The 86136-nt window shown below is 51.7% G+C and carries 99 protein-coding genes and 1 tRNA gene; 51 read left to right on the top strand and 49 right to left on the bottom strand.

Annotated features, from left to right (window positions below):
* Positions 1 to 48: 48 nt before the first annotated feature.
* Together ABI361_13825 and ABI361_13830 are read left to right on the top strand one after the other, a co-directional pair.
* On the top strand, positions 49 to 1779 hold the full coding sequence (locus ABI361_13825) for an alkaline phosphatase family protein (protein MEO9321740.1): 1731 nt from the start codon (positions 49 to 51) through the stop codon (positions 1777 to 1779).
* 188 nt (positions 1780 to 1967) lie between these two features.
* Positions 1968 to 2828: a cupredoxin domain-containing protein gene (locus ABI361_13830; protein MEO9321741.1), complete on the top strand. Its 861-nt coding sequence runs from the start codon at positions 1968 to 1970 to the stop codon at positions 2826 to 2828.
* Positions 2829 to 2952: 124 nt separating this feature from the next.
* Here ABI361_13830 and ABI361_13835 read toward each other — a convergent pair whose 3' ends face one another.
* The 6 genes from ABI361_13835 to ABI361_13860 all read right to left on the bottom strand — a co-directional run bounded on the left by ABI361_13835 (position 2953) and on the right by ABI361_13860 (position 8148).
* Positions 2953 to 3342: a hypothetical protein gene (locus ABI361_13835; GenBank protein MEO9321742.1), complete on the bottom strand. Its 390-nt coding sequence runs from the start codon at positions 3340 to 3342 to the stop codon at positions 2953 to 2955.
* Between the two features lie 184 nt (positions 3343 to 3526).
* Positions 3527 to 3946 (bottom strand): response regulator, encoded by a 420-nt coding sequence (locus ABI361_13840; protein ID MEO9321743.1) that lies wholly within the window; start codon positions 3944 to 3946, stop codon positions 3527 to 3529.
* Between the two features lie 29 nt (positions 3947 to 3975).
* Positions 3976 to 5850: a sensor histidine kinase gene (locus ABI361_13845; protein MEO9321744.1), complete on the bottom strand. Its 1875-nt coding sequence runs from the start codon at positions 5848 to 5850 to the stop codon at positions 3976 to 3978.
* A gap of 96 nt (positions 5851 to 5946) precedes the next feature.
* Positions 5947 to 6222, bottom strand: a complete 276-nt coding sequence (locus ABI361_13850) for a hypothetical protein (GenBank protein MEO9321745.1) — start codon at positions 6220 to 6222, stop codon at positions 5947 to 5949.
* 138 nt (positions 6223 to 6360) lie between these two features.
* On the bottom strand, positions 6361 to 7440 hold the full coding sequence (locus ABI361_13855) for an NAD(P)-dependent alcohol dehydrogenase (GenBank protein ID MEO9321746.1): 1080 nt from the start codon (positions 7438 to 7440) through the stop codon (positions 6361 to 6363).
* A 75-nt stretch (positions 7441 to 7515) separates the two neighbouring features.
* Entirely contained in the window at positions 7516 to 8148 is a 633-nt protein-coding gene (locus tag ABI361_13860; protein MEO9321747.1) for a DUF308 domain-containing protein, read from the bottom strand.
* Positions 8149 to 8296: 148 nt separating this feature from the next.
* Between ABI361_13860 and ABI361_13865 the strand changes: the two genes are divergently transcribed.
* The 3 genes from ABI361_13865 (at position 8297) to ABI361_13875 (ending at position 10477) form a co-directional block, all read left to right on the top strand.
* A complete protein-coding gene (locus tag ABI361_13865; protein ID MEO9321748.1) occupies positions 8297 to 8722 on the top strand; it encodes a universal stress protein in 426 nt (141 codons plus the stop codon).
* Between the two features lie 164 nt (positions 8723 to 8886).
* On the top strand, positions 8887 to 9939 hold the full coding sequence (locus ABI361_13870) for an LLM class flavin-dependent oxidoreductase (GenBank protein ID MEO9321749.1): 1053 nt from the start codon (positions 8887 to 8889) through the stop codon (positions 9937 to 9939).
* A 136-nt stretch (positions 9940 to 10075) separates the two neighbouring features.
* Complete coding sequence (locus ABI361_13875; protein ID MEO9321750.1) at positions 10076 to 10477, top strand: hypothetical protein; 402 nt, start codon at positions 10076 to 10078, stop codon at positions 10475 to 10477.
* Here ABI361_13875 and ABI361_13880 read toward each other — a convergent pair.
* Positions 10470 to 11264: an MEDS domain-containing protein gene (locus tag ABI361_13880; protein ID MEO9321751.1), complete on the bottom strand. Its 795-nt coding sequence runs from the start codon at positions 11262 to 11264 to the stop codon at positions 10470 to 10472. The two genes, ABI361_13875 and ABI361_13880, sit on opposite strands and share 8 nt — an antisense overlap.
* Positions 11265 to 11424: 160 nt before the next feature.
* On the opposite strand from ABI361_13880, the gene ABI361_13885 reads away from it, so the two are divergent.
* The 4 genes from ABI361_13885 (at position 11425) to ABI361_13900 (ending at position 14681) form a co-directional block, all read left to right on the top strand.
* Positions 11425 to 11898, top strand: coding sequence for a hypothetical protein (locus ABI361_13885; protein MEO9321752.1), 474 nt, complete (start codon positions 11425 to 11427; stop codon positions 11896 to 11898).
* Between the two features lie 101 nt (positions 11899 to 11999).
* Positions 12000 to 12224 carry a hypothetical protein gene (locus ABI361_13890; protein MEO9321753.1) on the top strand — a complete coding sequence of 75 codons (225 nt, stop codon included), beginning with the start codon at positions 12000 to 12002 and terminating at the stop codon, positions 12222 to 12224.
* Positions 12225 to 12314: 90 nt separating this feature from the next.
* On the top strand, positions 12315 to 12794 hold the full coding sequence (locus ABI361_13895) for a response regulator (protein ID MEO9321754.1): 480 nt from the start codon (positions 12315 to 12317) through the stop codon (positions 12792 to 12794).
* Between the two features lie 138 nt (positions 12795 to 12932).
* On the top strand, positions 12933 to 14681 hold the full coding sequence (locus ABI361_13900) for a sensor histidine kinase (protein ID MEO9321755.1): 1749 nt from the start codon (positions 12933 to 12935) through the stop codon (positions 14679 to 14681).
* On the opposite strand, the gene ABI361_13905 is transcribed toward ABI361_13900, so the two are convergent.
* Both ABI361_13905 and ABI361_13910 read right to left on the bottom strand, forming a co-directional pair.
* Positions 14678 to 15187, bottom strand: coding sequence for a response regulator (locus tag ABI361_13905; protein ID MEO9321756.1), 510 nt, complete (start codon positions 15185 to 15187; stop codon positions 14678 to 14680). The two genes, ABI361_13900 and ABI361_13905, sit on opposite strands and share 4 nt — an antisense overlap.
* Positions 15188 to 15320: 133 nt before the next feature.
* A complete protein-coding gene (locus ABI361_13910) occupies positions 15321 to 15941 on the bottom strand; it encodes a hemerythrin domain-containing protein (GenBank protein ID MEO9321757.1) in 621 nt (206 codons plus the stop codon).
* A 237-nt stretch (positions 15942 to 16178) separates the two neighbouring features.
* On the opposite strand from ABI361_13910, the gene ABI361_13915 reads away from it, so the two are divergent.
* Entirely contained in the window at positions 16179 to 18134 is a 1956-nt protein-coding gene (locus ABI361_13915; protein MEO9321758.1) for a hypothetical protein, read from the top strand.
* The gene (locus ABI361_13920; GenBank protein MEO9321759.1) at positions 18131 to 19810 is read left to right on the top strand and encodes a PEP/pyruvate-binding domain-containing protein; all 1680 of its coding nucleotides are present in this window, start codon (positions 18131 to 18133) and stop codon (positions 19808 to 19810) included. The genes ABI361_13915 and ABI361_13920 overlap by 4 nt, the downstream gene beginning before the upstream one ends.
* Before the next feature lie 22 nt (positions 19811 to 19832).
* Here the strand turns inward: ABI361_13920 and ABI361_13925 are convergent, their stop codons facing one another.
* On the bottom strand, positions 19833 to 20489 hold the full coding sequence (locus ABI361_13925) for an SHOCT domain-containing protein (protein MEO9321760.1): 657 nt from the start codon (positions 20487 to 20489) through the stop codon (positions 19833 to 19835).
* A gap of 155 nt (positions 20490 to 20644) precedes the next feature.
* Between ABI361_13925 and ABI361_13930 the strand changes: the two genes are divergently transcribed.
* Positions 20645 to 20824 (top strand): hypothetical protein, encoded by a 180-nt coding sequence (locus ABI361_13930; GenBank protein MEO9321761.1) that lies wholly within the window; start codon positions 20645 to 20647, stop codon positions 20822 to 20824.
* A gap of 111 nt (positions 20825 to 20935) precedes the next feature.
* Entirely contained in the window at positions 20936 to 21139 is a 204-nt protein-coding gene (locus ABI361_13935; protein MEO9321762.1) for a hypothetical protein, read from the top strand.
* 4 nt (positions 21140 to 21143) lie between these two features.
* Here the strand turns inward: ABI361_13935 and ABI361_13940 are convergent, their stop codons facing one another.
* Genes ABI361_13940 through ABI361_13950 form a run of 3 tightly spaced genes read right to left on the bottom strand, consistent with a single transcriptional unit; the run spans position 21144 to position 24576 of the window.
* Positions 21144 to 22088, bottom strand: coding sequence for a hypothetical protein (locus ABI361_13940; protein MEO9321763.1), 945 nt, complete (start codon positions 22086 to 22088; stop codon positions 21144 to 21146).
* A gap of 57 nt (positions 22089 to 22145) precedes the next feature.
* Complete coding sequence (locus ABI361_13945; protein MEO9321764.1) at positions 22146 to 23804, bottom strand: hypothetical protein; 1659 nt, start codon at positions 23802 to 23804, stop codon at positions 22146 to 22148.
* Positions 23805 to 23808: 4 nt separating this feature from the next.
* Positions 23809 to 24576: an ABC transporter ATP-binding protein gene (locus ABI361_13950; protein MEO9321765.1), complete on the bottom strand. Its 768-nt coding sequence runs from the start codon at positions 24574 to 24576 to the stop codon at positions 23809 to 23811.
* Positions 24577 to 24811: 235 nt separating this feature from the next.
* On the opposite strand from ABI361_13950, the gene ABI361_13955 reads away from it, so the two are divergent.
* Together ABI361_13955 and ABI361_13960 are read left to right on the top strand one after the other, a co-directional pair.
* Positions 24812 to 26032, top strand: a complete 1221-nt coding sequence (locus tag ABI361_13955) for an NADP-dependent malic enzyme (protein MEO9321766.1) — start codon at positions 24812 to 24814, stop codon at positions 26030 to 26032.
* 68 nt (positions 26033 to 26100) lie between these two features.
* Positions 26101 to 26889 (top strand): transglutaminase domain-containing protein, encoded by a 789-nt coding sequence (locus ABI361_13960; protein MEO9321767.1) that lies wholly within the window; start codon positions 26101 to 26103, stop codon positions 26887 to 26889.
* Here ABI361_13960 and ABI361_13965 read toward each other — a convergent pair.
* Positions 26882 to 28177 (bottom strand): MFS transporter, encoded by a 1296-nt coding sequence (locus ABI361_13965; GenBank protein ID MEO9321768.1) that lies wholly within the window; start codon positions 28175 to 28177, stop codon positions 26882 to 26884. The genes ABI361_13960 and ABI361_13965 overlap by 8 nt on opposite strands.
* Here ABI361_13965 and ABI361_13970 point away from each other — a divergent pair.
* The 3 genes from ABI361_13970 to ABI361_13980 all read left to right on the top strand — a co-directional run bounded on the left by ABI361_13970 (position 28176) and on the right by ABI361_13980 (position 29039).
* The gene (locus ABI361_13970; protein MEO9321769.1) at positions 28176 to 28463 is read left to right on the top strand and encodes a hypothetical protein; all 288 of its coding nucleotides are present in this window, start codon (positions 28176 to 28178) and stop codon (positions 28461 to 28463) included. The genes ABI361_13965 and ABI361_13970 overlap by 2 nt on opposite strands.
* A gap of 106 nt (positions 28464 to 28569) precedes the next feature.
* Positions 28570 to 28749: a hypothetical protein gene (locus tag ABI361_13975; GenBank protein MEO9321770.1), complete on the top strand. Its 180-nt coding sequence runs from the start codon at positions 28570 to 28572 to the stop codon at positions 28747 to 28749.
* 20 nt (positions 28750 to 28769) lie between these two features.
* Positions 28770 to 29039 (top strand): hypothetical protein, encoded by a 270-nt coding sequence (locus ABI361_13980; GenBank protein MEO9321771.1) that lies wholly within the window; start codon positions 28770 to 28772, stop codon positions 29037 to 29039.
* Here the strand turns inward: ABI361_13980 and ABI361_13985 are convergent.
* The 7 genes from ABI361_13985 to ABI361_14015 all read right to left on the bottom strand — a co-directional run bounded on the left by ABI361_13985 (position 29023) and on the right by ABI361_14015 (position 35377).
* Positions 29023 to 30276: a cation:proton antiporter gene (locus ABI361_13985; GenBank protein MEO9321772.1), complete on the bottom strand. Its 1254-nt coding sequence runs from the start codon at positions 30274 to 30276 to the stop codon at positions 29023 to 29025. The two genes, ABI361_13980 and ABI361_13985, sit on opposite strands and share 17 nt — an antisense overlap.
* 83 nt (positions 30277 to 30359) lie before the next feature.
* Complete coding sequence (locus ABI361_13990) at positions 30360 to 31418, bottom strand: aldo/keto reductase (GenBank protein MEO9321773.1); 1059 nt, start codon at positions 31416 to 31418, stop codon at positions 30360 to 30362.
* A gap of 86 nt (positions 31419 to 31504) precedes the next feature.
* Positions 31505 to 32251, bottom strand: coding sequence for a protein phosphatase 2C domain-containing protein (locus tag ABI361_13995; protein ID MEO9321774.1), 747 nt, complete (start codon positions 32249 to 32251; stop codon positions 31505 to 31507).
* A 57-nt stretch (positions 32252 to 32308) separates the two neighbouring features.
* Positions 32309 to 33994, bottom strand: coding sequence for a hypothetical protein (locus ABI361_14000; protein ID MEO9321775.1), 1686 nt, complete (start codon positions 33992 to 33994; stop codon positions 32309 to 32311).
* Positions 33995 to 34213: 219 nt separating this feature from the next.
* Positions 34214 to 34450 (bottom strand): Lrp/AsnC ligand binding domain-containing protein, encoded by a 237-nt coding sequence (locus ABI361_14005; GenBank protein ID MEO9321776.1) that lies wholly within the window; start codon positions 34448 to 34450, stop codon positions 34214 to 34216.
* A 44-nt stretch (positions 34451 to 34494) separates the two neighbouring features.
* Positions 34495 to 34974: a hypothetical protein gene (locus tag ABI361_14010; protein ID MEO9321777.1), complete on the bottom strand. Its 480-nt coding sequence runs from the start codon at positions 34972 to 34974 to the stop codon at positions 34495 to 34497.
* Positions 34975 to 35083: 109 nt separating this feature from the next.
* On the bottom strand, positions 35084 to 35377 hold the full coding sequence (locus tag ABI361_14015) for a 4Fe-4S binding protein (protein ID MEO9321778.1): 294 nt from the start codon (positions 35375 to 35377) through the stop codon (positions 35084 to 35086).
* Between the two features lie 151 nt (positions 35378 to 35528).
* On the opposite strand from ABI361_14015, the gene ABI361_14020 reads away from it, so the two are divergent.
* Positions 35529 to 36863, top strand: coding sequence for a tRNA(Ile)(2)-agmatinylcytidine synthase (locus ABI361_14020; GenBank protein ID MEO9321779.1), 1335 nt, complete (start codon positions 35529 to 35531; stop codon positions 36861 to 36863).
* Positions 36864 to 36867: 4 nt separating this feature from the next.
* On the opposite strand, the gene ABI361_14025 is transcribed toward ABI361_14020, so the two are convergent.
* Together ABI361_14025 and ABI361_14030 are read right to left on the bottom strand one after the other, a co-directional pair.
* A tRNA-Met gene (locus tag ABI361_14025) sits at positions 36868 to 36969 on the bottom strand.
* 495 nt (positions 36970 to 37464) lie between these two features.
* Positions 37465 to 37728, bottom strand: a complete 264-nt coding sequence (locus ABI361_14030) for a hypothetical protein (GenBank protein ID MEO9321780.1) — start codon at positions 37726 to 37728, stop codon at positions 37465 to 37467.
* A 163-nt stretch (positions 37729 to 37891) separates the two neighbouring features.
* Between ABI361_14030 and ABI361_14035 the strand changes: the two genes are divergently transcribed.
* Positions 37892 to 38032, top strand: coding sequence for a hypothetical protein (locus tag ABI361_14035; protein MEO9321781.1), 141 nt, complete (start codon positions 37892 to 37894; stop codon positions 38030 to 38032).
* A 3-nt stretch (positions 38033 to 38035) separates the two neighbouring features.
* Here ABI361_14035 and ABI361_14040 read toward each other — a convergent pair whose 3' ends face one another.
* Both ABI361_14040 and ABI361_14045 read right to left on the bottom strand, forming a co-directional pair.
* Positions 38036 to 38176: a hypothetical protein gene (locus tag ABI361_14040; GenBank protein MEO9321782.1), complete on the bottom strand. Its 141-nt coding sequence runs from the start codon at positions 38174 to 38176 to the stop codon at positions 38036 to 38038.
* Between the two features lie 45 nt (positions 38177 to 38221).
* Positions 38222 to 38617 carry a hypothetical protein gene (locus ABI361_14045; protein MEO9321783.1) on the bottom strand — a complete coding sequence of 132 codons (396 nt, stop codon included), beginning with the start codon at positions 38615 to 38617 and terminating at the stop codon, positions 38222 to 38224.
* Between the two features lie 143 nt (positions 38618 to 38760).
* Between ABI361_14045 and ABI361_14050 the strand changes: the two genes are divergently transcribed.
* Positions 38761 to 40047 carry a sodium:proton antiporter gene (locus tag ABI361_14050; protein ID MEO9321784.1) on the top strand — a complete coding sequence of 429 codons (1287 nt, stop codon included), beginning with the start codon at positions 38761 to 38763 and terminating at the stop codon, positions 40045 to 40047.
* Here the strand turns inward: ABI361_14050 and ABI361_14055 are convergent.
* Positions 40034 to 40378, bottom strand: a complete 345-nt coding sequence (locus ABI361_14055; GenBank protein ID MEO9321785.1) for a winged helix-turn-helix domain-containing protein — start codon at positions 40376 to 40378, stop codon at positions 40034 to 40036. The two genes, ABI361_14050 and ABI361_14055, sit on opposite strands and share 14 nt — an antisense overlap.
* 227 nt (positions 40379 to 40605) lie before the next feature.
* Here ABI361_14055 and ABI361_14060 point away from each other — a divergent pair, with 227 nt between their 5' ends.
* Positions 40606 to 41133: a hypothetical protein gene (locus tag ABI361_14060; protein ID MEO9321786.1), complete on the top strand. Its 528-nt coding sequence runs from the start codon at positions 40606 to 40608 to the stop codon at positions 41131 to 41133.
* Positions 41134 to 41165: 32 nt separating this feature from the next.
* A complete protein-coding gene (locus ABI361_14065) occupies positions 41166 to 42380 on the top strand; it encodes a substrate-binding domain-containing protein (protein MEO9321787.1) in 1215 nt (404 codons plus the stop codon).
* 21 nt (positions 42381 to 42401) lie between these two features.
* Here the strand turns inward: ABI361_14065 and ABI361_14070 are convergent, their stop codons facing one another.
* Entirely contained in the window at positions 42402 to 42719 is a 318-nt protein-coding gene (locus ABI361_14070) for a hypothetical protein (GenBank protein ID MEO9321788.1), read from the bottom strand.
* A 133-nt stretch (positions 42720 to 42852) separates the two neighbouring features.
* Positions 42853 to 42999, bottom strand: coding sequence for a hypothetical protein (locus ABI361_14075; GenBank protein ID MEO9321789.1), 147 nt, complete (start codon positions 42997 to 42999; stop codon positions 42853 to 42855).
* 230 nt (positions 43000 to 43229) lie between these two features.
* Here ABI361_14075 and ABI361_14080 point away from each other — a divergent pair, with 230 nt between their 5' ends.
* A complete protein-coding gene (locus ABI361_14080; protein ID MEO9321790.1) occupies positions 43230 to 43550 on the top strand; it encodes a hypothetical protein in 321 nt (106 codons plus the stop codon).
* 43 nt (positions 43551 to 43593) lie between these two features.
* On the opposite strand, the gene ABI361_14085 is transcribed toward ABI361_14080, so the two are convergent.
* Entirely contained in the window at positions 43594 to 43992 is a 399-nt protein-coding gene (locus tag ABI361_14085; protein MEO9321791.1) for a winged helix-turn-helix domain-containing protein, read from the bottom strand.
* 124 nt (positions 43993 to 44116) lie between these two features.
* On the opposite strand from ABI361_14085, the gene ABI361_14090 reads away from it, so the two are divergent.
* Positions 44117 to 44827, top strand: a complete 711-nt coding sequence (locus ABI361_14090) for a hypothetical protein (protein ID MEO9321792.1) — start codon at positions 44117 to 44119, stop codon at positions 44825 to 44827.
* A gap of 169 nt (positions 44828 to 44996) precedes the next feature.
* Here the strand turns inward: ABI361_14090 and ABI361_14095 are convergent, their stop codons facing one another.
* Entirely contained in the window at positions 44997 to 45506 is a 510-nt protein-coding gene (locus tag ABI361_14095; GenBank protein MEO9321793.1) for a VOC family protein, read from the bottom strand.
* A gap of 329 nt (positions 45507 to 45835) precedes the next feature.
* Between ABI361_14095 and ABI361_14100 the strand changes: the two genes are divergently transcribed.
* Entirely contained in the window at positions 45836 to 46855 is a 1020-nt protein-coding gene (locus ABI361_14100) for a cation diffusion facilitator family transporter (GenBank protein ID MEO9321794.1), read from the top strand.
* On the opposite strand, the gene ABI361_14105 is transcribed toward ABI361_14100, so the two are convergent.
* Entirely contained in the window at positions 46852 to 47019 is a 168-nt protein-coding gene (locus tag ABI361_14105) for a hypothetical protein (GenBank protein MEO9321795.1), read from the bottom strand. The two genes, ABI361_14100 and ABI361_14105, sit on opposite strands and share 4 nt — an antisense overlap.
* A gap of 250 nt (positions 47020 to 47269) precedes the next feature.
* On the opposite strand from ABI361_14105, the gene ABI361_14110 reads away from it, so the two are divergent.
* Positions 47270 to 47587: a hypothetical protein gene (locus ABI361_14110; GenBank protein MEO9321796.1), complete on the top strand. Its 318-nt coding sequence runs from the start codon at positions 47270 to 47272 to the stop codon at positions 47585 to 47587.
* A 3-nt stretch (positions 47588 to 47590) separates the two neighbouring features.
* Here the strand turns inward: ABI361_14110 and ABI361_14115 are convergent, their stop codons facing one another.
* The 3 genes from ABI361_14115 to ABI361_14125 form a co-directional block, all read right to left on the bottom strand.
* On the bottom strand, positions 47591 to 47776 hold the full coding sequence (locus ABI361_14115; protein ID MEO9321797.1) for a hypothetical protein: 186 nt from the start codon (positions 47774 to 47776) through the stop codon (positions 47591 to 47593).
* 89 nt (positions 47777 to 47865) lie between these two features.
* Positions 47866 to 48369, bottom strand: coding sequence for a response regulator (locus ABI361_14120; GenBank protein MEO9321798.1), 504 nt, complete (start codon positions 48367 to 48369; stop codon positions 47866 to 47868).
* Between the two features lie 111 nt (positions 48370 to 48480).
* Entirely contained in the window at positions 48481 to 48978 is a 498-nt protein-coding gene (locus tag ABI361_14125; protein MEO9321799.1) for a hypothetical protein, read from the bottom strand.
* Between the two features lie 376 nt (positions 48979 to 49354).
* Here ABI361_14125 and ABI361_14130 point away from each other — a divergent pair, with 376 nt between their 5' ends.
* Positions 49355 to 55042, top strand: coding sequence for an Ig-like domain-containing protein (locus ABI361_14130; protein ID MEO9321800.1), 5688 nt, complete (start codon positions 49355 to 49357; stop codon positions 55040 to 55042).
* 168 nt (positions 55043 to 55210) lie between these two features.
* Here ABI361_14130 and ABI361_14135 read toward each other — a convergent pair whose 3' ends face one another.
* Both ABI361_14135 and ABI361_14140 read right to left on the bottom strand, forming a co-directional pair.
* Positions 55211 to 55474: a winged helix-turn-helix domain-containing protein gene (locus ABI361_14135; GenBank protein MEO9321801.1), complete on the bottom strand. Its 264-nt coding sequence runs from the start codon at positions 55472 to 55474 to the stop codon at positions 55211 to 55213.
* A 596-nt stretch (positions 55475 to 56070) separates the two neighbouring features.
* Positions 56071 to 56433 carry a hypothetical protein gene (locus tag ABI361_14140; GenBank protein ID MEO9321802.1) on the bottom strand — a complete coding sequence of 121 codons (363 nt, stop codon included), beginning with the start codon at positions 56431 to 56433 and terminating at the stop codon, positions 56071 to 56073.
* Between the two features lie 147 nt (positions 56434 to 56580).
* On the opposite strand from ABI361_14140, the gene ABI361_14145 reads away from it, so the two are divergent.
* A complete protein-coding gene (locus ABI361_14145) occupies positions 56581 to 57090 on the top strand; it encodes a signal peptidase I (protein MEO9321803.1) in 510 nt (169 codons plus the stop codon).
* Between the two features lie 28 nt (positions 57091 to 57118).
* Here ABI361_14145 and ABI361_14150 read toward each other — a convergent pair whose 3' ends face one another.
* Positions 57119 to 57370, bottom strand: a complete 252-nt coding sequence (locus ABI361_14150; protein MEO9321804.1) for a hypothetical protein — start codon at positions 57368 to 57370, stop codon at positions 57119 to 57121.
* Positions 57371 to 57529: 159 nt separating this feature from the next.
* On the opposite strand from ABI361_14150, the gene ABI361_14155 reads away from it, so the two are divergent.
* A complete protein-coding gene (locus ABI361_14155; protein ID MEO9321805.1) occupies positions 57530 to 57751 on the top strand; it encodes a hypothetical protein in 222 nt (73 codons plus the stop codon).
* A 48-nt stretch (positions 57752 to 57799) separates the two neighbouring features.
* Here ABI361_14155 and ABI361_14160 read toward each other — a convergent pair whose 3' ends face one another.
* Positions 57800 to 59848 carry an Ig domain-containing protein gene (locus ABI361_14160; protein ID MEO9321806.1) on the bottom strand — a complete coding sequence of 683 codons (2049 nt, stop codon included), beginning with the start codon at positions 59846 to 59848 and terminating at the stop codon, positions 57800 to 57802.
* 159 nt (positions 59849 to 60007) lie between these two features.
* Here ABI361_14160 and ABI361_14165 point away from each other — a divergent pair, with 159 nt between their 5' ends.
* Both ABI361_14165 and ABI361_14170 read left to right on the top strand, forming a co-directional pair.
* Positions 60008 to 60220 carry a hypothetical protein gene (locus tag ABI361_14165; protein MEO9321807.1) on the top strand — a complete coding sequence of 71 codons (213 nt, stop codon included), beginning with the start codon at positions 60008 to 60010 and terminating at the stop codon, positions 60218 to 60220.
* Positions 60221 to 60244: 24 nt separating this feature from the next.
* Positions 60245 to 61684, top strand: coding sequence for a hypothetical protein (locus tag ABI361_14170; GenBank protein MEO9321808.1), 1440 nt, complete (start codon positions 60245 to 60247; stop codon positions 61682 to 61684).
* A gap of 105 nt (positions 61685 to 61789) precedes the next feature.
* On the opposite strand, the gene ABI361_14175 is transcribed toward ABI361_14170, so the two are convergent.
* The 3 genes from ABI361_14175 to ABI361_14185 all read right to left on the bottom strand — a co-directional run bounded on the left by ABI361_14175 (position 61790) and on the right by ABI361_14185 (position 63465).
* A complete protein-coding gene (locus ABI361_14175; GenBank protein MEO9321809.1) occupies positions 61790 to 61915 on the bottom strand; it encodes a hypothetical protein in 126 nt (41 codons plus the stop codon).
* A gap of 81 nt (positions 61916 to 61996) precedes the next feature.
* Entirely contained in the window at positions 61997 to 62527 is a 531-nt protein-coding gene (locus ABI361_14180) for a hypothetical protein (protein MEO9321810.1), read from the bottom strand.
* Between the two features lie 668 nt (positions 62528 to 63195).
* Positions 63196 to 63465, bottom strand: coding sequence for a winged helix-turn-helix domain-containing protein (locus ABI361_14185; protein ID MEO9321811.1), 270 nt, complete (start codon positions 63463 to 63465; stop codon positions 63196 to 63198).
* A 1241-nt stretch (positions 63466 to 64706) separates the two neighbouring features.
* Here ABI361_14185 and ABI361_14190 point away from each other — a divergent pair.
* Positions 64707 to 65183, top strand: a complete 477-nt coding sequence (locus tag ABI361_14190; GenBank protein MEO9321812.1) for a response regulator — start codon at positions 64707 to 64709, stop codon at positions 65181 to 65183.
* Between the two features lie 54 nt (positions 65184 to 65237).
* On the opposite strand, the gene ABI361_14195 is transcribed toward ABI361_14190, so the two are convergent.
* Together ABI361_14195 and ABI361_14200 are read right to left on the bottom strand one after the other, a co-directional pair.
* Entirely contained in the window at positions 65238 to 66746 is a 1509-nt protein-coding gene (locus ABI361_14195) for a carboxypeptidase M32 (protein ID MEO9321813.1), read from the bottom strand.
* A 604-nt stretch (positions 66747 to 67350) separates the two neighbouring features.
* A complete protein-coding gene (locus tag ABI361_14200; protein ID MEO9321814.1) occupies positions 67351 to 67782 on the bottom strand; it encodes a DUF488 domain-containing protein in 432 nt (143 codons plus the stop codon).
* Between the two features lie 692 nt (positions 67783 to 68474).
* Between ABI361_14200 and ABI361_14205 the strand changes: the two genes are divergently transcribed.
* Positions 68475 to 68885 carry a hypothetical protein gene (locus ABI361_14205; protein MEO9321815.1) on the top strand — a complete coding sequence of 137 codons (411 nt, stop codon included), beginning with the start codon at positions 68475 to 68477 and terminating at the stop codon, positions 68883 to 68885.
* A gap of 473 nt (positions 68886 to 69358) precedes the next feature.
* Here the strand turns inward: ABI361_14205 and ABI361_14210 are convergent, their stop codons facing one another.
* The gene (locus tag ABI361_14210) at positions 69359 to 70243 is read right to left on the bottom strand and encodes a hypothetical protein (protein MEO9321816.1); all 885 of its coding nucleotides are present in this window, start codon (positions 70241 to 70243) and stop codon (positions 69359 to 69361) included.
* A 146-nt stretch (positions 70244 to 70389) separates the two neighbouring features.
* Here ABI361_14210 and ABI361_14215 point away from each other — a divergent pair, with 146 nt between their 5' ends.
* On the top strand, positions 70390 to 70839 hold the full coding sequence (locus ABI361_14215) for a hypothetical protein (GenBank protein MEO9321817.1): 450 nt from the start codon (positions 70390 to 70392) through the stop codon (positions 70837 to 70839).
* Between the two features lie 85 nt (positions 70840 to 70924).
* Positions 70925 to 71347 carry a hypothetical protein gene (locus ABI361_14220; GenBank protein ID MEO9321818.1) on the top strand — a complete coding sequence of 141 codons (423 nt, stop codon included), beginning with the start codon at positions 70925 to 70927 and terminating at the stop codon, positions 71345 to 71347.
* A gap of 82 nt (positions 71348 to 71429) precedes the next feature.
* Here ABI361_14220 and ABI361_14225 read toward each other — a convergent pair whose 3' ends face one another.
* A complete protein-coding gene (locus ABI361_14225; protein ID MEO9321819.1) occupies positions 71430 to 71636 on the bottom strand; it encodes a hypothetical protein in 207 nt (68 codons plus the stop codon).
* 258 nt (positions 71637 to 71894) lie between these two features.
* Here ABI361_14225 and ABI361_14230 point away from each other — a divergent pair, with 258 nt between their 5' ends.
* From ABI361_14230 to ABI361_14250, 5 genes are all read left to right on the top strand, one after another.
* Positions 71895 to 72218, top strand: coding sequence for a hypothetical protein (locus ABI361_14230; protein ID MEO9321820.1), 324 nt, complete (start codon positions 71895 to 71897; stop codon positions 72216 to 72218).
* Positions 72219 to 72314: 96 nt separating this feature from the next.
* Complete coding sequence (locus tag ABI361_14235; GenBank protein ID MEO9321821.1) at positions 72315 to 72665, top strand: DUF1801 domain-containing protein; 351 nt, start codon at positions 72315 to 72317, stop codon at positions 72663 to 72665.
* 383 nt (positions 72666 to 73048) lie between these two features.
* Positions 73049 to 73246 (top strand): hypothetical protein, encoded by a 198-nt coding sequence (locus ABI361_14240; protein ID MEO9321822.1) that lies wholly within the window; start codon positions 73049 to 73051, stop codon positions 73244 to 73246.
* Positions 73247 to 73838: 592 nt separating this feature from the next.
* Positions 73839 to 74159: a hypothetical protein gene (locus tag ABI361_14245; protein ID MEO9321823.1), complete on the top strand. Its 321-nt coding sequence runs from the start codon at positions 73839 to 73841 to the stop codon at positions 74157 to 74159.
* A 143-nt stretch (positions 74160 to 74302) separates the two neighbouring features.
* On the top strand, positions 74303 to 74587 hold the full coding sequence (locus ABI361_14250) for a hypothetical protein (GenBank protein MEO9321824.1): 285 nt from the start codon (positions 74303 to 74305) through the stop codon (positions 74585 to 74587).
* A gap of 357 nt (positions 74588 to 74944) precedes the next feature.
* Here the strand turns inward: ABI361_14250 and ABI361_14255 are convergent, their stop codons facing one another.
* Positions 74945 to 75337: a hypothetical protein gene (locus ABI361_14255; protein MEO9321825.1), complete on the bottom strand. Its 393-nt coding sequence runs from the start codon at positions 75335 to 75337 to the stop codon at positions 74945 to 74947.
* 307 nt (positions 75338 to 75644) lie between these two features.
* Between ABI361_14255 and ABI361_14260 the strand changes: the two genes are divergently transcribed.
* Positions 75645 to 76250, top strand: coding sequence for a PH domain-containing protein (locus tag ABI361_14260; protein ID MEO9321826.1), 606 nt, complete (start codon positions 75645 to 75647; stop codon positions 76248 to 76250).
* Between the two features lie 144 nt (positions 76251 to 76394).
* On the opposite strand, the gene ABI361_14265 is transcribed toward ABI361_14260, so the two are convergent.
* Entirely contained in the window at positions 76395 to 77420 is a 1026-nt protein-coding gene (locus ABI361_14265) for a hypothetical protein (protein ID MEO9321827.1), read from the bottom strand.
* A 235-nt stretch (positions 77421 to 77655) separates the two neighbouring features.
* Between ABI361_14265 and ABI361_14270 the strand changes: the two genes are divergently transcribed.
* Complete coding sequence (locus tag ABI361_14270) at positions 77656 to 78516, top strand: hypothetical protein (GenBank protein MEO9321828.1); 861 nt, start codon at positions 77656 to 77658, stop codon at positions 78514 to 78516.
* 417 nt (positions 78517 to 78933) lie between these two features.
* Complete coding sequence (locus ABI361_14275; GenBank protein MEO9321829.1) at positions 78934 to 79362, top strand: response regulator; 429 nt, start codon at positions 78934 to 78936, stop codon at positions 79360 to 79362.
* A 196-nt stretch (positions 79363 to 79558) separates the two neighbouring features.
* Here ABI361_14275 and ABI361_14280 read toward each other — a convergent pair whose 3' ends face one another.
* The gene (locus tag ABI361_14280; protein MEO9321830.1) at positions 79559 to 79903 is read right to left on the bottom strand and encodes a winged helix-turn-helix domain-containing protein; all 345 of its coding nucleotides are present in this window, start codon (positions 79901 to 79903) and stop codon (positions 79559 to 79561) included.
* Positions 79904 to 80071: 168 nt separating this feature from the next.
* Here ABI361_14280 and ABI361_14285 point away from each other — a divergent pair, with 168 nt between their 5' ends.
* The 3 genes from ABI361_14285 to ABI361_14295 all read left to right on the top strand — a co-directional run bounded on the left by ABI361_14285 (position 80072) and on the right by ABI361_14295 (position 81252).
* On the top strand, positions 80072 to 80302 hold the full coding sequence (locus ABI361_14285) for a hypothetical protein (GenBank protein ID MEO9321831.1): 231 nt from the start codon (positions 80072 to 80074) through the stop codon (positions 80300 to 80302).
* A 130-nt stretch (positions 80303 to 80432) separates the two neighbouring features.
* Positions 80433 to 80990 carry a DUF4256 domain-containing protein gene (locus ABI361_14290; GenBank protein MEO9321832.1) on the top strand — a complete coding sequence of 186 codons (558 nt, stop codon included), beginning with the start codon at positions 80433 to 80435 and terminating at the stop codon, positions 80988 to 80990.
* A 112-nt stretch (positions 80991 to 81102) separates the two neighbouring features.
* A complete protein-coding gene (locus ABI361_14295) occupies positions 81103 to 81252 on the top strand; it encodes a hypothetical protein (GenBank protein ID MEO9321833.1) in 150 nt (49 codons plus the stop codon).
* 133 nt (positions 81253 to 81385) lie between these two features.
* On the opposite strand, the gene wrbA is transcribed toward ABI361_14295, so the two are convergent.
* Positions 81386 to 82012 (bottom strand): NAD(P)H:quinone oxidoreductase, encoded by a 627-nt coding sequence (gene wrbA / locus ABI361_14300; GenBank protein ID MEO9321834.1) that lies wholly within the window; start codon positions 82010 to 82012, stop codon positions 81386 to 81388.
* Positions 82013 to 82126: 114 nt separating this feature from the next.
* Between wrbA and ABI361_14305 the strand changes: the two genes are divergently transcribed.
* The 4 genes from ABI361_14305 to ABI361_14320 form a co-directional block, all read left to right on the top strand.
* Positions 82127 to 82846 carry a CDGSH iron-sulfur domain-containing protein gene (locus tag ABI361_14305; GenBank protein MEO9321835.1) on the top strand — a complete coding sequence of 240 codons (720 nt, stop codon included), beginning with the start codon at positions 82127 to 82129 and terminating at the stop codon, positions 82844 to 82846.
* A 253-nt stretch (positions 82847 to 83099) separates the two neighbouring features.
* Positions 83100 to 83420, top strand: coding sequence for a DUF5654 family protein (locus ABI361_14310; GenBank protein MEO9321836.1), 321 nt, complete (start codon positions 83100 to 83102; stop codon positions 83418 to 83420).
* Positions 83421 to 83614: 194 nt separating this feature from the next.
* Complete coding sequence (locus ABI361_14315; GenBank protein MEO9321837.1) at positions 83615 to 84328, top strand: SDR family oxidoreductase; 714 nt, start codon at positions 83615 to 83617, stop codon at positions 84326 to 84328.
* Between the two features lie 169 nt (positions 84329 to 84497).
* Positions 84498 to 86136 (top strand): hypothetical protein (locus ABI361_14320; protein MEO9321838.1); only part of this gene is annotated, 1639 nt, incomplete at its 3' end.

Consider the following 86136-nt stretch of genomic DNA (forward strand, 5'->3'; position numbering starts at 1 on the left):
TACTACTCTCCAGAAGTTATAAAAGGAGACATCTCATCGAAGTCGGCTATGGAAGGAACGGCTAATGTCATCGTAAAGAAAATACAACTTGCAGCACTGGCGCTGTTGATTTTGCCATTGTTTGCAATCCAAGGAGTGGCGGCTGATACCAATCAGACGAAGCACGTGCTCCTTATTTCCGTGGACGGTCTTCACCAGTCAGACCTACAGTGGTATGTCAAGAACCATCCTGGCTCCACGCTTGCCACGATGGTGAATGGCGGCTTGGAGTTTACCAATGCGCATACTCCAGTCCCATCAGACTCTGACCCCGGCGGCACAGCGCTCATGACCGGAGGCGACCCGCGCTCGACTGGTGTTTACTATGATGTCTCGTACAACCACAAGACGTATGAGGCTGGGACCACATCTTGCAACGGACAGCCCACGGGTGGCGACGTAGTCTACGACTCTCCGGACGACAAGAACGCCAGCCGACTCGACGCGGGCCAAAACATTCCGGGAATTGATCAAAACCCAGCACGTATCATGAACATGACGGCCAACCCCCAGACCGTCCTGGTGCCTTCGACATTCCCGGTCAACCCGGCTAACTGCCAGCCTATCTGGCCGCATTCGTATCTGAAGGTCAACACGATGTTTGAAGTCGCAAAGGCTGCAGGAATGCACACCGCATGGTCAGACAAGCACCCAGTATACGAGTCGTTCAACGGTCCTTCAGGCCACGGGATAAACGACTTGTTTACTCCAGAGATTGACTCTGTCGCAATCGAGCCGAATGGTCATCCCTTCCCTGATGGCGCAGGAGGGTGGACTAAGGACGACGCTGCTACCAAGCAGTACGACGGCTACAAGGTGCAGGCAATAATCAACGAAATCGATGGGTACGACCACAGCGGACAGCACAAGGTCGGAGTTCCGGCTATCTTTGGAATGAACTTCCAGGCTGTGTCGGTCGCAGAGAAATTGTTCCAGTCGCCGGCCGTGCTCATTGGCCCGGACTCGAGTGGCAACTATACTCTTGGACCTAAACTGCTAGGCGGGTACTACCCAGGCACGACCACCCCGGGCCCGCTATTGCAGAGTGCGCTTGATTACGTCAATACGCAGCTGCAGTGGATGGTCAACGAAATCCACGCCCAGGGACTTTCAGACTCGACTGCCATCATTGTGACTGCCAAGCACGGACAGTCTCCGCTGGATCCAAATCAGTTGCGCAGGATAGACGATGGCCCCATAATTACCGCAATCAACAACGCATGGGATAACAAGACAGGCTGTGCATCAAACTGCACCTCTCTTATCGTTGCCGGAACCGATGACGACCTCTGGCAGAGCTACCTGTCGGTCAAGACGCAGGCTGCCGCGGATTTCGTCAAGAGCTATCTTTGGACTCACAGCGCTCCGGGCGTGACCTATAACGGTACAACTGTGTCAGTGCCCCACTCTGGACTGGCCCAGATATTTGCTGGCAATCAGGCAGCCGCCTACTTTGGCGTGCCTGTCTCGGACCCTCGCCACCCAGATGTCTTTGGTCGTGTCCAGGTGGGTGTCGTGTACACCGGCGGAAGCAAGATCGCAGAGCATGGCGGCTCTAACCCCGGCGACCGCGATGTCCCGATCCTCGTGTACGCCCCAGGGACTGTCACACCGGGCTTGAATGGCCACTGGGTCGAGACGACTCAAGTCGCGCCGACGACGCTGAAGTTGCTCGGACTGAACCCCATAAACCTGGAGGCAGTGCAGATCGAGCATACCGCGGTGCTGCCCGGAGTTTAGGGCAGCCCACGCACCTTTCTTTTTTTTTGACCACGATCTTAGACCTGAAGCAAAACCGGCGCATGCCACCATTTTTGATTCAATAACTTCCACGGGACGTTAATTTCTGTTATAAAAGTAAAGCAGTGCCATGCAGTGCATTCCTGATGGATAAATAGAACAGTCCTTTTGATGCCTGCTGTAAGAAATTGAAATTCACTGCATCCGTCGCAATGATAATTGTAGGACTGGCCATAGGCGCACTGAGCGTAGGACTTATCTTTGTTCCCCAAACACCTCGGCTGAACCAAGCATCCCAGTCTGCTTCCTCACTTCCTGCAGTACTTCCGGTGATGAACCAGACAACTACTACAAGGCAAATCTGGGAGACATGGTACATTTCACCGTCGTCGCATCAGGACAGGTTCGAGCCCTCGTTTATCACTGTAAATCAGGGCGATACGGTTCAACTAACACTGATTGATAACGATACCGTTGCGCATGACCTTGCCATTGGGCCGCCGTACAACATAATGATAAACGCGACCGTCCCCGGACTTGTCAATGATATGACCGGCGAGCACTTTACAACTGCTGCAACGAATAACTCTCCCGGAGTAACTGTGACAGGAACGCCCGGCAACGTTTCTGCAACTTACTCTTTCGTAGCCAAGTATGCAGGCATCTACGAGTTTGTGTGCACATACCATGCAGAGGTGGGTATGATTGGATATCTGACAGTACTGCCAAATGCCGCGTATGCCGAGAAGGTGCCGGCAGGACACGCATCTATGACCGCGGGCGTAAACGTAACCATACCAGCGGGAGCGGCATCAAATACCAAGGTTCAAGGCTATGCTCCGGATGAAATAACCGTCCCTGTTGGCAACACGGTAACATGGACGAACCAGGACAGTGCGCCACACACCGTCACTGCCAATGACGCAAGCTTTGACTCTGGCAACCTTGCACCGAAGCAGGCATACAGCTTCAGTTTTACAAACGCGGGAACCTACAACTACCATTGCGTCTATCACCCTTGGATGACAGGGAGCGTTGTGGTGAAATAGGGTAAGGCGCGACTAGTTCTCCAAGAGAGGGGCATAGTTTGGGTGGCATAGGGCTCCCCGGCTTTCAAATTTCGGAAAAATGATCACCCGGGGGGCTGCAGGAGAGCCTACCCCCTTCGACTGATTAGCCCACAATCCCCACGATTCTCTTTAGTATTTCGCCTTCAATGTGAACCGTCCAGAGCATCTCGGGTACGTCAATGGCTAGGAACAACAGAGACAGCAACAATGCCTCGGCTGCTGCAACGGCGAGATTTTGAATCCATTTGCCGATGCCTATATGTACTGCAAAGTTGTTTGGCTCGCCGGTTATCATTATCGTAAATGCTCTGTCAGCTGTAATAATGTCGCGCAGGATTCCCGCCTTTTTTGCCTGTATCACTATTCCAACTGGCGCGCTGGTGTTAATTTGCGTCTTGTACCCATCGGATTGCAGCATTTGCACAATTTGCTGGCCAAGCTGCGCCAAGTCCTTGTTCTTGTTTTGGAACTGAACTACCTTTTCAGAAACCATGTCTTGCAAACCCGCTGCCAATTTATTAGCCTTTTTTTCTATTTCGGGGGCGACAGCGAAATTCTATTTGCGGCTGTCAGAGGGCTTGTTGCAATGCCAGACATGGGCAGCAATCCACGCAGACTTTCAGGTGCCCGGCTGGTGCATGACATCCGGTTTGCAGCGAACTGGCGTCGAAATAAGGTCAACCCTGCCCAATGATTTTCTCGATCTGGGCCATCAGGGTTGCAAGGCTTATGGGCTTTCTGAGCTGGCCCACAATGCATCCACGCTCTTTCAGGCTCGATATCCTGTCGTCGTCCAGGTCATAGGCTGTAATCAAGACTGTCCTCGTGCCATCCAGCTCTTTTATCTGGCACGCCACCTGGTCGCCGAGCATGTCTCCAAGTCTGTAGTCAACAAGCAGGACGTCTACCCTGCTCCCTTTTTGCTGGTGTTCCTTGTACGTCGAGATGCAAGCGCTGCCTGAAAGCGCGGTGAGGACGTTGAACTTGCGCCGGAGAAAGTTTGAATATATTTTGAGAATGTCTGCCTCGTCGTCACAAATCATTACGGTCCTTCTCCCCGCCAAGTCCCTTCGTGCGTCGTCAGGAGAGCCGTTCAATGCGATGCAGCTCCACGTTCAAGGGTTAATTATTCTTGTTCTGCCCGGCTGGGGATATCTTGCCGGCTGGCTTGCAGATACAGAGGGATGGAAAAGTAGAATGATGCACCGCCCCCGACGTTGTTCTCTGCCCAAATCCTGCCGCCATGGGCCTCCACGATTGCCTTTGACAGGTAGAGCCCCAGACCCGTGCCGCTCTCCGACCGGCTGCTGAACTTTGTAAATAACCTCGACAGTATTTCGCTGTTTATCCCCTTTCCATTGTCCTTTATCCTGACCAAGGCCGTACCGTCGTCAGACTTGGCGGCAGTGATTTCAATGACGCCGCCGTCATTGCTGAACTTTATCGCGTTTCTCAGAATGTTGGATATCACCTGGTACAGCCGGGTCCTGTCTGCCATGACTGCAATTGTCTTATCAGATGTCTTGAAAGAGACCTCTATTCGCCTTGGCTCTCCTAGGCCGCCGTTATCTTTACTGTACAGTACACTGAGCTCATTACTGACAAGCGTGCCGGCAGTGCCAAGGGTCTCATTGATTGCCGCTATAATGTTCTCGTTGAGGTCGAGCTTTTCTAAATTCAGTTTCAGTGTCTTGCTATCGATTCTGGTGACGTCAAGAATATTCTCAGTTAAAAGCTCCAGTCTTTTTGCATTCCTTGCAAGCATTTCCACTTCGTCTTCCGAGAGCTCGATTCTCCTGGTTGGAGATTCATTTATTGACATCTGCATGGTCTCGGCGATGCCAATAAGCGGCTGAACAGGAGTTCTCAGCTCATGGGCTGCGATGTTGATAAACTCGTGCTGCAGCTTATCGTGCTCCTGAAGCCGGGTGTTTGCCTCTTCGAGCGAAGACACTGCATTTTCTAGCTCCTGCGTCTTTGACCTGACCGTTGCATGCAACCTTGCGTTCCATGATACAACAAGAAAAGCCATTCCCATCGCAAGGCCGCCTATGACAATGACAAGCGTCGTATTGACCAGACGCTGCTGGTCAATGACTGAATTTACGCTGCCGGTGAGCGCGTGGGCACCTGTGACGTAAAGCACGCCTAGATCCTTGCCTTCAATGGTGACGGTATTGTATGCATAAGTCCCGGTTACGCCACGGTATGTCAGTTCCTGGACGCCTGAGCCTCCGGAAAGACTCTGGTGCAGAAAGTCGTTAAACCCTGCCGCCCTTAGGTCCTCAGGAATTCTTTTTTGAAACTCGTTTCCAAACACATTCTGACCTATTGCAGTCAGGTCGTCAGAATAAAGTACCGTGCCGCTTCTGTCCAGCATGCCGACGCTTCCCTGCGCGCTGGGAGTAATTTGGCTCTGCAGGAACTTGCCGAGGGTGTCAAGCCGCACTGCGGCAACGACAACGCCGTTAAAGCGTCCATCCGCTGTCAAAACCGGCACGGAGATATACAGCCTCGCAATCTTGTCGTTTGAGTTGATGGCAGTGCTGTAATAGAGCGAGTTTGTTGCTTTTGCTTCGGTGAAATATGGTCTGTAGCTCAGGTCTGTGTTACTGTAGTTCCTGTAATTCTGATCTGAAAGGTCGCTTAACCACACCATGTGGCCCGATTTATCCAGCCACATGTAAAAGTTGGTAATGCCGCTCGTTGATTCCTGACTTTTGCTCAGAATTAGTTTTGCGGAATCACTTATGGAGCCGTCCTGCAGGGCAGATGACCTCGCAATTATTCCGAGGTTGCTGTCAACTGCTTCGACCTTGCTGATCAGGACGTTGGAGAGGTCGTGGGCCTGGCGCTGGGTGCTTGATTCAACGTCCTTGGCCGCCATCTCCGATACCTGAGTGCTTGAATAAGAGCCGTACACGTAGCTGACAAGGGCGAGCGAGGCAACTGCCGCGCCAATGATTACGAGAATAAGGGCACTATTGCGTGGAAGCGTCAAATACGCTTAACAGCCGGGCACTAGTAGATAAATCAGCATGCCACAATGTACTAGAACTTGATTGTAGCTCGGGGTCAAAATAGTAATGGGTGCAGACTAAGGCGCGCCGTTGCTAGCAGCATCGTACCGCAGCATTGCCCACCGCTCAATGTCTCTGCCTGCTGGAAACTCGGAAGCGCATTCTTGGCAGGCAAGAATTACGAATCTTCGGGAGCTTGTGGTCGTAGAATAGCGATCGAGGTCTCTTGTGCACAGCCTTACGGCAAAGTGGACATCCTCTTTGCCGCAGCCCTTGCAGTCTGACCGCATGCGGCCCATATCGACAAACTCTCCTTTGTCGCCTGAAACAACAAGCATGACAACGGTGGGCACATGACGACTTTATATCAGGCTGACTAAAAGCGGAATGATAGAGCTAACAAACGTCTTAGTCTAGTCAGGCCGGGCTTTGATTAATCATAAGCGATTTTCAATGGTCTAAAGCCATATGCGAGCACTTGCAGCCGGCCATTACTTTAGAGAAGACATGTCTATGGAAAAGCGGTATTTCACATCCGACTTGAGCATTCTTGCATAAGCCTCGTTTACCTTCTGGATGGGAATAACTTCAACGTCGGCGGCGATATTGTGCTTGCCGCAAAAGTCGAGCATCTCCTGCGTTTCGTTGATGCCTCCGATCGGAGAACCCGATATACTGCGGCGCCCAAATATAAGTCCGAATGGATGGACGGCAAGGGGCTTTGGCGGCGCGCCGACGAGAGTGATGTTGCCGTCGCGGCCGAGCAATTCAAGATATGCATTGATGTCGTGATCGGCAGAGACAGCATCGAGGATAAAGTCAAAACTGCCAGCGTGCCTGCGCAATTGGCTAGCATCTCGCGAAACGACAACCTCGTCCGCTCCGAGCCGGAGTGCATCCTGCTTCTTGTTGGGAGACGTGGTGAAGACGACGACATTGGCGCCAAGCGCATGGGCAAACTTTACTGCCATGTGTCCCAGCCCTCCGAGTCCGATTACGCCAACCTTCTTGCCTTTGCCGACACCCCAGTGGCGCATTGGCGAATAGGTTGTAATTCCGGCGCAGAGGAGAGGCGCAGCGCCCGCAAGGCTGAGGTTTGACGGTACGTGCAGCGCAAAGTCCTGTCTGACGACTATACTGTCCGAGTAGCCCCCATAGGTGACGCCCCCAAGGTGCCGGTCGGGTGAATTGTACGTAAAGATGACATGCGGGCAGAATTGCTCAAGTCCAGCGCGGCATTCCTTGCAGGTGCTGTCCGAATCGACCATGCAGCCAACAGCCGCGATATCGCCGACCTTGAACTTGGTAACTGCGGGGCCGACCCTTGCGACTCGGCCTACGATCTCGTGTCCTGGCACGCAGGGGTAAACCGTGCCTGCCCATTCGCCGCGGACAGTGTGAAGGTCGGAGTGGCAGATACCGCAAAATAGAATTTCAATGTGGATGTCGTCATCGCCAGGCTCCCGGCGCGGAATGGTGGTCGGAGAAAGCGCTGACGCCGCGCTTGAAGCAGAATAAGCCTTGGCTTGGTACTTGGCGCGTGCCTTTGAGGAAACCTGCGTTGCTGACATGACCCTTTTCTGTGATCAAAGTATAAAGGCATTTAGCGAAAGGAGAACGCAAGCGCTTTCGCGACAGGCGTTGAATCACGCAGCTTCAGAGCCGGTATTGCGTTTCGAGTCAAGGTCAAACCGTCGGTAAGCAGGCCGAAATAGTGCCCCAGTTGCGCCTACGGCGATGTACGATGCCCCGATTATGACAAGGGCTGTCGCCAGTATTGCCAGCAAGACAGGAACCCCCAACACAGGATAAACTATGATTGGGAATGACAGTGCTGTTGTCAGTGCTCCAACTCCAATAAGCATGGCGCGCACCCAGCCGGGGAAGTGTTTCTCAACTATTCCTCGGGCAACGGCCGCACTCCCAAGAAATATTAGCCCTACCGCAAGCAGTACGGACATGGCAATGACTGCGGCTCCCGGGTACGCGATTGCGAAAAGGGAGGCCGCGATGGCCAGAACACCCACGCCAATGCTTGCTGCTCTGGTCGCTTTCCTGAGGTGTTTAGCGCCCGCCCCGATAACAATATCATGTATTCCGCCAAATAAGAGAGAGACAGAAAGTAACGCTGCAATCAGGTAGACTGCAAATGCTGGAAAAACGAGGACAAGACCCGCAAGCATCATCGTCAACGCCCCGAGGATTATTTGTGCAGCACGCAGAGAATTCGGACTCTTTGTCACGCCCGGCAGATGCACGTTAGTTTCCGGTTTGCTCATATTCCGATACGCCAGCCGGAATTATAATAGCACTTAGAGTACACTGCATTGCACTGAAATCTGTCAACTTCGCACAGTCGCGGTGAATGCTGTGCAATGCTCCGCATTCCTTGTTCTTTTATAGAATCGCCTGCAATGTCCAGACGACATGATATCAAGAGTTCTTGTTGCAGTTGACGGCTCCGAGAATGCGGAAAGAGCATTCGATACGGCAATAGAATTGGCGCAGAGACTTGACATCCCGCTTGTTGTGCTAAACGTACTGGACGATTATGGCAATGATGCTCCGCTCTGGAAACGTCATGACGTTATCGTGGGCGAGCTGGAAAAACAACACGACGAGATGCTAAGAAAGTACAAGGAAGCGGCTGAAGGCAGGCTCCATACAGTTGTTGTCACTGTAAGAGCGGAAGGGTTTGCGGCTGAGCAGATACTCAAGACAGCAGAGGAGGAGGACGCCGGGATAATAGTCACGGGAAGCAGGGGTCTCAGTCCGGCAAAAGAATTTCTCATGGGGGGCGTATCCCAGAAAGTGGTGTATCATTCCAAGCGGCCTGTACTTGTAGTCAGGTAACCAAAATAGTACCTCATCGTTTCTGTGAGAGCGATCCTTGTTCTGAGAAACATTCTTTGCAAATCAAACTACAGTTCCTTTTTACTTACCAGCTAATTTGGCAACTAGCTAGGCAGCCCGGATTTTCTACCATCGTTAAAAGCAGGCGCAGCGTAATGGATGGTATGCAAGTTGGAGTTGATAGTTTTGCCGCCGCCCTTGGCGAGGGCATGCCTCTGGGCGACCCCTCAGACCGCTTAAGCGAGCTTATCGAGCAGGTTGTGCTGGCCGACAAGGTCGGTCTGGATGTATTTGGTGTTGGCGAGCACCATCGCAAAGAGTTTCTTGATTCTGCTCCCCCCGTAATCCTGGGCGCAGCTGCAGCGCGGACAAACCGGATCAGGCTGTCAAGTGCGGTAACGGTGCTAAGTGCAGCCGATCCTGTTCGAGTGTTCCAGGAATTCGCTACTCTGGATCTGCTGTCCCGGGGACGCGCTGAGATGATTGTCGGCAGGGGATCATTTGTTGAGGCGTTTCCGCTGTTTGGACTGGACCTTGAAGATTATGATTCGCTTTTTGCTGAAAAGCTGGATCTCTTGCTAAAGATCAGGGAAAATGAGCATGTCCACTGGTCAGGCAAGTACCGGCCCGCCCTGACTGGTCAGGGGGTTTATCCGAGGCCTATGCAAAACCCTCTGCCAATATCTATTGGGGTCGGCGGTACGCCGGAGTCATTCGTGCGGGCAGGACTGCTTGGCCTGCCCCTTACCGTTGCCATTATCGGGGGAGAGACGCGGATGTTCAGGCCACTTGTAGACCTATACAGGGAAGCCGGCGCGCGGGCGGGTCATGCGCCGGAAAAGTTGACTGTCGCAGTACATTCGATAGGGTATGTGGCTGAAACCAGCAAGCAGGCAGCAGATGAGTTTTACCCCGGTTATGCACGCGCATTTGGCAGGATTGGCAGGGAACGCGGCTGGAGTCCTATAACGCGGTCCGGCTTTGAAGCCCAGCTGGGTCCTGAAGGGGCGCTCTTAGTGGGAGACCCGGATGAGGTGGCCGAAAAAATACTCAGGCACAGCAAGTCGCTTGGAGGAATATCGCGCATCACTTTCCAGATGAACGCGGCCTCGGTACCACAGGAAAAGCAGATGCGAGCCATTGAACTGATAGGCAGGCGGGTGGCTCCTTCCCTCCGCACTCAAACGGGAAGCGACAGACAGTTTGCGGTCATGTAAGTATGTATCACAAATCTTTTTTCCAATTGACCGCATAGTTGCTATTGATGCAAAGATAATTTCATGACCATCAAAGATTTAGACAGAAGTAAGAACACTAATATGATTCAGATCCGAGCTTAACAGGCGGCCTAGCTTGTCGAGCTACCGCGAATTGTGCGAAGATTTACTTTCGCTCGACAGCGTCCTCTCTGCCACCGTCTTGAGGATGGACGGAGCCATACTTTACTCAGATCACAAGGGCCAGTTCGAGCCGCTTCTTTCTAGGTCAGATGCGGAGGCCGCGGTATTCCGAGCGGCAATTAGGATGGGAACTCGGAAGGAGTTTATGGATAAACTTGGAGGAATCAAGTATGCCTTCACGGCATACGGCAAGGTGAACCAGTACACCATTCCGCTTGACAGTGAAGTAAAGACCCTGTTGTTTATTTCGGAAGGAATCAGCAATCACCACGCAGGCAATTTGGAGGGCCAGCTTGACGCTAGTCCGGGCATTCTGCGGATCTTTGATATTCTAAAAAAGCACGGCATCAGATAGGTGCTTGATCGCCGGCAATCATTTCAACAATCGTACTTGTGAGCATTTTCAAAATCGCGTCGCCGGACATGCCAAACAACTTCCTGACTTTTTCCTCAAACAGCTCGGGAGATCCGACTATGTCTTTCTGGTCCAGCTTGTAAACGAGTTTCATGGTCTTTAGCACAAGCCGGCAAGTTTCCCCGCCAAGAACTGTCGTGAGGGAGCTCTCAATTAGAGACATTACGTCAAGCTGGCTGCTACCGCCCGTGGATAGCAGTACCTGCGATGGACCCGCATTGCTCGTAAAGTCCTGATGGGAGTTTAGGAGCCGTACCAGATATCGAAACGGAAGCTTGTCGACCATGCTCTTCGGGTAGCAGCAAAAGATCCTGATGTTGACCCCTTGCATTTTCGCAATGCATGCCTCCGTTTCCACGATTTTGAGCTGGCTCTTACTTTCCGCAAACAGGTTTCTGGCCGGCATCCCCACAACAAGTATGCTCTTGTAGCCCTTGGATTGCATCGAAGAGACAACTGTCTGCCACTGGGCAATCAGCTTGTCGCAATCAATGCCTCGCTTTGAGGCGGAGTAGAAGGAATCCGGATTTATTATTTTCAGCGCCCCGCTTTCAATATAATCTTCAGCTGCTGTTTCAATCTTTGAGATCTTGACTACGGTCTTGTTGACATCGCCTTCAACAGCGTAAACCACCGCGTGACCATTTGAAAGGAGGCGAATAATTGTATCATACAAATCCTTTTGCGTGGTTCCCTCTTGCACCTCACTGGAGAATGTGTTATCCACGCACCAAAAAGTGTGGCTAAAACGCAACGTCAATGAGAGACTTTTTTTAATTACTAATAAATTTATTGAAAATAGCTGAAGGAATTAGCATTTGCTGATCACTGATTGACTGCTCAAGAAATGTATAATTACTCGAAACGACGAAGCAAAAGAGATTCTTATGACTGAACAGTATCTTGATAATAAGCAAGAGGCTCAACTTACGGCTGCCGTCGTTGACCAAGCTCTTCAATACGTTGGCGGCGAAGCCAAGAAACTGATAATGGAACACGTGAAGCGCAAGTACGGCCTGGACTTTTCCCTGGTCGGCGAATACAAGACAGAGTTTGAGAACTATTTGCGCGAGACTTTTTTTGAAAGCGCAGAGATTATCATTCTCAGGATAAGAAGCGTCCTTGAGGATTCCAGGAAGGGCGTTCGAGCGGCAAAGCCTACGCTTAACCGCATATCTCGCAAGGTGTCGTTCCTTTTTTGCGACAAGTGCTTCTGGAGCGCTTCTGTACTGAGTGAGCAATTTGAAAGCAAGTGCATGGCTTGCAATAGCGAAATCAAATGCGCGCTTCCTATATCCTCAAACGAGGTCTTTAGCTACGAGGTAAACGACAAGAGAGGCATAACCCTTTACTTTTCTTGACTGGCTCTGCCTCGCCTGAGCTGGTTTGCATTTCTCCTTTTGTATTATATACCAGTTATGCGCCAGCTTTTCGCGATATAACATCAGCTAGGTATTTCAGCGTGAGTAAGCCCGCAAGAATTGACCCCGAAGTAATAAGAAAAAGGTTTGATCAGGCGCTAGGAAAGGAGGCGTCTGAACTGATCTTCAAAACCCTGCGCATGGTGCACATGGTCGACGAGCAGACAATCGGAACTGACCGTGAGCTCTTTGAAGAAAAGATCAAAAAGGTTCTAGGGCCTGCAACTGCGGAGGTCCTTCTCAAGAAGGTCTTCGAGGCTCCGTAAGCGCAGAGCGCAACTCTTGGTTAAAATGTGGTTTGTGTTTGCCGCGACTTGGTGTCCAGACTTCTAAGGTCGCAAACCCTACAATTCCAATTGGACGACCGCGCCACAAGCATACTCCAGGACTCGGCGCATCAAGTTAAAGCCGGCCGGTTTTCCTCGAAAGACAGAGGGAGATTTGAGAGCGGTGCCGCGAGGTCTCCGCATGCGCGGATATTGTACGTTGACGATGAGGCGAACATTTCTAGGGTGATAAAATACGGACTCGAGAAATTTGGCTTTTCAGTCGATACCCACGCGAGCCCCAGGTCTGCACTCTCCTCGTTTAGAGCCGGCCTTTACGATTTGCTCCTAATTGACGTACGACTGCCCGAGATAGACGGCCTCGAACTGTGCAGTCAATTATTAAAGATTGACGCCGGAGTGAAGGTCTGTTTCATAACCGCATACGAACTGGAAGAGGAGGAGGTAAGAAAGCGCATTGAAGGTCTAAAGTCGGCAAGCATTGTAAAAAAACCAGTTTCCTTCGACGAGTTGGTCGCCAAAATAAAAAATGAAATGCAAAGCGTATGACACCATGCTTTACCTCCAGACCGTTCCCAAGTATACAGCTTTTGGCAGCGTGAGTCTGAGCTGAAGATCCGCGGCAAGCTGGCCCTGGTAAGTATTACGCTCATTATAGCCTCCTTTACTGTTCCCTCTGTTATCGCCATCCAGACCTTCTCCGCCAGCCTAGAGTCGCAAATCACCAACAATCTGCAGCAGCAGGCCTCCAAAGGTACTGACAAGATTTCTCGATTTTTGTTCGAAAGATACGGCGACATACGGCTTCTCACGGATAAGAGAAACAGCATAATGGATGGGACGCAGTTTTCCCTCCAGGACAAGATTCAGTATCTTCAGTCCGTGGAAAGGGCCTATGGCGTGTATTCAGCTTTTTCCATTTACGGTGCCAACGGAACAAGGCTAGGGAACACCCATGACTTTTCAGTAGGCAAGGACGATTCGGCTGAAGAGTTCTTTAAAGTGGCGTCAAAAGGTTTAATCTATTATGATCCGGTCCCGGTTTATTCCAATGATACTGGCAAGTACGAGCTGCGGTTCGCAGGTCCGCTCCATAATAATTCCGGCAAGGTAGCAGGCGTTCTGGTCGCATCTGTGCCGCTTGCCGCCATCAACGATATCGTTGCCGAGTCTGCAAGCGGCATTGACAGTGCCACTGCAAATCTTGTTTCACCTAGCGGGCTGATAATTTACTCCAGTCTTGGCAGCGGTAGCACCATGCACCAAAGTTTGTCGAACCTACAGGTGTATCAGAGAATGGTATCCTCGGGTAATCAAACGCAGCATGTAATCAGCAATGAGCCTCTTGGCGGCCAGGACAACCAGGCAATATACGTCGCGGTCAAGGAAGCAGGCTTTCTTGACTTTAAGGGTAATGGATGGATTCTCATCCTTGCTGTCCCCACCAACGTGGCTTTTCATGTGGTAAATCAGCTGCGCGTCAATTTCGTTCTCCTAGCTGCAATAATACTTGGCGCATCCATTGGAGCGGTTGTCATATTCTCGAGAGTATTTACCAAGCCCCTTATAGAACTGAAAAACGCCGCGGTTCAGATAGCGGGCGGCAACTTTGAGATCAGGGCAAAAATCCACCAGAACGACGAAATCGGCGAACTTTCAGAGCAGTTCGACAAGATGAGGTCGGAGTTGAAGGACAGGGAACGCACAAAGGACGAGTTTATCAACATCGCAGCCCATGAGCTGAGGTCTCCTCTGCAGCCGATTATCAGTTACGACGAGCTTGCCTTGAAGGGGCTCATGGACAAGGACGAGGCGCTCAAGGTGATCGACAGCGAGGCTCGACGATTCATCCAGCTAGCAAATGACATACTGGATGTCAGCAGAATCGGCAGCGGCGCAATATCATACCAGATGCAGATGATAAAGCTCAAAGATGTACTTGAAAGAGTCATTGAACTTGTGAGAGCGTCGGGCAAAATGGCAGACGGCGTATTGCTGCTCGCAGAATTCGACAACGCAAGCAAGGAACTGGAGATCGAAGGCGACCGCAACAGGCTTGTACAGGTCTTTACAAATATTATCGGAAACGCGGCCAAGTTCACAAAACAAGGCACTATCAAGATTGAGGCGCTGGCACAGCAAGACACTGTAGAGATAAGGATCAGCGATACGGGCGGCGGGATTCCCGAAGAGATACTTCCAAAGCTGTTCGGCAGGTTCGTCACAAAAAGCGTCAAGGGCGGCACAGAGCACGGTACTGGCCTTGGCCTGTACATAAGCAAGGCGATAATCAATGCTCATGGCGGTGAAATTCGCGCGCGGAACAACGAGTCGGGCGGGGCCACCTTTACGGTTATCCTCCCCGTCAAGAAGCGAGGCACCCAGAAAAATCATAGCCCGAGCTTGCCCGCTGATGCGAGCCGAAGGCTCAACTAGAATGTCCTGAACTTCTGGATTTCCCTTATCGACTCTAGCAGTTTTGAGATCTGGTCGTGTGACGGATTGACAGCCTTGAATGCGTCGGCGTCGACCTCGAGCTTTTTGAGCTCATCATAGATTTCCTTGTCCTCGAGAGTATCTATGAGTGCCTCAAGCTTGAACGGCTTTTGCATCAGTTCCACGGCCCGCCGGAGCTCCTTGACAGAGTCTACAAGAGTGTCTTTTACGTAGGCAGAAGCAAAAATAATTCGCTGATTCGGGTTGATTGCAAGGATCTCCTTTGCAACCTCCATCCCATCCTTTTTCGGCATCCTGTAGTCGAGTATGACGGCATCAAACGGCAACTCGCCATCCCGTTTTTCAGTCTGCTTCGATTTGCTGTTATAGACTTTAGTGCAGTCCTCACCGTTGTCCGTCAGTTCGACAGAATGTCCCCTTGCTTCCAAGGCCACCTTGTACGGCTTGAGGGTCAGTGGGTCGTCTTCGGCGATGAGTATCTTCACGTCACTGATTTCCCTTGCAAATGGAAATATAAATTTGAAGTTAAATCGTCATTTTTTCGAAGATTTTGCTGGCAGCAATCGCTTTGGCAGCAAGGATCATCAGAGCCTCCAGATAGGCTTGCTAATCCCCCGTTCAGTTCGGGTCTTTCATCCAGGGCCTTTCTTCCAGGTAACCTATCAGCCTTATCAGCTGCTCGACTCGCTCCGGTCCTCCAATTTCACGTTTGCACGTTTCGTAATGCGCTAGCAGTCGCTCATCGATGTCCGGCGGGATGCTCATTCGCGCCTCCACCTTGTCAAAAAAGGAATCCTCCTTTCCAGTATGGTCTGAGACGAATACCGAGTACGCTTTCAGGAATCTTGCAACCGGTTCCCTGGCATCTACTCCTGCCTTCCACTCCCTGACTTGCGCAAGAAACATCCTAGCAATCCTCCGGCCGAGTTCATGTTCTATCAGGAATTTGCGAACGTCTTCTGAATAATCCCTTACCTTTGCCTCCGGGAAATACGCGCTTTCCTCCTTCCCATGGTGGAATCGGTCAACAAATTCCTCCATAACCACCGACATCACCTCCAGATCCTCCATTGGCACATTTCCGTTTGCGTATAAAAAGTCCGAACACTTTCTCGCAATATTGCCGACGCGACGCACCGTATTGTGATCCAGTTTGAGGTTTTGAGTCGAGTTGGGCTCCACCAAATCAATCCTAATATCCTTGCTTCCAAATAGAATATAGATTTTTGAGAATGTCATGTAGCGACGCAGGCTTGACTAACCGAGATGCATTATGTATCTTGGCTCTGGATACTTGCGGTGTACTGCACTGTATTCTCGGCTCTAATATAGAACTCCATGCTGGCTGACCAGTGATGTTGCATCATCTGCTTGAGCCGATTACCCACAGTAACGGATGGGGAAAGTTCCATTTAAAAAAGGGAAAACGGAGACCTGCAGCAGGCGTTTGAGCGGTCTGAAACAGGGTGTGAGTTTGTGGGAGAAAAATCAGAAATAATACGCGAACTTGGCGACCGGGAGCTCATGCTCCCGGGCCTTATCAGAGAAGCATTGCAGGCAAACGACCGTGTAAAGTATTATTTCACGCTCTTGCAGGCTGCAAGAAGCAGGGCCGACAGCCCTGATTCCCGGTTCTCGGACTTGAGCGTGGAAAGAAAGGCAGCTGGAATCCAAGACGGCTCGCTGGATCAGGTAGTCGACCGCAGCGCGCGCGACGGTCAGACAGGATACTACACCGTGCCTCTTGCATCCCGGGTTGCAGAGCTTGTCAAGAAAGACATTGAGCTCATGATTGCTCCCCTGACTGAGGGCAAAGAAGGGTTCGAAAACAGGCTTGCCGCGCTGCTGCGTCAGCAGGAAGCCGTAAACGAGGACAGAATATCTGGAGCGTCAATTGATCTCATGACTGCTGTGCCGCAGGCTGGCGCAGAAGGTCCTGCCGATACCTTTCATGCAATTGTAATGGACGTTCACAAGGCGCTCAACAGGCTTCAAGCCTCAGTCTACCAAGAGTCTGTCGATGGGGCAAAGGTTTACGGCATCACGGAGCAGGACAGGCAGCTGCTAAAGGCGTTTATGCATGGCGTAAGCAGCACCGCGAAACTAAAATTCGACCACCCGGGGCTTGGGACAACCGCGACAAGATCTCCTGATGGGCTTGTGATTCAAAATGACATAGGCCAGACTGACGCGCACGTTCTTGTTATCAGAATCAAAGAGGTAACACAGGCAGAGTCCTCTGTCCAGACCACCTATACCGATGTCCACCCGGAGAGGCTAGTATTCTTTCAGGCGCTTTTTGAACAGTTCGGGACCAAGTGGACAGAGACTGCGTCAAGAAGGGCAAGGAGTCTTGAAGAGGGCTCGTACCTCCTGACTGTAGGCATCTACCAGGCGGAAAGCAGGCATCAGCTCGAGGAATATCTTTACTTTCTGGGCTCGCGCATAGTGTTCCTTATTGACTGGAACAGGGCGCGCAAAAGGCTGCGGAGCTTTGTCAGGAATAGCGAAGCGTTAAAAGTCCTAAAGTGGGCTGCCCAGAACAATCATGGCCACATGGGCTTTCTAAAGTTGGGTGGCGACAGCCTGGTTATCGAGGCGATCGAGAGAATTCCAAAGGTGCAGCTTCGCTATGGCCAAAAGCTCGACGACGTACTGGGACGCGAAAGCGCGGCGGAGTTTCTCAAGTTTGTCCTCCGGGCGTCGTCCGAGCTGCAGCTTGAAGGCAAATCTAGGCCGTTTATTAGAGACGAAATAAGTGCGGAGCTGGCCCGACGCTTTCGCGGCATTTATGAAAATCTTCTCGAAATAGCATCTCTACACGCAGAGCTTGTTGTGGAAACAAGCGCCGCGGCAGTCGATGCGGTAATCCAGATTTTGACGCAAAGCCAGACTCCCTCAGAGCTTCACAGGATACTCGCCCGGGCAGGGGTGTGGGAAACGCGTGCGGACAATCTGCTCAACACCGCCCGACAGGCCATCAAGCGTTCTCGAGCCCCTCCGATTGTGGAGCAAATAATCAGCGAGGCTGACGATGCGATAGACTCGATCGAAGAAGCTATCTTCCTGCTGACTCTGACGCCCTCAGGTCCGCTACCCTTTGGCGAGCCGCTACGCGAGCTTGCTGAGCTGTCCAACAAGACTGCAATGGAATACCTCAAGGCTGCTGAATGCTCCAAGCTCGTTCGGCGGGCCGGACAGGATATAATCGACGACCTGCTGGCCGCGGTTGACATGACTACTGTTCTTGAGCACGAGCAGGATCAGGCATACAGGAGTACAAAGGAGGCGATTGTCAGCGGGGCTTCGGACTTTAGGCAGCTGCACCTCTTTGCAGAAATCGCCGCCAAAATGGAACAGAGCACCGACTCGCTGATGAAGTCCGCCGTACTGCTCCGCGAATACGTTATGGAAGAGGTGATGGCACAATGACTGAGCCCGATACCGCAGACTTGGGCATCGCTCAGGAAGGCATTCATTTCTTTGGAATTTTGCCGGGTTCCGGCTCGAGGCCCAGTTCTGGCTCAGAGGCAGTCTCTCGCCAAGAGGTCGGCTCCAAGGCGTTTAACCTGATGCGAATGTCAGACATTGGCATACCAGTCCCGCCCGGTTTTGTGGTCGGTGCCCAGTTTTGCCGCAAGTACCTTGAAGAGCGGGCAACTAAGCTGCCGTCATCACTGGTGGCAACTATAGAGAAGGGATTGCGCGTAATTGAGAAGAGCACCGGCCTGACGTTCGGTGGATTCCGAAGGCCTCTTTTGGTTTCAGTGCGATCCGGCGCAGCTATCTCGATGCCCGGCATGATGGACACGCTGCTAAATATTGGCCTGAGCGACGCGACTGTCTCAAGCTTGGTGAGGATGACGGGCAATCCACATTTTGCAAGGGATTCATACAGAAGGCTTATCCAGAGTTATGCGGAAGTGGTTTACGGGGCCCCTGCCCGGCCGTTTGACGAGGCTCTGGCCGAGCTTCTCAGGACGGACAAATTGCTGCGGGGTGTCGCGGACCTTGACTCGCAAGAGCTTTTGCAACTCTGCCGAAAGTACCTAGAAATTTTCGAGGAGAGTACAAGCAGAGCCTTTCCGCAGGACTGTGTCGATCAGCTTACCGGCGCAGTCGAAGCCGTATTCCGGTCTTGGGAGAGCCCCAGGGCAAGAGAGTACAGGCGGATTCATAACATTACGGGTGTTTCTGGAACCGCCGTCACTGTTCAGTCGATGGTTTTTGGAAATATAGGCTCTAGCTCCGGATCCGGAGTGGGTTTCACGCGAAATCCGGTCACAGGGGAGAACAGCGGAATCTATCTGGACTTTGCGTTCAATGCTCAGGGCGAGGACGTAGTCTCTGGAAGGAATCTGATGCAGGATCAGGCTGACAGCCGCCGGCGCACAAAGCTGGAGTGGGTCCTTCCAGCTGTCTTTGAACAGGTTCAGAATCTCGGAAAGCAGCTTGAACTTGCGTTTAAGGATATGCAGGACTTTGAGTTTACCGTACAGGAAGGCAAGCTGTACGTCCTGCAATGCAGGACAGGAAAGAGGACCCCATGGGCCGCGCTTAGAATCGCTGTGGATATGGTCAAAGAAGGCGTGATAGATCGCTCGGTTGCGCTTCAGCGGCTTGAAGGATACGACCTCGCCTCGATCAGCCACGCCAGGCTGGCAGCGCCAAATTCAAAGCCGCTTGCGGCCGGCATTTCGGCAAACAGAGGCGTAGCGACTGGTGAAATCGCGCTCGACTCGGACAGGGCAGTCGAGCGCTCGAGGCTTGGGCACCCGGTCATTCTTGTCCGAGATGACACTGCCACGGCGGATATAGCGGGCATGGTTTCGGCGGCAGGCATCCTAACCAAGGCCGGCGGTAAGACTTCCCACGCCGCGGTAGTAGCGCGTCAGATGGACAAGGTGTGCATCGTCGGCTGCAATTCGCTTTCAATAAGACCGAGTGAGAGGGTCTGCTCGTTTTCTGACAGGAGCCTTCGTGAGGGCGAAATAATCTCGCTTGATGGCGACTCGGGCAATGTCTACGAGGGCAGGCTGGACATTGTAATGGAAAGACCAGCGGCACTTGTCAGCGAGGTGCGGAGCTGGAAATCTGGCCTGGCGTAATGCTCCTGGGCGAGCCGACTGGTCAGCCGTCCACCATTGCCTTGAGCTTTAGGAACTCGTCAACGGTTATCTCGCCCTTGGCCAGTCTGACCTTTAGAACCCTAAGGGGGTCATCTGAGGCAGGTGCCGCCGCTGCGGCCGTCGCGGCTGCCAGACTACCGGGAACGCTGACCTGCTGCTGTGCAGTGGCAGGTGGTGCGTCCATTACTTTTGAGTCAGATCCGGCAGGACTAATGCCGCCCGGGGCAGTCTTGCTTTTGGTTGCATCAGGCACGCACAGGCGTGCAGCTTCGTCCCAGTCATTTCTACAGACCCATCTTTTGCAGACTTGGCAATTAAAGAAGTGGCTCTTTGCCTCGATTATTGCTCCCGACATTGCAGCATCGTGTTCTTGATGCCAGGCGGCCGAATTGCCGGCGGATTGCTGGTTGTGAATCAATTGGTCCGCACCGCTTTTTAGGGTCTGCGCAATTCTCGGATCCTTTGAGTAGGTTCCGAGCTCGGCTCCAAGGTTGGCTACTTCGGCAAGGCCGTGCAGAAAGCTCGCCTTTTTTGCACTTTTGGATTGGACAAACGCTGATTTGTAGGGCTGCTGACAAATGTCGCAGTAGAAAATGAACTGAAAGCCGTTCTGGGCACTGGCGTCGGTGACTTTTTTTGTAAATGGCTCAGAGCTCAATCAGAGGGAACCTCAGGATGCTACCGACAGGCAAGCTATAAAGGCTTTTACGAATTGAGCCAATAACCGATTGACACGCGCGAGTAATCACTGCTTTACCGCCAGTCCAAGACAGGCGCAAACCCTCTTGTAGCTTGTCGTGTAACTGATAACCCATGAGTGACACGCCACATGACGACCCCAAAAGATCGGCGGCGCGGGTTGTAGAGCATCAGGAGAAATTCAATGTCCCTGTCCAGACCGAACAGGAGGAAGCGGAAACTCAGGAGGACGCGACAGTCGAGCACTATGCAGACCCACTTGAAGTAAAGAGAAAGAAAGAAGGTCTGGACTAGCTACGACAGAAAATCGATGACCATGTTTTTCTGACTGAAAGAGCCGCAAATTGCTTGCGTGTGGGTGATTGACGAATCACTAATGAACGGGTTAAAACCCACCGGACTGTCATGGGCAAGGGATTTGATTTCAAGTGGAAGCTTGTCGAGAACTATTGTGCCGCCATAGTAGGAGCAGTTTTTATCTGGCTTCTGGTCGAGGGTGTTACCAGGAATGACTCTGCAAAACTGGCCATTGCTATCGCAATAATTGCCGTCGCCCCTTTTCTAGTAACATTTATTGACAAAAAGTCTGCCGCGCCAAACGTTGGGTAGCGGATCACTGCCTCTTTGCCTGCTCCTCAATGACGCGGTCAATGGATTTAAGAGAATGATAGGTCTTGCCCGCATAATCAATGAGTGCGACCTTTACCCCCAGTATCTTCTGAGCCCGCAGATAGCTTGCCTCTGCTTCTCGGGAGTCTTTCGCAGACATTAGAAAAATGACGGCGCCTGACGGGCTCAGTATCCTGTAGTATGTTCTTTCGGATAGGGCGCTTGCCAGTCTTTCGACAAGCGTATTCAGATCTGTCGAGCCATCAGGAATGAACAGTAGCGCGTATAATGTAAAGGATGCAAGTTTTTGCTCGTCAGTGACGGGCACGACAAGCAGGAGGTTGGAATCGACCAGCTTTTTTAGCGAACGGACAGTGCTATCGACAGGCGCGCCGACTTCCATTGCCAGGATTTCGGGAGCTTTGAGCGAGTCGGAGCGCAGGGCGCGGATGACCTTCCAGTCTATTGCATGCAGTTCCGGCAACTGTTCGCCGGGCACGTCAGCCTTCGACTCGTGCAATAAGAGGGGTTCCTGTGAAAGCGCCGCCTTGCCGCTTAGTTTCGCGACTTTTGACAGGCTTTGCTCGATGTCCGCGTCGCCCTTGTACAGAATTGTAAACGCAATGGAGTTGAGGTATTCGTCAATCCGGATTATGTCATCGATAAGCATAAGGTCGGCTGCAGCGCTACCCTTTGAAAGCGGGTCTGGAAAAGGGAGGAGGTACGTCCTCAGTTTGTATCCAAGCAGCAGCGAGACGTTTGGAATTGCGATGTAACCCCTGATTAGATTGATTTCTTCAAATCGCAATATCCTGCTTTCAACCTCGCTTTGTGAAAGCCCTACTTCTGCGCCTATCCTTTTGAAGTCTGGTCGACGGTTTTCCGCCGAAGCCGGTCCGTAGTATCTAAAGCACGCTTGGAAGAAAACCTTAAAATCGATAGTGTCCAAACGGCAGCCTCGCCAGACTAACTAGTCCTGGTTCACTATTAAGCAATGCGCCGCGGGTCAAGCCTGCACGTTAGAAAGCCATGCGACTACGCCTTTCTTGCAGTAAAGATACGCAACCAAGCAGACGCTTGCCCCTATCGCCGTGGTGGCCAAGTACGATTGAAATGCAGCCGCGGGTGAGATGTGTCCAAACGATGCAAGCCCAAAAGAGAGGCGCACAATAGTCGGAGCAAATATCGTAACAGCGGCCGCTCCGCCGAGCATAAAGCCCGTCAAAAAGCCTGTGAGAGTCACGTACATTCCCCTCTGTCCGCTCGCATAGTAGTCAGGGTGCCTTGCCGCAATTCCAAGGCCGATAAAGCTCTCGGCGGCAATTACAAAAATGCTCGAAAATATCGTCAGGTACGTCCCATAGCTCCCCGCGGGCGAGACGATGCTAAATACGGTGATCATGGCAATAGTTGCGGCAAAGGCTATCACCCAGGATGGAAGTAGTTTTCCCTTTATCACCTGCTTCGCTGAAATGGGGAGCATGCACAGGTTGATAACCGACCTCCCCTCCTGCCCGATCGACATCATGGAAAACAAAAGAGGAACCATGAATGGAACAAATCCTGCCAGAATCAGGCCGGGCGCCCTGCCAGGGTTGTCCGAGGCGGGGGTCAAAAATGTCGGCAAAAAGAACGACACGACGAGGATGACAGGCATTGACATGAACCGCGCAAGCTCCTTGCGTCGGAGGAGCGCCCGAAACTCCTTGAGCGCAATCGCGGCATCAACAGGACCAAAGCCCAGCAGGGATAGTGTGATGCTTTTTCGGGGCGAATAGCCGCGCTGGCCTTCCGTGACCGCGATTACAACCGGAACCGACGACCAGAACCGGGTTCTCAGGTTTACTGCGACAACAAAAATTCCTGCCGTAAAAGCTGCTGCTAGTCCTGCAAATATGCCGGCCTGAAGGTCCTGGTGGGCCAGCAGATCAAGCGTTGAGACTGAGGGCCAGACCATGGGCACGAACCACACAAGCTCCACACCGCGTACGATGACCCCCAGTGCCCGGTACAGAAAGTACGAGTTAAATGAAAGCTGGGTCACTACCAGGAGCGCGGTGATGAGAATGAGCCGCGAAGCAAAACCAAATTTGCCGCTCCTGCGATAAACACTGGTAGATAGCCTGTTGGTTACTGCCCGCAGGGCCTCGACGGTAAAAGCACCTAGGAGCAGCGCCAAGACAGAAAGAAGGGCCGCCAGCGGCCATACCGGCATCAGACCGAACTTCATGGCAAGAGGAAGGCTTATGCTGATTCCGGCCATCAGAAATGGAGAGTATACTGCAGTCATGGATAGAGCGGACGCCGTGACGTACTCGCGCGGCGTCAGCGGAAGCCAATTCACTGACTCGCTTGAGGAGAAGATTGACCCCCTGCCTAGCTCCAAGAGTATTCCGGAAAGTATGACAGCTGAGGTCAGGCCGATGGGAAGGCCGGTGATTACCTGGGAGGCGACGTCGCCAAACGAAGCGGCATTCTTGCCGGACAGGTTTGGGAGAATCGCAAACTGGAGCACCGCAAAGGGGATCAAGAGTACGATCGCGTCTATTAGTATCAGTATCCAAGGCCGGGTGAAGCGGACGTTCGCGCTGTTAGTGCTCCTGCTAGCCCGCAGGTATGACTTGACAAGCACAGACGAGAGCGAGAGTACCGCAGAAGATCGCACGATGTCAATACCTCAGAGCTTCGGCTATTCTTGCAGTGTCCTCGCTTCCGGTGAGCTTCAGAAAGACGTCTTCTAGGCTTGAACCCTGCATGCCCGTCATAGACCTGAGCTCCTGAACGGAGCCCTCGGCAAGCACCGCGCCCTTGCTCATTATTGTCACCCTCTGGCAGACTCCCTCGGCGATCTCGAGGATATGCGTGCTAAATAGCACGGCGACCTGTTCATCGCGTGCCAGCCTGTGCAGGATCTCCTTGACTATTCTTGCAGAGCGGGGGTCAAGGCCGTTGAGCGCTTCGTCAAGAACGAGCACTTTTGGCCTGTGGAGCAGTGCGGCGGTAATTGCGATCTTTTGCCTCATGCCCTGGGAGAATCCGCTCATTACCTCGTTTACTCGGTCGGCCATCTGGAACGCACCAAGAAACTCTTCGACACGCTTCTTCCGGACATCACTGGGAATTCCGTACGCCTCCCCTATGAAATCCAGGTACTCCGCCGCGGTAAGGTAGTCGTAAATCTGGGGGATCTCGGGCACGTACCCGACGTACCTCCGCGATTCTACCGGCTGCGCCCTGACGTTGATGTCGTTTACAAAGATCTCGCCCTGGTCTGGCGGCAGAATTCCCATAATCATTTTCATTGCAGTGCTTTTGCCGGAGCCGTTTGGTCCAAGGAGCCCGCGGATCTCGCCGGCAGGGACTGCAAGGTTTAAACCGGAAACTGCCTTCACGTTCCCAAACGATTTTGATACGTGTTTGGTCAGTATTGCCTCCAACTCATCCTGTCTCCTATTCAATCCGGCAGCTGTATGGCGGGCTTAGACACGGGAGCAAAAATCGCATAATCCGCCTCCAGGCAAGCAGTGAGCCAATGTATTTTCACCGCGCAGTTCCATTCTTTGTTGTAGGTTACCTCACTTAAAGATTTGATATTGCATTGTGGGTCGGGAACACGGTTATCAGGAATTGGCAGACAATGTTATAACTTGCAGCCCCAAGAAAAGACCTAGAATGTCAAACTCGGCTAGAGACGACGCGATTAACCTCCACCGCATGCTCAAGGGCAAGATCGAAATCCAGAGCAGGATTTCCCCCGAGGCGGTTTTTGAGGAAGGAAAGGGGGTTCTGGGGCTTATCTACACTCCGAACGTATCATACGTCGCCAGGGAGGTCAGCATGAATAAGGAGCTCGCGTACGACTATACTTCAAAGTGGAACAATGTAGCAATTGTTTGCGACGGCACCCGCGTACTTGGTCTTGGCAATATCGGCCCGGAGGGCGCCCTGCCGGTCATGGAAGGCAAGTCGGTCCTTTTCAAGACGCTGGGGGGGATAAACGCGTTCCCACTTTGCATTGCGACCAGGGACAAGGAGGAGATTATCAGGTTTGTAAAGGCAATCGAGCCGGTCTTCGGGGCAGTCAACATCGAGGACATCGAGTCGCCGAAGGTCCTCGAGATTGTGGAGCGGCTTCAATCAGAGGTCTCTATTCCAGTATTTCATGACGACCAGCATGGCACTGCCGTGATCGCACTGGCAGCCCTTCTAAATGCCCTCAAACTGGTCAGGAAGCAGATGCAGGGTGTGCGGGTGGTAATCGCGGGGGCCGGCTCTGCAGGCTATGGCATCTACAAGATACTCGCCGCAGCAGGCTGCAAGGAGATAATCGTAATTGATAGCAAGGGAGCGATTTATCAGGGAAGGGATGAATATAATCAGAGGCCGCCTGGCGATGCAGCCGGCAACCCGTACAAGGAAGAAATTGCAACCAGGACAAATCCCCGCAGACTGCAGGGCGATCTCGGCAGTGTCATGGCCGGTGCTGATGTCTTTATCGGCGTGTCGGGAAAGGGAGGAATTGTCAATGCAGACATGGTAAGGTCGATGTCAAGTAATGCGATCGTCTTTGCGCTGAGCAACCCTGACCCGGAGATATACCCCGCGGAGGCGACAGCTGCGGGTGCGCGGATAGTCGCGACCGGGCGCTCGGACTTTTCAAATCAGGTAAACAATGCAGTCGTATTTCCGTCAGTGCTGCGCACCCTGCTGGACCTGCGGGCGCGTGGGCTGAACGAGTCGATGCTAGTTGCGGTGGCAACCGCGATCGCGGATCTTATTGATCCTGTGCATCTAAAGGAGGACTTTATAGTTCCCAAGGTAAATGATCCCAGGATTATGCCAGTTGTCAACAATACTCTGAAGGAGCACATGCAGCAGCACATTCAAAAGTGATCTGACAGTCTCTTATCAGGAGAAAAATTCTTTTGTGCAATACCATCCACTAGAGTGCAGAATTGCAATTGCCCGTAGATAAGGCGACCTGCGAATCGGCCAGCGCGGAACTGATTGAGCGCACATTTCCGCACAACAAAAAGGTTTCAGAGCAGTATGCTGACCCACAGACGCTTGATTACGTCAGGGCCTTAATACCGCATGAGGTGCTGCAGCTGCAAGGCCCGCATCTTGTAAGGGGGTTGCTGGACTGGTTCAAGGCAGATTTTATGCGCTGGCTGCCAAGCCAGATGAGGTGTGAATTTTGCACCACCAAGGCACCAGACGGTGCGGAGGCAGGGACCGTTATGCAGGTAACTATTGAGCCTGGTTCCACCTGGCAGTTGCGCAAGGTAGAGCGGTACAAATGCCCTTCATGCGGAGCAGAGCGGGTTTACCCTAGGTACAGCGATGTGCGCAAGATAGCAGAGTACAGGCTGGGGCGCTGCGGCGAATGGTCGATTCTCTTTGGCGCGGTTCTCAACGCCGCCTCCCTGCGCGGGAGGATAGTCCATGATTTTCTTGACCACTGCTGGAACGAGGCACTGGTTGACGGGCATTGGATGCACCTCGACTCTACGCTCCAGTACCCGACTTTCCTTGACCATCCATACCACTATGAGAGGAACTGGGGCAAGCAGTACACCTTTGTGATTGGCTTTGAGCCTGACACTCTACAAGACGTAACCCTGCGCTATACTGAGCACTGGCAGACGGTCCTGCAGAGAAGGGAAAAGTTCTTTGGCTTGCATGATATCCAGGGAGGAGGACGGATGGCCGAGGAAAACCTGCAGCGCCTGTATTCCAGTATCAGGTAGAATTCGTCTTGAGCTGCGCCGCGCCTAACTTTGTTCCCAGCCTTCCAAAAAGAGTTGCAGCGACAACCACCGCAGCGGCAAACTCCAGCAGGGTAAATGCGTAGAACGGCAGAGCGTATCTGACTGAAAACAGTATTCCGCCGGCAATCAGCCCACCGAACCTGCAGACGTTTGACAGGATGTCATAGACTGCGAAAAGGGAAGGACGCTTTTCTCTTGGCGTCAGCTCTATCTGCAGCGCCTCGTGCGTTGGCCCGTAGTAGATCCCCGTAGCGACCATTGCGAGCGAAAGACCAAGGATTGCCCAGAACGAGCTGACAAAAACAAATGCCGATGCGAGTGGTGCCGTCATTAGAATAGACAGCAGGATCACCTTTCTTTTGTCAAACCTGTCTGCAGCCATTCCAAGCGGCGTCCGGATAAGGTTTGCCAGGACCGCCTGAATGCTCAATACAAGCCCCCAGTGAAAGGTGTCCATTTTTGCATTGCTTGTCGCATAGAAAATAAAGTAAGGGCCTGTCGCCGAATTTGCAAACGTTACCAGGGCGTATGCCGCAAGCAGTGGCGCCAGTACCCTTGGAAGGCTGGCCCCATTTGCCAGAAATGCCCTGAGGTGCGACACTATTGAAGGAATGAAGTGCTGCGTGCTTGATTGCTCGGAGATTTTGCCTGCCGCAGGCCCTGCAGCCTGGACGGAGTCAGAAGCGCGACTCGCCGCTACCAAGCCCCGGGGCTTTGTTTCTCGCAAGAATCTGACAATAAGTATGGTCGACGCGACTGATGTCAAAACGGCTACCAGGGCGGCCAGCCTAAAGCCCTCAATCGTCCCCAGAGTCGTTATCAGGTAACCACCCGCTGCTGGCGAGCACATGGCAGGAACCGTGGACAGAGTCTGGTAAAGCGAGAGCTGCCCCGTACGGCTTTTTGCGCTTGTCGCATCGGCTATCAGCTGCCTCGAGGCTATTGAGCCGAGGCTGCCGGTTCCGGCCAAGACTACTACCACCGACAATACCTTCCAGTCTGCAGAAAGATAGTAGCCGAGTAGAAAAGCGGGGGCAATCCAAGAGGCTGCAACTACAATCCTGCGAAGGCCAAACCGGGGAATTATGACCCCGCCGAAAAGAGTCGATGGAATTCCTGCGGCCATTCCAAGCGCCGTGACAAACCCGTACTGCGCAACAGACCCGCCCAGGGCCGTAAAATAGACGGGAAGAAACGCCAAGGCAATGCTCGACAGGCTGCTAAGGGCCGCCGCTGCGGTCAGCACTGCAAGGTTTCCCTTTGGCATGACGCCAGCCAGCTGGCCCGAAGGGGTTGAGCTGGAGCGCAGCATTGCTATTGCCGAAAAGACCCACTTGTACGAAATGGCGATCGGCGCGTATTGCGATATGGTGCTACTTGTTCTTTTGTACGCTAGCGATGCGAGTGCGTCTGGCACGGCAGGCGCATGTGCCGCCGAGGAGGCAAGGCACAAGTTTGCCTGGGACGCGGCTCGTGCAGACAATCAAGACGTTGTCGGCAAGCTAAATTCCGGCGCAGAGGCAATAGGTGAAAAGCTAGCCCATCCTGACTGATTTTCTCGTCAGTCATGAATAGCAGGCAACCAGGATGGGTTTCTATTTGTCAGCACCCCCTCCCCCTTTGGTGATTCATATGTTATAAGCGAGAGATACCACGATTGTGGCACTTATGGCGGTTGTCGAGCTGACGACACAATCAGAGTCTTTTGACAGGACGCTGCACGACGAGATTGAGTGCCCCCGATGCAACGGTTCTATGCTCCTGTGCTCCGACTTTGACGGTTTGTACTATTCTTGCGAGGAGTGCGACTTTATGCTGCACCCCAAGCCTGCCTGCTGAATTGGCAGGTGCCGTGTTTCATGGGCAGGACGCTTCCCACAATTACGCAGATTCTGGCCTACGAGTATCAGAACTGGAAGCCCTTCCGCCAGGCTTTGAACAAGGCGCAGAAAAATTCGTTTGACCTCATGTGGGACACGGCTTCTCAGCACAGGCTTGCCATGATGTATGCAAACAGGCCGGCACCCATTCAATCGATAATGATGGCAATCCTGTTTGAACACTACAGAGAGCTCCTCGCCCTCACAGGCCGGAACGGGCGCGGAGGCCAAGCTACGACTGTTCGCTAGGAACCTCTAGCGCTTGAAGGTGCTTTGCCTTTGCAGCCGCTACGAGGGGCCTTGCGGTTAGTGGTGTGATAAGTGTTGTAACAAAGCCGATGGCAACGGCGATCGAAAAGAGCGAGGTGTCGATTATTCCTGCCGCATAGCCAATTGCGGCTATCGCCAGCTCCACAGCGCCCCTGCCATTCATAAGAAAGGCAAGGGCCAACCCCGCCTGACCTGAAAAGCGGGCAATTCGCACCCCCAGGTAGGCCCCGCCAATCTTGGCCACAATCGCCACTGCGAGGAGAGCGCCAAACAACGGCAGCAGACCCGAGATCGCCTGCAGGTTTATCTCGACGCCAATGAGGCCAAAGAATATGGGCCCAAAGAAGCCAAAAGTAATCGCTGAGACAATGCCGTGGAATTTTGAAAAATTCTCCTTTCCGATTATCTGCTTGTTGGCGACAAGCCCTGCAAAGAATGTCCCGATAATAAAGTGCAGTCCCATGTTGCTTGCCGCAAGCGAAATTCCGATCGCAGCTATCAAGAGGAGGCTAAAGCCCGCCTCGCGAGTGTGAAGAACCCGAAACAGCGGGCTTACTTTCTGGAGCAGCGCGTTGCCTGCAGAGGTCTTCATTCCAAAGATAAGGTAGAACAGAATGATGGCTGACACGAACAGCGTAATCTTGACAATAGACAGCCAGAGATCAATATAGCTAATATGACCGCCTCCGACCGCGGTCGAGTGAGCGGCCTGTATGATTATCGAGAGGGCCACAAGCGACATGATGTCGTTTATCACCGCCGCTGCCATCACGGTGTTTCCAAGCCTGGTGTTGAGCACGCCAAGCTGCATGAGGATTATGGCGCTTACCGGGACGGCTGTGATCGAAAGGAGCAGTCCCATGAACCAGGCCTGCGTGCTCGCCAGTCCAAAGAGCGTGCCGGTATAGTACCCGGCAAGAAGGGGCGTCACGAAAGCAAATACCGATACTATGATGGCCTGCTTTCCAGCCTTCCTTAGCTCCCTTGGATCCATCTCAAGGCCGGCAAGAAACATCAGGAAAAAGACAGAGATGTCCGACAGGAAGGAATAGTCTTTCGAAAAGCTGACCAGGCCTAGAATTGAGGGCCCGATTATGATACCGGCCAAAAGCTCGCCAACGATGGCCGGCTGCTTCAAACGCTGAAACACCTCGCCGAGGACTCGCGCCCCAACCAGCATAGCAATGATTGCTATGAAGAGCTGTTCCGCGGCCACTCTGCTGGTCTATCGCAGGATTATAAATCGATTTCCCGGAGGCAATACATAGAGCATATGGCGCGAAACGCAGCTGCACTGCTCTACCATCGGCTGCGATATTCGTCGCCGCAGTCGCCTATAGTTTCATACAGCTCGTTTGACTTTTGGCACACGGCCTCTATCCTGCTGATGTCTGAGCCGGTCAACTTTGTGCCAAAGGTGCGCAGGTTGTCGCTCCTGTGCTCGGCGATTCCGAGGCGAGCCCCTATTATCGCTCCTGCTACGGCAGGTCTGTCAAGAATGTACCTTGTCGCGACGTTCGCAATGCTGGCATTGTGCGCCTTTGCGATAGCGTCCAGCTCGCGCAGAAGCTCTTGAAAAAGCTTCCAGCCGCCCCAGCTGTCTATCATGCGCTTGTACTTTTGCAGGCTAGGCGTGTTAAGCTCAAGTCCGCGCGGCTCGGGCCTTCCAAGGTACCTGTCAGTCAACAGACCCCCACACAGCACGCCGTATGCCAGGAGGCTCGTTTTTGCGTGGCTGTCTTTTTGATTCAGGCAGTATGGCACCATCCTTACCTCGGGCCTTCTATCGATGATTGAATACTGGACCTGATTTGATGTGATATGGATTCCTGCGTCGTTCATTATTTCCATTCGCTCGGTGTCAAAGTTAGTAAGGCCAAGGCACCTTATCCTGCCCTCATCGCGGAGCTCTGAAAGGTACTTCAGGGCGTCAATATAGTACGGGTTTCCATAATCCCACCAGTGGAACTGCAGCAGATCGATGGTACTTGCGCGCATTCGCTCAAGGGACCTCTTGATGCTCGACCTGACCAGCTCCCTTGTTATGGTCCTTGGCTCCGGAACCCATTTTGTAAGCGCCTTGACATTCTGCAGCTGCGCCGGACCGAGCCCCGATTCTAGCTTTTTGCAGAATTCACCGATAAGGTCCTCGGCAGGGCCGTAAATGTCCGCGAGATCCCAGGTCGTAAGACCTGCAAGGTGATACTGGACCATCTCTTCCACAGCGCGGCCTGCGTCAATGTAGCCATGGCCTCCCGCGACCTGCCACATCCCGTTCACGATCCGAACTATTGCAAAATCCGGAGCCAGATCGTACCGCTCCACCTCAGGCTGTGCACTTTGCCCCCTGACGCCCAACTGCCTTACCGGTTACCTTCACTTATAATAAAAGCATTGAACGGTGCCAGTCAGCAGGCCTAGATTCCATCGGCCTTGGGTCTGCCTCAGGGAACAAAGCGCAATCCGACCCTGGCAAGCGCTACGGTAATGTTGTCTATTCCGCCGCGCTGGTTGGCTTCATTGACAAGCTTTGCACAAATCTGATCGGGATCGGAACTTTGAGAAACAACGTCCGCAATTGACTCGTCGCCTACCATATTGGTAAGGCCGTCGGAACAGACGAGAATAGAGTCGTTGTTCTCGAGCATGAGTTCGTCTGAGTATACTGACAGAGGCATGCTCGCTCCGACTGCCTGCGAAAGCACGTTGCCCCTTGACTGGTCCTTTGTAAGAAGCCTTATTCTGCCTGACCTGACAAGGTAGCACCGAGAATCGCCGACGTGGCCGATAAGACAGCGGCCCTGGTCCAGAAATGCTGCAGTAAGCGTGGTTGCCATGCCCGTGTACCGGGGATTCTGGACAGAGGACCTGCTTACCTCGGCGTTAGCAAGCTCGAACGACTGCAAGAGAGGCCTGACCTGGCTGTTCATTCCGGCCTGCAAGTCGGAAGCCGACCTCAACAATACAGATTCGACGAATTTTCTGAAAAAGAAGGCTATCGCGAGTTTGCTGGCAACCTCGCCCGCGGGTCCGCCTCCAACGCCGTCTGCCACCGCCAGGATTGCAGAGTTGCCCCCGGCATCATAGAATGAGCAGTTGAGTGCGACAGTCATCACGCTGTCCTGGTTTATTTCGCGGACCATTCCTACATGCGAGGCCGAGCCAAGGGCATACCTGTACTCAAACGGCATTTCGAAAGCTCAATGCCGAAGGTATCTTTTATTCTATTAGCATGCCTTGAAAGGGCTTCAGCACAGCCTTATTGATCGTGCAAGGTTGACGGCCTTTTCAGAGTCGTCCTTTTGAATTGAATTGTTCTTGTACTTGTTGCTAAAGTAAATCAGGTCTATCATCCTCCTCCGGTCGATGCTCACAATGCTGCCAGTGTCCTCGGCGTCGGCAGCCGCATCCGTGAGTATTACGACCTTGTCCACAAACTGGGTCGACTTGAGCGTGTTTGAAATTTGCTCAGAGCTCTTTTTCGAGTCGTTGTTGTTCATGACTACTGCCACTGCCACCTTTGAGCCGTTGGTGCTGCTATATACGACATCGATTCCGCCCTGGGGGCTTGCCTGAGCCGGGTTCTTTTGAGCCCAGACCGGCCGGGCAACCATGCCAACCTGATGCGTGAACGACACCAGGTCGCGCACGGCGGTCCTTATGCCTGTTTCAAGAGCATTATTGTCGCTGCAGCTGCGCTTGATGCGGATAAACTCCGACAGGGGTATATCCATCATGCTCTCGCTGATGCGCAAGCCCGGATGCGCGTTCTTCATTGTTTCATCTATTGCATGCTCGTCAATAGAAGGAACGCTTCTTTTCGAAGCATCCTCAAATGAATGGTACATTATGTTGAGAAACGACCGTATGCCTCGAAGTTCGGGAAACTCGTCATAGATTACCTTAATCTTTGAAGCAAGCTCGCCTTCCTCCCCTGAACTAAAGCCGGTCGCATCAAACGAGTTTGCGGCCCTAATGTATTCCAGGGCAATATCAAGGACTTCTTCAAAGCTGGCAAGAGGAAGGTCTAACTCTAGGCTGCTTGACAGGACATCCGCAATTGATGGCTCGGCCGAAGCAATCTGGTCGCGCAGCGACGGCTCGACTATCAATAATACCGCGGCGGCTGGGAACTTTGCGTCGCAGATTGCCCTGATTACTTTGAGGAGGTCGGCCTCCGGGCCAAGATCGTCAAACTCAAACAGCGTTATCTTTTTTAGAAATCTCAGGTTGAGAGATGACATGGCCCTTACCCACGAAAGCAATTCCGTCTCGCTCGCTGCGGCCGGGATTCCAGATCCGAGCCCGGCCTGGCTGCTGCCATAAAGAACCTGCTTCAGAATGCCAAGCTCTTCCGGTGAAAAGGAATCCTTGGCCAGCACCGTGCAGAGCGCTGCGTTATTTGGAACCATCTCGCCGGCGAGAACCTGCTTTGCCTTGGAGGCAAGACTCCTGCCGGACATCACGTCTACAAAGTCAAAGTTGAACACCTTTCGCGCGCCTTCCACGTTGCGCTCCGCCTTTTCAAGCAAATATTTCACCAGAGCCTCCCTCAACTGGGCGCTGTACTGCTCGCCAAAACCTTCCATCATGGCGATATGGAGCCCCTGCACGTCTCTTGTACGGATAGATGGCAGACTTATGTGGGTGACCGCAGCCACATGGCTGCCGAACTGCATGTCGCGCAGGTGCATTGCGAGGTGGGTTTTTCCAGATCCTGCAACACCGCTCAGAAGAATTGTACCACGATCAGGGTTCTGCTGACCGGCGTCTGTCGCGGAGAGACCTAACGCCCTTGACTGAAACTGCTCCAGGGCAGACCAAAGCGCAGCCCTTGCCGCCTTGTGATGCGGTCCCCCGAACACCCGCGGGTCTTGCGGCTGCTGTCTGAGTGTTTCTGGAAAGGGATTGGTTGCAAGCCCGTAAGGATACAAGACGGGTACCTCACTTGGAGGGGTTTGCCGCAAAACTGCACTGCAGCAGAGTTACCTCGACATAGCGCACGGTGGAACCTGCAGAAAGTACTACTGTTTCTACCGAAAGCGGGGTCTCCCTGGTCATTACAAGCAGTGCGTGAAAAATTCGTATTTAAGCATCAATACGACGCGGCGTGCGCAAAATTGTCAGCCGTATTTGAGCTAGAGCGACTGGCGCTATTTTGCGACGACCATCGTGTTGGTACTCTTGATTCCCTTGAGCCTCCGAAGCGACCAAGAGATAACCTCGGCGACGTCTTTTTCCGTTTCTTCTTCGACAATGGCCATCATGTCGTACTCGCCGTATAACTGGTAAACCTCCTTTACGCTCCTCATGGACTTGAGTTCCTCGTGCAACAGCTTTTCAAGTCCGGTATCGGCGTTTATGAGGACGAAAGCTTTTGTCTTGGTCAATGGCTTTCTAGACACGCCTGCGCGATCCAATATATACCTGACTTTCAAACGGATGTCTTGATCAGGGCAACGAATGGGCTCCAGTCCATCTTGTGGAACTGGATCGGGTCCTTTGCAGGGTACTTTACCCACCCCTTGACGATTGAAAACCGGTAAACCTGCGACTTGTCGCCGAGGTTGACCTTGACCTTGAGAAGCGTTCCCCACCTTTTGTCTTCAGTCGAAACATCCATGATCTGCCTGAACGGAATCTCCAGATTCTCGGGGCTCTTGTCCAGATCCTTTTCAAGCTGCTCGATTTTGTATCCCTCGGCCGGCCTGAAAACCGCTTCGCCTGCCTCAAACCTGTTGTTCTGCCGCGCCGAGTAGGTGTGGTGCATGCGGCCCGTCATCTCTGTTTTTGTTATTATTGCAAGCCGCCGGTCAGTAATCACAAGCATGCATTCCTTGCCACGCTTGATCAGCCCCTCCTTTTCCCACCAGATCCAAAATAGGTGGGCCTTTATCTCCTCGTCCCAGCTCACCAAATACTGCATTTAGCGGGTGCGGAGTATTATTAAAAATCTTGGCTAGTATAATCGCGTTATTAGGAAAGTGATGTAAAAAGTAAAAAAGGAATTGTTAAGCTCTTGCTTAACCTTCTTCCCAGCCCTTCACGAAGAGACCGTGCTTCTTCAGTGGGATTGGCTGTCCTGGAGTATAGTCCATTGGCCTCATCCAGAATATTGCCTTTGTTGGGCAAACGCCAATGCAAGCTCCGTCTGAGATGCATCTTTCTGGATAGAAAACGAATGCTTTGCCTCTCTTCCATCCTTCGACTGGCTTTACTCTCAGTACGTCCGGACCAAGGGCGGTGCAAATCTCTACGCAGAGCGCACAACCGATACAGTGTTGTTCGCTAACATCAGGAAGTATAGCTACTGGCATCTAATTCACTTACCCAAGCGATCCTAGTCGAAAGTATTTAAACTCTATGTCATTTTTATAACACCGATATATCGCACCATCTGCCGAAAGGGTGCACGGCGCCTAGAATCGTCTATATTCCATCCTCGAACATGAATCTGAGGTGGGTCCCTTGTCAAGCTTGCACATCGCCTTTGACGATACCGATTCGCGTCTTGGCCGCTGTACCACCCACCTTGCCTTTAGGCTTGCAAAGGCGCTCTTGCAGAGCGGATGCGCAGATTCCTTTATCGACTATCCAAACCTGATAAGGCTCAATCCCAATATTCCCTGGAAAACAAGGGGAAATGGTGCGGTATGCCTCAGAATGAGGACCAAGAGGCCTGAAGATGCAAAGGAGTTGGCCGTCGAAGAAATCAAGAACCAGTCTGCCATAGGGGCCGGCGCAAACCCGGGGATAGCCCTGTATGAAGGCGACGCCCTGCCTTCAGTCCTGCGGGACTTTAGTTCACGGGCTATGTCCGACGTTTTGAGCAGGCAGCAGGCGGAAAAGGTCGCAATACAGGCGGGCGTTGAGTTTAAAGTATTTGGGAACGGGCAGGGGCTTGTAGGAGCCCTTGGCGCTCTCGGCTGCTGGCTTGATGAATTTGATCACACCTTTGAATTGATAGGCTATAGACGGGATGAGAATTGCGGCACTGCGAGAATCGTCGAACCCGAGAAGGTCAAACAGTTCAGCAGCGAGACATACCCGGACACGTTTAACAGCTATGACCCTTATCACGACAGGGTGCTTGTTGCCCCGCACGGCCCGGACCCGGTTTTTTTTGGAATAAGGGGCGAAAGCCCGGAGGCAGTGTCTCGGGGAATCACGGCCCTGCAGCCTTATGAAGACCTCGAGGGCTTTGCGGTATTTCGGACAAACCAGGGAACCAATATGCACCTGCAGAATGAGCTTTCCCTTCAGACAATCAAGGCATATACTGCAGGCTTTGCACGCTGCCGGGTGAGCACCCCGCCCGTCATTGCCGAGGGAGGACACGTATTTTTTTCAGTGAAGCAGGCAGACTATGAAATGCCCGCTGCGGCCTACGAGCCAACCGGACTTTTTCACGTCGTAAGCAAACTGGAACCGGGCGACTTTGTAGAAATTGGCTTTGGCGTGCGAAAGGGCACTACAAAACATCCAAAGATATTGAATATAGAGTATTTGCGGATTATTCAGCTGGAACAGGTCTTTGAACTTGCCAACCCGCAATGCACGGCCTGCGGCAAGAAAATGAAGTCAGAGGGAAGGGGCAAAGGCTTCCAGTGTCCCAGGTGCAAACTCAAAGACCCGCTTGCTTGCAAGGTCAGGCTCCCGCGAATCAGGGATATTGAGCCCGGATTGTACCTGCCGCACGCAAAGGCACACAGGCACCTGACAAAGCCCCTTCAGCGATACGGGAGGGAGAAGAAAGGTGCAGCTGCAATGCCGCCGCGGCGTGAGTTCATTTTGCCATCGTAATGAATAGCGGGGGGTGGATTTTCCGGAAACTAGAACTAGTTGCCTGTTGAACCACCGCTCTGCGGGTTATGAGCCCGCCGGGATAACCTGGCTTCCCCACCCCGCTGCTTGCATTCTTTACTTCGGGGGCATATATCTCTCACTATTGCATCGAATTTTTCTCCAAAACAGTCAGCTGTCGAGAAAAGATTACAAAAACGCGCGGCCCGACGCCTCATTATTGCACGCAGCCAGGTTCGCTGGTCCGTCTGTGCCATAGACCCACATTGCTGTAGCTTCTTTTTACGAGCAGCTAGGACGAGTATTGCCGGGCTATGCCGTTCTGGCGCTAGCATAGCGGTCAATAGGGGAGATAGAGTCCGAATAATTAGCTAGAAGAAACCACCAAGAGCTTTTTATTTTGACCACCTGTCATGCGAGTTCGTGGATACTGTTCTAAGACAGCAGGCCGAGCGGTTGGACAAGATTTATTTTTGCAGCAAATGTGAGGCTATCTTTCTTTTCTTGTCTGATGTGGATGATCACAAGACGTTTTACGGGCATGGCGAATTCCGAACGGCAGCCCTGGAATAGCCGCGGATATTCACAGGCCGCTCAGTGGTTAAAGCCGCCTTATCTGGCGCTCAAGCCATTCAAGGGCTTCAAGTTCGGTGAAGAGCCTTTCCGACTCGTGCGCATCGACACAGCCTTTGACTTCCTTTTTCTTCCATTCAATCAGCTTGTCTAGTTTTGAGAGGTCTGCTGATCGGAGCATGTCTATCTGAAGCTGGAACATTTTGTTGACTGCAGGCTTGTTGCTGGCCCTTATCTGCTCCTGCAGGAAATCTATCCTTTGAATAATAATTCCGTCTATTACTGTGCTCAAGCACAGATCTCCCGTCTCAGATCATTATAACATAGATAGCACCTGTGGGGGAGGGGGGTGCTGCACCGCGCAGCATTGCCGGCAGACATTTGACGTGAACATATACACGCACTTGCTTATGTCAGGTCCACTCCTTCTTGCAGCCTGAATTCTACGACAGGACATGGAGTCAAGAGAACAGATAATAGCGGAACTTAGGTTGCTTGGGATGAAGGGCAACCTATTCCTGCAAGTCAACCCGACTACAGCTCAGCTAAAATCCCTTCGCGACAGCCTTCGAGAAATCCTCAGGCTGACACAGTAATCATTACTCAACGATGCACCTGCCCGACTCGTCCTGCTTGTGCTTGCCTAAGTGCCGGCTGCAGCCGATTAGCCGATGCTCAGTGCAGCCGCAGAGAGGACAATGCTTTATCTCGTCCCGTGCGTCCGCGCCTTTGTTTACCATATACTAGTGGAACTGCAATGGCGCTATAAAGTTAGCAGGTCTGAACTATCCGGCGACTCTGAAGGTATTGTGGTGCGTAAGTATGCTGCATGAACGCATAAACACGCCCTTTGCAGTGGCGCATTCCGTGTCGCATGAAGCAAGGCTGAAATCATTTTTCCTGCCCTCAATATTCTTCTTGGCCGACAGGGCATATTTTACAAGGCGCACAAGGCCTGCCCTGCCACCGTGCGCCCTGCCATCTATTATGAACCAGAACATATCAAGTCCATCATAGCCTGTCGGAAACAGCCGAGTCTTGATGTCCCGCCCTTGACGCGAATAGTGGCCTACCATCAGGGCTTTGCCACCAATGAAGACGTTTGCAATGCGAGCAAATTTTGTGCAGGTGTAGCACAGGTCGTCGTATATCAGAATCGGATAGGACTGCTCGCCTCCCATGTACTAGTGTAGGGCCCCATCGCTAAAAAATTGTTTTGATCAGGAAAAATCTGGCCGGCAAAGCCAGTTCAGTTGGATCGTTGTGCTGTTGAAGACTAGTCTTACCTTTTTAAAGCGAATTCTATTAATGATACCACATCGTATTGCCCGCACTTTCTGTTGCATCTTCCTTGTCTTCATCCGAGTACATTATCCCGATTTTTCTCGGTACGGTTTTTGCAACTGCCCTTCTTTCCGCAAGGACAAAGATCCCGTACACCATAATGCTCGTCGCCGTGGGTATCGCAATCTCGCTTCTGAGCCTGTCAAGTTTTAGCGTAATAGGAAAAGGCTTTACCGTTGACCCGAAGCTTATCATAGACTTTGTCATTCCGCCTCTGATCTTTGAAGCCATGATGAAGGTAAATTACCAGGACTTCAAGAGGGTGAGGATTTCCACACTTCTGCTCGCGACTGTTGGCGTTGTTCTGGCAACTGTAGTTGCGGGGTTCCTTCTGCTTCTAGTAGCGGGCCTCCCCTTCATTGTGGCGTTTGCCTTCGCGGCCCTGATTTCGCCGACAGACGCTGCTATAGTAATCGAGATCTTCAAGCGGGTGCGGGTGCCACGACTTCTCAACACGCTGATGGATTCCGAGGCTACGTTTAACGACGCCACTGGGATCATAGCCTTTTCATCGGTCCTCGCAATTGCTTCCAGCGCCGGATCCCAGCTTGTCTCGACGCAGGGAATTCCAGAGTCCATCAACGTGGACATCTTGGCCCAGGTCTGGCATTTTGCCATAGTGTTCTTTGGAGGCGCGGGCATTGGGCTCGCGATAGCAGCGGCCACCCAAAGGCTGCACCACCTGATGGACGACCCCTTCTCGGAAACCGCCTTAACGATCGCGATGGTATTCGGGTCGGTCGGGATTGCAAACTCGCTTGGTGTCTCAGGCCTGGTTGCAGTGGCAGTCGCGGGGCTCTACTTTGGCAACTTTACCCTGAAAAACGAGGCGGCTATAAGCGAGCGCGTGAGAAATGCGGCATCCCACTTTTGGGAAATGATTGCATTCTTTGCAAACTCGGCTGCATTCCTCTACCTTGGAGTGACCATGGATATGGCCAAGATTAGCCAGAACCTGTGGATTATTGCCCTTGCCTTTGTGTCGGTCCTTGCCGCCAGGGCGGCATCCACTTACCCGATACTTGCGCTTACAAACAGGTTTACAAGCGAAAAGTTCCCCCTCGTCTGGAGAAACATCATGGTGCTGGGCGGCATGCGCGGCGCCCTGTCTGTGGCCCTGGCAGCCTCACTCCCGGACAGCGACTTCAAGACGACTATCGAAACAATTACCTTTGGCGTCGTCCTCTGCTCGCTGGTAATTCAGTATCTGGCGCTATCAGGCTACGTCAGGAAGGTCTATTCGAAGGGCCTCCTCAAAGAAGCCTGAACTGCAGGCACGGTCCTGTCATTTCGAGTGCCATCATCACCGATTCGGGTTTGACATCAAACCTTGTGACTCTGACGCGGCTTTTGTACATCAGCAATTTCTTGCCCTTTTCGTCGAGATCAATCCTTTCAATCGAGACTAGGCCGAGTTGCCGCAGCTTCTTGATTTTCCTGTAGGTGGTAGTCAGAGGAACGCCGGTCGCAGATGCGATTTGAAATGCAGACTTTGGGTGCAGACTAAGCGATTCGATCATCTTGTAGCTTGCCTCATCAAGCATTTCACGCAGTGCCTGCCGGGCGTGATCAGCGCTGGACTCGGAATTCATAGACAATTAGGCGTGCCTAATTAGGATAGCCTAATGTATTTAAACTGTTTTTGAACTGGCTATTTTTCGAAAATGCCCTGAGTGAATTTTTTTCTGAACCTGACTTCATGGTCGGAGGGTATCCAGCACTCAAACCATCCAATGATGGCCGGGAACAGATGAGCAGGCAAAAAACAGAAGAGAGCCTACGGAAGCGGTGTTGGATACAAATACTATTGATGTACTACGATAGCTTGGACAACTACAGATACATGTTCAGGCTTGAGACACAAACTCGCAAGTCGCTTGGAGCGCTCGCGGTAACTTCCGCAGTTTCAACTCTAATCTTTGCCATGATTTACGGGGTCATTGAGCATACCCTGTTAACAAGCCCCTTGGGCATAGGGATTCTCGAATATCCACTAAGCCTGCATCTCGGCGGCCAACTTTATTTTTACCACATTCTTCTTTTTCTGCTCGCAGTACTTATCTCGTTTAACCCCTTTTTTGACGTGATTCTGTTTGGAAAGAAGGGCTCTCTCAGGAGCCAGGCATTATTCTGTGGTGCGGGCAACATTCTCACCTTTATCTGGGTTGAGGACGTGTCGTACTTCACGCTCTTTGGCGAGTGGCCCAAAGACGTCATGACTCCACTGCACCTGTCAATTTACGGAGTGGTCTGGTGGTATCCTGTCCTGTTCGGCTTGGCGGGTGTCTGTTACTACCTGATGATACAAAGAGGCAGAAGGCACGACCCACGCGACGACCAGGACACCCGTTAATAATTTTGTAGAACATTAGTAAATGCAGCCGATTGGTAGACAGAAAGCTTGCTATGGCCGGTGCGGCGATATTTGCCATAGCGCTGGTGCTTGCCGCTGTTCTGCTTTCCGGCGGGATGCGCCAGGGTTCCCATCCCGCTAATCAAACCGTCGTGCAGAGTGCATCAAATGCAAGCAACGGCACCAAGACTGCCGCGGTGGAAAGCAAACCCGTAGAAAAAACCCCGATTAGCGCAGTATCTGCTCCGCCTGCAGCGGCAGTGGTCCAGCGCTGGGTGGCTCAGTATAATGCCGAGCAGAACCTTGGAACAGTAAACGCGGAGTATTCTGCGGAGGCAGACCACTCAAGTGGCGAGCTGTACTCCAACGTTTCAAGATTTTTGCAGTCAAGCTCGGCGGATCAGGCGATAATTGGATATGTGCACTGGCAGGGCACTCCCGAGAATGATTCCGTGATTCTGCCTGTAAGCCCGCAGGCAGTGTCAGTGGTTTACAATATCCCGAGTTTCCCCGACGTGCCACCGGGGCTTAAGCTTGACGCGCAAACGTTGGGGCGAATTCTCACCGGCAACATCACCTACTGGGACGACAACAGCATCAAATCACCAAATCCAGGCGCCAATCTTCCGCACCAAAAGATTGTAGTCGTGCGCTACAACGGGAATACTAGTTCCACCGGTATGCTGATGAGCTACATCAGCAATGGAACATCGGAGAAGGAGGTAAGGTGGGTCGAGCCCAGCGTTGGAGTGGCGGATACCCAGACCCTGGCCTCCACCGTACAGCAGACGCCATATTCCATCGGGTACGCGGATTTTGCGTACGCGTTGCAGGCCAAGATGACTTTTGCATCGCTAAAAAATTCGGATGGCGAGTACGTTTTGCCAACGACAGAGTCCATCAGGCAATCGATAATGACCGGTGCAGTTGGCTCAAATTCGTCGGGTCCCGCGAATGAAAATTCAACTGCCTTGCAGGCAGGAAGCGTTCCACCGGGTATTGACGCAACGCGATTTGGCAACGGGTCATACCCCGTAGTGGGGCTGTACTACGCAATGTTTGAAAACTCGACGGGCGGGAATAGCACGAGTGCAAACAGCACCAGAGCTGCGGCTGTCGATTTTGGGAAATGGATGGTAGGCACAGAGGGCCAGCGAATACTGCGTGACGTCCAGTACCCGTCTGTTCTGGATAGCACGGTACTAAGGTCGTACATCACAAAGGAAGGATTTCTGCAAGCCCACTAGGACCGTATGCGGATTCTCTGCTTATCCGGATTCGCGCCTTGCAGCAGTCCTTGAAAGCTCTTGATCGAGTGAGCGCAGGACTGTCCACGCACCGGAGCCAAAAATATGCTGCAGCGCAACTTCAACTTCCCTGCGCGATATCGGTTTCGTGCCTGTCAGCGAGATCCGAAAGTCCTGCTCAAGCTGGCGCCATGCCGCAAGCCTCGAATATTCCCCAAACATCTTTAGCGCCTCGTTAAGGGCGGCCCGGATGTCACCGGCCGCTTCGCTGGCGCTGCCCTGCCGGGCAATAACACGAATATTATCCTCATTCGCGTCGGGTCTGCTGCACGCGGCCATCCTTGCAGTGATCTATCACTGGTGACTCTAAAACATCTGTTGTTTTTGGGAATACTGCAGCAAATTAATGGACAAAAAAGGCGCGGGCTCGTCCGGCCGTGCTATGCCGGCTTTGGTCCTCAGAGACGCCGGTCTAGTATGAATGCATTTCGAGCTTGTGCAGCTTGACTTCTCTCTTTGACTCGAAGGCTCTCCCGCAAGTACCGCACTGCCACTGCATGCGGCCAAACGGGACGTCTGGGAACAGTAGATTGTTAAACTTTAGAGCAGATTGATTCATGGCCGACCAATGAAACTCGATTCTATTTATTCTTGCGATGACCTATTCAAGAAGTATTTTCTAGACCGCGAGCCTGAATTATTTTGAAAAAGGCAAACTAGTCGCATGGCTGCCCCTTGTTTAAAAAACGATTGACGAATATTTCACGTGTATGTAATTCCTTACACGTACGCTGAGATTATTGTCATGACACGCTAAAGTGCCCGTAATTCGGGAACGATAAATTCTGTATGGAAACCGGCTCAGATAAACATTCAAACGCTCCGCGTCTAAATCCAGCGGATCCTGTCAAGGTCGCCCTGGACTATGCGCTCGGCGAGATTCTAGAGCCGACTGTCAAGGCATCGGTGCTTTACCATTTCGGCCATAGGTACAGGATTTCTCTAAACGACAGGCAGCCCCTGCTGAGAGACGAGGTGGATTATGCGCTTCGCCAATTCTTTGGCGACGGGGCGACGCTTTTCATGTCAAAGTTTGACAGGAAATATTTCGAGCTGACAAGCTCGCCGCCCGAAAGGAGCAGTCTCAGAAGGTCTGCACTTGCCGAGTAATGACTGAGCCGCGCGGTTCAGATTTTGGATTGCACCAATCGTGCTAGAGACTGGGCGACTTGTCCCTTACAACAGCAAGGCCTTCGTCATGCTCGCCGGAGTCGGACTGACTTGAAGCGCCGGCGATCTGCGACACTTCAAGTGCAAATTTTTCCAAGTGACGCACAGCCTGAAAGTCGTTGTTTAGCCTATACATGCTGGTCTTGCCTATCTTTCTGCTGATGTAGATAAGCTGCATTGACTCCAGGTTAGGGAGTTCTCTGAAAATTGTCCGAAATGATAGCCCAGTCTTTTTCGCAATCTCGCCTGGCGAGTAGTCAAACTCCTTGTGATCGAGGAAAAAGTCCAGTATCTGGGAAACTGCCCTCGAGGAAAACACGTTTGAAAGAGCCCCGTCGTATCCTATTTCTTGCGAATCAGGGTCGGAATTATCAGCGCTCAATAGCAGTATTAGTCATTCGGACATATTTGTGCTTTTCTAGAGTAAAAAAGATACACTCGTAGCAGCATAATATACGCTTTGTACTGATAAAAAAAATAAATAATACTTTAGCTCACTTGGTTCCATGAACACCTTTGAAGTGGCCGTGCTTCGGGTTCTTGTGAAAAGGCATGCGCCGCTGAGGGTCGCCGCCCTTGTTGGCGGTTTTCCAGACAGCTGCGAAGATGGCGTGCTGTCAGCTATTTCGAATCTGCAGCTGGTGGGCTTTCTGCAGATTAGCGAGTTTTCACCGACTGGCCAAATCTCGATTATTCCTTCAAGAAAGACTGAGGCGTTGAGGATAGTGAACTCTGAACGTGTACTTGAAAGCGAAAGCGTCATTGACGACAATTACTGCAGAGGCTTGGAGCCGTGGGTCACAGGCGTCCAGCCCGCCGTAGGGGCAGCATCCAGCAGGGTCTCAAAAAAGCCGGGCCCGTTAAAACACGCCATAGTTGCCATGGCTTCTCAGCGAGCCAGAAGCGCCTCCGTTGCATTTGTTCTTGCCTTTGGGATTGTAGGTATGCTGATGGTTGGCGGAGGTACGCAGTTTGCGCAGAGTCCTGTCCAGCAGCCTGTGGCATCTCAAAATCTCCAGCAGGTGCCCCCTGTAACACAGGCCGACGCGGCAGGCAATGGGGGCCACGTTGTGTTCCTGAGGTTTGAAGAAGCCACTCCCGGCAGCCTGCTCATAACATACTCCAATCATAGAGTTTTGGTCGTTGAAACTTGGAGCAACTCTAGCATGACTTTTGCGACGTATGTAGATACGCCCCATAGGCTGCCACAGGAATGACAACAATTCGGGCCAAATGCCAGACTGCAAAAATCATGTAGACAGCCGAAAGGAATGGAACCAGGTCCGCCGCCATTACTTAGAACCGAGGGTGCCTCATAGCCAAGATCACAATTCCCAAGAGAGCTGCGAACGCAAACGCCGCCAGAAGAACTCAGGCGCCGGCTGTCTAGCCCGCTGGCTTTCTCCAGAATTGCTCGTAGCTGTGTGAATAGAGCTCGACGATGTTTCCAAAGGGGTCTTCGCAGTAGCAAATCTTTTTTCCCGAGCCCCCCACAAGTTCAAGCGCGGCAGTCCTTCTCTTGCCGCCGCTTGATGCGATTTTTTCGGCAAGCAAGTCGACATCTTGAGCTGTTATTGCAAGGTGAAAAAACCCAGTTTTCCAGTACTCGAAATTGTCGTCTGCCGGCCTCCGTTCGGCCTTCGGCTCGACAAACTTGAAGAGCTCGACGCCGGTGCCATTTTCGGATATCATGTGACAGATCCAAAAGCTGCCAAGTTTTGGGCCAAATACGCTGCTTACTGTCCGGGCCAGCTCGGCAGGAGTGTCGCCACCGCCTAGGGCTGATACGAGCACAGGCTCCCTCAGGACTGCCATGCCGAGGACGTCCCTGTACCACCCCATGGCCCGAAAAATGTCAGTCACCGATATGCCCACGTGGTTGAGCAGCCCCGCCACGTTTTTCCAAGTTACCGAGGCAGTATAAAAGCGCGGCCTAGACCTGACGGTCCGAATCAGGTGTAACTTGACTTTGGTTCAGTTCTTTGCTGCCAGCATTCAGGACAAAAGTTTCCTTCGTCCTGGAAGATCTGCGCCTCCCTGATCTCGCACTGGTCGCAGAGGTCGAGCATTTCACCTGTTATTGCCGCTACATGGTATTAAATGGTAAGGTGAGCGGGGCGATTCTATCTAGAGTCAGGTAGTTTCAGGCTGCGGCACCATTGAAGTTTCCCTCTGGAATGAGTATGTTAAATACCGCTTCCAAGCTATGATATTGATAGTTCTACTTGGCGGGAACGGGTTCGAAAAAGGCTATCTATGCCGCGCTTTTTGGCAATCTGGCGATAGCCATCGCAAAGTTTGTTGCAGCGATATTTAGCGGAAGCGCTGCGATGTGGGCAGAGACTTATCACTCGATTTCAGACACTTTCAACCAGGTGCTCCTGCTTATCGGGATCAAGACAAGCACCAAGTCGGCAACGGAGCGCCACCCCTTCGGCTACGGCAAGGAGCAGTTCTTCTGGTCATTTCTAGTTGCGACAATGATGTTCGGGATCTCTGGCATACTGGCGCTTGAGCAGGGCGCAAGTTCGCTTATGTCAGGGATACACCAGCTGCAAAACCCGACGCTGAGTTATCTCATTCTGGCAATATCAGCCGGCTTCGAAGGCAACGCGCTGCGCGTGGGCCTGAGCCTGTTCAAAGAGACCATTGAAGCGAGGGGTCAGAAAATGACCTTCGGCTCGGTAGCCGAAGAATTTCGCGAGAGCAAGGACCCGTCACTTCTCACGGTCATAATCGAGGACACCGCTGCTCTTATTGGAATTGCAATAGCAGCCGGGGGGATATTCCTATCCGAGACTACTGGAAATACGATGTACGACGCGTTCAGCTCGCTTGCAATCGGCGCGCTGCTGATGGTCTTTGCATTTATCCTTGCCAGGGAAAACAAGAACCTGCTTGTTGGTGAGGCGATTTCGCGGAAGGACTACAAGCGGGTTGCGGAGCATGTCCTCCAGATTCCGGAGGTAAATCGGATAGTGAGCATGCGGACGATGCACTTTGCTCCCCAGGACGTTCTTATCGCCATGGAGGTAAACCTCAGGGACGGGCTTGATACGGACAGGATTGAAGTCGTGATAGACCGAATAGAACAGAAAGTAAAGCAGGCGCTTCCGTACGTAAACCTCTCCAAGGTTTACATTGAACTCGAGCAAGACAGTTGCCCCACCGATTTTAGGCTCCAGAGGGACGGGAGAAAGAGCAGGTCACCCACGGGGGCGGGCGATACGGGCAGCGTAATTTAATCGGCCAGCTGCAGTTCCTGAACGCAAAAGTTACAGTATATCGTGTGCTTGAAACCGGCGTAAACCTCGACTGCGGCCTTGCCGCACGGGCACTTGACCAGAACCTTTGTCATGGTTCCACCAGGACGACTCCTGTCCTCGCTGAAAAATTCCTGACCAACCAAAGCTATCTACCGAGAAGCTCAAGACGGCAGTAGATAAGCGGCATGTCCATGCATTGGCTGGTCCCGGAGGATTCAAAGGAAGCTGGCAGGGGAGGATGGAGTGACCCTTTTTTTAGTTTGCAATTGCTTTACAGTTCATTTTGACGAATTTCCGTAGTGTCCGCTGGTGGAAAAGGAGCCCTACCACCGTGTACGTATTTGCTCCTTACAGAATCTCGAATATTGTCATGCTCTCATAGTAGCTTTCCAAGTGCAGAACCAGCGTTCAGAAAAGGCGCAGCGCTACCCGGCAAATGGTGGTGAAGCCCCCGGCGCGAGATCCACTGTCGGATTGCATGGTTCAGATTCAATTTTTCCGCTTGCATTTCATCTTGTTATGGACAAAGTCGGTGCCGACCTAAAGAATGACCTGATCGGCAGGCTGAAGGAGCAGGGCCTGCAATTTGACTCGACTGACAACCCGCGAATGACTCTCCAGGAACTCGAGACGGGCCTGAATAAACTGCTTGGCGTCGGGTCAGACCTGATAATAAAGTATATTGAAGCAGAGATCCAGAGGCTTTCTTGACCGCTAGCCGGCAGCCTTTCTCCCAAGCACTTCCTCGGCTTCAACCCGCGCAAGGATGGAAAACGTATCCTCGAGCTCGCAGCACTCGCATTTTTCAAGAATGCAGGTTTTGCGCGATTCATGTCCGCAAATGTGGCACTTGCAATGAAAGAGCTCCTGCGAGTTCATAATTACAGTCTGTGCAGCCATGCCATTGGCTAAACTAGCAGGTGCTTATTACCAGCTTGAAATCTTGTGCAGGTAGTTTCTTAGCTAAGACACGGATGCGGGGTTTCATTTTATGGGCTGTCGATACGCATGCGGCCAGCCGGAGTCAGTGCGAGCTGCCTAGGGTCGCTGGCTTCCTTCTTTACTCTTGCCTCCGCATATTCCTGGTCTTTTGCAAGTGGTGACTCGATTTCGCGCCTTATAGTTTCCGCGAGCGATGAAATAGTAACGGGCTTGCGCACAAAACAGCTCACCTTTATCTTGGGAAAAACTCGTCTGAATTCGTCATAATAGATTTCAAACGCCGTGATAAAGCAAACCCTCAATTTCTCGTCCCTTGACCTCAGCTCCCTGAAAAGCTGAAAGCCGTTCATGTCTGGCATGTTAATGTCGAGCAGCGCCAGTTCATATTTGCCCGGCGCCTTGAAACTGTCCAGTGCATCATGCGGGTCGTTGTACACATCTACCTGAAACCCTTCGCGTTCGAGCCCGCGCTTTAGGACGGCAGTGATGTCAGTCTCGTCATCGACTATCAGGATCCGCTTCCCTCCATTTTGCCCTGTACTGTTGTCCAACTTGTCGTCAACACCGGTCAAAATTGTCGGTAAAGCGTTCAAAATATCGCTTAAGAGGGTTGTCGTCGATTATTCTTCCAGATATTTCTTAGCCCCGTCAGTCCTTAGCTTTCAGATTCCTGTCGGCCCCCCGTGAAAGTTGCGACGATGGGCGTCAAGTGACCTTGCATCCAGGAATGTTGCATTGCACATGTCGCAGCTATAACCAGCAGGCGCTTCGTAGTTTGGAGATGTTTTTTCGATCGCTATAGGCGACGACGAGCCGCCTTGTGACATATTTTCGGCCTGCGGTGCCGGCTCGTATCGGATGGTCTGCTTGCCGATGCCAAGGTCTTGGTTTGATTTTTCTCCGTGAACTAGCGCCGAATTTGGTTTGCCCTCTATTATTTCCCGGCCGTGCAAAAGCTGCTCCTTGGAAAGATTGAGCACGATATTACCTGTGGCGCTTTCTTTGTGCTCCACGGCCGACCTAGGAATCCTGAACTGCTCTTCTTTTAATAGGCCTTTGCTGTGAACGAGCAGGAACTCGCCATCACTCCCCCTGAGTTGACCTATCTTCTGACCGTCAGACGAAATGACATCCGCCGATTTTTCAAACCCTGAATTCATATTGCCTCGAGCTTTGACGCGCTACAAGGCGTAAAAGGGTGCCATTCCTTTCCAGTTGAAGCTCGGGAGCTTTTGCCAAATGATAACGAGAATGTTGAGCAGAGCCCCGAAATTACTAAATTATTGCGAGTTCAGCTGAACAAGCGTCAATACTTTGATGGATTTGGCAAGTAAATCGTAATTTAAATCCAGAGCCATGCGGCAAAAGCTTTTCTCGCCCAGTGAGCTCCTCAATTCTAGCCGCGCCTAGCGCACTATATTTGCCTCAAGGCAATAAAATGCGTCCTTCCAGCACGCCATCGAAGATTACAACCAGTTATTCTTTCTGGTATATTCTTATACTAGATGCTTCTACCCGCACGGTGCGTAGAGGAGCATGAGAGGTATTACAGCTTCAACCAACGACATACCAGCCGCAAGTGGAAAGCGACAACTATTCTCGGTCGGCAGATTGATAACGCCGGCTTCTTTTGGCAAAGCGGCTTCCGTCATTCTCTCGGCTCTTTTGGTAATGGGATTCGTGTCCGGTCCGCTTCTGAGCAGCCGTCAGGCCCACGCCGCGGGCGCGTTTTGCAACTGCGTGGTGATGCGGACCGACGATTATCAGGATTATTGGCTCCACACTGTAGCCTCGTCGTTGGTTCAACTATTCGTTGACAAGAAGACAATCCAGACAACAGGTCTGATTATGAACGCTTTTGGCGACGATCCGGTAATCGTAAACAAGGTACAGCAGGCCGTGAGCAGCGGCAACGCGGAACTCGCCGTTCACGGCTGGGATCACGTTGACTTTTCACAGATGTCCCTCAGCCAACAGAATTCCGCCATTCATAACGCAACCAACAAAATGATGAGTCTGTTCGGCAAGACCTCGCGGATTTTCCTGCCACCGTATAACCTTTTCAACAACAACACCCTTTCAGCACTGAGGTCGAACGGTTATACTATTTTTAGCGCCGACAAATTCACCGATACTTACCCCTACGCGCCATCAAGAGACAGCTTTGGCGTAATGCACATCCCCAGCACAATTGAAACGGGCTACATTAATGCAAACGGTCACTGGAGCCTTAACGACAACAGCCAGATAATAGCCGCGCTCGATGCGGACGTGGCATCGCAGGGCTACGCCGTCCTCACGATTCATCCTCAGCAATACGCAATACTTTCTGGCGGACAGGAGGCCGATGTTATCAACCAGACAAGATGGAATCAGCTATCGGACATAATTGACAACATGAAGAGCAAGCACAACATTGTTGGCTTTAGTACAATCGAGAGTGTTTACTCTTCTTCACAGTCCATTTTCATTAATCCTTGGAATGGACCTGCGGGAACCCAGGTGACGATTGTTGGGTCAGGGTTTGCTGCCAACTCGCCTTCCAAGATCTACTTTGACGGCAAGCAGGTGTCAACCGTTACGACTAACAGCAGCGGAGGCATTACTCCCGGGACAGCTACGTTCGCTGTGCCCCTGCCCTACCCTTCCGGCTCAAAACAGGTGATGGTGGCTGACGCCAATGGCGCTGGAAACTCGGCTACTACGGCCTTTACTATTGTCAATTCAGCCCCGGTAGCAAACGGATCGCGGATCCAGACAGTGCAGAATACTGCTGCCGCTGTTTCACTTGGGGCATCTGATGCGAACAACGACCCCCTGACGTATTCGATCGTGTCGGCACCAAGTCATGGCACTCTGGCCGGCGTCGCGCCAAGCCTTATCTATACTCCGGCCTCAAACTACGTGGGAACCGACTCTTTTGCTTTCAAGGCAAACGACGGAACTGCAGACAGCAATATTGCTACAATTTCGATCAATGTGACATACTCGTCCTCCATCTCTGCGAATCCGCAATCATTGAGCACGTATCAGAACGTGCAGAAGTCCATCTTGCTTACAGGCAGCGGCGGAAGCGGCAAGCCTCTTTCGTTTTCACTGGTCAACTCGCCAATCCATGGCTCGCTTTACGGCACACCGCCCGACCTCACCTACACCCCATCGCTCAACTACCTCGGTCCTGACAGTTTTTCATTCACGGTATCAAATGACACCAGCACCAGTTCCCCTGCCACGGTAACCCTTACAGTATCGCCTCCTGTCACTTATCCTGTGAGTAGGATGTCGGACACCGTAAAATCCGGCGCCACTTCCATTTTCGGTCAGAAGCTGCTGGCGTCGGAATTCGTGTCCGCAGGCTCGGCGCTTGTCGGAAAGCAAATTGACTCCATGACGATTGGGCTGAGCAAATCGGGGACGCCGACAGGGACTGCACAGGTTGGCGTCTTTGGCGCGGACCTGTCCGAGAAAAAGTCCTTTGGAACAAAAGACGTCTCCACGCTTACCACCACATCAACCGACTACACCTTCCAGCTCGCAAACAACGACCTTTACACGATTCAATCAGGTGATTACATCGGCGTCGAGTATTCTGGGGGAAGTGCCTCAAGCTACGTACTTGTAATGAGGGACTGGACCAATAACTTTGATGGCGCTAATTCATACCGCGCTTATTACAACGGAATCTGGAACAACGTAACTGGAGACGATATGTACATGACCCTGAAGCAGACGCATCCCGCACCGACCGGCCTTCCTCTTACGGCCAATCCACAAATGCTCACAACGGGCCAGGGTGTTCCTGTTGCGGTCGCCCTGACCGGAAGCGGTGGGAACGGCAATTCACTCACTTTCAAGACAACGACCGTCGCTGCTCATGGAGTGATTTCCGGTACCGCTCCAAACTTGACGTACACCCCCGGTCCAAGGTACCATGGCCCTGACTCGTTTAATTTTACTGCAACTGATGGCAGCAGTACCAGCCCGCAGGCAGTAGTGTCGGTCAACGTCGTCGATACAACCGTGCCGGTCGCCACCCCACAGTCGGCAACGGTCAGAGAAAACGGACAGATTCTTATCAAGCCAGCTGCGACTGACGCGGATAATGACACTCTTACCTTCGCAATCTCTGCCAGTCCAAACAACGGCGTTGTTATTCTAAACGCTAATGCCACAATAACATACACTCCAAAACACGGGTTTCAGGGAAGTGATGCGTTCAACTTTACTGCGAGCGACGGCACCAAGGCATCTGCCCCCGCAAGGATAACAATCACCGTGCATGACGACACTGTTCCCGTTGCATCAAACGTAGCGGCGACGATTGTCGAGAACAGCAATTCGTTGTCAATAACGCCGTCCGCAGCCGACGCAGACGGCGACAACATGACATTTTCCATCGTCACTCCGCCTTCTCACGGCTCAGCCCAGGCCAACGTTAATGGCACAATAACTTATGTTCCCTCGCTTAATTACTACGGGTCGGATGCATTCCAGTACGCTGCTCTCGATGACGGCGGCAATCCGTCGCCCGCTGCTAACGTGACGATAACCATCTCGCGCTCAGGGCATCCACCGGTGGCGACTGGCAGCAGCGTCCAACTTGCCGAGAACTCAAACGCTACCGTTCAGTTGAACGCCGCCGATGCGGACAATGACACCCTTTCATATGTAATTGTGACCGCGCCGGCGCATGGCACGCTCAATTCGACTGGGCCCGGCGGTGCGGTCAGGGTCTATACCCCTGCAGCAAACTACCATGGCCTAGACTTCATTGCGTTCAAGGCAAATGACGGCAAATTTGACAGCAACATAGCAATGGTGAACCTCACGGTATCTGATACGACCGTTCCTGTCGCAAAATCCCAATCGGTGGCACTGGACAAGAACCAATTCAAGATAATAGTTCCTCTGGCAACGGACGCTGATGGCGATAAGGTTAGCTTTGCGATTGCAGCTCCGCCCAGCCACGGCGTAGCCTCACCGAGCTCGAACGGCACCATAACGTACACTCCATCGGCTAACTACTCCGGCCCCGATCAGTTCAGCATTACCGCGTCAGACGGGACTAATACTAGTCCGCCGGCGTTGATGAACGTTACAGTGCTAGACACAGTCGCGCCCCAGGCCCTCCCGCTGAATATCACTACAAATGAGAATTCCCCCGTCCTAGCTTCCCCATCGGTAGCTAATGCGACTATCAATGCAACCATATCGATATCCATCGTTAGTCCTCCTGCTCATGGCAGCGCCGTGCTAAATACCAACGGCACAATGACATATCTCCCCTCATCAAACTACCACGGAAAAGACCAGTTCACTTTTGCCGCTTCCGACGGAAGGAACACCGGTCCTTCTGCTACTGCATCGGTTACGGTCATTGACAATTCGATCCCTTCAGTCTCAAACCAGTCTATTAGCGCGAGCAAGAACACGCCAAAGCTTGTAATGCTTTCAGCTTCCGACCGCGACGGCGACGTTCTTTCGTTCAGCATTTACACTGCCCCTGCCCACGGCACGGCAGTCTTGAATGCAAACCGCACGGTGACTTTTACTCCCAACCATGGCTTCTTGGGAAACGATAGCCTTCAAGTCGTCGCGTATGATGGGACTAACACTAGCCCGCCTGCCTCAATCGGAATTTCGGTGGCAGACAATGTCCTGCCAATCGCTCTATCACTGACAGCTTCCACGGTTCAGAATGCTTCAGTCGTGATAACGCCCTATGGAATAGACCCTGATGGTGACCCTGTGGCATTTTCAATTACTTCAAGCCCCTCAAACGGCATCATAGGCGATAACGGAAACGGCACGGTCACCTACATTCCAAAGCTAGGCTTTTTCGGCTCAGACTCTTTCACCTACTCGGTACATGACGCAGACGGCAATACGTCTCCCAAGGCCAACGTCAGCATTGCTGTAACCCGCGTCAACCATGCGCCAAATGCATCAGGCGGAACCATCGCGACCAGTGAAAATGCGACTCGTCTGGTGGCGCTCAATGCGACGGATGCTGACAATGACCCGCTGACGTATATCGTCGTGTCCCTGCCAAACCACGGAACGATTGCAGGCGCCGGGAGCAACAACACCCTTTCCTACAGGCCGAATCCCAACTTCCACGGATTTGATTCCATCACGTTCAAGGCGTTTGACCGACAGGCCTTCAGCAACATAGCTAACGTGACCATATTCATAATGGATAGCTCCACGCCTGCGGCAAAATCCCAGATGATATCGACCTTTGAGAATACCGCCAAAGCCTTGAGGCTGAACGCGACTGACTTGGACGCTGACCCGCTGACATTTAGCGTCACGGCTGGTCCATACCACGGAGTCGTAACCGGCACCGCCCCCAACCTGACATACACGCCGGCCTCAAACTACCATGGCACAGATGCGTTCAACTTTACAGCCTCGGACGGCCGCAACACCAGTCCTTCGACCATCATTCTGGTTAATCTTATCGACAATTCTGTACCTTCAGCCTCGGCGCAGTCCTTGTCGACCAACGAGAATGCAGCCCTGCTCCTTAGTCCGGCTGCCACTGATTCGGATAATGACAAGCTCACTTTTGCAATAGCCGCCGCCCCCCTGCATGGCACCGCGGTGCTAAACTCCAATGGCACGATAACATACACGCCGGCTAACAACTATGCAGGCCAAGATAGGCTGAACTTTACCGCATCAGACGGCACTAATACGAGTCCCGCCGCAACCATAAGCCTCACTGTCCTGTCCACAGTAGTATATCCCATAACGCAAATGTCCGACACCGTGGCTTCCGGCGGAACCTCCGTCTACAGTGCAAAGCAGATGGACACCGAATACGTAAGTGCCACGTCGGTGCTTGTCGGCAAGCAAATAGACTCGATAACCGTGCAGCTGGCCAAGTCTGGAAGCCCAGCTGGAACGGTGCAGGTAGGCGTCTTTAACTCGACTCTTGGCGTAAAGCAGCTGTTCGGAACGATTGACCCGGCTTCTCTGACTACAAAATACGCAAACTATACTTTCCAACTTTCCGGAAGTCAACTGTACACAATCAAGCCTGGCGATTACATCGGCATCAAGTTCACCGGTGGAAGCTCAACCAACTATGTGCTTGTTATGAGGGACTGGTTGAGCAGCTTTGATGGCACAAATACGTACCGTGCTTGGTACAATACCGCCTGGAATAATTACACCGCAGACGACATGTACATGTTGCTCAAGCAGACTCACGGCTAGTCGCTTCTAGCACTCAATAACAGAGCAGAAGGCATTAGAGGAAGCTCATTTCAACGCCAAAGCTCCGGAAAGAAACCTCTTTGCATTTCGTTTCGCGTCAAGAATCTTTATTCCGTGCAAGTTTGTCAAAGCTTGCAAGTGAAGCTTGAAAAAATAGCGGCGAGCAGCCTAGCGCTTTGACTGGTCGGAAACCAGTAGCATGCTGCCAAGCTGCTCTGACATCTGAAGGAGGCGCATCCCTTTTGGAGTTGTCCTGTACATTTGTGTCAGGCTATCGTACGTTATCAGATCGTTTTCTACCATATTGGTAAGATACTCCCGTAGCTGGTTGAACGAAAGAAACGCCTTGTACATTATCTTGGTCTTTGTTATGCCTCCGTTTGCCGCTGTTAGAATGTCGGAAATTATTTCTGTTCTGCTGCGGTATCTCATACTCGCATTACTGGATAATTTGTGATACTATTTATCGAAATCCGAGGTCATCTATCATTCAAATTTGGTAACACCAGTGTCCGAAAATCGTATGACTGCAAATGTCAATAATGGCAACTCGCCTGCTGAGATCCTTTAAATTCAATGTGACAGTATCCACCGATACAAGATCTGACCGGATTGTCCAAGCCTGCGACCCATCACCGCGGGCGCGGCGTGCTTGCTGGCTGTCGCGCCCGCTGTAGGCTTGAACGTTCTGCTAATAGAGGCTCAGGAAGGAAGATAAGCATAACGATCACCTATAACTGTACAAGAATTCGAAGTATCGAGCGTCAGTTTTTGCTGAATAAAGCCTTCACCTGTCGGTCAGAGGGGCAAGGACTCGACGATATCGTGGCCGAATTCGTTCTTGTGGTGCTCAACGTCAGAGTCAAACAGAAACAATGCCCCGCAGGATCTGCATTGATAAACTGCGTCTAGGCGCTCGCATTCGCGCACAGTTGCGTCATGATTGGTCCGAGTATTTGAAGTCCGTGGAAGCTTGCCGCGACTCTAACCTTCAGTGGTACTCCTCCTAAAAAACCCGTCAGCTAGTGCTAAGACAAAAGCCCGAGGCGTATGTTGTTAAGTACAATCAGCGCTGGAATTGCTAGCGAGACGTACGTCAGGTTCTGATTGAGTCCAAGCAGCCTTACAAGGACAAATGAGCCGAACGTCACGGCGGCAAGAGCCCCAAACTCCGGAAGAAACGCAACATACCAGTAGTGGCCCGATCTGAGATCTGACGCAAACTGGCTGACAAGTGGTCCGGACTCTTTGAGCCCCGGCTTGGCCAGATCATAAAGGGTTGAAGCAGCGTCAGCTCCCACGACGATAGCGACCGCAAGCAAGAGGACAGTCAGCTTTGGCCGTGGGATCTTTGCACAACTGGTAACGCGATGCGTCCTGTGCAGGTACATCGCGGTTTAATTGTGTGGAAAATATTTCTCGGATTGTATGTATTATAATCGACGAATTTCATGGTTCAAGCGACTGATAGAGGCAACTAGCAACCAAGCAAATCTAGGTGCATGCTTTTAGGATCGATCAGCCATTACTATTACTGTATGGGCTTTAGCGAGCTTATGCACCAGCTATCGGATCCAAAGTACAAGACGAGACTGACTTTCATGATAATGATTTCAGTCGGCCTAACAGCTGGTGTCGGTGTCTACACGCTCGTGATTGTTGCGTCCCATTCGTTTCGCTTCTTTATCGCAACCACCAGCAGCATGGAGCCTTCAATCTATCCCGGCGACCTTATCGTGGCCGACCCGAACTATCCTTTCCACTCACTCAAGGTGGGTGACGTTATCGTGTTTAGCGCGCCGAATGGTGCCGACATTATCTCGCATAGAATCGTACAAGTGACCCATATCGATTTCTGGAGGCCGTCTGGAACGTCTCGTAGCGTACCCGTGCTTGTCGCAAAGGGGGATGCCAATTCCCACCCGATTTATGGCTTGGACTTTCCGATTTCGCAGCAGAACTATATCGCCAAATCAGTCGTGGTGATAAGGGGCGGAGGAGATATCCTCAATTGGCTCGCGCCAAGGCAGATGATGACAAGCCCCTAGATTTATCCCAAGTCCCCGGGATGATCGGTCATTTCGTCTTGCTGTCAATTTCCCCGCGCTTGCTAAACGACCGGAATGCGTACAGAAAAAGCCCGCCTGCAAACCCAAATGCTACGACGGCACCTGCAATCCATGCTGCCGCGTTGTCCACGTCTGCGGCCTGGTCAACGCCCCCGGGAGAAGGCTGCGGCCTTGCGTAAAGGATGTCATAAACGCCGTATGCGATAAAGGCGATTCCAATCGCAATTACAAAGCCTGCAGTCACCCGCCCCGTCCGCAACGTTCTGCTTGGCTTTCCTGCAGGATATAATTCATTGAGCTGCAAAAAGATCCGGGAACTTGGATAGCCATTCACGGTTTTTAGAGACGTTTCTTCTCACATAAGTCGCGGATATGTCTGGCACACTGTTAATTACCCATCATGCGCGTCGAACGCCCAATGTCCGATTCGCAGGGGATACAACGCAACGATCAGGCAAATGACTGGCCCATGCTAATTGCATGCAACGGCTGCGGGAGTCTTTTCACCTCAATGCAAGAGTTCCAAGCGCATAAGCGCAGTACGTCGCATGACACAGGGTACAGCAAATTGGAGCTGCTGCAATGCGGAAGACTTGAAGAGCCTGACAAGGTAGTATTCTTGCTAAAAGTCGTTAGCTAGGAGTTGTTAAAAACAAAAAGAAGGGGGCTCCCAGCCCCATCTGGCAGTTTATGCTGTTCCTTTTACTCTTGTTGCAGCCGTAAAGTGGACGTAGAGGTCACACTTTGAAGTTATCTTGTGACCGTCTAGGTCATAGTACGCAATGTGTACTGTGTAGCTGCCTGTTGCGTTGTCCATGAAAGTGATGTATATCTTTTCTCCGCTCTTGTACGCCTGGTTGCCAGAGTCAAGCATTACGCCGTCCGGACCCTTTACCATAAAGCGCATGCCATTTACGTCTGACTTGTTGTCAAACGACTCGCATCTGATTACCTTGCCTGTCGGGATTGTCTTGCCGTTGATGTCCGTAGAGTTGTAGTCCTGGCATACAAGCGACTCTTCAGCGTGCTTGTGGTGCTTTACAAAGACGTTTATCATGACGCACTGAAGGCTTGCGTCTGCCTTGACCTTGTCAGCTGAAATGGTGCCGTCCGGTGCACAGTCGCCCTGGAACAGCGTCCTGTACTGGCTTTCCAAGGATGGCGGGTTGAATGACTCGCTGATGTTCTGCTGCTGTCCTGCTGTTACAGTAGTTGCACTGCCGTTTGTAACTGGCTGGCCGTTTAGCATCAGCGTGAAATTATCCAAGGTGGCCCAGCCGCCTTCTATCTTTTTGATTACGGTGACTGAAGCTGTGCTTCCAGTTACGGCAGAGGTTACTGTGATTGTTACCGGCGTGTGTGCTGACAGCCCGTGCGAGTCTGTTACAAAGACGTCAAAGGTATAGTTGCCCGGTGTCTGGCCACTGCTGCCGTTTGGTTTCCATGAGAATGCGCCTGTTGTCGCGTTGATGGATGCTCCTGTGGGTGCGCCTGACAATGAGTATGTCAGTGTGTCGTTTACGTCAGAGTCATGGCCGACTGCAGTGAATGTGGCTGTAGAGTTGACTGCGACTGTCTGGTTAGCGATTGGGTCGATTGTTGGTGGGTGGTCAAGGACGGAGCCTGTAATTCCGCCAAAGCCCCATGCAAAGACCGGACCATAGGTGCCGTTCACGTCTGCCACGTTAGTTCCGTTTACGACGGGCTCGCTGTTGTAGCCGAGCGAGTAAAGCGTCGCATTTACTGCTGCGAGTGCGCCCTTGGTCAGAGCCTCATTTGGAGCAGTTCCATAGTATTCGTTGAATGCCACTGTCTGTCCTGCCTTTATTGGGCCAACCTGAAGGTCGAATACTCCACCGTGGTCATCTGGACCGCTGTAGTTGTAGTCTTGGTTGTATGTTCCTGAATCAACCTGAAAGTCACTTGGTACTATTGCCTGAAGTGGGTCTGAAGTAAGGAACCCGTTGTCTCCGCTGTGAACTAGCCTGCCTGTAGGCTCCAAGTTTGCTTTGACGCCGTGGTTTCCGACAACTTCAGCAAATTGAGTTGGCTGAATATCCCAGTCCATGACTCGTCTGTATGTGACGTTGTTAAGGTCAGTCGTGCCGTTGTTTTTGAAACTGACGGTGACTTGATACAAGTATGGTGTAAGTGGTGTCGGGTGATAGTCATGAGTTACGACGATTTTGTTAAATGCCGTGACGTTGGATACTGCGCTAGAACCGCCGTCGGTGCCTGCAAACGAGTTGACGACCAGGTTTGCAGAACCAGCTGCATTGTTTGCATAGCCTGTTGCATTAGGGTCTCCAATTGTGTTGCTTGGAATAGCGACTCCCCATCCTTCGCAGAGACATCCTGGCTCTGTTGATGCAAATGAGCCGTTGCCATTGCGTAGGCCGACGTAACCTATCGGTGGGTGACCCGGGTCGCTAGTAGGCAATGACCAGCCAGTCCCATTGATTGCCCGGTATGGAACGTTAAGCTGTCCTGCATAGTCAACGCCCATTATCACATGACCGTTACCAATGATAGCTCCCATTCCATTGTATATTGGAAGAATTGGTCCGAATGTTGGATGAGTGATCGTCTTTGCGGGTGGATGCGCATTCTTTGCGTTTTCTGCCGCAAATGCCGATCTGCTTGATAGCACTGGTGCGATGAAGGCCGACAGAATCAAAACTCCTGCCAGAACCATCGCCAGGCTAGTACGGCTGCTAAGCTGTAAAGCGCCTAACATGTCGGCTCTCTACAGAAACAAGTAATATAAAAGAATAACAGTTTGGAGTTATCAGATCTATGGGGCTTGAGGTGCGATGATCAGATCACATTCTTCTAGCAAACTCTACTAGAACCAAGCAAGTCGAACCCCCTCCCCCCAAGGTGTCAGCTTGGTTATATGGCAAGGCGCTCGGAGCTAGCTGTCATTATGCCCTGCACCAGCCTGTGCCAAAAGCTCGGAGTAAAGTCTGCTTCGTACCGCGACGGATGGAGGTACTGCGGCAAGTGCGAGGTGTTTTGGCATACAAGCGCCGTCCGCTGCCAGTGCTGCAACAACAAGCTCAGGTACAAGCTGACATGGAGCGGAAGCAAGGAGCGATTCAAGCGTTAAATTCTTTGAGGACGTACAGGCTGCATGTCAAGCAGGGAGACGACCGGCAGGTACCTCTACGCAGACTATACACCCTTTGAAGATAACAAAAACTTTCTGACCATGCTCAGGGACTTTGTGTCCCTAACAGAACGATTGTTGAGGGCCAAAGGCGAAATCGAGTCTGCCACCCTAGCGCTATCGGCTGCAAGCAGTATGTGCACTGATCTGACCCTGCAGTTTAGAAAATTCAAGTCGGAGGTTTCCGCAAGCATGGACTCATTTAATGAAAGGTTCGACGCAGCGCTGGCAGCCGGGCCTCAAGGTTCAACCGCGTTTGACTCCAAGCCTGCAATCGCTGGTATGCTTGACGATACAGAAAAGAGATTCGCAGCGGAATGCGGCAGGTATGGCGAACACCTTTCATCGAGGGTAGCACAGTTGAAAAAGACATCGGCGGAATATTTGCAGCAATGGCTGCTGGCCGACCATGCCAACCTGCCATATACCATAACATCAAGGATGTCTGGCGAGGTGAGTGTTTCGATGGGAGACGATTTGAAGCATTATGCCGTTTCGCGCTCCAGCTCGATAGTTCTGGGCGACGCTGCAGGAAACGACGGCGCGCTTATCACGTACTCGTTTGATATCGATGCAACCGACCTGGAATTCTGGAGCCGGAAAAGAAAAGTGTCCGACCTTGGTCTCAAAGAAGTAGTGCTACCAATCGGCTTTAAGGTGTCGATGTCTGAAAGACTAAGAAAGCCATTCAAGCTGTCCCGCGATAGGCCACCTCAGAGAGAGCCGGATTTTGCCAACGTCGACAGTTATCACATTATCTCCTTAATATTGCGGGCGAATTCGGTCCTTGAAGCCGTCCTGGCGGCCGATGCGTCCAAACCGGATTATGATTGTGTAAAGATTGCCTTTCCGGACGTTCAGGATGTTAGCTGCAGGCCTATTATTTCCGCCCTGACCAAAGACAAGCATGGAAATATTGTCGAGGAAAGAGACGTCCTCCAGCACGACCAAGTGCGCGAATCAGCAGACACCAGAAATATCGTGCTCCTTGGCAAGGCGCTTTACGACAGGGCGGAGGTTCTGAAGGACCCGAAGGTCTATTGCCTTCGCAGCAGGCTTGCATCTGTCATGGTAAGAATCGGGGATTCCCAGCGCCCCGTTGCCCGAATCGCCGCAGACTCGACAGAGTACGATCCAACCGCTGCGGTACTATTTCTGGAATCCATCGCACGATCATTCTCCCCCATTGTTTCAAAGGTGGGAGAGAAGAGCAGGGAAGGCGAGCTAATTTTGCGCCAGGAAATCGAGGGAGGGAGCAGGAACGAACATGTCTTGAGACTCGACGCACTGAGCTCACCCCTTTCATTTTCTGAAGAGGGAATCAGGATTGCAAGGCTCTTGGGCATAACAAGGCCAGCCCCTGATTCGCATATCGCCACATCGGAACGAACCGAGGCTATATGATTCGGGCCTCTAATTTTCGTTCGAACTGCAGGTCTTCACGGCAGCAACTTGAATTGGCTGGTCTTGAATACCGCTCAGGAATCTGGCGCGCATACAAGTGCGTACTCACATGGTATTGTCAGAACCGTAACCATTTGCAGGCAGCTTTAGGAAAGCCATTACGTGAGAAAAAGAAAGGCTGACAAAGGCGTCGGCAAACCCTCTTGCAATCTTAGTCAGATCTTCTGACATGAAAATCACATCTCACTTTCAAGAGTGGAAAAATAAAGCAGCTGCTACAGTTATCCGGCTGACGACTCCACTTCCTGAAGACTAGGGATGCCAGACTACCCGGTAGCTCGCCTGCTGTGTGTTTGGCCATGAGCCAATAGTAACGATCTGCTTGGTTATCCCATTAGGATTCGCTTGGCCCATGAACACATTGTGAAGCGTAACCACGATATCGTGGCTGGCAAGAGCACCGGAAACGCACGTTCCAAGACTATAGCCGAACGCGCTTGTTGAATACCAGACGCTCCCCGGGTTTGTGTTACCAGCCGAACTGATCGGCTGGGCGTGCAGAGTTATCGTCATGTCATAGCCGGTAAATGCTTTTTGCCTTATCACTGCCGATGGCTCTGCCAAGACGTCTATGTTCTGTCTGGAAGTCTGGATAACCACTGACGTTACCGTCGCGTCGTATCTGTTGTCGCACGAAGTTGGGTTATCGCCCATCGCGAAAGCTCGTTGCACTGTGCCGGCCGGGAGCGCTGCAAGGGCAAGCGATAGTAAGGATAGGAGCGAGAATGCTATGCACGAGACGCGTGCATTACGAAAGTGCATTTGGTTCATGCTAGATTTCATCGATAGCTCTTGTTGCCGGCGGTTCTTAGGTCTCGTGCCGGACTTGTAGTAAAGAAACTATCAGGTTTCACAGTTGCAAGATTGTAAGAAAAAAACGCACGTTGACTTGCTTTGAGCCAGTTTTCTCCGGGCATGAGAAATGCGTAACGAGTGCGAGCAGTGTGTCGAGCGGAATGACAACCCGCTGTCCACAGCGGAGAATCTGAAAAGTATCAACAGAATAGAATGGACAGCTTTCTGCGCAAGTTGATGCCCTGGTCATGTCGAGGGCTAGGTACGGTCGCTTCCCACAACCAATGCGTCATGAGCCAGCGTAACAGCTTGTCGCCCGGGCCCTATTCCTGCTAGCTCGCTTCGTCGATTCTTAGCGGCATTCTGCCGGATACAACATAATTCGTGTGCATGGCTGGGCAGCTGTCCGTCGTTAGGCTGGGCCTTACGGAAATAGACCGATTGCAATTTGGCTACAGAGTCGCCGCGCCTAAAACGCTGTCTCCGAGGTCAAGTTCCATCTTGCCTTATCAAGAGACTTGTCCCGTCTGGCATTGCAGCGCTTTTAGCATCTTGATAAAGCGTCGAGAAGCCGCCATTTCATTGGCAGGCTTGACTGTTCTATCTGAGACCATTGCAGCAGAGGCGCAGTAGAATGTGGGGCTATACAGACTTGCCTACTGCGCTGCTACCTGACCCTCGTGTTCAATCATTTCCCCGAGTCCGCGAGCCAAGGTCAGGAACTGCAGCCCCTTTGGCGTTGTCTGATACGTCTGGCTGCCGCTGTCAAATGATAATAGTCCATTTTCGACGACAAGGGCCAGGTACTCCCTCAACTGCGCGTACGAAAGAAATGAAGCATACATGAGCTTGGTTTTAGTCACGCGCTGGCCGTTAGCGCTTGCCAGCATGCTGGTCACGATCTCTGTTCTACTTCTATATTTCATTACTTTACTATTTCCTAGTTGGTTGATTGCAGTATATATTTCCGCCCTGTAAAATGTTCGTGGCGTTGTTACAGTAGATTATTCAGGCGGGGAGGTGGCCTACGCAGCGGGCGAATTCCCGAGTCAAGCCGCCACCCGCCTTGTCGAAACTCTCTACCCGTGAGAGCTGCATTTACCTTAGGCTTCATTGGATATAACGCATGCCTGTCCGCAGCCTGTAGAAAATGAACTTGTCAAATTGAACCATCTTGCTAGCGTCTGGAATCTAACAGATTATAGTTTCAATGATTGATACAAAAAATACATCTATTTTGACTATAGCCGGCGAAATGTATATTGCGAACAAGGAATAATATTGTCGTCAGAATCTCTGGTTTACGAAAAGGGAGAGGGGAGCCTTCGTGACAAGGCAACCATGCTCAACCGTCCCGCGTGACCAAGTATGGCCGAGCATGGCTTAATTCCCCTCTCCCAAGCTGCGATTGTGATCAAACGGTAGATTAAACATTACTGCCCGATCACTGACTGGCGGCTCACCCCGCAAGAATCTAACCAGCCCCGCAGGAGAGTTCATCCTCTTCCAAGCATGCAGTCGGTATCAGGGGATCGGGAAGGTTTGCTCTTGCTCGCTTGTTACGTGCGCTCAGAATTTTCTGACCACTCCATGCAATGCCAGAGAGATGGGAAACACGAGTGCGAGCTCTGCGCCGAGGTGACGTCACGTCGCAGACTTGAAACATGTGTCATTTGGTCAGATAGAGAGAATTCGGAGATAAAGCTGATGGCACGGTCCCGAACCCAGCATAAAGACGATGTAATACCGACAAGTCGACGGACTCTTACCCGCGGATATAGCCGGTTAAGGGCTGATTGCTGCGGTATTTCCATTTGAGGGACAGGCTGATCGGATTGCTTATCTAACCGTCGCTCATAGATGGAGCGGTGCCAGAGGGGGAGGCAGCGCCTAGGACGGCATTTCTGTGCGGTGAACTGCGTCGGCTAGGCGTTGATATTGACTCGATAATGCTAGTTTCCCCAACTGACAGGGATCTGGAAAGCCTGCACTCTGCAATCACTCGGATTTTGTATTCTAATTCAGAGACATAAGATGAAATGCGCCGGCGGGATGTGGACTTTCTCCGGATTTGCACGTATTTACTACGGTGCTAGGCAATCGGTTCCGTTCGTCCGGCTAGCATCAATCACTTATAGATAAATAGCACCGCTCGCCTCCGTGAGGCATGCAGGCGCGACCAGGTGCTCCCGACAGCAACAAACTAATCATGCTGGTCGACGACGAGCCTGATATTGTCCAGGTCTCTGTCCGGGCGCTGCAAATGAAGGGGTACCATGTTGCAGGATTTACAGACCCCGTCCAGGCGGCAAGGGAGTTTCAGCAAAATCAGGACAAGTACAGCCTGGTAATTTCTGACATCAGGATGCCCGTGATGTCCGGCTTTGAGCTCTTGCTGCACGTAAAGCGGCTTAACCCCGATGTCAAGGTTATACTAATGACAGCGTATGATTATGAGAAGGACCAGATAAATTCCGACCTTCCCGTGGAGGGGTTCCTGATGAAACCGTTGTCGCCTACGCAACTCAAGGACAACATCGACCGGCATTTGGAGCCGGGAAACGCAGGTAATGTTGGGGCCAAGATGTTTGCCGACCTTCAAGCCCCCGGTCAGGTAGAACCGTCTTTCAGGCTGACAGACTGAGATGCCGGCATTTTAGGCGACCTGCCAGGTTTTCACCACTTCTAAAAAAACTAATCAATAAGCCTGGGTTCCCAGGTACTTGTTCTCCAGATAAGCCACAAAATAGTCCGGATTGTACCCTTCGCCGAACGCGCTTTGCAGAAGCGCTTTTGGTGAATAAACTGAACCGTGCCGGTGAATCTTGAGCATGAGCCATTCTCTTATTGGCGCAAAGTCGCTGCTCTGTATGTATCCTGCAATGTCGCCCAGGTCAGCGCGCATCTTTGATGCTATAATCGCAGAGATCAGGTTGCCTAGCGTGTACGTCGGGAAGTAGCCAAACAGGCCGCTGCTCCAGTGTGTATCCTGAAGGACTCCGTGAGCGTCGTCCTTTGGCCTGACTCCGAGCAGCTGGTCCATCCTATCGTCCCAGAACACCGGTATCTCCGGGACGCTCAGGTCGCCGCTGAATATTTTCTTCTCGATTTCGTATCTTAGCGCAATGTGCAGGTTGTAGGTGACCTCGTCTGCATCGACGCGGATAAAGTCCGGCCTGACTGTGTTGAAATAAAGGTACAGCTCTTTGTCGGAAGCATGGCCTGCAAAACTCAGGTTCCTCCTGACCAGAGGTCCAATCAATTGAACAAACGCCCTGCTTCTGCCGACAATATTTTCCCAGAACCTTGACTGCGACTCGTGGAGTCCGAGCGACGATGCCCCCTCGACTGGGGTGACCGAAAGCGACTGGTCGCACTGGAGATCGTAAAGTGCGTGGCCTGCTTCGTGAATAGTGCTTGATATGGACCGTTTGAAATCGCTCCCCTCGTACCTTGTAGTGATCCTCACGTCGTTTAGCCCGATTGGCTGCGTAAACGGGTGGGTCGATACGTCCATCCTAAAGCGCTCCATGTCAAATTGCAGGAGCGCAAGGATTTCCCGGTTGAGCTTGTCGAGCTGCTGTGCATCATATTTTTGCTCCGCAAGGGCGCTTTCCTGACAGAATGGGCTGCCAGAGTCCACCAGCTTTTTCAGAATCTTTTGAATGCGCACTGTGAGGACTTCAAATACTCTGTCAAGGTCGGCCACAGTCAGCTGCTCCTCAAAGTTGTCCAAAAGCGCGTCATAGGGATGTTTTTCATAGCCAAGCCTGTCAGCTATCTGCGTCTTTATCCCTATCATTTTTTCCAGATGTGGTTGGTAGATTTTAAAGTCGGATTTCGCCCTAGCCTGCCTCCATGCCATGTTTCCACGGATTCGCTCAAGGGACTCCTGCTCCGTCAACTCTTTTGGAATCCTTTTCTGCTTGGAAATCTCCCTGTCAAGCACGCGGATTATGCCATTTTCGGCGTCGCTGAGCCCTTTCTGCTTCTTGCCTGCCTCTACGAGACCGGCGAAGTTGTTGTTCAGCAATAGCTCCTTGTGCAGGACTTGGAGCTGTGAGTCGGCAACTCCTCTCTGCTCGGTTCCCTTGCGGGGCATGTAAGTTTCAAAGTCCCATTCCATCAGCGCGGTTGCATGTTTGATGGACCAAAGGGGCTTGTAAGCGTCAAGAATCTGTTTAATCAGAGGATTTTCTGAGTTCATACTGTCGGATTTCTAAGAACCCGCGCACTTTAGTCTTGTGATTATGCCGCAGAGGCAGCGCATGAGCGCGTCCAGTATATGCGCGTCATTTGAGATCATCCAGATTCTGTGCAGGCTAGAATGAACTAAGCATGCCCATGCCCAAGCGAGTCTTGCGCGACCGAAGGATACTCCTGTGTTTGAAGAGCGATTTTTAGCAGAAGCTGCTGCGCTAAGATCCCACCCTCAGGCATATATGCCAGATAATTTCCAACATTATGTGAAGTATCGCTCGAGCACGGATATTCTGGCACAAATGCTAGAATGTGCGTCAAAGTCGGCCCTGTCTAAAACCAAATTGAGATACGCGGCCTTTGTTCCCCACGAACGAATGAATGAATTTACTGATTTGCTGGTCCATCACGGATTACTTGGATTCGACCATGCCACCCGCCAATACCAGACAACGGGAAAGGGCCTGAAATTTTTGGACAGCTATGAAAAACTAAACTCATGCCAGTGCAGCGTTTAAGATCATCAGCCGAAGTATCGCCAAGACTTGTTGACGAAAACGCGATGCCTTGAACTTGGCGTAAGTGATTTGACGTCGCAGCTGCCATAGTTCTTAATCGATCGGGTAAAGGTCCGTTCCCTCGCAACCGGACTGTATCAGCGTCTTTAGGATAATTCCCCTGTGGCACGAATTTATGTCAGCCTCCATACACATGAAACATACAGGCTTGTCGTAAGACTCAAGGATCGATGGATGGATTTTTGGTTTGACGTTCTCAAGATACCAGTCGAGCGGCTTGCGATGCTGTCTTATCTCGCTTGGGATTCCGTACTCCTTTAGATGGACGTACCGGATTCCTTCTTTACCAAGCCGCGCTGCGAGGGCTTTTGACCTAAAGTCCGGGTTTCTCGAAGTTGGGTTGAATCTCGAGTCTGCAAGGGTCTTGACCCCATTGTCCTTTAGAATTTGTACAAACCTGTCAATTCCGAGTCCGGAGTAGCCAATGGTGAAAAAAACTGGTTCTGACAGATGTGTTCGATCCACTGACCGTGTTTATGTCAGGCCGATATAAACAGGCGGTAGTCCGGCAAAGCAAGTTCTCTGACAGATTACATTACGTCAAATAAGGTTTGAACTGGGCACATGCCATTAAAGAAAGGGCTAGGGGAGCGAGCATGTAGACAGACGGAGGCAACCGCTGCTCAGCCTAGCCCCGTTTCAACGGCGCCGACTGTAACCAGGTCAAGTAAGATAAGCATGACGGTGGCTTTCTCTAGCAACTTCCAGCATACTGCGCCGTAACTGAGCCGCCGCTCAGGTAGACAGTAGTAGAACTAGTCACCGCAAGGGAACTATAGTTCGAATTGGAGAAATTCTTTCCGGCTATCTCAGGAGTGGCAAGCACTGACCCATCTTTCCAAGAACAATACCGCGGACGACCCCTTAAAGTCAAGAGGGTTTGCTCAGGCATTCTACATTGCAAAATGCCTTGAGCGCGGGCTGAGAAAGGAGGACATTATCGAGAAATTCCGCGGCGACGGCCAGCTTGTCGACATGTGGATATCATTTCTTATCCACAATAATTTCATTCAGAGGCAAAGCGGAAGGTGGGCCATGACTGACAAGCTGGGCAGGTTCTTCATAGAATAAGCTGCTCCTCTTGCCCCGCGATGCATCAATCGCCATGGAAATGCGCAAAACAGAAAGCATATCTATTGCAGTTCTAGCTCGTAATTATGGCAAAATCCAAGGCCAAATCAGATTTGGTTCTCAGGCTTAACACCACGTCTACCAAGATCACGGAGGTTGGCCAACAGGGCATCATGAGCGAAATGACCAGCAGGGGTTCGATAACGGGCAAGTACAGGGGAACACACTGGGACACGGTTCAGGTGCGCACCAAGACCGACGGAACATCTGAATGGTCAGTCAAGTTTATCCAGATGACAAACAAGGGCATGGTGTATGGCTCAGGACAGGGCACGGGCGATTCTCCAAATGCAAAAGGCGTTGCAAGGATGCGAGGTGAAGGCCAGATCTGGACCTCATCGCCAAAACTCTCCGATCTTAACGGTGCGAACTGGACCTGTGAGGTTGATAATAACCTGATGACTGACAGGGCCATAGTTGCAGTCAACTTCAGGTGACTTGGTTCTTCTCATATGATGCAGTTCAGTGTAGTACCGCAAGCCTGACTAGCCTTCTTATTTCCAGCCGCGTTGTCTAGCAGCGCGCTTTACTGCGCCAAACATGTCGCAGACCACGGCCTGGCAATCGCAATGACTCGCCGGCTGTGGTCTGTCATAGCCATGTAGCGTTTGGAAGCCTCACTTGCACGACAGATCGGATTTCTGCATTGAGAAACTCCCTTTAGTTGACCACTAGACAACAAACATGTATCTCTAGATTATGACCATAGAAATTCAATACCCAAGGAACAATAGTGCCATCACAATTGGCCGTTGAAATGTGAATCGAGAATTACACGGCCGGAAAACCAAGCTTGACATTGCTGGCGAAGGTCAGATCTTAATTGCCGCTCCCGGGTGTCTGACAGGCAGCAAAACCGCACCCGGCAATTTCCGCCCAAGTGGCTGCAAAGATGATGTCGCTTAGATTTCTAGCAGGCTGCAGTATCCCATTCGCCAAAGGTGTAGATATCTCTTCTAAGTTCTGAAGCAATGGAGTCAATCACCACTCTTGCAGAGCTACCGAGAATTTTTGTCAGCCTTGCCTCAAATACGTCGGGATCGGATACTACTTTTTCCCGGTCGATGCCATATACGACTTTCAGGGTGTGAAATATCAGCCTGTCAGAGTCACGGCCGAGTACGCTTGTAATGCCTCGACTGATGACATTCTGGATTCTGATGGGATGCCACAGCGCATGCCTCTCTGGTCGCGATAAATCAACCATCGAGTCGTGGCAGCGCATGAGCGTTATCAGATGCCTTGGCTCCATTTTGTCGATCGTTTGCTTGTTATAGCAGCATACCGCCTCGCGAAGACCCAGCTTCCGAATGGTTGCCTGATGCAGGCGGCCGAATTCGGAAACTCTGCTCTCATATTCTATAAGCCTGTGAAGGTTATTTCGCAACACCTTTTTCATCACCATAGGCTGGTCTGAAATGATTATCACGTTCTTGCTAGTGGGCTTCCGTCTGAGCCCTTTGGCTACCTCTATCCACTTTTTCAAGACCCACTCGGGATCTGCATTGTCTTGGCCCTTTTGGTGGAACAGTGAGGTCTCTACCAGCATGATCCTGCCTGATTGGATATATGCTCCTAGAAAGTTGCCCCCGGGTATATTTCTGGCGTCGTCCTGCAGTTGCCTTAACATCCCTTCCTTTTTTCCATCTTCTACCGGAAGGATGACTGCGTTGTCGTTTGAGCCGAGAAAATATGTCAGAAGAGAAAAGAGTCCTGAGCTTTTGCCATTTCCTTTTTCTATTGCACTCTTTCGGTGCTGGCCGTCACTAATTACCAGAGAATGGACAAATGCCACGACTTTTGAGGGTCCCAGAAGTATATATCAATACCGGAAATTATGGTCTAAGCGAGGAAGATTTTGCTGACCTCGCTTTATGTAACTCACAGCTAGTGATCAGCGCACACAATGCCTATAATTCAAGCCCCGCACGTAAGGATGTCTTGAGCGTTTCAACAGGGATGAACTTTCGCCGGCTGTGCGACGATATCCTATCACTTGAAGGCGACCTACGGTTCGTTTGCATTTGCTCTATGCAGGGAAGGATTGTAGCTATCCAATACAGAGAAGACGCTATCCCGCTACTCGTGGGAGAGCGAACGCAACTCTGGATAATGCAGGCTTTGATAAGGATGAGTTCAAGAAAGACAATGGAGGACAGTCTAGGGAGTCCATTATTCTCGCTGACTGAATACGAGAAGGTAGTGAAAGCAACCATCCTGGTTCGAGATGCTGCAAACAAGTTCGGCCTCGGAGATGAATTTGTAATCGTGCTTTCAATCAGGCCACAAGCACAGAACCCAAGCGCAATGTTAAAGGAAACGGTAATCCCGTATATCAAAAAGCTCCTCAATGCCACGCAAAGACCGTCCTGCAGTATTGAGGGATGCTGAAATCACCGAGATCTGACTGCAGCATTAACGTTGCAGGGACATCGGCCCGATAATGCTTATCTATCGACAGAATAATCACTCCGGCATGGCATTTGGCGAAAAACTGTTTGAGGAAACTGGAAAGGTGACGAACATGAGTGTCGAGTCAGTTCACCCGGTCGAAGGCACCAAGATGAAGGTAAACTTTGTGTCTGAGATAAGGGGCTTCGGGAATTTCCCGAGTGGCAGGAACATCGGCTCCGGCACAATAAATCAATATCCACACGGCGTTTGGGATGCTAGCTATCAAGGCGTTATCATAACCCAGGGCGGCGACCATTACATGTGGTGGGCGCATGAGAAGAGCAGGACTTCTGAGGACGGAAGCAAGGTAAGAGGTCTTGTCACCATCACAGGATACACCCAGTCCCAAAAGCTGGCCTCCCTAAACAAGCTCATTATAGTGGCGGAAGTGGAGTTCAATCCTGCGGCGCTCGAGTTTTCCGCAATAGGGTACGAATGGAAATAGGAAAACGTACATCTCGGGGCCGCTCTGCACCGGCCGTTCACAAAAACATAGCACTGCTCCACAGTTGGCGGCCGGATGGAAGCTATGCATCCTTGGCCATTATTCCTGATACCAGGCATACAGAGCCCCCAACCAAGAAAAATAGCGAAACAGCCTGCGCTGCTTTGGCGTCTTGCAAATCCTGGGCAGCGGTGGGACTGAATAGCTTTTCAAAAGGGTCTTTCGGAACTACTATTTGCTGTGCTGCTGAGGAGTAGAAGGTAAACAATGGCACGCTGATGACAAGCATCAGGATGCCTCCAATTATGTATCGCTGGCGCACTCATGACCCGCCCAGAGTGTTTGGCATTTCCTTGGGATATAGGTTGGATCTAGTAAGCTGCAGCTACGCTGCAATCACTGGTTGCAAGACCGCTGACTTTTAGATGCAAGAATAAGCGCTGTAGACGCAAGCAGCGCAACTTTCTTACCGTTGCGCGGTAATCTTCATTGATTTTTGAGTGCATCTGGAAAAAAGGATATTAGCTACATTTGCAGGTTTGACCCCATGGCAAAAAGATTTGCATTAACTTTGACGCATCCGCCAAACGTTTGTCCGTCGGGAAACAAGGCTTCACGCGAGGCTTCGATCAAATGGTGGAAGGCGCTGCCCGAACTTACAACACGACACAACCTCAAAATGCTCTCGTTTGACCACTACGACCCAGAGCACCTAATGATCGCAATATTTGAGGCAGAAAGTCTGGAATCGGTCAGGGACTTTGCAATGCAGACAGGCATCATTGCCTGGAACGATGTCAAGATTCACGCGCTCACCCCCGTCAGTGCTCTAATGGACAACATTGACCAGGCTCCGCCCACGATTTTTTAACGTGGCGGCCGGACTTTTTTCAACCTTTTATCCGTGCTTGAGCGGACAATTGATTGATAAGGAAAGCACAAATGTTGTGGTTTAGCCGCTAAACCCATGAGCAAGCCCAAGGACGTCGAATCGTATATAGCGCTCGCGCCGAGCATTGTTCAGTCTAAGCTACGTGAGCTCCGCGCTGCGATCAAATCGGCTGCACCGGAAGCTTCTGAAGGCATCAGCTACGGGATGCCCTACTACAATTACAAAGGCTCGCTGGTCTGGTTTGGCCTTATGAAAAATCACATAGGGCTGTATTTCAGGCCGCCGATCGTCCGGTTATACACGGAGGAACTCGCAAAATACAAGACAACCAAGTCAGCGATTCACATTCCGCTCGACCAAAAGCTGCCGCTCCCCCTGATTAAGAAGCTAGTCAGGGCTCGCATGAAGATTAACGAAGGCGGATAATAGCCGAATCAATTCTTGAAATCAGTCCTTGTCATTTTCAGCCTGACGGCTCTCAGCAGCGCCGGCATAAACGGCATCAAGAGACCCCTCCCCGCTATACGCCCCTCGAATGCTTAAAAATCTCCGAATCTGACGTGCAGACAGTGCATGCCGAATGAGAGAGTCAAGCACGAAAGCTTTCAATGTGCGGTAGTCCGGACATTCCGCTTCTTTCAAATTTCGATCAAGATATTGAGCAACTGGCTGCTCGCCAGCAGGTGACGCTAGCTATCTGTTAGCAGAGGAGCGTCAAGGGCCGCAAGATTTCTCCGTTTTCATGTAGTGACTTGTGGCGAGTACTTTTTGATACGCCTACTCCATCCGTCGGAGATGGCAAATCGTGCTTGAAACTGGGAATACAAAATGAGCGAGTGTACAAAAAGAATCGAAACAAGATAACAGCGATGGCAATCCCCCAGAGCTCCTTCCAGCTACCGCTGTGGCCTGATTATCCGGTATCCATAGCCATGCCGCTCGAATTTGTCATAAACTCGCTGCAAGCTATTGGCTGTCACAATGCATATCACAGCATGGTAAATTAAGTGGGATAAAATTCTATATAAGATAGCCTTGCCAAGTCGGCCAATTGAAACCCGGGAGTACATTCCAAAAGACCCAGACAAGCCTTCAAACTTTTGCTTTGAGTGTTTTGAGCGTGAGGCGACGATGGAAGCGCTGTTTGAAGCGGACAAAGATGTGCTGATCGTCAGGCGATATTGCGCCAGATGCTTGCGAAAAGCGTCAATGTAAGGCCCAGTCATTCACGGCTGGGATGCGCTCTGAAACCTTAATTCCCTCGACTGACAAATCAGGTTGTCACCGTGTCTGGGCCTTCGCTCTGGGTATGGGCCGTTATCGTAGCGGCCATAGTTGCGGCCAAGTTTGCGTGGAGATGGCGATCACTTCAAGTCCTTGCAAAATTGTCACGTCAGAGAAAATCCACAAATAATTGAGCATAACGCTGGATTGCGGGCATACTTGGCTGGTGTTACTGAAGACGTTGTGGAAAGCAAGACTGGGCCTCCACGTCCGCGAATGGGAATATACCCCATTTATCAAAAAATCCTAGTGACAAATACTAGAACAACAGCTCGATGATGTTTTATACCTCATGTCGTAGCTATGCGCGTAATTATGCAAGGCGAGGAACCCTTCTCAATTGATGAGCTTTTGTCATTTCTTGATAGTTTGGGCACAGACTGCACCGCGTTTCGAAAGGCCCGACCGCTTATGAACGAGCAGGAGCTGAGGCACGGGCTGATGCAATTGTTTAGGGCGCACATTATTTACAGAGCCTATTACGAGAGCCGGAACGTCTGCCACTGGTGCTGCATTGACTATCCCGCGTTTACAAGGCGCTGCCTTCGATGCGACAGTACCCTCCCGCAGGTGCAGCACATTTATCGCCAAAAGCGCAGGGCGTCTAGACGTGACAGTGCACGGAATGCGAAATAGCCTGCGTCAGGCAAGCACTTTGCAGGGATTGCTTTGCTGATATTACCTTGAGCTTTTTTAGCGCATTCAAATCCCGAGAGTTGCCATGTACCGGTAAATCTCACCGATAATCTTACATCGAACAAGTGACCCCCATCTTGCCAATGTCACCGCGAAATGCCTCAAAGATAATGGCGGCGGGAGGCGCAGCTCTGCTGGTCGGTGGCTTTGCCGCAATGGCATACCTGGAGCCTGCAATAACCAAGGGCTCGCAGCAGGGATTCAAAGACAGCCAAGGGTTCTGGCTTGGATGGACAGACTACAGCCTGATATTTGTGATAGTCGCAGGTCTATTCCTCCTCGTATACGGATCAGTGTCATGGCAAAGCGAGTCGCCCGAAGGCAGAATAACAAAGGCGCGTGCAACAAACGCGGCAGCTGCAGCATGATCTAGCTCGCTGCAGCTCCGACCGCCCGGCTTGGTCGGACTAGGATTTTCAAGTGCTTGCTTGGGGGGTAGTAGGTTTTACGAGTCAGTGCTGGCTAGTTGACCTGACAAGTTTTTGCGCTGCCAACCGTTGAATTTTCTGCCGAGATCTTCGCGAGCAGGAGTCAATTTATCAATCCGCGACAGAGCAAAAACAATGATTCCCCAGAGACAACAAAACTATAGAAAGTATTCAATTATCTCATCTTGCCAGTTGAAGTTTCGTATTATGATAGTAGAACGACAGTGACAGCAGGGGATTTGAAGGTCGCGCGTCACTTAGTGCGCGTCCTGAACGGTCCGCCGTATATTCTATTGCTCAATCAAGTATCTTTCTGCCTGCGCTCCTAAGATAAGGTAGTATTTTTTCTGAAATGATGCTGTCGTGATTCGAATCCTTGTCAAGCGAAACCATCACCAGCTCCTCGGTTTCGCTGGCAGAATCATACGCTACGATGGTCGCTCTCTTTACCTTCTGGTAAAGCGCAAATGCGTAGATAGGCTTTCCGAGCTGCTTCTCCTGAGTTTTTCTCATGCTCATCCGTATTACCGAATGCATGATCGAAAGTTCGGATTCTTCAGTCGTAAGCAGTGGCTGCAGGCCGGTTCTGTACTTGGCCGCGAGAATGCTGCCTTGCATCGAGGCAACGCCGACAAACCGAATGGCTGAATCCAGCGAGATCATCTTGTCGCAGATAGACTGCCAGACCATCTATTTCATAGGCGTTTGACACTGTTCTAATATTCTTTATGTAACGTTTACGTGTCTTTTGTACCACAAAAACTCGATTTCATGTAATTATGCTAGTTTGTGTCAGCCGTATCGGCCGAGCGGGTCAACTGGCCTCGTTGTAAAATCGGGCTGGTTGTGTACAAGACGCCTTGCCATACAGCAATAACAGATCCATAGTCCCGACTATTGAAGATGTTCCCAGCATTACCGGATGAAAAGATAAGCAGCTGATAGCGTCAGATGGAATTGCAGAAAACCTATATCATGCCATAAACGACGCGAGTTGATGCCACTGGGGTTTGGCAAGAAGGACGAGATTCCATTCAAGACAGACATTACTGACAAAGACGAGCTTGGCGAGATAAGAAAGATTGCAGACCGGCTTGAGCCGGATGAAAAGGTGCTCGTTGTGGCCAAGCAGTCCAGGGTCAGGCCCGGAGGGTCGGCAATGACGCCCGCAATAATATTTGCCACAGACAGGCGGCTAATCATCAAGGACCCAAGCGCTCTGGGTCTTAGACAGAGCGTAGAGGACATTCCCTACGTAAACATCACAAGCGCAAGGCTGCAAAAGGGGGTCTTCTCCTCGAGCATACTCCTCCGGGCTCAGGGTTTTAGCACGATGTCTGAGAGGAATCTTAATTCAATTGAGTTTGGAAAGCACAGCAACGAGGGCGAGATAGATGCGATTCCAAAGGACAAGGCCCAAGAAATAGTCAATATCATCAGCCAAGGCATAACTAACTCAAAATCGGCTCAGGTCGCAGCTGCCAGCCCGCCCCTTTCGATTGCTGACGAGCTTGCCAAACTTGCAAAGCTCAAGGAATCCGGCGTACTTACGGATACCGAGTTTATCCAGATGAAACAAGACCTTATCAGGAAGAGCAGGTAAAAGGGAGCAAAAGAGAGACTGGCTGATGCTGAGCCGGCTGTTCAAGTGAGCTTGGCATTTCAAATTCAAGAGCTGCCTTTCTTGCCTTGGCCGAGAGGTTCCGGTCATGGCCCGATACTGCACGTCGTCAAAAGCGATGCAGCATTATGGTTTTTGAATCCCTTGGATCCATTCAGCAATGCTGCTTACCAGCGTCTCCGGCTTTGTCCCGCCGTCCAGACGGAACAACCTGATTCCGTAGGCGGCGGCCAGCTTTTCCGCCGTGAGATCCATCTGCCTGGAGGCAATTATCATTTTATGCTTGATACCAGTATCCATACTCTTTGCAAAAACAGACAGGATTGTTGTTTCGTCAGACTCGTACTGGTCACTAAAGTCCCCGGCGGCAAGCGGCACACTTTCATTGTCATTGGCATAAATTACAATTCCAAACTTCTGAGGCACGCCCGACGCGCCCAAAACGGGGCAGGGACAGACAGCCTTCAGCTGCTTCTCTCTTAGTTCCCCGGCGAGAACCTGCATTATGTCGTGGTTTGCGCGGGCAAATTTGTCCATGGCCTGGAGCTTGACCGCATATACAGGGAGCCGCAGCATTACAAGACTGTCCTCGGGAAACTCTTTGCCACACCCAAGGCAAGCAAAAGCCTTTTCCGCGCTTGGCAGAAGTGCCTTGCAGGACTGGCATCGGTAAAAGACGCCCGGCCTTGAGTAATCTACTCCAAGCGCGTTGAGGCGCTTGTTGCACTTTCTGCAGACAAAGCGCCCGTACTCGTCTATGTACCGCTCGTCAAAATCCGTGTTGCCGCAGGTGAGGTGCTCGACCACGCTCCCCTTGGCCAGGTTGCCAGACTTGCAGGAATGGCACGAGAGCTTGAATGACAAGGCGTAGGAGCTGCAGTCTGGACATTTTAGTGCAAGGACTGCATCCTCGGCTACAGCCAGGCCGTTTCTTTCAAGAAGCTCCAGCATCTGCAGCTGGTCCTCCAGGGCCTCGACTCCCAGATCAGGATACGTATAGCCGAATTTTTGCTGCAGTACCGGCCTGAAGACCCTGACGTTGTTGTGCCGGATAAGATCGATTAGCGATGGAAGCGATTTTGCCGCCCGCGAATGCGGGTCTCTGTCCACTGCTGGGCTAGTTGATTGCCTTGATATATTGTAGTCTGTCATGTACGCGCCACCATGCCTCTCATGGAACCGACTTCGATCAATGTCCATAATCTCGATACGGATTAGGCTATTGGTGTGAAGAATAATCTACATACGGTAATTCCGATGGAAGGGTTGAATTTTAGGAGCCCAATTTTGATTTGGCAATGATAAGTGCAGGGGCCTTGCGATGACCTTTTTGTGCTGCTACTAGATCATTAAATCCCATTCGAGCCATAGTGTATCCGTCTACGATTTGTCTTCCGGCAGCCCCATAGATAGCGATAGAGATCCCAGTAATCCTTTTGCAGACTGGTCGGCCCTTGTGCATAGACCCGTTATTTCGTCAGACGGAAGACAGGTGGGAGTTCTTCGCGCTATTGCCGGCGACTTTCTGATAGTCAAAGCGGGATTTGTCTCGCTCCGCAAATACATCATTCCCAAGTCCGACGCCCTGTCAGTTGACAGCAAGATGAGAATACTGCTGAAAACAAGCACCTCCGCCATAAGATCAAAAAACTCGCAGCGATACTTGCAGGACTCTTACGCTTCTGACCCTAAACTGCCCGATGCCCACATTAGGCACGATCCTCGGAGAGACAGGGCTCTATTGGCGCGCGTGTGGTTGACTAGAAACCGGATTGCAGGCCTGGTCGCCATGGTCTCGGGCATCCTCTTCTTGATATCCGGCTACAAGGCCAACATCGCAACCTACGAAATGATTGAGCAGCAGCTGGCCTCAATAGAGAGCATTAGGGCCTTCTGGGACGTTATCATAATCCCTCTGGGTGTTCTCGCAATCCTGAGCCAGCTGAGCGGCATTTCGGTTCTGGCTGGCTCGGGATTTTTTATGGCAAACAGGGTAAACGCGGGCAAGTTCCTAGTAATGGTCGGAACCGGTCAGGGCCTGATTACAATCGCGTGGAGGATTGCGTCTGAGGTAATTGCAGGAAACTTTACCGCCGCTAACAGCTTTGTTCTCTGGCTGACGTCAACAGCGGCGGGATTGGGAATCATATTCGCGATTCTTTCGCAGTCACTCTCAAAGGGCAAGGGAGAGAGCATCTACATGAAGGCTTTTCGTTTTGTGTTTCGCATAAAAAGAAAAGGCAGCTAGCATGGGGGCTGCAGCGTGACAAATTGATTCCAGGCACGGCCAGCTTGATATTCATGATTTAGAGAAAGGTTAGTTAGCGTAAACTTGGGAAGTTGATCCGGAAATCTTTGAGCTACCTTGTATATATTAGCGGGAGCATCTGACGTTGAAAATCAAACATGGAGCATCTCGGAAGGAAAATGTGCCAGTGCATCAATTGCGTGTCTCACAGGCTTGAGGAATGCGTCGTTAACGATTGCAACTGCTGCAGTCTGGAAGATCAGTACCTGCTGCTGACCAAACTTCCGGACCGCGAATATCTTGTGGCCTGAAATTCGCCGGTGAGGATCTGGACAGACTTCTTGTTATTTTGTTATGTTTGATTTCGCGGGCGTAACTTAATAGTTGGAACGTACATACAAGTGCCCGTAAAGCCTATTGTCAGCAAACAGAACGAATGGTAAAGGCAGAATACTCGTTGTCGACGATGAGACGGACATTACGTCCGTACTAAAGAGGGGGCTGGAGGCCAATGGTTACAGTGTGACTGCATACAATGACCCAAGAAAAGCCCTCGACGATTACAGGCCCAGCGCTTACGATCTTATGCTCATTGATATTCGCATGCCAAACATGAACGGCTTTGAGCTTTACAGGAAAATCCAGCACATAGACCCCATAGTCAAGATTTGCTTCATAACGGCGTATGAAATCTATTATGACGAGTTCCGCAAGGTCTTTCCAAAAATAAAGGTCAGTTGCTTTGTGAAAAAGCCCGTAACTATTGACGAGCTCGGCAGGATAATCGCCATCGAGCTTGGCCTAGAGCAGCCAGGCGAGCAAACGTCTTCTTTTCAACAGACATAGGCCGGGCTGATTTGCTGCGATTGAGGACACTAGACTCGCTTCTCCACCTGGGGGCAGGTAGTGCATCGACGGGCAGATGCAATAAGGCATTGAGCTGCGATACCGATGTTTGAGGTCATGTAGATAGGGAAATACTGATTTCGGGCGACCATATAGAAGACCGAGAGCGAGACGCCTGGCACTAAAGACTTGAGAATCATTTGTTTATAATGTTCTGGTCGCCGTGCGCTGCAGGCCTGCCTTGCTTTTGATTCAACAGAGTCTGAGGGCTAGAACTTGGCCATTTGAGTTCGCATGCCCTTAGGAGCTCCAGGAGTTTCCTTCCCTTAGGAGTGATTCTAAAGCTTTTGATCTGCGGCCCTAATCGTTCTATCAACCCTGACCGCTCAAGCATCTTCAGATAGCTGTCCGCCTGGCGCAGGCCGGTAAGGGTATAGTACATTATTCTCGATCTCGTCGCGCTTCTTCCGTCTTCAAGCGAGCCGAGTATTTGCTCTAAAATCTCGTTTTTGTCCCTAGCCACGCGAGGTTTTATATTCATATTTTCTCGAACCCTCACTATTGTCAGTTCATGCTAGCAGCTTACGCAGACGAACATTTGTTTGGCTTTCGCTGCCTCGTCTAGGATGATGTAGTAGGCTATGCCGCCGCACCTCCCGCATCTGTCCTTGACGTCAGGATTACAATCCAGGTGGTTTTTGGTTTCAGATTGCAATACACTAACATCTTTTGTGCGGCACTTAACGCAATTAATGCATTTGATAGTTCAATCCGGGTTGTCCGTGTCATTTTTGCTTCAGTATTTCGTTTCCGGTACTGGTTTCGGGTCTCCACATCGGCAGGCTCGAATAGCTTTACTTTCGTAGAATGGGCAGAAGTAGTCAAGGTAGCTGGCAGTAACCTCGGCTCGGCACTTGACAAGATATTTGAAAAGGGATAAAGGCGGATTGCTACCTGATTGCCCGACTCGCGTTATGATACACTTTTTATTGATAAACGGTCGGCGCCGCTAATCATGCCAAGCTATGGCTGTTTAGATAATATTACCTCCAGACAGAAATTTCACAATCATGCGCAAGCTCAAAGGGTCGCCGCAGCCTGATGAACTGCTTGGCATACTGAAGGCGCGTTTTGAAAAGAATACGGGCAGGCATAGCGGTCTTGAGTGGGCAAAGATCCAGGCCAGGCTGCAAGGTAAGCCGGAAAGGTTAAGGCCACTGGCGGAAATGGAGAAGACTGGCGGTCAGCCCGACGTCGTCGGTTTCGATAAAAAGACTGACGAGTACATTTTTTGTGATTGTTCAGCAGAAAGCCCCGAAGGGCGCAGGAGTACTTGCTATGACCATGAAGCGCAAATGTCAAGGAAGGAACACAGGCCCGCAAACAACGCCGCTGACATGGCGCGTGACATGGGCATTGAGCTTCTGACGGAGGAGCAATACCGCGAGCTGCAAAAGCTTGGCTGTTTTGACACAAAGACATCTAGCTGGGCAAAAACACCGCCCGAGATTAGAAAACTCGGTGGTGCCCTCTTTTGCGACCGCCGCTACGATAGCGTCTTTTTGTATCACAACGGCGCGTCCTCGTATTATGCTTCAAGGGGATTCCGCGGTGTGCTAAGAGTCTAGACTTGGTTTTTGCGATCAGGGTGCACATAGCCATCCTCGGCCTGCAATCAGTAATCCAAACCCCAAATTTGGTCGCCTAATGTGTAAATCAAATGCTTTCATGATTGTGGAAATGACAAGGATCAACGGAAGAAGCAGCAGGGCGGGCATAACGGTGCTAGCTTCGGCACTGGCGGTTCTCATAGTGATTGCCCTGACAATTCGCGTGGGCAATGCGCAGTCCCATGTCTCTTCAAAGGATAGGACAGGCCTCAAGCAATGACGCTGGCAGAATGACGGGGCTCGCAAGTTTTAACGGGCGTGATCCGTCTACAATACTAAAGATTAAGGGATGTGCTACTGGCACATGCCGGATTTTGCAGGATCTGCTGAATGCATTGCAGTCCAGTTTATAGCTATGAGAGCTTGAATGCGATCTCGGCTACGCGGCTTCCCAATGCCCGGGCCACTCTAATGTCTGCCTCCTCAATGGGCCTGTTTGCCAGTTTTCCTGCTATCCTGCTAGGGCCATATGGGCTGCCACTTTCGCTGAGCTCCGGCACCGAATACGGCACGCCGACAATTATCATTCCGTGATGAAACATCGGAAACATCATCGAGATGGCAGTAGTCTCCTGGCCTCCATGCACAGAGGCCGCGCTTGTAAATACTGCTCCGACCTTGCCGACGAGCGACCCTTCAAGCCACAAGCTGGTGGTCATGTTCCACATAGCCTTGAGGGGTGCAGCCATGTTCCCAAACCTAGTAGGCGAGCCGAAAATTATCGCGTCGCACGATGGGAGTTCGGCAATAACATCCTCTACCGGCACGGTCGGATAGCGGTTGTCAAGGCTCTCAGCCAGCTCTGTCCAGTCTTTCTTTTCGACAGTGTCCTGAACCGGTCCGATGCTTGCAATTCTTCTCATTGCTACTCCCACGCCTTCGTGAGTCTTTGCGCCGTAGGCGATCTCTTCGGCCATCCTTGCAGTATTGCCGTACCGGCTGTAAAACAGAATCATAATCTTGACGGTTTGCTTTGCCAAGTAATCCCACAGAGTAGTCAAGCTTGTATTATTTAAGCTAGGCAAATTGCAGCCGGTGCTTCAATATTCGCTTTTCAAGAACTTTATTACTCACTTTGCTGAAGTCATGGATTGATGGGCAAAAAGGTGGCAACCCCTGGGACCCCGCAGCCAAAGATTGTCATCAGCAAGAACGGCCCCTATCTGGTGACAGGCGACGTTCCGCTTTCGATTCAGGTAATCACCCCGAACAAGGAAGGATTTTCCTGGGACTGGACGGAGGGCAAAAAGTTCTCGACCGGTGCAGAGTACGCGCTCTGCAGATGCGGAAAGTCTAACAAAAAGCCGTTCTGCGACGGCACGCATGAGAGCATTGGCTTTCAGGGAAAAGAGACTGCCGTTAGGGTCCCATACATTGTTCAGGCCCAGCAGTTTGATGGACCAACGCTTGTGCTTAGGGATGCAGAGGAGCTGTGCGCGTTTGCACGCTTTTGCGACCCTGCCGGCAAGATTTGGAACCTGATACAGCAGAGCGACGATCAAGAGGCACGCGAGTTGGTGGTACGGGAGGCAAACCACTGTCCAGCCGGAAGACTTGTCGTTCGCGACAAAAAGAACAGCAAGGACATTGAAGAGAGGCTCTCTCCGTCAATCGGGGTCGTGGAAGACCCCGCGCTGGGATGCAGCGGTCCTCTTTGGATCCGCGGCGGAATAGAAATTGAATCGCAGGATGGCAAGGCGTATGAGAAGAGGAACAGAGTAACCCTATGTCGCTGTGGTGCATCGGCCAACATGCCATTTTGCAACGGCAGTCATGCCAGTATCAAGTTCAAGGACGGGCTGGACCCCGGCTAATCTGTTGTGATTGCTTCCAACACTCCGAATCGCTCGGCGTCCTTAGCGCGGGCTCGATGCCGCAGGAATTGAAAATCCGCGCGTGTCTCAATTGCTATGGTAAAGCCTTAAAATTAATTGCAGTATTTGCATGGTCCATCGCATATGGCATAGACGCGAGCAGTGACTCCTTGCTTTCGGTTGAAGCCATCACCTAAAGAAATCCGAATTATTATGCCTAATCCTTAATTGCAATGCCTATGGCACGTATCTAATGAGAGAAGACGTCATCAAGGCACTTGCAGCCCTTATTACAGCAGCCTTCGGTCTTGTGGCAGCTCTTGCATGGAATACGGCTATACAGGAAATATTTAAAGAACTGCTTGGCCAGCAGAGCGGCCTAACGGCAATGATTATTTACGCGGTGGTCGTCACGGCAATAGCAGTCTTTGCAACAATAATGATCGGGAGAGTTGCATCAAAGGTGGGCGGGAAAGCGGAAAAGTCGGCTGAAGTACAAGAGTCCGAGGCGCTAAGAGAAGAGCTCCGGTCATTACGGGAGGAGATAAGCAGAATGAGGACTAGCGCTGCTTGAACCCTGCTAGAATCGATTGCTGTCAAGATAACCTTTGAGCGACCATCAATACTCGTCTCTCGGGATCCTTTTTGTCCCGGGGGCTTTCAGTCACGGACTTTTTAGGCCGTGGCAGAGCATGCATGCTGGCAATATTCTTTCAAGGATAACGAAGTCGAAATTCTTGTAATGGAGGGTGACGTATCTCATTACGGTTGGAAGATTCAAGAATCGCTCTGGTAACAGGCGGCAATAGGGGAATTGGGCTTGCAATAGCCAAGCGGCTCGCCGCGAACAAGATCGGCGTTGTAATCGGGTCAAGGGACATCCGCCGCGGGCAAGAGGCAGCAAAAGCAATCAAGCAGGAAGGTGAAGGGGACGCGGTTGCATTTGCTCTTGACGTAACGGACCAAAGTTCTGTCGATGAATTGAACAAGCTTATCCGCTCCAACTTTAGCAGGCTCGACATACTCGTAAATAATGCAGGGATTCTGCTAGACAAGAGCAGTCTGCCCAGCAAGACGGACCTGCAAGTTGTAAGGTCGACGCTTGAGACAAACCTGATAGGCGCATGGCGCCTGTGCAAATCCTTTGTCCCTCTCATGAAGAAAAACCGATATGGCAGGATAGTGAACATTTCTAGCGGCGCAGTGGCCTTTTCCACGATGGCCGAGAGCCTGTATGCTCCTGCCTACAGCCTGTCAAAGTCTGCCCTGAATGCGCTGACCATAATGCTTGCGAACGAACTAGGTGGAACTAACATAACGGTAAACGCCGTCTGCCCCGGGTGGGTGCGAACAGACATGGGAGGCCCAAATGCACCCCGGTCGGCCGAAGAAGGCGCCGACACGGCCGTATGGCTCGCGACATTGCCTGACAAAGGTCCGACCGGTGGCTTGTACTTTGACAGAAGCAGAATCGAGTGGTAGACTGTGCAGTGCAGTCGGACAAGAGAGCCGCGCCTGCCACTTCAGGACAGGTTTCCTGGGCTCCATTTTGCAAGCCTGCTTTGAATTTCCATCAAGGCCAAAAGTCGTCGAGTGGCGCGTTCGACGAATGCACTAAAGGAATTTTAAACACACGCATCCAATAGACGGCATGAAAAAGCACTCGGCGCTAACGTTGCTGCTCGTCGTAGCTCTCTTTTTTGGTCTAGCATATACGTCAAGGGCAGCATACGCACATAATTTTAGCCCGGACGAAAGCGCTGCATACCTAGCCAAGGCGCAGGAAATTCCCGTCGAGGCGCATGCCGTTCAGTCCGACATCACCTCAAACAATATTACGCTTGTCAAGTGGCACCTAGACAAGTTAGCCCAGTACTGGAATTCTAGCGATACTACACAGATGGCAGAGCGGAATCAGCTCCTTGCAAAAGAAATCCCCGGCGCAATTTCGAACATTACAAAGGAGGCTTCAAAGCCAAACCCTGATGCCGGTAGCATCAAACAGTTCGTCTCAAACCTTGACAGTTACATGTCCGAGTCTGTGCCCGTCAGGATTGACAGCGACAAGCTCCAGAATCTGACGGTCAGCGCGCTGGCGCTCAAATCAGTGCTTGACGAGGTGATGAATGATTATGGCAATGCCACGAACAATTCAGGAAATCTTTCGTCATCGCAGGTAAACTCGCTAATGACCGGCAACAGCAACATGTCCGGGATGTCAATGTCCGGCAACATGTCTTCCATGTCGTCCCAGAGTAGCTCACGCATCCCAAACAAGGCCGCATACGAGAGTGCGCAAGCAATGATGTCTGCTGTGCAGAACATGTGGTCAGGCCTCAAATCCAAGACACCGTCAAGCGTCTCGTCAAATGCAATAAGCAGTTTAGATACGGGGTTTGCAAAATTGCGACAGATTATTGACACTGCGCAGCCGATGGACCAGTTCCTGATAATCCTGCATGGCACAATACATCCAAACCTCATGAAGGCCTACAATCTCCAGCTGGCCGGCATGAGTGACATGAGCGGGATGAACATGGGCGGCAACTCGAACATGGGCAGTGGTTCAATGCAGATGTCCGGGTCCGGCACTTCGCAAAAGAGACTTGCATACATTAGCGAGACGGCTGCCCAGAGACACTCCGAGCACCTGGCAATGAAGATGCCGACAGCCGGCGGCTATAATGCCAATACCAACTATACTCTCGCGTCAAACGGCAGCGACAAGGTATCGCTGAACCTGTCAGTGTACAAGTCCACGAACGCGCTGGTAGCAATGGACGTGATGGGTGGGAATGTGAGCGTTTCTGGCCAGCCTGCCGTTACAATCCAATCAGGCCACGCATATTACCTGCCGGGCATGAACAAGCTGCTAGTCATTGGTTATGCAGGACAGAAGGACTCTATGGGAATGGCAAGCGGCGTTCAGGTGCTCAAACTGTGGTCAATTGCAAATGGCAAGCTGCCTGCGGTTCAGTCCGATCCACCGATGTCTGCCATCATCAAAGGCTCGGCTAGCGGCCTTGGCGACATGCAGCTGTCTTCCCAGAATGCCACCATAATGCTTGCGAGCGGCAGCATGAGCGGCAATACCACCAAGACGTCAGGCAATGCAGTCAGCATAATGCCGGGCGCCCAGAACCTGGGTGACAAGGCATTCTCACCAAACCCAATCAGCGTCAAGGTAGGTGACAAGGTAACATGGACCAACACAGACACTGCAATACACACGGTGACATCCGGTGACGGTACAACCGGAACAGCGGACGGCACCTTTGACTCCAAGGTAC

The organism is Nitrososphaera sp. (assembly GCA_039938515.1).
GTDB lineage: Archaea > Thermoproteota > Nitrososphaeria > Nitrososphaerales > Nitrososphaeraceae > Nitrososphaera.

Bases quoted from the DNA above. Each gene is read 5' to 3' on its own strand.
- ABI361_14205 (MEO9321815.1), top strand. From the start codon at position 68,475: ATGGCAAAATCCAAGGCCAAATCAGATTTGGTTCTCAGGCTTAACACC.
- ABI361_13855 (MEO9321746.1), bottom strand. From the start codon at position 7,440: ATGTCAGCAACGCAGGTTTCCTCAAAGGCACGCGCCAAGTACCAAGCC.
- ABI361_13965 (MEO9321768.1), bottom strand. From the start codon at position 28,177: ATGCCAAAGGGAAACCTTGCAGTGCTGACCGCAGCGGCGGCCCTTAGC.
- ABI361_14155 (MEO9321805.1), top strand. From the start codon at position 57,530: ATGTCCGATTCGCAGGGGATACAACGCAACGATCAGGCAAATGACTGG.
- ABI361_14165 (MEO9321807.1), top strand. From the start codon at position 60,008: ATGGCAAGGCGCTCGGAGCTAGCTGTCATTATGCCCTGCACCAGCCTG.
- ABI361_14295 (MEO9321833.1), top strand. From the start codon at position 81,103: ATGACAAGGATCAACGGAAGAAGCAGCAGGGCGGGCATAACGGTGCTA.
- ABI361_14070 (MEO9321788.1), bottom strand. From the start codon at position 42,719: ATGGCCGCGTGCAGCAGACCCGACGCGAATGAGGATAATATTCGTGTT.
- ABI361_13860 (MEO9321747.1), bottom strand. From the start codon at position 8,148: ATGAGCAAACCGGAAACTAACGTGCATCTGCCGGGCGTGACAAAGAGT.
- ABI361_13995 (MEO9321774.1), bottom strand. From the start codon at position 32,251: ATGCCGTTTGAGTACAGGTATGCCCTTGGCTCGGCCTCGCATGTAGGA.
- ABI361_14035 (MEO9321781.1), top strand. From the start codon at position 37,892: ATGGAGTCAAGAGAACAGATAATAGCGGAACTTAGGTTGCTTGGGATG.
- ABI361_13930 (MEO9321761.1), top strand. From the start codon at position 20,645: ATGAGTGACACGCCACATGACGACCCCAAAAGATCGGCGGCGCGGGTT.
- ABI361_14015 (MEO9321778.1), bottom strand. From the start codon at position 35,377: ATGCCAGTAGCTATACTTCCTGATGTTAGCGAACAACACTGTATCGGT.
- ABI361_14180 (MEO9321810.1), bottom strand. From the start codon at position 62,527: ATGAAATCTAGCATGAACCAAATGCACTTTCGTAATGCACGCGTCTCG.
- ABI361_13825 (MEO9321740.1), top strand. From the start codon at position 49: ATGGAAGGAACGGCTAATGTCATCGTAAAGAAAATACAACTTGCAGCA.
- ABI361_14145 (MEO9321803.1), top strand. From the start codon at position 56,581: ATGGGCTTTAGCGAGCTTATGCACCAGCTATCGGATCCAAAGTACAAG.
- ABI361_13835 (MEO9321742.1), bottom strand. From the start codon at position 3,342: ATGGTTTCTGAAAAGGTAGTTCAGTTCCAAAACAAGAACAAGGACTTG.
- ABI361_14175 (MEO9321809.1), bottom strand. From the start codon at position 61,915: ATGTCAGAAGATCTGACTAAGATTGCAAGAGGGTTTGCCGACGCCTTT.
- ABI361_14260 (MEO9321826.1), top strand. From the start codon at position 75,645: ATGCCACTGGGGTTTGGCAAGAAGGACGAGATTCCATTCAAGACAGAC.
- ABI361_14280 (MEO9321830.1), bottom strand. From the start codon at position 79,903: ATGAATATAAAACCTCGCGTGGCTAGGGACAAAAACGAGATTTTAGAG.
- ABI361_14185 (MEO9321811.1), bottom strand. From the start codon at position 63,465: ATGAAATATAGAAGTAGAACAGAGATCGTGACCAGCATGCTGGCAAGC.
- ABI361_14040 (MEO9321782.1), bottom strand. From the start codon at position 38,176: ATGGTAAACAAAGGCGCGGACGCACGGGACGAGATAAAGCATTGTCCT.
- ABI361_14170 (MEO9321808.1), top strand. From the start codon at position 60,245: ATGTCAAGCAGGGAGACGACCGGCAGGTACCTCTACGCAGACTATACA.
- ABI361_14250 (MEO9321824.1), top strand. From the start codon at position 74,303: ATGTCACCGCGAAATGCCTCAAAGATAATGGCGGCGGGAGGCGCAGCT.
- ABI361_14045 (MEO9321783.1), bottom strand. From the start codon at position 38,617: ATGGGAGGCGAGCAGTCCTATCCGATTCTGATATACGACGACCTGTGC.
- ABI361_14075 (MEO9321789.1), bottom strand. From the start codon at position 42,999: ATGAATCAATCTGCTCTAAAGTTTAACAATCTACTGTTCCCAGACGTC.
- ABI361_13865 (MEO9321748.1), top strand. From the start codon at position 8,297: ATGATATCAAGAGTTCTTGTTGCAGTTGACGGCTCCGAGAATGCGGAA.
- ABI361_14130 (MEO9321800.1), top strand. From the start codon at position 49,355: ATGAGAGGTATTACAGCTTCAACCAACGACATACCAGCCGCAAGTGGA.
- ABI361_14115 (MEO9321797.1), bottom strand. From the start codon at position 47,776: ATGGCTGCACAGACTGTAATTATGAACTCGCAGGAGCTCTTTCATTGC.
- ABI361_13955 (MEO9321766.1), top strand. From the start codon at position 24,812: ATGTCAAACTCGGCTAGAGACGACGCGATTAACCTCCACCGCATGCTC.
- ABI361_14080 (MEO9321790.1), top strand. From the start codon at position 43,230: ATGGAAACCGGCTCAGATAAACATTCAAACGCTCCGCGTCTAAATCCA.
- ABI361_14160 (MEO9321806.1), bottom strand. From the start codon at position 59,848: ATGTTAGGCGCTTTACAGCTTAGCAGCCGTACTAGCCTGGCGATGGTT.
- ABI361_14090 (MEO9321792.1), top strand. From the start codon at position 44,117: ATGAACACCTTTGAAGTGGCCGTGCTTCGGGTTCTTGTGAAAAGGCAT.
- ABI361_14140 (MEO9321802.1), bottom strand. From the start codon at position 56,433: ATGTACCTGCACAGGACGCATCGCGTTACCAGTTGTGCAAAGATCCCA.
- ABI361_13910 (MEO9321757.1), bottom strand. From the start codon at position 15,941: ATGACATTCTCAAAAATCTATATTCTATTTGGAAGCAAGGATATTAGG.
- ABI361_14290 (MEO9321832.1), top strand. From the start codon at position 80,433: ATGCGCAAGCTCAAAGGGTCGCCGCAGCCTGATGAACTGCTTGGCATA.
- ABI361_14305 (MEO9321835.1), top strand. From the start codon at position 82,127: ATGGGCAAAAAGGTGGCAACCCCTGGGACCCCGCAGCCAAAGATTGTC.
- ABI361_14220 (MEO9321818.1), top strand. From the start codon at position 70,925: ATGGCATTTGGCGAAAAACTGTTTGAGGAAACTGGAAAGGTGACGAAC.
- ABI361_13935 (MEO9321762.1), top strand. From the start codon at position 20,936: ATGGGCAAGGGATTTGATTTCAAGTGGAAGCTTGTCGAGAACTATTGT.
- ABI361_14255 (MEO9321825.1), bottom strand. From the start codon at position 75,337: ATGGTCTGGCAGTCTATCTGCGACAAGATGATCTCGCTGGATTCAGCC.
- ABI361_14310 (MEO9321836.1), top strand. From the start codon at position 83,100: ATGAGAGAAGACGTCATCAAGGCACTTGCAGCCCTTATTACAGCAGCC.
- ABI361_14245 (MEO9321823.1), top strand. From the start codon at position 73,839: ATGCAAGGCGAGGAACCCTTCTCAATTGATGAGCTTTTGTCATTTCTT.
- ABI361_14225 (MEO9321819.1), bottom strand. From the start codon at position 71,636: ATGCTTGTCATCAGCGTGCCATTGTTTACCTTCTACTCCTCAGCAGCA.
- ABI361_14125 (MEO9321799.1), bottom strand. From the start codon at position 48,978: ATGAATTCAGGGTTTGAAAAATCGGCGGATGTCATTTCGTCTGACGGT.
- ABI361_13980 (MEO9321771.1), top strand. From the start codon at position 28,770: ATGGGCAGGACGCTTCCCACAATTACGCAGATTCTGGCCTACGAGTAT.
- ABI361_14230 (MEO9321820.1), top strand. From the start codon at position 71,895: ATGGCAAAAAGATTTGCATTAACTTTGACGCATCCGCCAAACGTTTGT.
- ABI361_13970 (MEO9321769.1), top strand. From the start codon at position 28,176: ATGACGCCAGCCAGCTGGCCCGAAGGGGTTGAGCTGGAGCGCAGCATT.
- ABI361_14235 (MEO9321821.1), top strand. From the start codon at position 72,315: ATGAGCAAGCCCAAGGACGTCGAATCGTATATAGCGCTCGCGCCGAGC.
- ABI361_14190 (MEO9321812.1), top strand. From the start codon at position 64,707: ATGCAGGCGCGACCAGGTGCTCCCGACAGCAACAAACTAATCATGCTG.
- ABI361_13885 (MEO9321752.1), top strand. From the start codon at position 11,425: ATGACTGAACAGTATCTTGATAATAAGCAAGAGGCTCAACTTACGGCT.
- ABI361_14135 (MEO9321801.1), bottom strand. From the start codon at position 55,474: ATGAGATACCGCAGCAGAACAGAAATAATTTCCGACATTCTAACAGCG.
- ABI361_13920 (MEO9321759.1), top strand. From the start codon at position 18,131: ATGACTGAGCCCGATACCGCAGACTTGGGCATCGCTCAGGAAGGCATT.
- ABI361_14265 (MEO9321827.1), bottom strand. From the start codon at position 77,420: ATGACAGACTACAATATATCAAGGCAATCAACTAGCCCAGCAGTGGAC.
- ABI361_13870 (MEO9321749.1), top strand. From the start codon at position 8,887: ATGCAAGTTGGAGTTGATAGTTTTGCCGCCGCCCTTGGCGAGGGCATG.
- ABI361_14195 (MEO9321813.1), bottom strand. From the start codon at position 66,746: ATGAACTCAGAAAATCCTCTGATTAAACAGATTCTTGACGCTTACAAG.